Source organism: Salinimicrobium gaetbulicola (assembly GCF_042676025.1).
Lineage (GTDB): Bacteria > Bacteroidota > Bacteroidia > Flavobacteriales > Flavobacteriaceae > Salinimicrobium > Salinimicrobium gaetbulicola.
In genome coordinates, this window is record NZ_JBHTJP010000032.1 from 687902 (window position 1) to 803244 (window position 115343).

Genomic DNA, 115343 nt, shown 5'->3' on the forward strand with positions numbered 1-115343 from the left:
CTTTTACAAAACGTGATATTTTCTGTGGAATATCCTTCCGGTCAGCCCAGCCATATTGGTTGAATTGCCGCACATTGTAGGTCAAAACCTTAATTGGATCTGCTTCGGGAGTCACCTCTTCTTCCGAAGAGATCTCATAGATTGATGTAAGATGGTTGAAACCCAGTAAAAGTACGATCAGAGAAAGCAACAACTGTCTTCTTAGCCTAAAAAGCCAAAAGAGAAAAAAGATAAAATTAACCAGCATCAAAAACGGCACTCCAAGGCTAAATACTGATAATAAGGCAAAAGTGCTTGGTGGAATATAAGGAAGTAAATATGAGAATAGCAATGCCACCGCGAAAAGCGAATTCAAAAAGAACAAAAACTTATCGAACCAGTTGAGGCCTCTCATCAATTATCTTTTCCGGCATTAAACAAATAGTCTTTTTCCTGTTTGGTAAGACTATCATAACCGCTTTTACTTATCTTATCAAGGATAGCATCTATCTTCTCCTGCTCTTCCTTCTTATTGCGCTGACTGGTGGTAGTAAATGTCGAGGCAGTTCCTGTCGTATTTTTTCTTCTATGAACGGTCTTGAGATTGCTTTTCCTGGCGGGTTTACTTCCGGAAAAGAGCGATCCAAACCAATCCATCATCCGCTCAAATCCGCTTGCTATATTATTTCCTTTCCCAAGTTGTTTTGCGTAGATATATCCGAAGGCAGCGCCCCCAAGGTGTGCTAAATGACCACCCGGATTACTGATGGGGATCTGAACCACATCAAGTACCACAAAAAAGGCCGCGATCCACCAAAATTTGATACTTCCAATAATGATCAACCTTATTCGCATATGTGGAATATGGGTAGCGATCCCTACCAACACCGCCATTACCGCAGCCGAAGCACCCAGTAAATAAGAACGACCCAGGCCTTGAAAAGCAGGAAAGAGATTATAACTGGCCATATAGACCAACGCCCCAAATATGGCTCCCAAAAAATAGAAATTAAGCAGCTTTTTTGGTGAAAAATAATTCAGAAAATAAATGCCAGCGTAATACAGAATAAGCATATTGGAAAGTATATGCCAAATACCACTATGCAAGAAAGCGTAGGTGATTATCGACCAGGGCTTGAAAAGGAATTCTCCAGGTTCCTTCGGAAAAACGAACCATTCCAAAAGAAAGTCAGATGGTAATTGGAAGAGATAAGCTATGGTCTTAAAAAGGAAAAAAAGTACAAACACAGCAACATTGACCACGATCAACTTCTCTGTGACCGTCGCCGTTTTGAGTTTATACCTAAAGTTTCCGGACCTTCTCATCAATCCCATCTGTTTTGATTAAACTGGTTTTTCTTCCAGTACCACATCATTATAAAACCAAATAGAGCACCTCCCACGTGAGCAAAATGTGCGATACCTCCCCCAAATATAGAATATCCTGTGACACCAGAAAAGAGGTCAAGCGCGATCAAAGCAGGAATAAAAAACTTAGCTTTAATAGGCACGGGAACGAATATCAAAAACAATTCTACATTAGGAAACAACATTCCAAACGCCACTAAAATACCATATATTGCTCCCGAGGCTCCTACCGCAGGAGTATTGTAAGACATATAAAATTCCTGCAGCATGTCTTGTGATACCGAATTCAATATTCCGGTTGAATACTGTCCTGTTTCCAGTAAAGTCTGTATCGCCTGGGTCTCCATCCCCGCATCCAGTAAAGCGTTATAACCTGCCTGATAATGATAAAAATTTACCAGCGTGTGGATGATAGCAGCACCGAATCCTGCGGAAAAATAGAAAAAAATGAACTTGTTCTTGCCCAGCATTTGCTCTATAGGACTACCAAAAGCCCACAAAGCGTACATATTGAAAAGAATATGCATAAAACCGCCATGCATGAACATATGCGTTAGAACCTGCCAAACGCCAAAATTGTCATTCTTAAAGAACCAAAGGGAAAAATACTGATAAGCCTGTTCTCCAATCGCTAGCGTACCTACAAAAAATATGATATTAATGATCAATAAAACCTTTACGGTTTCTGTAATTCTTCCCATTTACATGAATTTTTTATCCAATTCGTCTACAGTTAGCGTAATAAAGATAGGTTTATTATACGGAGATAACGAAGATTCTTTACAGGCAAACAGACTATTAACAATATTTTGTTGTTCTGCGGAATTCAGTACCGTACCTGACTTTACTGCCATTCCTTTAGCCAGGGATTTTGAAAGTACATCTATCTGAGAAAAACTGGCGCCGGGAACCTCATTTTCAAGGTCTGACAATAGTTGTTCCAGCAGAATGTTAACTTCACTCTCAGAAATTTGTGTAGGAATCCCGGTGATCTCCACGGAATCTTTACTGAATTCAGAAAAGATGAACCCGGTTTGCTCCAGGGAGTCTTTTATCTCTTTCAACAGCTCCATTTCATTCGTGGAAAACTGAAGCATAAGTGGAAACAACAACTGCTGACTTACTGCCGAAGTTACCGTTATATTCTTTAGAAGCTCCTCGTAAAGTATTCGGCTGTGAGCACGATGCTGATCAATGACCAGGATCCCGCTTTTTAGCGTGGAAACGATATATTTTTTATTCAGCTGAAAAGTAGTACTTCCTGTATTCTGTTCAGTACTGCTCCCAAAAAGGTTTCCGGTAACCTCATCACTCTCAAATTCAACCTGGCTCATGGCCGAAGCCGCTGTGAAGTCACTTTGCTCCACGTTGGTATACAAAGATTCCCAGCTTCCCGCAGATTTTTCCCTTCTGAAAGAAGGCGCAGAATAGCCTCCAGAACTTTCATTTTTGAAAGGGTTAAAATTAGGGTCCACCTCCACTTTTGGCGGGGTCACTCCCTTTTGGGAAAATTCATAAGGCGTATCTAAGGTTGAATCCCTGTCAAAATCTAAAACAGGAGTTACATTAAATTGCCCCAGGCTGTGTTTGATCGCGCTTCGCAAAATAGTATACAGCGAATGCTCGTCATCAAACTTGATCTCAGTCTTGGTAGGATGTATGTTTATATCAATACTCTTGGGGTCTACCTCCAGGTACAAAAAGTAGCTTGGATAAGCCTTATCCTTCAGTAAACCTTCAAAAGCTGCCACCACGGCATGATTTAAATATGGACTTTTAATGAACCTGTCATTCACAAAAAAGAACTGCTCTCCCCTGCTCTTTTTGGCAAACTCAGGTTTTCCAACAAATCCGTGCACCTTTACGATATCGGTATCTTCCTCAACAGGAACCAGCTTTTCGTTGGTTTTCCCTCCGAAGATATTTACGATTCGCTGACGAAAATTGGTTTCCGGCAGTTGAAATAACTCGCTTCCATTATGAAACAATGAAAACTGAATTGAGGGATGCGCTAACGACACCCTTTGGAATTCGTCAATAATGTGGCGTAACTCAACTGAGTCACTTTTGAGGAAATTTCTTCGGGCAGGGATATTGTAAAAAAGGTTCTTAACACAGAAGGTGGTTCCTTCAGGTGTCACACAGGCTTCCTGGGAAACGACCTCACTGCCCTCAATTTTAATACAGGTACCTATTTCGTCTTCATCACGGCGGGTCTTCAGCTCAACATGGGCGATAGCCGCAATAGAAGCCAGGGCTTCTCCTCGAAATCCTTTTGTCTTTAAACTAAAAAGATCATCGGCGGAATTGATCTTGGAGGTCGCATGTCTTTCAAAACTAAGACGCGCATCGGTAAGGCTCATTCCTTTACCGTTATCGGTAACCTGAATAAGGGTTTTTCCTGCCTCTTTAACAAGTACTTTTATATTGGTCGCGCCGGCATCAATAGAATTCTCAAGCAATTCCTTGATTACAGAAGCCGGTCGCTGTACCACCTCACCTGCTGCAATTTGATTCGCGACATGGTCTGGTAAGAGATGAATAACATCAGTCATTTACTGGGGATTGGTAAAAATAGATAAATCAAAGTCTATGATCCAGAGAAATATAAGAACCAGAATAGCGATAATGATAAGCACCCGCATGTTGATCTCACGGTTGCCGCGGTTCCTGCTGGATTTCCGGGCTTCGGCCCATTGAGATCCAAAATCTATAGCATTGGTAGCTTCCCTGTATTTATGGAATTTGGAATCGAAACTATATATATTACCGGTATCCTTGCCATTATAATAACGAGGAGTGTAATTATAACGCTGATTTTTTCGCTGCTTGTAGAAATTGATCTTCACGCTGGTCTGTCTTTAATTTCCGGAAACTCAAATTTACTTAAAAAGCCTAAGAATTCCGAAGGTTCCTTACGCAAAGTGTTAACCTCAAAAACAGTGCCGTGAGAAAAAGAAGGTTAGATCCTGGCGTCCTTGCGAAGTTGCGCCATTTTAATGGCAGCCACTGCAGCTTCGGCTCCTTTATTACCGTGCTTCCCGCCAGATCTATCAATCGCCTGCTGCATGTTCTGGTCTGTAAGCACACAAAAGATCACAGGAATGTCACTTTGTACGTTCAGATCTTTGATACCCTGGGAAACAGCCTGGCATACAAAATCGAAGTGTTTGGTCTCCCCTTCTATCACGCTGCCAATGGCAATAATTGCGTCGAGCATATCATAGCTCTCCTGCATTTTTTTACACCCGTAGATCAATTCAAAACTACCCGGTACATTCCAACGTTCGATCTTGCGCTCTAAAACGTCATTTTCAAGAAGTACCTTCTTGGCCCCTTCATAAAGACCTTCGGTAATCGTATCGTTCCATTCAGAAACGACGATCCCAAACCTGAATTCCTTCGCGTTTGGGATCGTGTCTTTATCGTATTCTGAAAGATTTTTTCCTTCGGTTGCCATAGTTTCTTATTGCATTGCCTGAGCCTGCCCTAAGTAAACTGCTACCTGATTTGCCTCAGGAGCATCTGGGTACTCATTTTTAATTCTGGTAAGATATTCTTCAGCAGTACTACCTTCTCCTAATTTGATCGCAACCACAGCCGCTTTCATAAGGAATTTTGGAGTTGTGAAGCTGTTATCTCTCATTTTAGCCGCCTCTTCATAGAAATCAAGCGCGTTCTCAGGCTGATCGATCTGCATGAATGCATCCCCGATCGCACCTTTTGCAAGAGGAGCTAATATTTCGTCATCGCTTTTGAAGTCTTCAAGTCTGTCGATAGCTTTATCGTACTGGTTCGTGTTAAGGTAAGCCATCCCCGCATAGTAGTTTGCAAGGTTTCCGGCTTTTGTTCCACCATAGTTCTCAATGATATCTTCAAATCCGAATTTCCCCTGTCCCCCGGTCAATGCCAGATTGTAAAGAGAATCGCTTTGAGCTGAAGATCCAGCTAGTGCAGAATCAAAATACTGCTGTGCCTGGAACATTTCGTTCGCAGCTTCAGCCTCTTTTGGCTCCTGGATGAATTCCTCGTATCCTAGGTATCCAAGGATCACCAATGCCGCAGCACCAATAATAATGAAGATATACTTTTGATTTTTCGCAACCCACTCTTCGGTTTTACTCGCTCCCTCATCAAGGGTGTTAAATACTTCAGCTGTAGTTGATTGATCTTCTACCGAATTTTGCTGTTCTTCTTTGGTATTCGGCTTATATCCTCTTTTCTTGTAAGTTGCCATAAATAAACGTTAATTGAAGGGCAAAAATAGAATATTTCTTTAAAATTAAAAGGGAAATAATTTGTTTATTTATCATAATTTGCACTGCCTAAGGAATGGGAGTTTCCTTAATTTTCTTTTAAAACCATCTTGCTGAACAACAGCTGTTTATGTTTCTAAAATCCTTATCTCTATTAAATTACAAGAATTTTGAATCGGCTACTTTTGAGTTTGACCGAAAAATAAATTGCCTTGTAGGCAATAATGGGATCGGTAAAACGAATATTTTGGATAGTATTTACCATCTATCCTTCGGAAAAAGCTACTTCAACCCTATTACCAGTCAAAACATTCGTCATGACGCCGACTTTTTTGTGATAGAAGGAGAGTTTGAAAAGAACGGACGTGAAGAACAGATTATCGTAAGCGCCAAAAGAGGCCAGAAGAAGATGATCAAACGGAACAATAAACCTTACGAGAAATTCAGCGAACACATTGGGTTTATTCCTACCGTGATCATTTCCCCTGCAGACCGTGACCTTATTATAGAAGGCAGCGAAACCCGCAGAAAGTTCATTGACGGGGTGATCTCGCAGAGTGACAATCAATATCTCATTAGCCTTATCAACTACGGAAAGATCCTGGCCCAGAGAAATTCCCTTTTAAAATACTTTGCCGCAAATCACACTTTTGACCGGGACACACTTTCGGTGTATGACCATCAATTGGAAGAACTGGGTAATACTTTATATAAAAAGAGAAAAGCGTTTTTAGAAGAGTTTATTCCTATTTTTCAGAAGAGATACGCCACTATCAGCAATGAGAAGGAAGAAGTTTCGGTGGTTTATAAAAGTCAGCTGGAGGATGAGCCCTTTAAAAAGCTATTGGAAGATAACCTTCAAAAAGACATGGCGCTGCAGTATACCAGCGTAGGAACCCATAAAGACGACCTGAGCTTTGAGATCGCGGGACATCCTATAAAGAAATTTGGATCACAGGGTCAGCAGAAATCATTTTTGATCGCCCTGAAACTGGCGCAATTCGATTTCATCAAAAACCTAAGTAAGGTCTCCCCTATTCTTTTAATGGATGACATCTTTGACAAGCTGGATGAAAACCGCGTAGCCCACATTGTAGATCTTGTAGCTACAGATGAACTGGGACAGCTTTTTATCAGTGACACCCATGGAGACAGAACTGAGAAAGTGGTAAAACAAACAGGTCAAACCTATAAAATGTTCAGGCTATGAAAAGGTCTTTTTTGATCCTATTTTTAACATGTATTCTACTGGGATGTGATACCCGTTCTCCTGAAGAAAAAATTGAGAACCTCAACGGCTATTGGGAGATCAAACTCGCTGAACTTCCTGAAGGTATCAAAAAGGAATTCCGGTTTAGCGAAATGGTAGATTACATACAGGTGGAAGAAAATGAAGGCTTCCGGAAAAAAGTGAGGCCACAACTGGGCGGAACGTTCATTACTTCTGAAGACCGCGAGAATTTCACCGTGAAGGTTGAAAATGACAGTATTAATTTGTACTATACCACTCCTTTCAATTCATGGAAAGAGACCCTGCTCTCTTCCGAAGAAAACGAAATAAAAATTTTAAACCAGCTGGGGATCATCTACACCTACAAACGATTCACCCCTTATTCAACAGATTATGGCCAAGAGGATTAACGACCACCTGAGTATTAGTGATGCCCTGAAGGAATTTGTGGCAGACAACAAGCTGCAAAAAGGTCTCGACAAGGTAAATGTACGGGATGTTTGGAACAGCCAGATGGGTCCTGCCATTGAAAAATACACTACGGCCATTAAGCTGGAACGGGATACGTTGTATGTGCAATTGAGTTCTTCTGTACTAAGGGAAGAATTGAGCTACGGTAAGGATAAGATCGTAAAAATGCTGAACGAAGAACTGGGAAAAGAGCTGGTGAAAAAGCTCATTTTGAGATAGTATTATTTCAGAGTATTTATAAACGAAAAAACCACCCAAAAAGGTGGTTTTTTTATATCAATTAAGGTCAAACCTTAGAACATTTCTCTTCCTGCAAAGTGGAATTCTCCTTCGATCTTAGCGTTCTCATCGCTGTCACTTCCGTGAACTGCGTTCTCACCAACTGAAGAAGCGTATTTTTTTCTGATAGTACCTTCCGCAGCATCTTCCGGGTTAGTAGCACCAATAAGAGTTCTGAAATCTTCAACTGCATTTTCTTTTTCAAGGATTGCAGCTACTATCGGTCCGCGGGTCATGAATTCAACCAATTCTCCAAAGAAAGGACGCTCACTGTGTACCTCATAGAATTTCTCGGCATCACGACGAGTCATTTGAGTAAGCTTCAATGCTACGATTCTAAATCCTGAAGCAGTGATCTGCTCTAAAATAGCTCCAATGTGTCCTTTTTCAACTGCATCGGGCTTTAACATGGTGAAAGTTCTATTTCCTGCCATTACATCAATTTTAAATTTGGCTGCAAAAATAGTCATTTCAATTCCAATTCCAACAACCTATTGATTATTATATGCTTTTCAGCAGGGTTTTAAAGAAATTCGTTTCCGTTTTCGTTCTTCGGAAATCAATTTCTTCGTTTTTAAATGTTCAAATTATCGGTATCTTCGCCTTCTATGACAAATGAAGATATATCTAAGGTAAAGGAGTTACTGGACTCTCCGAAAAAAGTAGTGATCGTGCCTCACAAGGGCCCAGACGGAGATGCTATGGGATCTACCCTGGCCTTGAAGTTACTGCTGGAAGGCCAGCATCATGAGGTACAATTGATCTCGCCAAATGATTACCCCGATTTCCTTAAATGGATGCCCTACCAGGAAGAGGTAATCATATATGAGAAGGAAAAGGAAAAAAGCGACCAGTATATCAAAGCAGCCGATGTCATCTTCACCCTGGACTTCAATCACCTCTCAAGGGCCGGTGACATGAAGCCTGTTCTGGAAGAAGCCGAAGCAGATTTTATCATGATCGACCACCACCAGCAACCGGACGATTACGCAGTTGTCACTTACAGCGATGTCAGTATGTGCTCTACCGCCCAAATGGTGTATCACTTCATTGAAAATATAGGCTTAAAGGACAGTCTAAATGCCCAGATCGCCACTTGTTTATACACCGGAATCATGACCGACACCGGTTCTTTCAGGTATCGTTCTACTACCAGTCTCACCCATCGTGTGATCGCCGAGTTAATTGAACTGGGCGCAGACAACACCAACATTCATGAGAATGTCTACGATACTAATTCCTACGGAAGGCTGCAGTTGCTGGGACTAGCCCTGCAAAATCTGAAAGTAGTACCAGAACTGAGAACAGCCTACATAGTGCTTACTCAGGAAGAACTGGATAAAAACAACTTTAAAAAAGGAGATACCGAAGGGTTCGTGAACTACGGCCTTTCTTTGGAAGGTACCGTATTCGCTGCTATCTTTATTGAGAACAAAGCTGAAAAGATCGTCAAGATCTCCTTCCGCTCAAAAGGTACATTTTCCGTTAATGATTTCGCCAGGTTACATTTCCAGGGAGGCGGCCATATCAACGCTGCCGGCGGAAAAAGCGACCTGTCACTCGAAGAAACCATTGAGAAATTTATTAGTATCTTACCCGATTACAAAACTAGCTTAGCAAAATGAGGAATTTGATATTCATGTTGTTGGGAATACTGCTGGTAGTTTCCTGTAAATCTCCGGAAGCCAGAAAACCGGTGACCCAAAAATCGGGATCCTATATAAATGAATCTATAGAACGCAATAAAAAGATCGTTGCCGCCGAAGAAAAGCAGATAAAACAGATCATAGAAGAAGATTCTACCCATCAATACATCTCTTCTCCCAACGGTTTCTGGTATTACTACCACACTAAAGACACGACCGGAGCGGCCACTCCTGAATTTGGCGATATTGTGGAGTTCGATTACAATCTTCGCACCCTTGAGGGGCAAAACATCTATTCAAAAGAAGAGCTTCCAACCCGCACTTATGCCATGGATAAAGAAAAATTGTTCAGTGGCTTACGGGAAGGCCTTAAGATCATGAAAGAAGGAGAAACCGTGACTTTCCTTTTCCCTTCTCATAAAGCTTTTGGATATTACGGCGATAAAAAGAAAATTGGGACAAATGTACCGGTGATCTCCACCGTTACTTTAAACAAGATCTCCCAGGAAAATAACAACCCAAACAATTAGAAAAAGAATGAAAAAAATCAGTTTTTTACTTTTATGCAGTGTACTTATGTCTTTCACTGCCTGTAATGAGGAATACCCTGAGCTTGAAGACGGAATGTATGCCGAATTCAAGACCAATAAAGGCAGTTTTATAGCCGAATTATACTACCAGGAAACTCCTATGACCGTAGCCAGTTTTGTTTCCCTTGCCGAAGGTGAGAGCACTATGGTGGATGATGATTACAAGGAGAAGAAGTTCTATAACGGCCTTACTTTTCACAGGATCATTGAAGACTTCATGATCCAGGGAGGCGATCCTACAGGAACCGGCCAGGGAAGCCCGGGATACAAATTCCCTAACGAGATCGTGGATACTTTGACACATTCCTCTAAAGGAATTCTTTCCATGGCAAATTCAGGACCTGACACCAACGGAAGTCAGTTCTTCATCACTCTTAAAGAAACTCCATGGTTAGACGGAATGCACACCGTTTTTGGAAAGGTGGTTAAAGGTCAGGAAGTAGTTGACCAGATTGGGTCAGTGGAAACCGGCCCAGGAGATAAGCCGCTTGAACCGGTAGTAATGGAAGAAGTGAACATTATTAGAAAAGGCGGAGACGCTAAGAAGTTCAAGGCCGCAAATGTTTTAAGCGAGAAACTTCAAAGTTTCAAGGCTGAAGCCGAAGCTAAGGAAAAAGCATTGGGTGAACTAAGACAAGCTACTCAGGCTCGAATGGATTCATTAAAAGCCGAGGCTAAGGAGTTAGAAAGTGGACTTAAGATTACCTTTTTGAAAGAAGGAGACGGACCTGATCCTAAAACAGGTGATACCGTATTGGTGAATTATGAAGGATACCTTAACGACGGGCATCTTTTCGACACCAATCTGGAACCAGTGGCCGAAAAATACGACAACATCAATAAAAAGAGACAGCAAATGGGCGGTTATGCTCCAATGCCGGTTCTTTACAGCCCTGATGCACCTATGATCCCTGGATTCAAAGAAGGGGTGCAGCAAATGAAAGTAGGTGATAAAGCAGTTCTCTTCATTCCTGCTCATCTTGGTTATGGTGAAAGAGGAGCACCACCGGTAATTCCGGCTGGAGCAGATCTAATTTTCGAAATAGAATTGGTGAGCATCAAGTAAGCTCAATTTATCTAAAACTAAAACAGGCTGCCAAAAAAGCATTTTTGGCAGCCTGTTTTTTTTTATCCTGTAATCAGTCTTTCTAATTCTTCTTCGGAATGTTCTTTAGAACTTCCTTCACAAAGACCCAGTACTTCTTAGCCGAAGAAATGCTCGCTCTTTCATCCGGTGAATGCGCTCCTCGAATGGTCGGCCCAAATGAGATCATATCCATTTCAGGATAGTGGTTTCCTAAAATACCGCATTCGAGTCCAGCATGACAAGCAGCGATATCAGCTTTCTCATTGTTCATTTCCTGGTACAATTCATCCAGTACCTTTAGGATGGCAGAATCCATGTTCGGAGCCCATCCCGGGTACGAACCTGATAGCTCAACATCAAAACCTGCCAGCTCAAATCCTGAACGCAAGCTGTTCGCTAAGTCATTCTTTCCAGATTCTACAGAAGATCTTGTAAGGCAAAGGATCTCGATCTTCCCTTCTTTTACAACCACCTTCGCGATGTTGTTAGAAGTCTCCACCAGTCCTTCAATTTCAGGACTCATTCTGTACACCCCGTTGTGAGCCGAATAAATAGCTTTCACTAATAACTCCTGAGCTCCTACTTCCATCACTTTCTTTGGAAGTTCTGTTTCGGTAAGCTCGATCTTCATGTTTGGCTCCAGAGATTTGTATTCCTGTTTGATCTCGTTGATCAGCTTTTCAGAAGTTTCCAGGAAATCCTTTTTTTGAATATCTTCCACAGCAACCACAGCTTCACTTTCACGAGGGATCGCGTTGCGAAGTCCTCCCCCATTGATCTCAGCGATCCTTAATCCGAAGTTTTCAAATCCGTCAAAAAGGATACGGTTCATCAATTTATTGGCATTTCCAAGACCTTTGATAATATCCATTCCGGAGTGTCCACCCTGCAATCCTTTTACAACGATCTTATAGGCTGTTGAATTTTCAGGGGTTTCTTCTTCCTTATAAGTTCTGGCAGCGGTGACATCAACACCTCCTGCACACCCAATTCCAATCTCATCATCTTCTTCGGTATCCAGGTTCAAAAGGATCTCTCCTTTTAGAAGTCCGGGTTTTAGTCCCATTGCCCCGGTCATTCCGGTCTCTTCATCAATGGTGAATAAAGCTTCCAGCTCAGGATGCGCGATCTCATCGCTTTCCAAAATAGCCATCATGGTCGCCACGCCAAGTCCGTTATCGGCACCCAGTGTAGTTCCTTTCGCCTTCACCCAATCTCCTTCCACATACATTTCAATTCCTTGGTTGTCAAAATCGAAATTAGAATCGCTGTTCTTTTGGTGAACCATGTCAAGGTGGGACTGAAGAACCACCGGTTTTCTGTCTTCCATTCCTTTAGTGGCCGGCTTTCTTATGATCACATTGCCCACTTCATCCACAAGTGTTTCAAGACCTAATTTGTTCCCGAAATTTTTCATGAACTCAATTACCCTTTCCTCCTTTTTGGAAGGACGAGGCACAGCATTAAGGTCAGCGAATTTATTCCATAGCGGCTTTGGCTCCAAAGCTCTTATTTCTTCATTCATTTCTAGAGATTTTAGTGTTTCCCACAAAGATAGAAGTTAAAAGGGAAACTACTAAGTGTTTTTCCCTTTCAGAAGGCATTAGGATGGGCAGTCAATTTTCGTATTTTTGAAAGGTGAAGAAAAAATCGGCCCTCATTCTAGCCATGTTACTCCCCGTCCAGATCTTGCTGATTAGGATCCTGGCCATGTACCCTAATTTTGTTGAGAACTGGTACAGTATGGGCATTTATCCTTTTACCTCCTCGCTAATGCGAATGGGACTGGGATTTCTTCCTTTTTCCCTCGGAGACATCCTTTACGGAGTACTTATCATTATGTTGATAAGATGGCTCGTTTTAAGGATTAAGCAAAGATTCAGAAATCCGAAAAGATGGGGACTCGAAGCCCTGGCTACACTCTCCATAATCTATGCTTGTTTCAATATTTTCTGGGGTTTCAATTACTATCGACAGCCGCTGCATCAAACTTTGCAAATAGAGAACGATTATTCCACTGAAGATCTTCATAAACTTACTCTTCACCTGATCGATAGATCCAACAAATTGCATACTTCGATCACAAAAGATGATTCTGTCAAAGTAGATCTTCCGTATTCAAAAGGGGAAATCCTGAACATGACCCGTGACGGGTACCAGAATCTGGAGGAAACTTTTCCTGAACTGGAATATGATCACGAAAGCCTGAAAAGATCAATTTACAGCCTGCCACTCACTTACATGGGTTTCAACGGATATTTGAATCCGCTTACCAACGAAGGACAGGTGAATACCGTTATCGTTCCTTATAAACTTCCAACCACAGCCAGCCATGAAATTGGCCACCAGTTAGGGTTCGCCAAGGAAAATGAAGCTAATTTTTTGGCTTGCCTGGCGACCATGAACCACCCTGACGAGTATTTCAGGTATTCAGGATACACTTTTGCACTCAGTTATTGTCTTAGCGAACTCTATTACCGCGAGCCCGAGCTCACCAATGAACTTATGGAATGCCTTAATTACGGGATCCGACTCAATTACATTGAGGTACGAGAGTTTTGGGAAAAGCACCAAAACCCGATGGAACCTTTATTCATGTACACCTATAACAGCTTTTTAAAGGCCAACAATCAACCTGAAGGCATGAAGAGCTACAGTTATGTAGTGGCACTTTTGGTGAATTATTTCAAGGATCGACAAAATTTGTAATAAGGAATCCGGTTCTTTATTTTTTGTTAACTTTCTCGCTTAATTTTTCAGACCTCCTAACTTAAATCATTGTATGAAAATCAAATTTTTGACCTGCCTCCTGTTCTGTGCCTCCCTTGGCCTGCAGGCACAGGAGTACTTTCCTAAAAACGACGCTGTAAAGGCTGAAGTGAACACGAACTACACAGTTTTAAAGAACGCGAAGATCCATGTGGATCCTGCTACAACCATTGAAAACGGCATGCTTGCCATTAAGGACGGTAAGATCACCGCGGTTGGAAAAAACATTAAAGTCCCGGCAAATGCTGTAGTCTTTGATCTAAAAGGCAAGGAAATATACCCTTCTTTCATTGATCTTTACAGCAACTTCGGAATTGAAAAACCAAAAAATTCTCCGGGAAATCCCTTTGGCGGAAATCCTCAATACGATGCTGCAAGGGAAGGCTATTACTGGAATGATCATATTCGTCCGGAAACTTCAGCATTAGAAACCTTTAAATATGACGCCAAGGAAGCTGAAAATCTTCGGAAGTTAGGCTTTGGGGCAGTCAATACTCATATGCCCGACGGAATTGTTCGTGGTACCGGGATGTTGGTCGCGCTAAATTCCGAAGGAACCGAAGGCGACAGGATCATTGATCAAAGATCTGGTCAATACCTTTCCTTTGAAAAAAGCGCGCAATCAAAGCAGCTTTACCCAACTTCTATCATGGGAGCAATGGCATTGCTAAGGCAAACTTACCTGGATGCAGATTGGTATTCAAAAGGTCACGCCAACAATAAAGACCTTGCTCTGGAAGCTTTCAACGAAAATAAAAACCTGGTTCAGATCTTTAAAACCGATGGTTTACTAGATGAATTGAGAGCTGACAAAGTTGGTGATGAATTTGGTGTACAGTATGTGATCGTGGGAAGCGGAAAGGAATTTGAAAGATTGGATGCCATTAAGGCAACCAACGCAATCATTATTGTTCCTCTAAACTTTCCGAAGCCATTTGACGTGGAAGATCCATATATGGCGAATTACGCCAGCCTTGGAGACATGAAGGAATGGAACCAGGCACCGGCCAACTTAAAAATGATGGCCGAAAAAGGAATTCCGTTTGCACTTACCTCCAATGATACCAAAGAATTTAAGGCAAATCTCCTGAAAGCGGTAGAATACGGCCTGGATAAAAAGACGGCTCTGGCTGCTCTTACAACGGTACCGGCTAAAATTCTGGGCAAGGAAAATAAATTGGGAACCTTAAAAGAAGGCGCTTTCGCCAACTTCATTATTACATCAGGTGATTATTTTGACAAGGAAACCACTTTATACGAGAACTGGGTTCAGGGGAAGCGAGCGGTCATCGAAGATATGAATATCGTAAAACTCAATGGTACTTATGAGCTTACCGCGGGAGGAAACAATTACAGCATGAAGATCACCGGTGAGCCTGCAAAACCAAAGGCTGAAGTGACACTGGACGACAAGAAAATAGGTTCAAAACTCACTTATGAGAACAACTGGCTGAACATCATCTTATCTTCGCCTGATACCACAAAAACGGAATATACCAGGCTCGTTGCCAAGATCCCTTCGGAAGTAAAAAGCTTCTCCGGAAAAGCCATCTTAGGAGAAGGTTCTGAAACCACATTTGCGGCAACCCGTACCGCTGATGCTTCCAAAGAAGACAAAAAAGACGACAAGAAAGAGCATCCTGAATTGATGCCTGTTTCCTTTCCAAATATGGCCTACGGATTTGAAAACCTTCCGAAGCAACAGGATTTCTTGTTTAAAAATGCAACCGTATGGACCAATGAAGAGACGGGGATCCTGAAGAATACCGATGTGTTGGTGAAAGACGGAAAGATCGCTGCAGTGGGAAAAAACCTGAAAGCAGGTCGTGCCACGGTGATCGATGCTTCCGGAAAACATCTTACAACAGGGATCATTGATGAACACTCACACCTGGCAGCTTCCGCGGTAAATGAAGCCGGCCACAACTCTACCGCCGAAGTGAGAATGGAAGACGTGATCGATCCTGATGATATCGGAGTATACCGCAATCTTGCCGGTGGGGTTACCACCATGCAATTGCTTCATGGATCGGCTAACCCTATTGGGGGCCAATCAGCGATCTTAAAAATGAAATGGGGCCATAGTCCCCAGGAAATGCTGCTTAACAACTCACCTAAGTTCATCAAGTTCGCACTTGGGGAAAATGTTAAACAGTCAAATTGGAGCAGCAACTCAAGGTTTCCCCAGACCAGGATGGGTGTGGAACAGGTTTACGTTGACTACTTCACCCGGGCTAAGGAATACGAAAAATTAAAGAAGAGCGGAAAACCTTACCGTAAGGATATTGAAATGGAAACCCTTTTGGAGATCCTAAACGGGGAACGACATATTACAGCTCACTCCTATGTGCAAAGTGAGATCAACATGTTGATGAAAGTAGCCGAAGAATTCGGATTCAACATTAACACGTTCACCCACATTCTGGAAGGTTATAAGGTAGCCGATAAAATGGCCGCACATGGTGCCGGGGGTTCTACTTTCTCTGACTGGTGGGCGTACAAATATGAAGTGAAGGATGCGATTCCGCAGAACGCAGCCATCATGCACAATGCGGGAGTAACTGTAGCCATCAACAGTGATGACGCCGAAATGGGCCGTCGCCTTAACCAGGAAGCCGCGAAAAGTGTGAAATACGGGAATATTTCCGAAGAAGAAGCCTGGAAATTTGTCACTTTGAACCCCGCTAAATTGTTACATATTGATGACCGGGTGGGTAGTATCAAAGAAGGAAAGGACGCAGATCTTGTGCTTTGGTCAGACCATCCAATGTCTGTTTACGCTAAACCTGAGAAAACCATGATCGAGGGAACCGTTTATTTTGATCTTGAAAGAGACCAGGAACTGCGCAAGGAGATCGAGCGTCAAAAGAATATTCTCACTACGCAAATGCTTAAAGCCAAAAACAACGGTCTTAAAACACAGCCGGTGAAAGATTCCAAAAAAGATGAAATGCATTGTGACACCCTTCTTTTAAACTAAAATTGAAATGAAAAATATCAAGATACTTTTATTGCCGGTGCTATTATTTGCGGGAACATTGTTTGCCCAGCAAACCCCGGCAGCCAAGCAAACAACTCCGGTCACCATTGTTGGTGCTACCGCCCATATTGGTAATGGGGAAATGATCAAGAACAGCCTGATCATCCTGGAAGATGGAAAGATCAGGACCATAACAGATGCTTCTTCTACAAAAATGCCTTACCGGGGAACTGTTATTGAAGCCAAAGGAAAGCATGTTTACCCGGGCTTTATCGCTCCTAACAGCACACTGGGTCTGGTTGAGATCGATGCGGTACGCCAGAGTGATGACGAGGATGAATTGGGTGAAATGCTTCCGCATGTTCGAAGTGTTGTGGCTTACAATGCAGAGAGTCATGTTGTGGAAAGTATGCGTCCCAACGGGGTGTTGATTGGTCAGATCACTCCTCGTGGCGGAAGGATCTCAGGTACTTCCTCGATCGTTCAATTCGACGCATGGAACTGGGAAGATGCTGTTTTAAAAGAAAATGACGGCTTGCACATCAACTGGCCAAACACAGTTCGCCGTGGCCGCTGGTGGGAAGGTGAAGAGCGTGGAATCAAACCAAATGATAAATATGAAGGGCATGTAAGAGATCTTTCAGACTTCTTTAAAAATGCCAAGGCCTATCTAGCAGGACCAAGAGAAAAGACCAACCTTCCTTTCGAAGCCATGAAAGAGGTATTTGAAGGAAACAAAAGGCTTTATTTTCATGCTGATGCTGAAAAAGAGATCATAGATCTTTTAGCTTTTATAAAAGAACACAGTCTTAAAAATGTTGTTTTAGTGGGAGGTTATGACGCCTATAAGATCGCTGATCAACTGAAGGCCAACAATATTGCCGTTTTAGTAGGTCGTGTTCACGACACGCCAAACCTTGAAGACCAGGATTACGACCTGCCTTATAAAATGGCGCATCTGCTAAATGAAAAAGGTGTCCTGGTAGGTCTTGAAACCAGCGGGGACATGGAACGCATGAATTCAAGAAACCTGCCTTTTTACGCCGGTACCGTTATCGCTTTTGGCGCTGACAAAGAAGAAGCGCTAAAAATGATCACTTCCAATACCGCAAAAATTCTTGGAGTTGATGACCAGATGGGAACTTTAGAAGTTGGTAAAGACGCGACCCTGTTCATCAGCGAAGGAGACGCTTTAGACATGCGAACCAACAAAGTGACCAAAGCCTTCATTCAGGGAAGAGATATCAGCCTGGAAAGTCACCAGACCAACCTGGCAAAAAGATATTCTGAGAAATATGATACTCAGACAGAGTAATAAAGAAATGATTTCATTTCAAAAGGCTGTCCTCAGACAGCCTTTTTTTATACTTTAAATTTTCCCGAATCCATGACGACCTGTGTGGAAGGCAGCACGACCTCATCCCCATCCTCTGCCGTAATGAATACCTTGATAGGTTCATAAGGAGTAACTGTTTCCAGTTCGGCTTTATTTTTTCGGTTCACCCTAAGGTTTCCTATGTTTATAGTTCCGTGCTTTTTGGTAACCATCCAGACGACATAATTCTTCCGCGAAGGCTTTAGTCGGTCAGGGGTGGCAAGATTTTCTACTGAAAGTTTTATCTCATAGTTCTCGCTTTTATTTTGATCTATCTTTAGAACTGCCGTCGCCGCAGGCACAACTTCAGAAGTAGGGAATACAATATCTTTTGAACAGGCACTTATGAGAATGGCCATAAAAATAAAAGCCAGCGGCTTAAAGGCATTTTTCACAGGTAATATCTTCTTCATGATTTCGAATTTAAGTTTTTCACAATCAGTAAATTATAACATTTTTACGGCTTCAAAAAATAACGCAGGACTTTAGATCATTTTTGACCCGGATTTTAATCGAACTTTAACTTTAGAAGCGGTCTCCAGATCATTGAAAATCTACGCCGCCACTTTACTATCTTTGCTGCATGCACAAACAAATTAGTAGTCTTCAGAATCCAACGATAAAAAAGCTGCTTCAGCTTCAGGAAAAATCCAGAACCCGAAAGAAGGAAGGTCTTTTCCTTATTGAGGGCCAGCGAGAGATCAGTCTGGCTGCAAAAGGCGGATACAAGTTTAGGGAGATCTATTTTTGTCCCGATCTTTTTTCTTCGGAAGCATTGGAAAATTTAATGAAAGGCTTTTCTTCGGAAGTTATCATTACTGAAATCTCTGAGGATATCTACTCAAAGATCGCCTATCGCGGCGGTACCGAAGGGGTGATCGCGGTAGCTGAAGCCCGTGATCTTGGCCTTTGCAATATAGAACTAGACAAAAAAGATCCGCTAATTCTGGTTGCCGAAGCTCCCGAAAAACCCGGAAATATCGGGGCTATTTTAAGAACCGCAGATGCCGCAGGAGTAGATGCCGTGCTTATAGCCAACCCCAAAACCGATCTTTTCAATCCTAATATTGTACGCTCCAGTGTAGGATGTGTTTTCACAAATACTATCGCTACCGGCACCACTTCAGAGATCATTGCATTCTTAAAGGAGCGAAAAATCAACATTTACGGAGCCGCTTTACAGGCCTCAGTTCCGTATGACATGATAGATTACAAGCCCGGAAGTGCCATTGTGGTGGGAACCGAAGCTACAGGGCTGAGCGATGAATGGCTGGAAAATACTACCCAGAACATTATTATTCCCATGCAGGGTGAGATCGACTCCATGAACGTTTCGGTCGCGGCAGGCATTCTTATCTTTGAAGCCAGAAGACAACGAGGCTTCAACTAAAACCAAAGTATTTCGACTATTTTATTTAATTATATTAGCCGGCATTGACCTTTTGATAAATAATTATATCTGTGAATCCACAAACGCTTTTTTACATCATCCTGGGAATCATTCTGCTTGATTTTATAATAGACAAGATCCTGGATGCCCTTAACGCGAAACATTTTAATGATCCCATCCCGGCTTCCTTGCAGGATGTGTTCAATGAAGAGGAATATCAAAAATCTCAACGCTATAAAAAGACCCGATACCAATTCGGGATCCTCTCCTCCACTTTTTCCATGATCGTGCTACTGACCTTTTTATTCCTGGATGGATTTGAGTTTGTAGATAATATTGCAAGGTCAGTATCAGATAATGCCATTATTGTAGGTCTTATCTTCTTCGGAATCATCATGCTGGGAAGTGACATTTTATCGCTGCCTTTTTCCTACTACAGCACTTTTGTGATCGAAGAAGAATTCGGATTCAATAAGACCACGAAAAAGACCTTCTTCCTGGATAAGATAAAAAGCTGGGGAATGATGATCCTTTTAGGCGGTGGAATCCTGGCGCTCATTATCTGGTTCTATCAGTTCGCAGGTGATGATTTTTGGTGGTATGCCTGGATCCTGGTTGCTGTTTTCAGTATTTTTCTGAATATGTTCTACGCAAAGCTTATTGTGCCGCTTTTTAATAAACAGACTCCCCTTCCGGAAGGCACTTTGAGGCAAAAGATAGAAGCCTACGCACAAAAAGAAGGGTTTACTCTGGAAAAGATCTTTGTAATTGACGGTTCTAAAAGAAGTACCAAGGCAAACGCGTATTTTTCAGGTTTCGGAAGAGAGAAAAGAGTAACGCTTTATGACACGCTAATCAACGACCTGGATGAGGAAGAGATCGTAGCCGTTTTGGCTCACGAGGTAGGTCACTACAAAAAGAACCATATTATTATCAATCTTATCATTGGAATTTTGACCACCGGATTCACGCTCTGGCTACTTTCACTTTTTGTAGGAAATCCTTTACTTTCCGAAGCGCTCGGTTTAGAGACTCCCGGCTTTCATATTGGTCTTGTCGCTTTCGGACTATTGTACAGTCCGATTTCTGAAATCACGGGGATCATCATGAATTACCTGTCTCGTAAGTTTGAATACCAGGCAGACAATTTTGCCAAAAATACTTACAAAGGCGAACCGCTGGTAACGGGCCTAAAGAAGCTTTCAAAGAATAACCTGAGTAATCTCACTCCGCATCCGGCTTATGTTTTCGTGCATTATTCGCATCCGCCGCTGTATAAACGATTTAAAAACCTACGATCATAATTTTATTGTTTGTTTTCAATCTAAATTGTATTTTTAAATCATGATGACGGACGCCGCTATTGAAAAAGAAAATAAGGAAATTGCCCACCAGTATAAAGAACTTCTGCGCATAAGTTATCAAACGCTCAGCGATGAGGACAAGAAATTGATCCGGCACGCATTTGATGTCGCTGTTGATGCTCATAAAGACCAAAGAAGAAAATCTGGCGAGGCATACATTTTCCATCCCATTGCCGTCGCAAAGATCGTTGCCTCGGAAATAGGACTGGACGCAACCTCTATTGCCGCTGCCTTACTGCATGACGTGGTTGAAGACACCCCTTATTCCATTGAGGAAATCGAGCGTATGTTCGGGAAAACCGTAGCCAGGATCGTGGACGGCCTTACCAAAATTTCCCATTTACAACACGATAAAGATGTTTCGTTGCAGGCAGAGAACTTTCGGAAAATGTTGCTCACGCTGAATGATGACGTACGGGTGATCATTATCAAGATCGCAGACCGGCTTCACAATATGCAGACGATGGATTCCATGCGCACAGATAAGCAGGAAAAGATCGCTTCAGAAACACTTTATATTTATGCTCCCCTTGCCCATCGAATCGGGCTATATAATATTAAGACCGAACTTGAGGACCTGGGATTGAAATACACCGAGCCTGAGGTTTACAACGAGATCCTTCAGAAGATCAAGGAGAGTAAGGAAGATCAAGACGCCTACATCGCTGAATTCACCGATGTGATCAAAAATTCACTCGATAAGGAAGAAATCGAATATACTATTAAAGGTCGCCCAAAATCCATTTTTTCGATCCGTCGTAAAATGAAGAATCAGAACGTGAGCTTTGACGAGGTGTATGACAAGTTCGCAGTGAGGATTATCTATAGGACGAATCCGGCGAACGAGAAATTCCTGGCGTGGAAGATCTATTCCATCGTGACTGATCACTTCAGGCCAAACCCTACCCGACTAAGAGACTGGATCTCATCTCCAAAATCTACGGGATATGAGGCTCTGCACATTACCGTGATGGGGCCAAAAGGGCGTTGGGTTGAAGTTCAAATAAGGAGTGAGCGAATGAACGAGATAGCCGAAAAGGGTTATGCGGCTCACTACAAATACAAGCAAGGTAACCAGGAAGACGGACTGGAAGAATGGGTGAACAAACTTCAGGAAGCTCTCGAAAGTTCAGAAGTGAACGCAGTTGATTTCGTTGAACAGTTCAAGTTAAACCTGTACTCCAAGGAGATCTTTGTTTTCACACCACAGGGTGATCTAAAATCCCTTCCGAAGGGCGCCACCCCAATGGATTTCGCCTTCAGCATTCACACAGAAGTTGGCCTGCGCACCCGTGGAGCCCGAGTCAACGGAAAACTGGTGCCTTTAAGTACAGAGCTGAACAGCGGAGACCAGGTGGAGATCATCACTTCAGAAAAAGCAAAACCCAACTCGAACTGGCTGGATTATGCCACCACAGCAAGAGCAAGGGCAAAGATAAAATCTTCTTTAAAAGAGGAAAAAAAAGGCATTGCAGAAGAAGGAAAAGCCATACTGGCCCGAAAATTACGGGCTCAGAAAATTCCTTTCAACGAGAAGACCATCAATGAACTGGTAGTTTATTTCAAATTAAAGACCAGCCTGGACCTGTTTTACAGGGTGGGCGTCGGCACCATAGACAACCAAAAATTAAAGGATTACGCAGCTTCCCGAAGCAACGCATTGGTAAGCTTCTTCAAAAGCAAGATCAGAAAAACCCAGACGTCACAGGATCTTGATAAAGATGAGATCACGGCAAAATATGACCAGTTGGTCTTTGGCCGGGATGAAGAGGTGCTGGATTACAAACTGGCAAATTGTTGTAACCCAATTCCGGGGGACAGCGTCTTCGGATTCGTAACCGTTAGTGAAGGTATCAAGGTTCATAAAAAGGACTGCCCAAATGCCATTCAGCTGCAGAGTAATTTTGCTTACCGGATCATTCAGGCGAAATGGAAGGATTCCACCCAGGAGGAGTTTAAGGCAGTCATCAAACTTACCGGTATTGACAACCTTGGTTTAGTAAATGATGTAACAAAAGAGATCTCCAGCAACATGAACGTGAACATGCGCAATATTTACTTTGACAGTTCAGATGGCGTATTCTCTGGGAAGATCACTGTCATCGTTAAGAACAATAATATCCTTAAGAAATTAATGGATAACCTCAAAAAAATAAACGGTATTGATAAGGTCTCACGTGAATAATCTTATACCTTTGCACCCAGCATCATGAGCAAAAAAGTAGTCAATAAAAATGATCAGGGAGTGGTAAAGAATGTCTTTACTAAGTACCTGGAAGAGAAAGGACACCGCAAAACACCAGAGCGGTTTGCGATCCTGCAGGAGATCTATAATAGTGAGGAACATTTTGATATTGAATCCTTATATATTAAAATGAAAAATAAAAAGTACCGCGTAAGCCGTGCTACTCTATATAACACTATTGAACTTCTATTGGAATGCGGATTGGTTAGAAAACATCAGTTTGGTAATAATCAGGCCCAGTATGAAAAATCTTATTTTGACCGCAACCATGATCATATTATCCTTACCGATTCTGGAGAGGTGATCGAGTTCTGTGATCCTCGTATTCAATCTATAAAGCAGACTATCGAGGAGGTATTTGATATTGAGATCACTAAACATTCCTTATATTTTTACGGAAACAAAAAAACAACAACCGACTAATTCTGAATTTTTATGGCAGTAGACTTACTTCTTGGATTACAATGGGGAGATGAAGGAAAAGGTAAAATTGTAGATGTATTCACCAAAAAATACGATATCATCGCCCGATTCCAGGGAGGCCCAAACGCCGGGCACACACTAGAATTCGATGGCATCAAGCACGTTTTACACACTATCCCATCAGGTATTTTCCATGACAATGCCATCAATATTGTTGGGAACGGAGTGGTTATAGATCCCGTGATCTTTCAGCGGGAGCTTGATAACCTGAAAAAATTTGACGGAGATTTCAAAAAGAAATTATTGATCTCCAGAAAAGCACACCTAATTCTTCCTACTCACCGTTTATTGGATGCGGCCAGTGAAGCCTCAAAAGGTAAAGCCAAGATCGGATCTACTTTAAAAGGGATCGGACCAACTTATATGGATAAGACAGGTCGTAACGGAATTCGCGTTGGTGACCTTGAATTAAGTGACTGGAAAGAAAAATATCGCAACCTGGCCAATAAGCATGAAGCGATGATCCGTTTTTACGATGTTGACGTTCAGTACGATCTGGCTGAATTAGAAAAAGAATTTTTCAGTGCTATTGAGGAATTGAAGACGTTGAAATTCATTGACAGCGAAGAATATATTCACCAGGCACAAAATGATAACAAGAGTATATTAGCCGAAGGCGCACAGGGATCATTATTAGATATTGACTTTGGAACCTACCCTTTTGTAACCTCCTCAAATACCACTGCTGCAGGTGCCTGTACAGGTCTTGGAGTTGCACCTAATCAGATCAAGGAAGTATTCGGGATCTTTAAAGCTTATACTACCCGTGTAGGTAGCGGCCCCTTCCCTACTGAATTGTTTGATGAGGATGGTGAAAAAATGGGAACTGTTGGCCGTGAGTTCGGAGCTACCACTGGAAGACCGAGACGTTGCGGATGGCTTGACCTGGTTGCTTTAAAATATGCAGTTCAGGTAAACGGCGTAACTCAGTTGATCATGATGAAAGCTGATGTTTTAAGCGGATTTAAAACACTTAAAGTGTGTACCGCATATAACTATCGGGGTGAAGAGATCACTCACCTACCTTATAATATCGAGGCCGAGAATGTAACTCCTATTTATAAGCACTTCAATGGATGGAAGGAAGATATCACCAAGATCTCGAGTCCTTCAGAATTTCCAAAGGAATTGAACGAGTACATTGATTTCATTGAAAAAGAAATAGGAGTACCTGTTAAGATCGTTTCTGTGGGACCGGACAGGTTACAGACAATCGAAAGATAACTTTCAAATTATAGATTTTAAAAAAAGCGCTGAAGAAATTCAGCGCTTTTCTGTTTTCAACCTGAAATCTTTTTTGAACATTTTCCTGTTGAGTTATTTTAAGTCAAATGGTGTTTTGAAAATTCTTTACTATTTCTTTCCAAATCCTGTAACGTTTTTCGAATATTTGCACTTATCCTTTTAAACCCTTCAAAGGAAGTTTAGAATTTAATATTGCCCCATGGATTACTTTTACTGTAGCGTGGTTACCATCGCCGCATATTTCACTTTACAAGCAGTTGAGAATAAAAAACTTAAAAAGATCTTTATAGGAATTTATGTTGTTATCGGTCTAATAAGTGCTGCTTATTTCTTTGGAGAGCAATTTGGAAAAGCCTTTTACTTTTTGAAGCATTAAAATTTCTTCGGAAGGATTCCAGAGTGCGACTTTGCTATATTTTATTCAAAATAATATTCCTTTGCACCCGAAGATTCTAACACACAGGAATTATCCTTGGTATTATCTTACCTTTGCGACACTTTTCAATTTCATATTCGATCTGCTTCATGAACCTAACTGATACCTTAAAGAATATTGTTCCTTTTCCGCCGGAAGAATTACACGATATTGCTTCCCATTTTAAAAAGGAAACGTTCGGGAAAAATCAAAATTTGGTTACGGAAGGTCAGATATGTACTAAACTGTACTTTATCGAACAAGGTGCCGGCAGGAGTTTTTACCTCAAGGAAGATGGCAAGGAGATTACCCAGTGGTTCTTCACTGAAGGTAAATTCATGTCGAGCATTGAAAGTTTCTTTCAGCAAATTCCAAGTATATATTACCTTGAAATGCTTGAAGATTCTGTGGCCTATAGTATCACCCGAGAGAATTTAGACAGGCTGTTCGAGAAATACCCAAATATGGAAAGATTCGGAAGATTACTCTCTACCGAAATGCTCACCCGGGTGGTAAATAAATTGAATGCCTTACAATTTCAGACCGCTAAAGAGCGCTATGAATACATGCTTACAGAGTTTCCAGATATTTCAACGCGCGTCCCCTTAGGCTATATCGCCTCATACCTTGGCATGACGCAAGAAACCCTTAGCCGCATACGCCGCAATGACTCCAAAAAAACCTGATTTTTACTTTTTGACATAGGTCAAAGGATACGCTCTACTTAGTGAGGAAATTTGCACTGCTTAAAAAAAAACAGTTGCAATGAAAATAAATCACTTTTGGATTGGTGTTATAGTCCTTTTGACCCTTAGCCTATTTCCCGGTTCTGCGTGGGCACAACAGCTCGATCCTTCTTTACAGGATCTTATACAGAAAGGCCTTGACAAAAGTCACACCGTGAATGTATATGATCTGGATGTCGAAAAAGCTCAGGTAGATCAAAAGTTGGCTAAATCTGTATTTCTTCCTAAGGTTACCCTTAACGGAAGTTACACCCGCCTTAATGACGATATCACCTTTGACGATGACACCAAAAATTTACTAATGGCCACTCAAAAGTTGCTTATTAAGGAGGCAGCAGGCATACCTTTCAATGCCCCATTCCCTGAAAATATTCCGCTTCAGCAACCTAACAACCTACAGGACAAGAATATTTTAAAATCCTCGGTAGATTTAGATTGGGTGTTATTTAGTGGACTGGAAGCTACCAATGCGCTAAGAGCAGCCAAACACAAAGAAGCCTCGATGAACTTCGCCGGCCTTGCTGAAAAAGACAGGACCGTAATAAAGATTATTGAGACCTATGATAAGCTCGCATTGATCAATGCTTCAGAAAAAGTCCTATCTGCTTCTGAAGAATATCTAACAGAACAGGAATTTTTCGTGAAAAAGGCTATTGAAAATGGCCTGGCTACCCCCATAAGTCGAAAAAAGATCGAATTAGCAAAACAACAGCTGTCAGCAAAACAATTAGAATTCAGCCACAACAAAACATTATTGATTGAAGTATTGCACCAATTAACTGGTGAGGAAAAGGAGAATTTAAAACTTCTTCAACCGGAATTGTCTTCAATTTTGGTTAATACCCCTGAAAATTCCGAAAAGAGAAATGAGATCAAGGCCTTAGAGGAAGCTGAAAAAGCCACCGACTTTAAAGCAAAAATGGAACGAAGTAAATTCATTCCGAAGGTAGCCTTAAAAGGGCATTATGAATTCCTTGAAGAAGATCTTTCCCTTTTTGACCCTCAGTGGTATGTTGGTGTTGGAATACGTTGGAATATTTTTGACGGTGACCAGTCGCGATTGAAAAGCCTCCAGTCAAAGCTGGAAAGCAAAAAGTACCGCGAACAAATTGAAGAGGCCGAAGAAATGATAGCCCTTAGCCAGATCAAAGCTCAACTTAATTACGAAGCAGCACTTCAACATACAGAGATTGCTAAAAAGGAGATCGAGCTTGCTGAGGCAACTTATGAAATGGTCGATAAGCAATACAGGAATGACCTGACCTCAATAAACGAGGTGCTTGACAGCTTAAAAGATCTTGAAAAAGCAAAATTCCAACTGCAGCAGTCATTCTTCGATCAAAGAAGAGCCACCACCGCTCTGCTTCACGCAAAAGGATTACTCAATTACTAAAACATCATTTTTAAATATATGACAACATTAAGAAATTTAGGACTTGGATTTTTATCACTATTAGCGTTAACATCCTGCAACAATGAAGAGGAAATAACTTCTTTTAGAGGAAAAGTAAAATTTGAAACCATCTCTGTAAGTAGTAAGCTTGCGGGGCGCGTATCCAAACTTTATGTAGAGGAAGGCCAGCAGGTAAAAGAGGGGGACACCCTTGCCTTTTTGGATATTCCTGAGATCAATGCGAAAATGATCCAGGCCGAAGGCGCTGTAAAGGCTGCAACGGGTCAATTGAATATGGCCTATAATGGTGCCACTACCGAACAATTGATTCAGCTCGACGGAAAACTGGAAGCGGCTAAAGCACAACTGGATTTCGCTAAGGAATCATATAATAGACTGGACAACATGTACCAGGATTCTTTGGTTAGCCGCCAGCAGCTGGATGAAGTGAAAATGAAATTGAATATGGCCAGGGCTCAGGTTTCGGCACTGGAAGCAAAGAGACATGAAGCTAAAAATGGAGCCAGAACAGAACAAATTGACCAGGCAAAAGGACATTTAGACCGTGCCAGAGGGGCCAAAGAAGAAGTATTGACCGCTTCAAATGAGATCTATTTACTGGCGCCGGCAGATATGTCAATAGAAACAATCAGCCTTGAAGAAGGTGAATTACTCACTCCCGGGTATACCCTTTTTAACGGCTACAAGAAAACCAGCGTTTACTTTAGATTTACCGTGAACGAATCTAATATTTATGATTTTAAAGAAGGGAACGAACTGCTGTTGGTTAATCCTTATACCCAAGAAGAGATCCCCGGAAAGATACAGGCGATAAAACAACTCGCTCATTATGCAGATATCACCAGTACAGCGCCATTGTACGACCTTTCTGAATCTGTGTACGAACTAAAAGTAGTCCCGACTTCAGACATTTCCGGTCATACTTTTTATACGAATGCAACCATACTTCTCAAAAAGTAACAGAATGAAAGAATTTTTGAAATTACTCAAAATAGAATTCAGACGTATATTTTCCAATAATGTGCTCTGTGCTATCTTTTTTGGAGCTCCTATTTTATACGGTATTCTATTTGGGTATGTGTACCAGCAAGCTAAAGTTATAGATCTGCCTGTCGTGATAGTCGATCAGGATTTGAGTCCCTTGACAGATAAGATTGTAGATGCTTTTGATGACAATGAAGCTCTTCTTCTGAAGGATCTTCGATATACTCCAGGCACCATTGCAGAAGAAATGGCCACGGAACAATATGCGGCTGTGATCACTCTCCCTTCAGGATTTGAAGCAGATATACTTCAAAAAAGACATCCGGAAGTAAGAGTCGACCTCAACATGGCGAACATCCTGAATGCAAATATCGCAAGTAAGAATATTCAGCAGGTGTTGATGACGATGAATGCTGGAATCGAAATTGAAGGCTTGAAGAAACAGGGAATGCATCCTTCTCAGGCCATGGAATCCTATGAAAGCTTTAAGATCAATTTTAATAAACTCTACAATTCTACCGGAAACTATCTAAGTTTCATGCTACCCGGACTTTTAGGAGCGATCATGCAACAGGTGATCTTTCTTGCGATGGCACTTGTCTTTGCTCGAGATTTTGAGGATGGTTATTTCAAGGAACTTATTAAGGTAAAAAAATGGTCTGTATACCACATAGGCCTGAAAGCCACCCCATTTTTGATCTTATTACCATTGATGTGGTTCATAGTAAGCCAGTTCTTTATTTTCTTTAATATTGAAGCAGATATATTCAATATCCCCATGCTGCTTTTAACAACGTTTTTGACCTTCGCCTCTATGGGGATCGGGATGTTATTTTCTATTATGATCCCAAATCAGTTAAAGGCCACGGAACTCTTAATGGTGATCTCTACTCCCGCTTTCGTTTTGAGCGGATTTACATGGCCCACTCTGGCAATTCCAGAAGGTATCAATGCACTCGCACAATCTATACCGGTAACCCATTATTTGAGTGGTTTTAGAAAAGTAGCTTATTACAGCGGAAATATTTCTGATATCCTTCCGGAATTAAAAATGTTAGTCCTAATAACCGCGGTAACGTTCACAACTATGATTGTGGTATTACAGTTGAAAATCAACCTTGCTAAGAAACAATCCAAAGAATAACGGAATAAAAATGAACGTTCATTCTTTTTTTGTATATTTGCATCAGAATAAAACGGCATGAAGGCGATTTCAAAAAGTCAGATAAAGAGAGATGCTTTAGTTAAAGCAACTATAAGCCTGGTAAACAATAATGGTTTCCATGCAACTCCTATGTCTAAAATCGCCAAAATGGCTAATGTCTCACCTGCCACTATTTACCTGTATTTTGAAAACAAGCAGGATTTGGTGAATCAGGTTTATATTGAGGTGAAAGCTGAATTTAGCACGTACGCATTTAAAGACTATGATTCAGAGGTGGATGTGGAGACAGGCTTTGAAAAGATCTGGAAAAACATCGCAAATTATAAGCTTAAACAAGTAGACCAGTCGCTTTTTCTTTCGCAGTGTGATAACACGCCTATGATTGACGAAGAAAGCAGGCAGGAAGGCCTAAAACATCTACAGCCTTTACTGGAACTTTGGGAAAGGGGAAAAAATGAAGGGGTTATAAAACCACTCTCGCCTTATCTCCTCTATGCTTTCACCATCTACCCTATTTCCTTCCTGGTGAATATGGAAAATCGGAATCTCTGTTCTATTGGAAAAGGAGAATTGGAAAAAGCATATTCCACAGCCTGGAACAGCATTAAAATTTAGTACACAACAAAATGAGCCCGGAAAAGTTCCGGACTTCAAAAAAGAATGAACATTCATTAATTTAAAATAGTATGGAATTATTAGATAAACTCAACTGGCGTTACGCTGCCAAAGCGATGAACGGTGAAAAAATACCTCAGGAAAAGATTGATACGATCATTGAAGCAGCATCCCTTGCTCCTACTTCAAGCGGTTTACAACCTTTTGAAATCCTGGTGATCACTAATCCAGAAATTAAGAAACAAATAAGATCTATCGCATGGGATCAATCTGTAGTTACAGATTGCTCTCACCTACTGGTATTTGCCGCCTGGGATAATTACACCGAGGAGCGTATCAATAAAATGTTTGACCATACCAATACGGTACGAGGATTTAAAAATGAAGGTTGGGAAAATTACCGTCAGAAACTGCTTGGTTTTTATCCGCATCGCGACCCTGAAGAAAATTTCAACCACGCGGCAAAGCAGGCTTACATTGCCTTTTCTCATGCCATAACTGCCGCAGCTTTTGAGGAAGTTGACAGTACTCCTATGGAAGGATTCGAGCCTCAAGCTTTAGATGAGATTCTAAACCTGAAGGAAAAAAACCTGAGAAGCTGTTTGATGCTTCCATTAGGTTATCGGGATACTGAAAACGACTGGTTAGCAGGGTTGGTCAAAGTGCGTAAAAGCAAAGAAGACCTGGTAACTGTAATTGAATAATAAATCAGAAAAAAGATCGATGAAGAATTTTGAATTTAAGAATCCTACCAAAATTATTTTTGGAAAGGGACAAATAGAAAAACTAAACGACGAAATTCCTGAAAACGCTAAAATACTCATGCTTTACGGCGGAGGTAGTATAAAAAGGAACGGTATTTATGAGCAGGTCACAAAAGCACTTGAAAAATTTGAAGTTATAGAGTTTGGAGGTATTCCGGCTAACCCCGAATATTCGGTGTTGATGGAAGCTCTGGAAGTGATCAAAAATGAAAAGATAGACTTCCTTCTGGCAGTAGGTGGTGGTTCTGTAATTGACGGCACCAAATTTTTATCTTCCGCAGCACTTTATGAAGGCGAAACTCCGTGGGATATCTTGACTCAAAGGATCCCTACTCAAACAGGAATGCCTTTTGGTACAGTATTGACTCTACCTGCAACAGGTTCAGAAATGAACTCTGGAGCCGTGATTACCCGAGAAGAAACTAAAGAAAAACTAGGCATGGGTGGTCCGGGGTTATTCCCAGTGTTTTCCATTTTGGATCCTGAAGTAATTCATTCAATTCCTTCTCGCCAATTGGTAAACGGAATCACAGATGCTTTTACTCATGTGCTGGAACAATATATGACCTACCCAAGCGGAGCGTTTTTACAAGATAGATTTGCAGAAAGCATCCTCCAAACCCTTATCGAGGTTGGACCAAAAGTCCTGAATGATCCTACAGACTATACCGCAGCATCCAATTTTATGTGGAGTTGTACAATGGCCTTAAACGGACTTATTCAAAAAGGGGTGCCTACAGACTGGGCCGTGCATGCCATGGGCCATGAGCTAACAGCGCTATACGGGATCGACCATGCCAGAACCCTTGCCGTGATCGCCCCTAGCCATTATAAGTTCAACTTTGAAAGCAAGAAAGAGAAACTGGCACAATATGCTGAAAGAGTATGGAATATTAAAGAAGGTTCTCTCGATCATAAAGCCTCAGCTGCTATTGAAAGGACAGAAACATTTTTCCAGGAATTAGGCATAGAAACCAGGCTATCGGCTTATACCGAGGATTATCACGGTACTGCTGAAGAAATCTCTAAAAGATTTACCGAGCGAGGTTGGCTAGGCCTGGGAGAACATCAGAACCTCAAGCCGGAAGATGTAGAGAAAATTGTAAAAATGACTTATTAAAATAGAATATTATGAAGAAGATAAAATTGCTAGTACTGGCACTTAGCTTTGGCATGACAGCCACCGCACAAACGCCACAGGCACAAATTAAAAACAGTAACGACCAAAAAGTCAACAAGGAAATGAAGGTACTCTTCGTATTGACATCCCATGATCAATTAGGTGATACAGGGAAAAAAACAGGCTTTTGGGTAGAAGAATTCGCAACCCCGTATTATTTATTATTAGATAAAGGTGTTGAAATTACCGTAGCAACTCCAAAGGGAGGTAAGGCGCCAATCGATCCTAGTAGTACCAGCCCTTCAGCCCAGACTGAATCAACAGAGCGATTCAATAATGACAAGGCTGCCCAAAAAGTGATCAATAATACTGTAAAGTTATCTATGGTCAATGCCCAGGATTTTGACGCGGTATTCTATCCTGGTGGCCACGGCCCCCTTTGGGATCTGGCAAATGATGAAGAATCGATCCAATTAATCCGCGCTTTTGACGAACAAAAGAAACCCATAGGATTTGTTTGTCATGCCCCCGCTGCTCTTAAAAATGTAAAGAACGCTACAGGAGAACCACTGGTTAAAGGCAAAAAAGTTACAGGATTTACAAATTCAGAAGAAGCGGCTGTTCAATTGACGGAAGTTGTTCCCTTTCTGGTAGAAGATATGCTAAAGGAAAATGGGGGTATCTACTCCAAAAAAGGTGATTGGCAGGAATATGCCTTAAAGGATGGTAACCTCGTTACCGGACAAAATCCGGCATCTTCTGAATTGGTTGCAGAAAAATTGTTTGAAATGATTAAATAACAGTGCAAACATTTTGACTAAAAAGCCCGGAATGAACTTCCGGGCTTTTTGTTTGTTTAAATGATTTTTCTTAAAACTTTATTAAAATAATTTCTTTATTTGTAAAACTTTCATCCATTAACACCAATCTTTCAACGAGACATGAAAACAATTCAGGTTTTATTCATCTTCTTCAGCTTTAGCGTATATGGTCAGCAAAGCACAATTCTGCCAGGCAAATGGAGTTTTGAAAAAGTATATGAGCAGGAAAAACTGGATTCCACCAGCGTAAAAATGTTGGATATGCTCTTCGGAAATATGACCCTGGCCTTTAATTCGGAAGGAAGCTATCGAGCCACCATAATGGGAGAAGTTGATAATGGCACCTGGAGCTACAGGGAATCAGCCAAAGCCCTTATTTTAAAATCAAATTCCGGTGACATTCATAATTTTGAAGTGATCGATCTTAGTGAGAACCAAATGACGCTGAAGCTCAGCAAAGGAGCTATGGTCTTTAAAAAGTCCGGAGAAGCTCCAGACCTTAAAGAGACATCAGAACTTTCAAAAAAGGAAAAAGTAAAGGTCACCTCAGGAGATATCTCCAAAAAATGGTATTTAAAGCGTAAAGAAAGCCCCGGAAAATCCCAGGAACAGATCGATTTGCTCAGCAGCATGATCGCAGGCGCCTATTTTGATTTCCGTAAAGACAGTACTTTTGAAGTACACATCATGAATATGACCGAAACCGGGGATTGGAAACTAAGTGACGATGAAAGCAGTGTGATAACCATGAAGGACGGCTCCAGTAAAGAGTGGAACATTCATTCAATTTCAGAAAATGAACTGGTTTTGTTTCCAGGAAATTCAGAAGAGAAATGGATCTTTTCCAATGTCAAATAAATTTAAAACCGAACTAACCAAAACATTTCAAATGAGAAAAGTATTACTAATCCTCTGCTTCCTTTCAGGACTTAATTCCTTCGCACAAGATGACCTGTTACTTCACATAGACGGGAAGACCATAGAAATTTCATCTGACCAGGAGTACGACCTCCCCATAAATGGAAAAATGGTCAAAGTAAAAGTGTCAACAAAGGACACCCTTCTTTTTGACACCGATTTATTCAGCTTTCTATATTCAAAAGACTACAAGGTCTCTTCCATGAAGTTAGCCGAAGGGATTGAACAGGTTACTATTATGACGGCGGAAGGTTCCGGTTTATTGATCCAGAAATACTCTGCCATGAACCCTAGCATGCTCAATGAATTAATGCTGAATGAGGTTACTAAGGAGAGTATTAATTATGGTTTTGAGATGAAGCGGGAAAATTATTCCAGAAAACTGATTTCTGGACAGCAAATTGAAATTTCAAAAGCGATCCTAACCTATAAGGATGAGACCAATATTTATGAAGTTGCCAGCCTGGGCCGTAAAGATGAAGGCATTCTCATAATGACCATGATCATGGATGAGAATTACAGTGAACAGGGAAGGAAACTTATTGATCTAATGTGGGACTCGCTCACTTATAAATAGAGTTTCCATGAAATATACCGTGAGGCAGGCCAAACCTGAAGAGTTCAGGGATATTGGACGGTTAATGGTAACCGTGTATGCAGCTTTGGAAGGTTTTCCCTCCCAAAAAGAGCAGCCTGAGTACTATCAACTGCTGGAGAACATTGGAGAGATCACCAACAAACCACACACCCAACTTTTGGTCGCTGTTTCTTCAGAAGGGAAAGTTGAGGGGGCTGTGGTCTATTTCAGTGATATGAGTTCTTACGGTTCGGGCGGGACGGCCACTTCCCAAAAGAATGCTTCCGGTTTCAGGCTGCTTGCAGTTAACCCTGAAGTCAGAGGCATGGGAATCGGGAAATTACTGACCCAGGCCTGTATTGAAAAAGCCAGGGAAGACGGCAATCAACAGCTCATCATTCATTCCACTGAATTCATGAAGGTCGCCTGGAAAATGTACGAGAAAATGGGGTTTAAAAGATCAGAGGACCTTGATTTCATGCAGGGAAAATTACCCGTGTTCGGTTTTCGATTAAACCTCCCACCAAAAAAACTTCCGGAGAAAAAAGGCTGAAAATGTTGGGATACCCCTTCTCTATCCCATCTCTATATTGACCTTTACGGGATTACGTAACATGTCAAGTACCGGAGATGTTTTTTGCACGTACTCGCACAGTTCTTTTATTTGCTCATCAGAAGCGTCGGCATCCACGTGATATTTCACTTCAATGCTCTCATAACCTGGCCGCTTGTTATCTGAAATTCCCAGGAAATTATGCAGGTCCATTTTTCCTTTTATATCAAATGATAAGGAATTGACCTTTATGTCTCTGGCCGCCGCATTATAAATAAAGCCCGTTGTAAGACAGGAGCCAAGAGAATGGAGCAAAGCTTCCACCGCATTGGCACCTTGATTTTCCCCTAACAGAACGGGCGGTTCATCTCCCTCAATGATCAAAGGAGTGGCTCTGGAGGTATCCTCCTGTTTGGCCCCATAGAAATTTTGAAAAGTCGTTCTACAATGACCGCCATCAAGCCATTCTGTTTTACTTCTGAATTCGAAGTTAGCCACCTCAGGATCCTTTTTCACGGCATCAATGGTACCCATTAATTTTTCAACATCGACACCATTCTTTTTATTCATCACATTTTCCATAATCTTTCTTTTTAGAAGCACTGAATTTTCGACGTATCCCAACACATTCATCATTTATTAAAATTACAAACTATCTTACTGATTTTCAATTCAATAGACCTTTTTTTAGAAAATTTTTAAAACGGTAGTTCTAGGTATACAATTCAATATTTATATTTACGTGGTATCCCTTGAGCAATCTTCTATGGACGGAAATAATAAACTCGAAAAATTCAGGTCTTTTGAAACTGAAAGACTTTTAATTAGACCAACCCAGCCTGAAGATGGTGAATTCATATATCAATTATTGAATACCCCTAAGTGGCTTAAAAATATTGGTAATCGTAAAGTTTACTCTGAAGAGGACGGAAGAAAATATGTTCTGAACAAGATGACCCCTCAACTGGAAAGGCTGGGCTTTTCCAATTACACCGTAATAAGAAAAAAAGACGGCGTGAAAATAGGAACCTGCGGACTTTATGACAGAGAAGGTCTCGAAGGAGTGGATATAGGATTTGCGTTCCTTCCGGAATTCGAGAAAAAAGGATACGCTTTTGAAGCGTCTTCCTGTATTAAAAATGCTGCCTTCGAAGAGTTTGACCTCTCCAAAATAAACGCCATTACCCTCAAGGAAAACCTGGACTCTCAGAAATTACTGGAAAGATTGGGTCTTAGCTTTCAAGAAGTGATCACTTTGCCCGGCGAATCAGAAGAATTAATGTTATATTCAGTAAGTCGCGAAAACTAATCTAAAAAATTCAAGTTATGAGGATCTTAATTATTGGTGGAGAAGGAACAATTGGAAAAGTAGTCAGCGATCATTTTTCCGAAGAACATGAAGTGATCACGGCGGGAAGAAAACATGGGGATGTAACCGTTGATATAGCCGATAGCGCTTCTATAGACACAATGCTTGAAAAAGTTGGAAGGGTGGACGCCATTATCTGTATTGCAGGAGAAGCGAAATGGGCTCCCTTCAACGCACTTTCTGAAGAGGATTTCTATATAGGCCTTAGAAGTAAATTGATGGGACAGGTAAACCTGGTTCGCAAGGGACGCAATTACCTGAACCCTAATGGTTCTATCACTCTTTCCACCGGAATTCTTGCAGATGACCCTGTAGTAAAAACTTCCAGCGCGGCCATGGTTAACGGGGCGCTTCATAGCTTTGTAAAAGCGGTTGCCCTTGAAATTGAATCAGGCATTAGGTTGAATGTCGTGTCCCTTGGAATGGTTGAAGACGCTTATGAAAAATACAAGGACTATTTCCCCGGCCACAACCCCGTTCCTATGGAAAAAGTTGTCAATGCCTACGTGCGAAGTGTCAAAGGCAGGGATCATGGCAGGATAATTAAATATTACGAATAGGAATAATCCTGTTTGTTCTTTTGAAAATCAAAAATTCCTTCACTTTTAAAAGATATCCGGCTTTCTCAAAAATCCTTGGGAATTCACTATTTTTGAGGCAAAATTTCTAATTTGAAAAAGCTTCGGTTACTTATTTTTTTAATGCTCCTCTTGAACTGGGGCAACTCTTCATATGCCCAGGTCACCAAGAAGATCGAATATGAAAGTGACAGGACCATCAAAAACGAGGAAAAATACCCCGGTGCTTTCATCCTCAGCAAAGTAGATAACCAGGTTCACTTTACCCATGCGGGTATTGAAGTATGGTGTGACCAGGCCATTCATTATGCTACGGAAAACTTTTTCAAAGCCTACGGAAATGTACGCATGGAACAGGGTGATACGATCACCATGACCAGCAAATATGCAGAATACAATGGGACCACCCAATTCGCTTTTGCCAGCGGAAATGTGAATATGCGCAACCCGCAAACCAGTCTGCAAACCGACACCTTATTCTTTGACCGGGTCAAACAGCAAGCTTATTATATCAGCGGTGGCACCATAAGAGATTCGGCCAGTGTGCTTAAAAGCCGCATTGGAAGATATTACCTGGATAATGAAAAATATTCCTTCACTTCCGAAGTGGTGATCACCAATCCTGAATATGTTCTTACCTCCTCTCAGCTCGATTTTTATTCAGAAACCGGTCATGCGTACATGTACGGACCTTCTACCATAACCAGTGAAGAATCGGTTATTTACGCAGAAAGGGGATTTTATGACACTCGCGGAAACACGGGTTATTTTGTAAAGAACTCACGCATTGATTACGAGAACAGGATCCTGGAAGGTGATTCCCTTTACTTCAACCGGAATACCAACTTTGCTTCTGCTACCAATAATATCAAGGTGACCGACACCATCAATAAGAGTGTTATAAAAGGGCATTATGCAGAAGTATTCCGTGAGAAAGATTCGGTATTCATAACCAAGAAGGCCGTTGCCATTGCGCTTCAGGAGAAAGATTCCATTTACATTCACAGTGACACCTTGATGGTAACGGGAAAAGCAGATGACCGCGTGATAAGAGGGTTTTATGATGTGCGGCTTTTCAAGAGCAATATGAGTGGGAAAAGCGATTCAATTCATGTACAGGAAAGAACCGGATTAACACAAATGCTGGGTAATCCCGTGATCTGGTCCGGCAACAATCAGCTGACAGGAGATACCATTCACCTGATCAATAATACCAAGACAGAACAACTGGATTCCTTAAAGGTATATTACAACGCTTTTATGATCCAAAAAGATAGTTTGGGCGGTTATAATCAAATAAAGGGTAAGGAGATGTACGGTACTTTTACCGATAATGACCTCACTCAGGTAGATCTCATCAAGAATACGGAGACCATTTATTACATGCGAAATGATCCCGGAGAACTAATTGGGATCAACAAGACCCTATCCAGCTCCATCCAGGTCATGCTGGAAGACCAGAAAGTTCAGGATGTCTATTACCTGAAACAGGTGGACGGCACTTTGTATCCCGAAGAAGACCTCCCTCCAAATGCTAGAGAACTTAAAGGTTTCAACTGGAGAGGGGACGAAAAATTGAATTCTGTGGAAGACCTTTTCGCAGGGGAACCTCCTTATGAACTGGTCAAGATAAAAGGTATCCCCTTACCGGAAGAGGAAAGCGGATTTTTTGAAGAACGGGAAGAAAATTCTGATCCTCTCCTGAATGACAAATCGAGATTAAAACCTGAGGATCTTAGAAATGAAGAAAAAGATTCTATCCCGGGACGCAAGGATTTGAAGTTAAACAAACCGGCAGGTTTAAAGCCGGGAAAGGACACTTTAAAGCCGACTCAAAAATTACTACCCATCCCGCCTAAAGAAACTAAACGCGAAAAGTAGATTGAAAAAAGATTTTTTCAAATATCAGGCGCAAACTTCGCCACATCCTTTGGCTTTGGAAGTTTCTCATGCAAAAGGAAGTTATATTTATTCCAAAGAAGACAAGGCATATCTTGATTTTGTTGCAGGTGTTTCGGCTTGCAGCCTGGGACATTGCCATCCCAAAGTGGTCGAGGCTGTAAAAGAACAACTGGACAAGTATTTACATGTCATGGTTTATGGGGAATACGCCCAGGGGCCGGCTATTGAACTATGCAAATTACTGGCAGACAACCTCCCTGCCCCATTGGAAAAAACATACCTCACCAATTCAGGGACAGAGGCTATAGAGGGTTCCCTAAAACTGGCTAGAAGATACACCGGTAGAACTCAAATTCTTGCTGCCAGAAATGCGTATCACGGCAACACTATGGGATCTTTGAGTTTAATGACCTATGAGGAAAGACAAAAACCCTTCCGTCCGCTGATTGGAGATGTAGATTTTATTGATTTCAATAAGGAAGAAGACCTTGAAAAGATCACTTCGGAAACCGCGGCAGTTATCCTCGAAACCATTCAAGGAGGCGCAGGTTTTATTTTACCTGCAAACAATTATCTCAAAAAAGTAAAATCCCGCTGTGAGGAAGTTGGCGCTTTATTGATCCTTGATGAGATCCAACCTGGCTTTGGAAGGACAGGTAAACTCTTCGGATTCGAGAATTTCGACATGGTTCCTGATATCGTGGTAATGGGAAAAGGCATGGGTGGCGGACTGCCAATTGGAGCTTTCACAGCTTCCGCAGAAATGATGGACACCTTGAGCGACAATCCGAAAATGGGACATATCACCACCTTCGGAGGAAATCCTGTCATAGCGGCAGCAGCCCTTGCTACCTTGAAAGAACTGACAGAAACAGATCTTATAAAAGAAACACTTGAAAAAGAAAAACTTATCAGAGAGCTATTAGTTCATCCTTTGATCACTGAGATCAGGGGAAAAGGACTCATGCTGGCTCCAATTTTAACTTCCACGGAAATCGCCAATGAACTGGTGCTTCGTGCGCAGGATAAAGGCCTCATCTTATTCTGGCTTTTATTCGAAACCCGCGCCGTTCGAATCACACCTCCTTTAACAATTTCTAAAGAAGAGATAAAAGAAGGTTGTGGCATTATCCTTGCAATACTCGATGAATTAAAGTGAGTTAAGGATCCTGTTAATTAAATTGTTAACAACAAATTTAGATTTCAGTGTCGTCGCTTTATAACATTTTTAACTTTAATACTGTACAAATCAGTAACAAAAACTGCTTATGCAATTAAGTCATAACGAAGAAAATAGTTTCTCCCTTACTCGTTTTGAATCGATGCTAAAGACTAATGATGTGCTGTTCTTCGACTCAAATGAGTTTGAGAACATTGTTCATTATTACCTGGAGAATGGGAAAATTGCACTGGCCAAAAAAGCTGTCAGATTGGGACTTTCCCAGCATCCCAGCTCTGTTAATTTACGATTACTTAAGGTTGAGATCCTTGTTTTTGAAGATAAACTAGACCTGGCAGAAAGTCTGTTGGATGAGATCTTTGACCTGGAAACCTCTAACGAGGAGGTCTATATTCAAAAAGCCAATATTCTTTCTAAAAAAGATAAACACAAAGAGGCAATCCGCATGTTAGAACTGGCTCTTGCCCTGACAGCAGATGAAGCAGATGTTTATTCCCTTTTAGGAATGGAATATCTTTTCGTGGAAGATTTTGAAAATGCCAAACAAAACTTCATGAAATGCCTGGAGGCCGATGAAGAAGATTATTCGGCACTTTACAATATCATGTATTGTTTCGATTTCCTGGAACAAACCCATGGCGCGATCGATTATCTGAATTCGTTCCTAGACCGCAATCCATACTCTGAAGTGGCATGGCACCAGTTAGGGAAGCAATATTTTGATCTTAAGAATTACAAAAAGGCGCTAACCGCATTTGATTTTGCGATCATCAGTGATGACTATTTCATTGGAGCTTATCTTGAAAAGGGAAAAGTTCTCGAAAAACTAGGTCATTATAATGAAGCAATAGAAAATTATAAGATCACTTTAGATCTGGATGATCCTACTTCATTCGCTTACCTAAGAATTGGTAAGTGCTACGAGAAACTGGGGTCTGAAGAACTAGCGCTTAAAAGTTATCGCCAAACAGTACATGAAGATCCTTTACTGGATAAAGGATGGATCGCGATCACCGATTTCTTTTATAAAAAAGGAAATTACCGAAAGGCGCTTTATTATATCAATAAGGCTATCAATATTGACAGCGAGAATGTATTGTACTGGAAGCGATATGCGCGTATCAATAACAAACTACAGCTTTTAGAAGAAGCCGAAAGAGGTTACAGAAGAAGCCTTGAGCTGGGAAACTACGAACTGGAGACCTGGATCAAAAGATGTGATATTCTGATTGATCTTGGAGAACATGAAGCCGCCATTCAAAACCTGCTTCAGGCTACCGAATTCTATCCAGATACTGCTGAGATCGAATACAGGCTGGCCGGTTTATATTTTATGCTTCATGAAGTGGAAAAGGGATACACCCACCTTAACCATGGGTTAAAACTTGATTATGACTACTATATCATCATCGAGGAGTTATTCCCTTCTATTTTCGCAAGAAAATCTGTTAAAGATAAAATCAGGACACACCAGAATTCATGCAGTTAATTCTTTAACTTTGGGCATTTCTAAACCTAGATAATGCGACGAAGTTTCCTTGATTACCTCATAATTACCTTAAAAGGAATGGCGATGGGAGCCGCAGATGTGGTTCCCGGAGTCTCCGGTGGTACCATAGCTTTCATTTCCGGAATCTACGAAGAGTTAATAGGCACCATTAGTGGTGTTAACCTTGACCTGCTCACCACCTGGCGGGAAGAAGGTTTCAAAGCCATGTGGAAGCAATTGAACGGCAACTTTATCGTAGCCCTGCTTGCGGGTATCCTCATAAGCTTCTTCACCGTAATGAGGCTTGCCAATTACCTGTTGGAAAATCACCCTATTCTTATTTGGTCGTTTTTCTTCGGATTGGTTTTAGCCAGTATCTATTATGTAGGTAAACAAATTCCAAAATGGTCCTTTAACGTATTTCTGTTCCTTGTCATTGGAGCGGCCATCGCTTTTTATTTAACCTCGCTTCCTCCCCTGGCAGCAGCAGCACCCGGTGAGATATATTTGTTCTTTGCGGGAGCCATCGCCATCTGCGCCATGATCCTGCCGGGAATTTCAGGTTCATTTATCCTTGTACTGTTAGGGGCTTATAAAACGGTAAGTGAAGCCACTCATAATTTTGACTTCAAGACCCTCGGGATTTTAGCCTTAGGAGCAATATTTGGGATCCTGTCATTCTCCCGACTATTAAAATGGCTTTTTAAAAACTACAGCACCCTCACGCTGGCTACGCTAACCGGGTTCATTGCAGGCTCCCTCAATAAGATCTGGCCCTGGAAACGCATTTTAGAGACTGAAACTTTTGGAGATAAAACCCTTGTTCTCCGTGACGAGTCGGTTTTGCCGTGGAATTTTGATTCAGACCCTCATATGATGCAGGCTTTTTTCCTGATGCTTGCAGGATTCCTTGTTATTCTTATCTTAGAGGGCCTTGCAGTAAAAAAACCTGTGCGCGACAATGCAGAAAACCAGGACGTTTAGCGATAAAATTTTCTTAGTCCTCAAAGGGCTCGCTATGGGGGCCGCCAACAAGGTACCGGGAGTATCTGGCGGGATCATTGCCTTTGTCGCAGGTTTTTATGAAGAATTCATCTTCTCCCTGAAAAGGATCAACCTAAATTCCTTAAAATTACTGGTGAACGGAAGATTCCGAAGCCTTTATTATTACACCAATTCCAAGTTCCTGTTGTTGCTGATCCTTGGAATGGTGATCAGTTACTTCAGTGTCTCCCAACTACTGGATTTTCTGCTGGAGAATTTCGAGCTTTATGTCTGGTCATCTTTCTTCGGAATGATCCTGGGTTCGATCTATTATATCAGTAAGGATTTTCAGGATTGGAACCGAAGTAATGTTCTTTTTGCCATTTTTGGAATTCTTGCCGGATTAAGTATTAGTTTGCTTGAACCAGCCGCCGAAAATGACAATTTATGGTTTGTTTTTTTCTGCGGAATAATAGGGGTTTCAGGTATGACCTTACCGGGTTTATCAGGATCATTTATACTCATCTTACTGGGGAATTATGTTCTCCTACTGGTAGATTCTGTAAATGCTTTATATGACGCCCTCGCGATGATCGCGGTTTGGGATTTTTCTTTTTTGAATGATGAAGAACACATGAGGCTTTTACAAGTCCTGCTGGTTTTCACTGCAGGCTCAGTAGCCGGATTGGTTTCTTTATCCCATGTTTTAGGATACCTTCTTAAACATTATAAAAACCGAACTTTCGCCACCATTATTGGTTTTATTACAGGATCCCTGGGAGTAGTATGGCCATGGAAAGAAGCTATTTTCAGAAGATCTGCAGAGGGAACTATTTTGAGAGATAAGAACGGGAACCAGATCATTGATAATTATGACCGTTTTATTCCCGAGATCAATGACCCGCAAACCTGGGTTGCCATCTTTTTTATAATATTTGGCGCGGCCATCGTACTCTGGCTGGCCTGGTATGAAAACAGAAACAAAGAGGATTATGCGTAAATTCGGGCTGATAGGACAAAATATTTCATATTCCTTTTCCAGGAATTATTTTTCGGAAAAATTCCTTCGGGAAGGCATTTCAGGCAGTTATGAAAATTTTGACCTCGAGAATATCTCTGAATTCCCTGCTGTTCTCAAAGAGAATCCCGAGCTGAAGGGTCTCAATGTTACGATCCCATATAAAGAGGAAATAATCCCTTTTCTGGATTCCCTGAATCCTGTTGCTTCTGAAATTGGCGCCGTGAACACCATTAAGCTTGAGACCTCAGGCAGATTGATCGGCTATAACACTGATTATTTCGGCTTTGCTGAAGCATTGAAACCTTACTTGAAAGAACATCATAAAAAAGCGCTTATTCTTGGAACCGGAGGTGCTTCAAAAGCCATTGCATACGCCCTTAAAACATTGGATATCGAGTATAAATTCGTATCCAGAAAAGCTTCCGAAGAAAAGCTCAGTTATGAGGAATTGAATGAACAGATGCTAAAAGAATACACCTTACTGGTAAACTGTTCCCCTTTAGGGACCTTTCCGAAGATAGAAGAGCATCCAAAAATCCCATTTCAACATCTCACGCGAAATCACCTCATTTTCGACCTTATTTACAATCCGCCACAAACCAGATTAATGGAGCTGGCAAAAGTCCAGGGGGCTACAGTGGTGAACGGTCAAAAAATGCTGGAGTTGCAGGCCGAAAAAGCCTGGGACATCTGGAATAAGTAATTGGGTATCCTCTTATTTTTTCGCATTACAAATAGCCTCAAAACCTTGTTAGGTTGGGCGGGAGTTACTATCTTTCAGACTTATTACACATTGACGAACCCTAACATTGAAAGATATGTCTGAGAAAGAGAACTTGCCAGAAAAAGCCCTTCCGCAAAATGAGGAAAAAAACCTTGACAAAAAGGTTGAAAACGAGAAAACGGAAGAAGTGCAACCGGCAGAGCATATAGTGGAAGAAACTTCCGAAGATACTTCTGAAAAAGTTTCAGAAAAAATGACTGAAGAGAAGTCTGAAGAAAAACAGACAGATGATACTGCTGCTGCACTGGTTGATAAGGCAAAGGCTACCGGGGACAGGAAGGAAACTACAGATTCCCCTTCGCCCGAAGCCGCCGTGGAGAGTGTTGATGAAGAGGAAGATAACAAGCCTTCTCAGGAACCAAAAACACCAAAAGACGCTCAGAGTGAAGTAGATGACGCTGTCGCAGAGGACAGTGAGGACGAAAGCGCGGGGGAACGTCATGGGATCGAGAAGAAAGATTATCACGCCATGAGCAAAGAAGCCCTGGTTGATGAACTTGAAAAACTTCTGAAAAAGGAAAAAGTACAGGCTATAAAAGAGCATGTAGAGGAAATTAGAGCCGAGTTCAACGCGAAGTTTGACGAGGAACTGGAAGAGAAGAAAGAAGAGTTTTTACACGATGGCGGAAACATCATAGACTTCCACTACTCTACTCCCTTAAAAAAGCATTTTAATTCGCTTTATTTTGATTACAAAGAAAAGCGTAATAAATATTACCAGCAGCTTAAACAGGATCTTACCCAGAACCTTGAAAAGCGCCAGGAGATCATCGAAGAATTGAAAGGCCTAATAGATGTTGAGGAGAACATAAATACTACCTACAAACATTTCAAGGAACTTCAGGAAAGATGGAAAACCGCAGGAGCTATCCCGCGTGACAAGTACAACAACGTTTGGAATACGTACCACCACCATGTGGAGAACTTCTATGATTTCTTGCACCTTAACAGGGAGTTCAGAGATCTTGACTTCAAACACAATCTGGAGCAAAAACTAAAGATCATCTCCAGAGCAGAGGAGCTAACACAGGAAACCGATATTAACCGGGCCTTCAGAGAACTTCAAATGCTTCACAAGATGTGGAAAGAGGATCTTGGTCCTGTAGAAAAGGAATTCCGTGAAGATATCTGGCAGAAATTCAGTGACGCCACGAAAAAGATCCACGACAAAAGACAGGAGTATTTCGAGCAACTGGAGAAACAGTACGAAAAGAACCTTGAGAAGAAGGAAGAGATCATTGGAAAGATCAGGGAGATAGCCGAGACAAACTATACTTCTCATAAAACCTGGCAACAGAATATCAAGGAAGTTGAAGCTTTGAGAGAGCAGTTCTTCCATGCGGGTAAAGTTCCTCGCAATGTGAACGATCAAACCTGGAAGAAGTTCAAGGAAACAGTTCGCACCTTCAACCGAAATAAGAACGCATTCTATAAAAACCAGAAAAAAGAACAATACCATAATCTGGAGAAAAAACTTGAATTGGTTCAAATCGCTGAAGACAACAAGGACAGTGAAGACTTTAAGGCTACCACGCCATTAATGAAGAAGATCCAGACAGACTGGAAGAAAATAGGACATGTTCCAAGAAAAGACAGCGATAAGATCTGGAAACGTTTTAAAGCTGCCTGTAATCATTATTTCGACAGACTTCACGCCAACCGTAGTGAGGAAAACAAGGAAGAAACAGAGGCCTTTGAACATAAAAAGGAACTCCTTGACAAGTTAAAAAGCATAGAACTTACCGGGGACAGAAAAGAGGATCTGCCTACTATCAAGAAATTCATAGAAGAATGGAAAAACCTTGGTCGGGTTCCTCACAATAAAAGATATATTGAAGGGAAATTCAATAAAGCTCTTGATCATGCTTTTGATAAGTTAGATATGGACAAGAAGCAAACCGAAATGCTCAAATATGAGAACAAGGTTCAGGCTTTAGAAGATTCAGATGATACAAGAAGAATTAACAATGAACATTATTTCCTTACCAAGAAGATCGAAGAAACCAAGGCTGAGATCATTCAGCTAGAAAATAACCTTCAGTTCTTCGCCCATGTGGACGATAACCATCCAATGGTGCAGGAAGTACACAAAAATATAGACGATCATAAAGAACAACTTAAGATCTGGAAAGAGAAACTGGAAAAGGTCAAAGGCCTTTACTAGTCGGTTAATTTCAAACGAGAAAACCCCTGTGAAATTCACAGGGGTTTTTTATTTCGGGCTAGCAATGAGTTTTTAAAGAAGTTTTGCTTCTTCCCAGTAAACATCCATTTCACCCAAGGTCATATCCTTTAGACTCTTGTTCTGCTCTTTGGCCTTCGCTTCCAGGTATTGAAAACGCTTGATGAACTTTTTGTTGGTTCGCTCCAAAGCATCTTCCGGATTCACTTTTAAGAACCGTGCGTAATTGATCATACTGAATAATACATCCCCAAATTCTGCTTCGATCTTGTCACGATCATCAGAATCTATCTCGTGTTGCAGTTCCTCCAGTTCTTCTTTCAGTTTTTCAAAAACCTGCTGCGGCTCTTCCCAATCAAACCCCACTCCGGCAACTTTATCCTGTATCCTGCTGGCCTTTACCAATGCAGGCAGGGATTTAGGCACTCCTTCCAAGACACTTTTTTTACCTTCCTTTAGTTTTAATTGCTCCCAGTTCCGCTTAACATCTTCCTCGTTTTCCACTTTCGTGTCGCTGTAAATGTGCGGATGCCTGCTGATCAATTTATCACAGATCTCATTAGCAACATCGGCGATATCAAAATCATTGGTTTCGCTTCCTATCTTAGAATAAAACACAATATGAAGCAACACATCACCCAGCTCCTTTTTCACCTCTTCCAGATCATTATCGAGGATCGCGTCTCCCAGTTCATAGGTTTCTTCAATAGTAAGATGCCTCAAGGACTGCATGGTCTGTTTCCGGTCCCAAGGGCATTGCTCCCGAAGTTCATCCATGATGGTAAGCAATCTGTCAATGGCTTTGAGCTGATCTTCTCTAGAATTCATATTGTATTATTTAAAAAGGCAAGTTAAGAAGCTTTTTCGGAAACTTCAGGAAATAAAAAACCGGCTGAAAGGTTTCTGAATTTCGCTTTTCGAATGTCAGACTTTTCAACCGGTTAGATTATGATTAAAGAATATTCTATTCTTCCTCGTCAGATTTGTTTTCTTCAGGTTTACTGAAATCTGTAAATCCTTTACTCACTAAAAGGTTATACCATTGAACGATCTTTTTGATATCACTGGCATACACTCTGTCCTCATCATATTCTGGCAGCACTTCGCTGAAGTATTCTTCCAGCTTGTTTTTTGATTCTTTATGACTAATGGCCTCACCACCGTCCTCTTTTTCTTTTATCTTTTGAAAAACCTCTCTTAAAGGCACTTCTTCAGTATAGGTATATATGGCGATCTCACTAAGTAAACTCACGTTATGACGAAGGTTTACGGTGATCTTTTTTCCGTCTAACATTGATTCTGCCACAAATCCTCCACGAGTTTGAGCTTTTAATTCATATAATCCCGGCTTCCCGGAGATCGACATTACTTTATCTAATTCCATAGTACTTTTTATTTTTTAAGGATAGCAAATATCACACGTAAGGGCTAAAAAACAAAACTAATTAGCGCGCTTTTTTAGCTTCGGGGAAACGCATTCTGTAATCAACGTTGATCTTCCCTTTTGAGATATTGGCCAGTTTACTCTTTATTAATCTCTTTTTGAGGCTACTAAGCTTATCAGTAAACAGGATTCCTTCAATATGATCATATTCATGCTGAATCACACGAGCGGCAAGCCCAGTATATTCCTCTGTATGCTTATTGAAATCCTCATCGTAATATTCAATGGTGATATCAGGTTTGCGGAAAACATCCTCACGAACATCGGGAATGCTCAAACAACCTTCATTAAAGGCCCACTCATCGCCTTCTTCCTCAAGAATTGTAGGATTAATAAATACTTTTTTAAGGCCTTCAAGTTGTTTTTTCTCTTCAGGACTCAAGTCTTCATCTTCCGCGAAAGGCGAAGTATCGATCATAAAAAGCCTGATTGGCAAACCTACCTGCGGGGCTGCAAGACCAACACCGTAGGCACCATACATGGTTTCCCACATATTATCTATCAATTCCTTCAACTTTGGGTAATCCTTAGAGATCTCCTTCCCTTTTTTCCTTAGAACAGGATCTCCGTATGCTATTATTGGTAAAACCATGAGGGTATTATATTTTAAAATCTAATTCTATAATTATTTAATCTTTAAACTACTTATAAAGATAACTTTGCAATATTATTGTAGCACTAATTTCATCAACCAGCGCTTTATTTTTTCGCTGTTTCTTTTTCAGGCCGCTATCGATCATGCTCTGAAAGGCCATTTTCGAGGTGAACCTTTCATCAACTCTTTCCACTTTTTTCTCCGGAAATTTTTCAGAAAACTTCTTCAGGAACTCTGCGATGTTCACTTCACTTTCCGAAGCGGTATTGTCCATTTGCTTAGGTTCACCCAGCAAAATCAGTTCCACATTTTCTTCGGAAAAATAGCGCTCCAAAAATGACATTAATTCGGCAGTAGGAACCGTGGTCAACCCAGATGCGATGATCTGAAGTTCATCGGTAACAGCGATACCGGTTCGCTTTGTCCCAAAATCAAGTGCCAGGATCCTTGCCATAATTTTTCGGCAAAGATAAGGTTTAAATCTTGATGAGTCCAATAATTGGTCTGAAGCTGTTATCTTTGCCAAAAAAGACGAAATGACAGCATTAGAAGCAACCATAAATAAAGCCTGGGACAACCGGGATCTACTTAAAGACTCTGAAACCACCAAAGCGATCCGTGAAGTGATCGACTTGCTGGATTCGGGAAAACTTCGGGTAGCCGAGCCAACAGCAAATGGATGGCAGGTGAACGAATGGGTGAAAAAGGCAGTTGTGCTTTATTTCCCTATTCAGAAAATGGAAACTTTAGAAGCCGGTATTTTTGAATACCATGACAAGATTCCGTTGAAAAGAGGCTATAAGGAAAAAGGGATCAGAGTGGTACCAAATGCGGTAGCAAGACATGGAGCCTACATTTCTTCAGGCGTGATCATGATGCCGAGCTACGTAAACATTGGCGCTTACGTAGACGAAGGGACTATGGTAGATACCTGGGCAACCGTAGGAAGCTGCGCTCAGATCGGTAAAAATGTTCACCTGAGCGGGGGTGTTGGAATTGGTGGCGTACTTGAGCCCTTACAGGCTGCCCCTGTGATCATAGAGGATAATGCCTTTTTAGGCTCTCGAAGCATCGTGGTTGAAGGAGTGAAAGTTGAAAAAGAAGCGGTACTTGGCGCTAACGTAGTGCTTACAGCATCTACAAAGATCATTGATGTTACAGGTGACGAACCGGTGGAAATGAAAGGAATAGTGCCTTCAAGATCGGTAGTTATTCCGGGAAGCTATACCAAGAAATTCCCTGCGGGAGAATACCAGGTGCCTTGTGCTTTGATCATTGGTAAGCGTAAAGAAAGCACCAATAAGAAAACATCTCTTAACGACGCATTGAGAGAATATAACGTTGCTGTTTAACAGAGTAATCCTACCTAACAGTAAACATATGAAGATCTTGGTAATTCAGCAGAAAATGATCGGGGATGTACTCACGTCCTCGATTCTTTTTGAGGCGCTTCGAAAGAAATATCCTCAAGCTGAATTACATTATCTAATCTACAAGCACACCCTTCCGGTAGTAGAGAACAATCCCTATGTGGATAAATTCCTGTTGTTCGATCCTGAAAAAGATAACAGAGTAAAAGGTTTTGTAGGCTTTCTTAAGAAAATACGTTACAATGAATACGACGTGGTGATCGATGTTTACTCCAAGATCAATACTGCTTTGTTCAATATTTTTTCCGGAGCCCAAACCAAGATCTCCTATCATAAATGGTATACAAAAAAGGCCTACACCCAAACTTTCAAACCTAAGCAGGATTTGGAAACCAATGCGGGATATGCCATAGAAAACAGGATGTATCTTCTAAATGGTCTTTCAAAAGGCTTTCCCCCTGAGATAAAGCCTAAGATCTATCTTACCAAAGAGGAAAAGAACACAGCCCGAAAAAGATTAGAAAACGAAGGAATTTCCTTTGAAAAACCTTTGATCATGTGCGGTATATTGGGTAGTTCGGATTCGAAAACCTACCCCCTTCCCTATATGGCTCAGGTACTCGACTTCATTGTTGAAAAGACAGATGCGCAGTTATTGTTCAATTACATTCCGAAGCAGGAAAAAGAAGCAAGAAAACTCCTGGACCTTTGCAATCCGAAAACTAGAGAACATGTCTATTTTGACATTTTCGGAAAGAGTTTAAGAGAATTCATGGCCATTACTCACTTCTGTGATGCACTGATAGGAAATGAAGGCGGGGCGGTGAACATGGCGAAAGCCCTTGACATTCCAACATTTTCTATCTTTTCACCCCAGATCAAGAAAGAGAACTGGAGTATTTATGAAGACGGGAAAAAGAATGTTTCGGTACACCTTAGGGATTTCCATCCGGCCGAATTCGAGGACCTTGAGAAAAAGGAAATCGCAAAAAAGGCAGCCACATTTTATGAACTGCTCAAGCCAAACCTTATCTTCGCCAAACTGGAAACATTTTTAAAAGAAATAACCTCAGCGAGTTCTGTTGAGATAAAGCAATAAAATGAAGATCGTAATTTTAGCTGCGGGCATTGGTTCGCGTTTAGGAAATCCATTCCCAAAACCATTGACCCCTTTAAAAGGAGGAAAAAGTATCATGGAAAGACAGGTAGAAAACCTTTCCCATAACTTCAATGAACATGATATTTCTGTGGTCGTAGGTTTTAAAAAAGACCTGATTATGGAGCGTTTTCCAGATCTTACTTATATCTACAACCAATTCTTTGACGCTACCAACACCTCAAAAAGTCTTTTAAAGGCACTTTTGAAATATAGAAATGAAGATGTTCTTTGGATCAACGGAGATGTTATATTTGACGTGGAACTTTTCAGTGTTCTGAATAAAGAGATCGAAAAAAAGAATTCTTTTGTGTCGGTGAACACTTCCAGGGTGGCTGAAGAGGAAGTAAAATACACTTTGAAAAATGGATTTGTCCATGAACTTTCAAAACAGGTAAGGAACGGACTAGGAGAAGCTGTTGGGATCAATTTCATTTCAAAAGATGACATGCCACTATTTATTGAGCACCTGGAGAAGTGTGGCGAAAATGACTATTTTGAAAAAGGTCTTGAAACAGCTATTCAGGAAGCAGGTTTGAAAGTAAAAGCAGTAGATATTTCTGATTTCAGGTGTATGGAAGTCGATTTCGAAGAAGACCTTGAAGCCGCAAATAAACTTTTCTAATATGAAATTCACCCTATTCTGTCAAAATCCGTATGCCTTCGGAATTATGGAACCTATCATGCAGGTTTTAAAAGACAAAGGTTATGATTACCTCTGGTTCCTAACGCCAAATCTTTCCGGAAAATTCCCTTTCCCTGAAGAGCCGCATACTTTTGACCTGGAAGAGCTCACAAGTTATAAAAGTGACGCGATCCTTTGTCCCGGAAATGAAGTACCGCATTATCTGAGAGGCGTCAAGGTGCAGATCTTTCACGGACTTGCAGGAGAGAAAAAAGGACATTTCAGAATAAGGCATTACTTCGACCTTTATTTGACCCAGGGACCATATTTCACTCGAAGGTTCAACAGGTTGAAGAGAAAGCACAAGAATTTTGAGGTAATTGAGACCGGATGGCCAAAGCTGGATATCTACGGTAAAGAATCTGAAAAATATCAGCAGGAAAAAGAAGCGTTATTGGAAAAACATCAGGCTTCAAAAATGGTATTATACGCACCCACTTTTTCCCCTTCCCTAACCTCGGCTCCTCACCTCCTGACAGAAGTAGAACGTCTTGCTGAAAATAAGGACTACCTCATTCTTATCAAATTCCATGATTTGATGGCACCTGAAGTTATCGCTCTATACAAGGCTCTCGCTTCAAAAACTGATAATATTGTCGTAGAAGAGGAACCTAATATTGTCAAGTTCCTTTTAATGGCAGATATTATGATTAGTGATACGTCTTCAGTAGTCTATGAATTCCTGCTGCTGAATAAGCCTGTGATCACTTACAAAAATAATTCGGAGACCATCCTGTGGGACAATGCCACTGAATATTCAGGACTAGTTGAAAAAGCTGCAGCCAACCTGGAAAGAGACGAATACAAAGACCAACGCCTTAAAGTGATAGAAAATTATCACCCTTATAATGACGGGAATTCTTCATTAAGAATGGTGGAAGCCATCGAAGACTATATTGAAGAAAACGGTGTACCGGAAAGGCGAAAACTTCCTTTTTTAAGAAGAAGAAAAATGAACCGAATGTTCAAACGCAAAAAGAAACGATTCAGAAACAACGGATAATTACTTTTTCCAGAATTTCAATTTCTTTTTGAGCTCCTTTTTCTTTTTGAATTTTCGTTGAAAATCTTCGGTATAAAACCACATTTTTTCAAATACCTCCTGTTCAGGCTTATTAAAGAGTCTGGCATATTCAGAAGCCATGATGGCAACCATTTCTTTATGTGGCGTAAGCCTTGCGAAATTCCTCATGCGTTCGTCAAAACTCAGTTCTTTGAAATTCATGCGGTTGAGATCAACCAAAAAGAATTGGTATTCTCCTTCTTCCAATCGAATTAGCGTATTGCCCGGGGAATGATCGAGAAATTGAACCTGATTTTCGTGTAATTTAAAAGTGAAGCGGGTAAAAGCCCTTAAAATTTCTTCTCTTTTAGGATATTCAGGATCCAGAACCAGGTCCCTATATGTGAGGTCGCAAGTTAGGTGGTCACTAATGTAAAAGCTTTTTTGAAAGGTAACTCCAGATTTCTCTTCAGCGTATGCTATGGGATACGGTGTCCCAATCCCGCGGTTCAATAACTGGTGGGCATACTCAAAAGAGCGCTGGGCTTTAGATTTACGGAAAAAGCGATAAGCGATCTTGTTCACCAAATTGGGAACCTTGAAGGATTTCACATTAACTTCTTTTTCCTGCAGAATGAAGATCTTAATCCTGTTGCGCTTTCCACTACCAAAGAGACTTCCTTTTGTATCGAAATTTTCAATGATGTTTAGAATCTTTTTTTCAGAGCTGGGAAATTTCTTAGAAACTACTACTTTCATTGGGCAAATCTACAACAATGAAGTATTTTCATATTCCTTCTAAAGAAATTAATGTCAAAAAAATTACCTTTATCCGCCCGTACCTTTACTATAAATGGGAATTATTTGCCATTAACTAAATAAGAAGTTTAAAAATGAATTGGAAGGTAATCTCTGATAATATAAAACAGGAGAAAAGAATCGCCTTTCTCTTTATTGATGAAATCCACCACCTTTATCACTTTGTTACAGTTGCGAAAGAACTGGCAAAAACCAACAAAGTGCATATACTTACATATAATTCGCCAAATCCTCTTCTCTACAAATTACTTAAGGACATCAAAGCGGAAAATGTAATTGTTGAAGAATTGCCTACCTACACTTTCAGAGCACTGACTGATAAACTCAAGAAAAAGAAAATACCCCGCAAAGGATTCTGGATAAAGAAAAACACAAGATACATCCTCAATAATTTCGATGCGGTTGTCTTTACGGATTTCTTTCATAAATATCTTCTTAAAGATAGAAAACAAAATTCCCCGAAATTATTGAAGTTTCCGCACGGAACCGCAGGAAGGGCCTATGCATTTAAAAATAACGAACTGGATTTTGATTTTCAATTACTCGTAGGTAAATTTCAATATGATCAATTTAAAAACATGGGCCTTTTAGGGGATTTTCCTGTTATTGCAGGTTACCCTAAAATTGACGCGGTGCAGCAAATACCTCAACAGGAATTCTTCACCAATAATAAACCTACGGTTCTCTATAATCCTCATTTCGACCCGGAATTTTCTTCCTGGAAAAAAGACGGACTTAAGGTATTAGAATATTTCTATGCTCAAACAGAGTACAACCTTATCTTTGCTCCACATATAAATCTCTTCAAGGGCAATCAAAACAAAAATACAATTACCACGATTCCCGAACATTTATTTGCCGCAGATAATATCCATATTGACCTTGGTAGCGAAGCCAGTGCCAACATGACCTACACAAGGGCTGCTGATATTTACTTAGGAGATGTTTCAAGCCAGGTTTACGAATTTATTATTGAACCTAGACCCTGCATTTTCATAAACTCCTATGATTTTGAATATAAGAATGATTTCAGTTTTAGATTTTGGAAGTGTGGTCCGGTTATAAATAAAATTGAAGATCTTATGAATAGTCTTGAAGAAGTCCAAAAAGATTTCAAGAACTATAAAAAAGTGCAGGAAAGAATTTCTGCTGAAAACTTTTATAATGAAGAAGGCTCTTCACCGTCAGAACGTTCTGCCAAAGCCATAAGTGCCTTTTTGAATGGGAGTCTTGAAATGCTGGAGCTGTAACTATTCAAGGTATTTATCTATACCATCCTCACACCAAACCTTTTTATTTTCTATGGTGCGTCTTTGGATTTCCGAATTTCTTAAAAGAAAATCTCGAGATTTTTCAGGGTGATAAATATGATAGACGATGCCCCCATATCGAAGTCGTTTTCCTTCCACTCCATTATTTAGTAACCTCAAAACAAACTCAGAATCTTCTCTTCCCCAACCTTCCATGGCCTCATCATAGCCATTTACAGCAATAAAATCATTTCGCCAATAGGAAAGGTTACAGCCTCTGGTTTTTTTAGAGAATGTGGACTTTGGGGTATATAAATTTTGAAGTTGAGGAATTCTAAGGTTTCTTGATTTATTCTTGATCTCTTTTGAAAATAAAGAAAAATTAGGGGTTTCCATTTTAAGAACCTTCTCTACGAAAGAAGGCTTAATATTAACTCTAGACCCATACAAAAAGGTGTTTCCCAGCTTTTGTTCAAGATGATCCTTAATGAAATCTGGGTGCATGATACAATCTCCGTCAATTTGAATTATATAATCTGCTCTAGCGGCAGCAACAGCTTTATTTAGAATTGCAGACTTCCTGAAACCACTGTCTTCCTGCCAAACATGAGTTATCCGGAAACTACTTTTTTCAGTAAATTCCCTAATTAATTCTTTCGTAACCTCACCAGACCCATCATCCGCAATAAAAACCTGATCTGGCAAAACAGATTGCGCTCCAATACTTTCTAAAACGACCTTTAAAGCATCAGGCCAGTTATAGGTAGAAATAATTAAAGCAGTTCTCATATATTCAAAAAATATAATAAAATTGAATCCCAGTTCTGATTCCAAAAATCAACTCTGAGAAGTATGCGTCGCAAAGGTAAATTTTCTCTCGTAACAGGAGACCGGGTTCATTTTAAATTTTTGGATTAGAATTCAGGATTAATTCAGAACCTTAATTCTGTCTTAAAATTATAACGTATTTTTGAACCCAAATTAATTTTCATGAATATCTGTATTGTGGCCCGCGGCTTAAAAATACCCGTTACCAATTATGGAGGAACAGAAAGGGTGATTTGGGGTCTTGGCAAAGAATTGCACGCAATGGGACACTCTATTACATTTCTTGTCCCACCGGGCTCTCACTGCGATTTCGCCAGAATCCTTACATTAGATGAAAATGAAGATCTAAACGATCAAATCCCAGAAGATATTGATCTAGTTCATTTAAATTACACTCCGAAAAATTCTTTACGAAAACCTTCTCTGATCACAATGCATGGAAATCCGGGACCTACTGAAGAATTAGACATCAATACGGTATTCATCTCAAAAAACCATGCTGCTCGATATAATGCAGATGTTTTCGTCTACAACGGATTACTTTGGGAAGATTACCCTGCTCCTATCCTGGATAAGAGCAGAAATGGGTATCACTTTTTAGGTAAAGCTAAATGGAGCGTTAAAAATGCAGTGGGAGCTATGGAAATAGCCCGGTTATTAAAGGAAGAACTTTCAGTTATCGGCGGTAAAAAATGGACTTCTCGAAATTTCAAAAACGGATTCTTTCATCTATTCAATAACAATATTAAATTTTATGGTTACTTGGGTAATGAGAAAAAACAAACGGTTATGGAAAGATCTAAGGGGCTAATTTTCCCTGTTCTGTGGCATGAACCTTTCGGGCTGGCTATCATTGAAAGTCTTTATGCGGGATGCCCGGTTTTTGGAACTGAATTCGGATCTTTAAAAGAATTGATCACTCCTGAAATTGGTTTTACAAGCAACTCAATAAAAGAATTGGCCTCTGCTATAGAATCCTTCAAGGCAGACCCACAAACTTGTCATAATTATGCCCGTGATCATTTTAATTCGAAAAAAATGACGCTGGCTTATTTAGACCTTTACAAACGAGTATTAAATGGTGAACAACTGAACAGGAAAAGACCTACCTATAACCCTGTATTAAATCAGGCATCCAAAAAAACATAAATGCCTCATGAATATTTTACACGTTTCGGCAGTAAAAAACTGGGGTGGTGGTGAAAACCACATCGAAGCCTTATGCCTGGAAAGCCAGCTTGCTTTTCCCGAAGTCAATCACCAGATCCTTTGCGTTAGAAACGGAAAATTCCATCAAAAGATCAGGGAAAAGAACATTAAATTTTTCACCGCTCCCCTGGCCCTAAAATTTGACCTGCGCTTTTCCCGAAAGATCATCAGCCTTTGTAGGAGCGAAAAAATCGATCTTTTACACCTCCACGATCCTACGGCGCTTACATTAACGATCCTGGCCGATAAAATGGGAAAACTGCCTCCAATGGTATTCAGTAAAAAAACCTCTTTCCCAATAAAGGACCGGAAACAGACCCTTTACAAATACAATTATCCCAAGATCAGGAAAATATTTTGCGTTTCAGAAGAAACTAAAAAGATCGCCGCCCTAAAGATCAGGGATAAGGAAAAACTTGTAACGATCTATCACGGTGTGAATCTTCAAAGTCAAAATTGTTCCACTGCTTTCGACTTGCGGGAAAAACTAAAAATTGGACCAGAAAAGATCCTGATTGGCAATATCGGGAATCACATCAGGGCGAAAAACCTGGAAACCTTTATCGAGACCGTACATGAACTGGTAAATATTCAGAAGTATAAGAATTTTCATTTCGTGCAACTAGGGGTATTTACAGATCGCACCGAAGCTCTCAAAAACAAGATAGCATCATATAAATTAGAGGATCATATCAGCTTACTTGGATTTGTTCCGGGCGCCTCCAATCTTATACCTCAATTTGACATTATGCTCCTGACTTCTCAAAGTGAAGGCCTTCCCGGAGTTATTTATGAATCCTTCTTTCACAAAACACCGGTAGTAAGTACCAAAGTAGGAGGCATTCCTGAAATTATCGAAAATGGCGTGAATGGCTTATTGGCGGAAAAGGAAGATTTTAAAACTTTAGGTCAGCATATATTACATTTGTCAGAAAGTCCGGAATTGATGAAAAAATTTACCGACCTTTCACATGAAAAATTATTTAAACAGTACACATCCAAATTAATGGCCGAGAAAACATTGGCTGAATATAAAAAGATCATCCATGACTGATTATACAGAAGAGATCAACAATGCATTAACCGTCCTTAAAAGAGGCGGAATCATCCTTTACCCTACAGATACCGTTTGGGGAATTGGTTGCGATGCTACCAATGCAGACGCCATTGACAAGATCTATAAATTAAAACAACGAAGTGAGGAAAAAGCCCTGATCTGCCTGGTTTCAGATTTTAAAATGCTGAACCAATATGTGGAAGACGTGCCTGAGGTGGCTTATGACATTCTGAAATATGCGGCCCAACCTACAACTATCATCTACGACAAACCAATTCGGGTAGCCGAAAATTTGGTGGGTGAAGATGACACATTAGGAATAAGGGTAACAAAGGATAAATTCTGCCAAATGCTTATTCGTAAAATGAAGAAACCTCTGGTTTCGACATCTGCAAATATTAGCGGACAGCCTACCCCAGAATCCTTTCATCAAATCGCTCCCGAAATTTTAAAAGGTGTGGACTATGTAGTAAATTTGCAGCAGTCAAAAAAGACCTCTAAACCTTCTGCCATCATTAAATTGAGTAATGACGGAAAAGTCCAGGTGATCAGGAAATAAATCAATCCGGAAACAAAGGACATCATATTTAACCTACTAGCACAGTTTGCAGGGTTACATAAAATGGTATGAAGGCAGAGAAAATCAGATAATGTGAGCAATTACAAACAGGCCCTTACCAATAATATTTTCAAAGTTATTTCTCTTGCTGCAAAAGACCTTCAGGTTGACGCTTATGTCATTGGAGGTTTTGTAAGGGATTATATACTACAAAGAGGAGATCATAAAGATATCGATGTGGTCGCCGTGGGAAACGGAATTGAACTGGCGAAAAAGGTATCGGAACTACTTCCCCATAAACCCAAAGTCCAGATCTTTAAGAATTACGGCACAGCCATGTTGCGGGCCTATGACATGGAGGTTGAATTTGTGGGCGCCAGAAAGGAAAGTTATTCCGAAGAAAGCCGGAATCCTGAAGTGGAAAGTGGGACTCTTGAAGATGACCAGAACCGTCGGGATTTTACTATCAATGCACTCGCATTAAGCCTGAATGAAGACACTTACGGAGAACTTCTGGATCCTTTTAACGGACTCCAGGATCTGAGTGCCGGTGTCATTCGAACGCCGTTAGACCCGGATATCACCTATTCTGATGACCCATTACGCATGCTTCGAGCGATACGGTTTGCTTCACAGCTTAATTTCAGGATCGAAAAAGGTTCTTTGCAGGCTATTTCCAGAAACAGGAACAGGATCAAGATAATTTCCAGAGAGCGAATTGTTGATGAACTTAACAAGATCCTACTTTCTGAAAAACCTTCAGTTGGATTCAGCCTGTTGCATAAAACCGGGCTTTTGAAATTCATCCTTCCTGAACTTACTGCCCTTGAGGGAATTGATGAAATCGAAGGTCAACGTCATAAAGATAATTTTTGGCACACCCTTGAGGTGGTAGATAATATTTCAGAAAACACAGGCGATCTTTGGTTGCGATGGGCAGCTCTGCTCCATGATATTGGAAAGGCTCCTACCAAAAAGTTTGACGAAAAGCTGGGTTGGACTTTCCACGGACACGAATTTGTAGGCTCAAAGATGGTCTACAAACTATTCAAACGCCTGCGAATGCCCCTGAACGAAAAAATGAAATTCGTTCAGAAAATGGTATTAATGAGTTCCCGGCCAATTGTACTTGCATCAGAAGTAACCGATTCTGCCGTGCGAAGACTGATCTTTGATGCCGGCGAGAATATTGAGGATCTAATGACCTTATGTGAGGCAGACATCACGACTAAGAATCCGAGGAGGTATAGAAAATATCATAACAACTTCAAGGTCGTACGTCAGAAGATCAAAGAGGTTGAGGAGCGGGATCATGTGCGTAATTTCCAGCCACCGGTGTCGGGCGAAGAAATAATGAAAACCTTCAATATCAAACCATCCCGAGAGATCGGAATGATAAAAGACGCCATTAAAGAAGCAATTCTGGAAGGGGAAATCCCGAATGAATATGAAGCTGCGAAAGAATATATGCTTAAAAAAGGAAAAGAAATTGGTTTAACACCCCAATAAATTGGGTTTAACGCCCTCCCCTATGAAAATTCTTATTTTTTAAAGCAATGAAAGACAATAAAAAAGTAGTGTACTGGCTGTTCACCGGCTGTTTCCTCATCTTCATCATGGTGATTGTTGGCGGCATCACCCGACTTACCAACTCAGGTTTATCCATTTCAGATTATCGGCTCATTACCGGAACTATACCGCCGCTGAACCAGCAGGAGTGGGAAGAAGCCTTTGAGCTTTACAAACAATATCCCGAGTACCAGAAATTACATTATCACTTTACCCTGGAAGATTTCAAAGGAATCTATTTTTGGGAATGGATACACCGCGTGATTGGAAGATTTATCGGATTGGTTTTCATCATTCCTTTTCTTTACTTCCTGTTCACCAAACAGCTGTCAAGGTCTACTCTAAAGAAATGTATAGTTCTTTTGGCCATGGGAGCTTTTCAGGGTTTTATGGGCTGGTATATGGTTAAAAGTGGACTGGTAGACATGCCTTCTGTGAGCCATTACAGGCTGGCAGCACACCTTATGACCGCTTTCATCACTTTTGCCTATGCCTTCTGGGTGGCTATGGATCTATTATATCCAAAGAAAAAAGCTATCCATAAAGGTTTCCGAAATTTAGTTGGCTGGGGCATGGTGCTTTTACTCATTCAAATTGTATGGGGAGCATTTGTTGCCGGACTTGACGCAGGATGGATCCATAATTTCTGGCCGGCCATGGCAGGAGGTGAATGGATACATGAAACGGTATTTATAGAAAAGGATCCTGTGTGGAGGAATTTTATTGAAGGAAAAAGCGGCGTTCAATTCGTTCACAGATACCTTGCATATGCCGTGGTGGCCATAATCCTGTACATCTGGTACAGATCCCGAAAAATGGCATTGACATCTCCGCAGAAAAGCGGGATCAACTGGTTAGTGGGACTGGTTTTCGTACAATTCATTTTAGGAGTTCTAACCCTGATTTACGCTGTTCCATTGTGGCTGGGTGTGGCACACCAGGTAGGAGCCTTTTTCCTGCTTACGGCAATGACATTTACCCTGCACAGATTTAGCAGATAATGTTCATTTCTCATCTAAAAACGTATCTTTGCAAACCAATTTTTTGATTTATGCTATACAGATTTAGAGTTATACTCGATGCGGAAGATGATGTGTTTCGCGACATTGAAATAATGGCCGACAACACCTTAGAGGATTTGCATAACACTATTTTACAGTCATTTGGATTCGATGGATCCGAAATGGCTTCTTTTTACATCAGTGATGATGACTGGAATCAGGGTGAGGAGATCTCCCAGTTTGACATGGCAGAAGGCGGAAGTTCTATTCGCCTGATGAATGAAACTACCCTTGATGATGTGGTTTCAGAATCTCAAACCAAACTGATCTATGTTTACGACTTTTTGAGCATGTGGACATTCCTGGTAGAACTGGCTGAAATTGCTGAGCCTGATCCTCAAATGGATTACCCTAATTTAATGTTTGTTCACGGTCAGTTGCCAATGGCAGCTCCTGATAAAGAATTTAAGGCCGAAGATGATGAATTCGGACCCGAATTCGAAGATGACCTTGACATAGATGATTACGACGATCTTTCTTTTGACGAGAACTGGAATTAATCTTCTATCCTATTCCTTTTAGACAAAAATTATTTTTTTCTTTTTAATATATTGCCATCCGGCCGGAAGTTCTTTCCGGCCGTTCTTTGGTAAATAAAATACATTTCTATGATCAACTTATATAACGCACACATTGAATCCCTTTCTATTCATCGCGTGGGCAACAAGAGCCGAAATGAGAACATCTTTCTTTCCGCACAACCCTTTCAGTTGAATGACGAGATCACCCCTCTCATTAAGGAATATTTTCTGAAGCCTTTCAGGGAAAAAGAGGAAAATTACTTCCAGTTTGCCAATGAAGTTGATCTGGATTACAATCCGCTTTACGAGATTTCCTGCAAGATCTTTGACAACCCACAGGAAGTACATGCCTTGTCAAAAAAGATCACGACCTTGTTATTCGAACAATCTGCCCACCCGCACATAAAAAGCGGGGAAGTATACGTGGTGTATTTTGACAATGTGATGCTGGATAATGAGAAAACTTCGGCCATCGGGATCTTTAAATCTGAGTTGAAGCACGATTTCCTTCAGTTTCAGGAAAAAGAAACCGTACTAGAAATGATCATTCAGCAGGGGATCAACCTAAACAAGCTTGACAAAGGAGCATTGATCTTCAATAAGAACAGGTCTGAAGGCTTCAAGATACTTTCCGTAGATTCAAATAAATACGACACTAAATACTGGCTTGAGAATTTCCTGGGAGTGGATGTGCTTGCAGACGAGAATTTCCACACCAAGAAATACCTGAAATTTTGCCAGAATTTCGCCAAAGACGTGGTCCTTCCTGCGGAAGATAAAAAGGAAGAAGTGATGTTCATGAACCGAAGTGTGGATTACTTCGCTAAAAATGACAATTTCGAGGAAACTGCATTTTTGAATTCGGTCATTGACAATCCTGCGCTTATTCCGGAATTCAAAAACTATAAAACCGATAAGGCTCCAAAATATAAAATCGAGGACCTTACCAGCTTCCCCATTTCAAACACCGCGGTTTCAGCGGCGAGAAAATCCATAAAAAACACCATCAACCTGGATACCAATATCCAGATCAAAATGGACTTCATAAATCCTGAATCTGCAGAAAAATTCGTTGAAAAAGGATGGGATGAGGAACGCCAGATGTATTATTACCTGGTTTATTTCAACAAGGAGCAGAAAAGCTAGTTTGATCGAAAATTTTAATCCTAAAACAAGAAGCCTCAAAAATGACATTTTTGAGGCTTCTTGTTTTAAATACTAATGATGAATTCTTAATTAAATTAGTCTTTTCATATTTACATCCTCGTAATTGCGCTTTACGAATTCCAAAGCAGTTCGCAAGATCTGCCCCATGCTTCTGGCTCTTTTGAACTTCATGTCATTAGAAAATTCATACAGCTCTTTACGGAGCTGTCTTACATTAGGCTCGTTCGAGATCTGGTCATTCAGAATGCACCGCATCAATTCCTTATAACGGCTTTGCGCGTTAATAATCCTTTTAGCAAGGAGAGACCGCTCCTCTCTTCGGTACTGCTCAATCGACGATTCCTGAAGTTTACTTGCTACCAGCTGGACCATTTTAAAGTTCTCCTTAAAGAACTGCGGGCGATAGACCTTCAAACTGCCTTCAAAACTTTGCTGATCAAAATCGATCGCACGTATTTGATACTCTACATGGTCAAAATCATGGGTGGGAATGATCACGTAATTATAAGATCTCATATCTCCAAGTAAGCGAATGGTACAGCGTTCATTGAATTTCACGAACTGTTTAGCGATCTGGGTCTTTGCCCGTTCATCACAGACCGGTAGTTCATCTTCAATGAAAACATCTCCGGGAATTCCGGCGATATGCTCTTCGATCAATGTATCTCTGTAAACCAGAAAATTGATTCGGTGAGGTGATAGTATGTGTTCGAATTCTAATCCGTAGATCCTGGAGGCATCCGCTTTTTTAACATAGAAATACGTAAAACTATCATTTAGCACATTCCTGATCTTTATTCTGAAAGGTTTCGAATTTCCGAAGGTGCAGTAATCTATAGCATCCACATTCAGGAATTCAAGAGAATCATCGCTCCCGTCTGAATGCAGGATGGTATATACCTTTTTGAGACTATTGTCTATGTCATTACGCTCATGATCTGCATAATAACAACGTACCCAAAAGGTATCTTCCTCATGCTGGTCATAAACCACGATGGAACCTGAGAACCGCAATAGATCATCATAAAATACGGGAATCTTAATATTGCGATTGTATTTTGCCAAATATTTATGAAACCTATCATTTACGGGAAAAGACGGTTTCTTTTTTGACATCAGTTTTTCTTCCATACCTTGGTTTTCCTCAAAAATAAGACTTCTTTTTGTTTTGCCATGTAACAATCTATTAACTTAGGCGTCGAATGTTAAAAGCCTTCAGCATTTTGGAAAAAATACTTCAGATTAACAATCTAACAAAGAAATTCGGGCCGGTTACTGCCGTAAAAGATCTTTCCTTCACTATTGAAAAAGGGAATGTTTACGGTATTTTAGGACCTAACGGAAGTGGAAAATCTACAACCCTTGGAATCGTTTTGAACGTGGTCAATAAGACCAGTGGTGATTTCCAGTGGTTTGATGGACAACAAAGCACCCATGAAGCCTTAAAGAAAGTGGGAGCCATTATTGAGCGACCAAACTTTTATCCGTATATGACAGCTGCTCAAAATCTGAATTTGGTCTGTAAGATCAAAGACGTTTCTCCCGAGAAGATCGAAGAGAAACTGGAGCTGGTAGGCTTATTGGAAAGAAAGGACAGTAAATTCCGCACTTTTTCTTTGGGAATGAAGCAACGCCTTGCTATTGCCTCTGCCCTATTGAATGATCCTGAAATTTTAATTCTGGATGAACCTACTAACGGACTTGATCCGCAGGGAATTCACCAGATAAGGAGTATCATAACCAAGATCGCGAGTGACGGAACCACGATTTTACTGGCTTCTCATCTTTTAGATGAAGTTGAAAAAGTCTGCTCGCATGTTGTGATCATTAGAAAAGGTGAAAAACTGTACAGTGGTCCGGTAGATCAATTGAATGCCAGCCATGGATTCTTTGAACTCAAGGCCAATGATCAGGAAAAACTAAAAGCTTTACTGGAATCTCATCCTTCATTTGGGAAATTGGTTGAAAAAGGAGATTGCTTAACAGCATTTTTGACAGAACCAATGGACGCAGAAACTCTCAACACTTATCTGTTTGATAACGGATTGGTGCTTTCACAATTGATTAAACGCAAAGAGAGCCTTGAGGAGCAATTTTTACAGTTAACCAACCAAATTTCCGCCTAATGCTACGATTACTCACTATAGAATTTCACAAGCTTCGTTACAGCAAATCAGCTAAAGTTTTGGTCACCACTTATTTCGTGTTGATCACCTTTATCGCGCTGATCGCATCCATCGAATTTAAGTTTGGTGGCGTGGAAATAAGAGTTGCCGACCAGGGAATTTTCAATTTCCCTTACATCTGGCATTTCAACAGTTATATTGCCGCCATGCTCAAACTATTCCTGGCTATAGTCATTGTATCCATGATGTCAAATGAATACACTAACAGGACCTTAAAACAGAACCTTATTGACGGACTCAGTAAAAAGGAGTTTGTGCTATCAAAATTCCTAACGGTGGTATCTTTCGCATTTCTGTCAACCCTGTTCCTGTTCATTGTCTCAATGATCCTCGGACTTTCATTCTCTGATTACACCGAGCTTTCGATCATATTTTCAGACCTGGAATATTTACTCGCCTATTTCGTAAAACTAACCGGATTTTTTACTTTTTGTATGTTCCTGGGAGTCCTGGTAAAACGATCTGCCTTTGCGCTTGGATTCCTTTTCATCTGGTGGATCCTGGAAAGTATCGCTCGTGGTGTTATGGAATACAGGCTTTTCCGCGGAAGCGATATGGCAGAGAACATTGCGCAGTTTTTCCCGCTGGAAGCTATGAGCATATTGGTGAAAGAACCTTTTACGAGGCTCAACGCGGTACAGTCTGCCGCCACCCAGCTTGGCTCAGAGATCACCAAAGACTACGGAATTCACTGGTACCAGCTTCTCATCGTGCTGGCCTGGACATTCCTGTTTGTTTATATGTCATACGCCCTTCTGAAAAGGAGAGATCTTTAGCACTTTTTTGTCAGCTGAAGCTTTAAAAATAGCCTGATCCTGAAAAGTTTAGGATTGGCCTCTTTTTTGATTAGGTAGGTAAAAAGGCTATTTTTGCAGGCCACAATTCAGCTAAATGAAATTTAAAGTACAATCGGAATTCAAACCCACCGGAGACCAGCCAAATGCTATAAAGCAGCTCGTCAGCGGAATAGAGGGCAAAGAGAAATATCAGACCTTATTAGGGGTTACGGGATCGGGTAAGACCTTTACCGTTGCCAAAGTGATCGAAGAAGTTCAGAAACCTACTTTGGTCCTTGCTCACAACAAAACCCTTGCAGCCCAGCTCTATTCGGAGTTCAAACAGTTCTTCCCGGATAATGCAGTGGAATATTTCGTGAGTTACTATGATTATTACCAGCCTGAGGCTTTTATTCCTACTTCGGGAACTTATATTGAAAAGGATCTTTCCATAAATGAAGAGATCGAAAAACTACGTTTAAGCACCACTTCTTCCCTGCTTTCGGGACGAAGAGATGTGATCGTGGTCGCATCCGTATCCTGTCTTTATGGTATCGGAAACCCGGTGGAATTCAAGAAGAACGTGATTTCCATCGAACGGGATATGGTGATTTCCCGCACCCAGTTATTACACAAATTGGTGCAGAGCCTATATTCCCGAACCGAAGCTGAATTTACACACGGGAACTTCAGAATAAAAGGAGACACGGTAGATGTATTCCCAAGTTACGCGGATAATGCCTTTCGAATTCACTTTTTCGGAGATGAGATCGAAGAAATTGAAGCATTTGACCCGGCTACAAATAATGTTTTGGAAAAATATGACAGGCTGAACATTTATCCGGCCAACATGTTCGTGACCTCTCCTGATGTTTTGCAGGGAGCGATCCATCAGATCCAGGATGACCTTACCAAGCAGGTTTCCTATTTTCAGGATATCGGTAAACACCTGGAAGCAAAACGTCTTGATGAACGCACCAATTTTGACCTGGAAATGATCAGGGAGTTAGGGTATTGTTCGGGAATTGAGAACTATTCCAGATATCTTGACGGAAGAGCCCCCGGAACCAGACCTTTCTGTTTGCTGGATTATTTTCCTGATGATTACCTAATGGTAGTCGACGAAAGTCACGTGACCATTCCGCAGGTGCACGCCATGTACGGCGGCGACCGCTCCAGAAAGGAAACGCTGGTGGATTACGGTTTCAGGCTTCCCGCTGCTATGGATAACAGACCATTAAAATTTGAAGAGTTTGAGGCCTTGCAAAATCAGGTGATCTATGTGAGTGCCACTCCTGCCGATTACGAACTTCAGAAAACAGAAGGCTTATACATTGAACAGGTGATTCGCCCTACCGGACTTCTGGATCCGGTGATAGAGGTAAAACCAAGCCTCAACCAGATCGATGATCTTATCGAGGAAATGCAGCTGAGAATTGATAAAGATCAGCGAATTTTGGTGACCACCCTTACCAAGAGAATGGCTGAGGAATTGACCAAATATCTGACCCGAATCAACATCAGGTGTCGCTATATCCATAGTGATGTTGACACTCTGGAACGAGTGGAGATCATGCAGGACCTCCGAAAAGGCCTTTTTGACGTCCTGGTGGGAGTAAACCTTTTGAGAGAGGGTCTTGACCTTCCGGAAGTTTCACTGGTAGCCATCCTGGATGCCGATAAAGAAGGTTTTTTAAGAAGTAACCGATCCCTGACCCAGACCATTGGTAGGGCAGCCCGTCACCTTGAAGGAAAAGCCATTATGTATGCCGACAAGATCACGGACAGCATGCAGAAGACAATTGATCAAACTGAATACAGAAGGGCTAAGCAGCTGAAATATAATGAAGATAACAACATTACTCCTACAGCACTGAAGAAGTCTTTCGAGAATATGCTGGTTAAAAAGAAACCCGCACCATATGAATATGAAGTTGCTCCAGACCTGAAAGCAGCTGAAGCAGAAACGGAATATTTCAGTAAAAACCAGCTGGAAAAACGAATTCGTGAAAAGCGAAAAGCCATGGAATCTGCAGCTAAGGAGTTGGATTTTATGACAGCTGCGAAATTAAGAGATGAAATTAAAATGCTTCAGGAAAAAGTTCAGGAGGCATCATAAAAATTTTATACCTTACTGAAAATCAATGAAATAAATCACTATATTTATTTCGTCCAATAACAGCCACCCCGATTAAATTTTAGATTTTGAGAAAAAACTACATTTTAGGGGTGGTTTTCTTTTGTCTTTTTCTAAAGGCGACCGCACAGGTAGGAATTAATACTACCGACCCCAAAGCACAGCTAGACATTGTCATAGCTAACCCGGCCGCACCTAATGCCAGCGACGGAATTTTGATTCCGCGAATTTCCAATTTCCCGGCCTCTTCTCCTACCGTCGATCAGCACGGAATGCTGGTTTTCCTGTCTGCCTCTAAAACAGGGTTTCCGGAAGGATTCTATTTTTGGAATTCAGCTAAGACATCCTGGGAATCATTAGCCGGAAAAGCCTTTACAGATTTTTACAAAGTCGGTACTACCAATCCTGCAACCGATCAGCAGGAGACTATCTTCCGAAGAGGAAATGTCAACATTGGCGGGGAAGCGGAAAATGTGAAATTAAAGGTAATGATCAGTCCTACGGAAGCTTTCAATACCAAAACCGGATTGGAAGTGGAAAATGCGAGTGCCACACCTACAAATGTTACGTACGGAATATTAAACACTAATAAGACCGCGACTGCTGACAGGAAATACGGTATCAAAAACACCGTGAGTGGCGACGGAATAGGGATTCATTATGGGATCCACAATGAGACCAACCAAAATACCAATGAAGAGATCTACGGAATATATAATGACGTTGGAAAAACTTTCGGCGCTACGAAGAACCATTACGGGATCTATAATAAGATAGGAACCGTACAGGGAACGGGTTTTGTTTATGGCATTTATAGCGCGGCATTCGGAAACGATCCCAAGAAATTGTTTGCCGGCTATTTTGCGGGGAGATTGGGAATTGGAGCCACTCCCGCAGAAGAATATATTTTGCCGGATGTAAGAGGTACGCTGGACCAGATCCTGGTTACTGATGCCAGCGGAAATGTTTCCTGGAAACACAATAACATCAGGAATTATACATCCACCACCTCAGCGACCGGCACATATGTAATTCCGGATGACACCTATACCCTTCGTATCAACAACCAGGTTAGCAGCATCACACTGCCCGACGCCGCTACTAATAAAGGTAGGATCCTGTATCTGATCAACTGGCCCGGAAATTCCTTCAAGAGCTTTACCTTTTTAAACGGAAATGATCTTTTTGACGTGACAACCAATACCACAGTAAGCGGAATCAACGGGTCTCAAAAAATGATGATTCAAAGCGCGGGCAACAGGTGGATACTTTTAGATAAATAAAAAAACGCTCCCAAGAAAGGAGCGTTTTTTATCATTTCTGAAAACCTCAGCTTAAGCGATCTCATTGAATTCATTAGGCTGTAGCTTTTCATCTGTTCTTTCTAAACGAATCCTTACATCCACAGCGGTCAGGTCCTTTGCAGTAGCCATAAGAGGATTGAGGTCTATTTCTGCAATTTCAGGAACCATGAGCAACAAGTTTGAAATGTTCACTATAGTTTCAGCAAATAATTTGATGTTTATCCCACTTTGACCTCTCACACCTTTTAAAATTGGATATGCTTTTAGATCAGTAATCATTTTTAAAGCAACGTTTTCTGAAACAGGGATCATCGACGCACTTATATCTTTTAATACTTCCACAAAAATGCCTCCCATTCCGCATAAGATGACATGAGGATAATTGGTTTCCTTTTTTGCTCCGATAAATAGTTCCATTCCTTTTATCATTGGCTGAATTATAACCGAAGTAGCGCCCTCAATTCGCATCAACTTATAGAAGCTGTCGTGCAGTTCGGCTTCAGTGGAAATATTTAAAATGACCCCGCCTACATCAGATTTGTGCAAGGGTCCTTCAACCTTAAGAACCACAGGATAGGGTATAGACTTCGAAACCTGGTCTAGCTCTACTTCATTCTTAACATTATAGGGAGTTGCAAATTTTACTCCTGCATATTCCAGCAAGGTAACAGCTGATTCTGTCGACATGTATCCATCAGGAAGCGCATCTACCAGTTTTCTTGCTTCTTGGAAATTTTTAAAGTCAGGATCTTTAGTTTCATCCCTGATCGAAGAATGATTATATACCTTAGTCAAAGCATTTCCGAATAACACTTCATCGTGAAACGCAATATTCCCTTTCTTTATAAACTCCTGAATTTCATTCTTGACATTTACCACTGACGGTAAGATGGCATAGATGGGTTTTTTAGACGTCCTGATCTTTTCATCCAGCACTGCATATACATCATCCACTGTTGTTAAGCCCGGACTCCCGAAAATAACAGCCATCGCATCAATTTCGGAAGCGGTTTCACAATAGTCAATTATGGATCCCAGTTGCTCAGCGTTGCCTGTCGCTAAAAAATCAATAGGATTGGATACGGAAGAGCCGTCAAACAACTGGTTTAATAAGGCTTCGCTTTCCTTTCCTTCTAAATGAGGAATTATGAGTCCGTTCTTTGACAAGACATCTGTCAGCATTACTGCGGGTCCTCCGGCATGGGTGATGATGGCAATGTTCTTTCCTTCGGATTCTTTTTGCTGAAGTATGCCCGCAACTGTAATAAGTTCATTTCGGCCATAACAGCGAATAATTCCCGCTTTCTTAAACAAGGTATCTATAAAAACATCTGAATTAGCTATAGCTCCCGTATGTGAGGAAGCCGCCCTATTCCCTGCCTCAGAACTACCAGCCTTTATAGCAGCTATTTTGCAACCTTTGCGTATCAAGGAAGCTGTATGTTTTAAGAACTTAAGCGGGTTTTTAATGCTTTCAATATAAAGCAGCTTTACTTTTGAACTAGTTTCCTTTTTAAAAGAGTCATCCAAATATTCCAGGATCTCCTCCACTCCTACTTGAGCGCTGTTTCCAACGGTATAAATGCTCGAAAACGTGAGGCCCATACTTTTAGCCGCTTCAATGATAAAAACCGCTGTTGCACCAGAACCTGATATAAAATCAACTCCTTTTTCATCAAGTTTAGGAATTGGTGTTGTAAAAACTCCTGTATAATAATTATTAATTAATCCGATGTTATTAGGACCTAATAAACTTCCGCCTGCTTTATTGATCAATTCAACAATTTCCTTTTCCAGCTTTTCACCGTTTTCATCTTTTTCACTAAACCCGGCAGAAAAAATTATAAAGCCTTTAGTATTCTTTTGTTGGGTAAGAACCTTGACGGTTTCAAAGACATATTTTGCCGAGATCGCGATTATAGCCAGGTCTACTTCGGGAATATCATTGATATGGTTGTAAGCTTTAACTCCCTGAACACAATCCTGTTTGGGATTGACCACAAATAATTGTCCTTTATACTGGTGATCGATCAGGTTCTTTAAAACTCTGCCCCCGGGACTATGAATATTATCAGACCCTCCAACAACAACAATACTTTTGGGATGTATTAATTTTGAATGAAGCATATATTACAAAGAATTTAATAATTGTAAAGGAAGAAATTTTAAATAGGACATTAACTGACCTTCATCACAATCCAATTGATTACATCTTTGTTATTTTGATAGAACAACTAATCTTTTTAGGGTATGTATGCATTTTCGAACGCGGTTAACTCCATGCATTCAGAAGACGTCAAACGCTTGATGAAACAGGCATCCGGAAAAAGCCTGATCTCATTTGCCGGGGGAATGCCAAACAATGATTTGTTTCCTGTTAAACAAATTGATGAGATTTATAATTCTCTCCCTGAAGACACGAAAAAATTAGGTTTTCAATACGGCCCCACATCGGGTTATCCCCCTCTGATAAAATCATTGGAAAGCTATTTGAAAAATAAGGGATTGGCGATTGAGGATAATAAGATTTTGATCACTACAGGTTCGCTGCAAGCTATCTCTATTATTACCCAAGAGTTTGTGAACGAAGGGGATATCATATTAACCGAAAATCCGTGTTTTGTAGGAGCCCTGTCGGTTTTTGAAACTGTTGGAGCTGAGATCCATAGTATACCCATTGATAAAAATGGTATTGATATTAATGCCTTAAAAAGTAAAATTGAATCTTTAAACAGAAAGCCTAAATTTTTATATGTCACGCCCAACTATCATAATCCCGCCGGCATCATTTACACACCTGAAAGAAAAAAACAACTTTTGGAAGTTTTATCCGGTACAGGAATAATATTACTTGAAGATGATGCTTACAGCGATCTCTATTTCAATGAAGACGAAAAACACCTGATCAAACCCATGAAATCATTTGGTGTCAAGGATGTGGAAATTATTTATACGGGATCATTTTCAAAAATACTTGGCCCGGGTTTCAGATTAGGTTTTATGTTGTCTTCTGAAGAGATTTTCGAAAAAGCTGAAACGGTTAAACAAGCCTTGGATGCCTGTACTTCTAATTTCATGCAAATATTAGCCAATGAATTCTTAGCGCAACAAAAACTGGAGCCTTATTTGACATTTTTGAGAAGTGAATACCTGGAACGTAAGAACTTACTTCAAAAACATCTGGAAACCTATATGCCAAAAGAGATCACCTGGAATGAACCGAAAGGAGGTTTTTATATCTGGCTTAAATTACCACCACATATAAAGTCTACAGACATTTTCAAGGAAACTGTTACTAAAGGGGTTGTATTTGTAACGGGCAGGACCTTTGACCCAGCCAGTAGAAAGGACGACAGGTTAAGACTTGCTTTTTCAAACATGCCAAAGGATGACATTGAAAAAGGAGTTGTGATCTTATCTGAAACGATAAAAAAGGCACTCAAAACTTCCGAAGCGACCATTCAATAACCAACTAAGGTTTGCGCAAATCGCTTTAGGCATAAAATTGTATCGAGAATAAATCTTTTAAATTTATCCTCGATACTTATTTTTATTTACTGGTGGGCAGATCTGTGATCCCTTCGGCTACTTTTTTACCTTTATTAAAAGCTTCCAGATTTAATTTGATAATTCTCTCACTTTTATGCTGAAACAACTTCTTGATAGCGTCGATCATACTGTCTTCTGATAAAGGAATTATGGCAGATGCTGCTCCCAGTAAAACCATATTAGCGACTTTTGAATTCCCTATATCTTTAGCGATTTGAGTTGCATCTACAATTACATTATTCGGATGCTTTTTAATCTGATCAAACAGATCATTTTTTTCAGGATAATTGGTAGTATTGACAAAAGTTTCTGAATCTGTAACCAACCAGCCGTCTTTCTTTAAAAAAGGCATATATCTTAATAATTCCATGGGTTCAACCGATAAAATAAGGTCAGCTTTTCCCTCCGGAATGAGATCAGAAAATATTTCCTTATCAGATATTCTTACATGTGATTGAACGGCACCGCCGCGTTGGCTCATCCCGTGAACTTCTGATTGTTTAATGAACAAATTTTCGCTTAAAGCAGCCGTATCCATAACCGCGGCAATAGTGAGAATACCTTGACCACCAACTCCTGATAATATTATATTTGTTTTCATTTGTTTAATTTTTAAGTCAAATACTCTAGTTCAATGACGCAATTCTGGCTTTAATTTGTTCCTTCTGATCTCTGGATAATCTAACACAGGGTCTTTCAGAAATAATGACCGAAACACCTTTATATTTCAATTCATTCCGCAGAACTTCTACATTTTCTTCGTGGTTCTTCTTAAGAGGCACTATGGTTTTCAGGTGATCAGGATGAACTCCTATACCCAAACAGATCTTGTGTAATCTTCCAACTGCTGTTGATTCCTGAGCTCCTGTCATAGCAACAGCAGAGTTGTCTGAAATAATAACCGTAATTGGTGTATTTTCATATACGGCATCTAAAAGCCCTGTCATACCGGAATGTGTAAAAGTTGAATCACCAATAACCGCGATAACATTCTCCAATCCCGCATCTGCAGCTCCTTTTGCCATAGTTATGGAAGCTCCCATATCGATCAGGGTATTAATGGTATTCAAAGGTGGTAAAGCACCCAACGCGTAACAACCAATATCCCCAAACACGTTTTTGTTCCCGATCTCAGGTATCAAATCATTTATAGTATTAAAAAGGTCTGTATGACCGCAACCCTCACACAGTTGAGGAGGTCTTGGAGTAACTATAGAAGGGATAGATTTTAAACTATTCTGAAAAAGACCTAAAGCCTTGCCAACTATGTTAGGATTCAATTCTCCGGTTCGAGGGAGGTCACCAGACAATCTTCCTTTTATTTTATCATTTTCATCAAAATAATTTTGAAGCAGCTCTTCTACTATAGGATAGCCTTCTTCTATAACCAGGATTTCATCACAGTGCTGGTATAAAGCTTTAATTTTTTGTTTGGGTAAAGGATATTGAGAGATCTTCAAAACGGAATATTTAGATTCCTCTTCTCCTATATTTTCCATCACATAATTATAGGCCAGCCCACAAGCTATGATCCCTATGCCCTTGTCCTTACTTAATTTTAACTTATTTAAATATGAATTTTCAGAATGTTCAATTAAAGTATCCTGTTTATTGACCAAAAGATCATACTGCTTTTTCGCGTTCATAGGAAGTAAAGCAAATCGGGAAGTATCAGCCGGTAAATTTACTTTGTTTGGTTCACGTCTGTCCTTTACTTCTATACCTGCCCGGGAATGTGATAAACGGGTAACCATTCTTAATAATACAGGTAATTTTAGTTCTTCCGATAGTTCAAAGCTATACAACATAACGTCATAGGCTTCTTGCTGATTTGATGGTTCCAAAATTGGGATCATAGCGAATTTCCCATAAAAACGTGAATCCTGTTCATTCTGCGATGAGTGCATTGAAGGATCATCGGCTACTACAACTACGAGTCCGCCATTTACTCCGGAAACCGACATATTCATAAAGACATCAGAAGCCACATTCAGGCCCACATGTTTCATGACCACCATAGACCTCTTTCCAACATAAGACATACCTAAAGCGGCTTCCATGGCCGTTTTTTCATTGACAGACCAGGTCGTGTGTATCTTTAATTCCTTTGCAAGCTTTGACCTTTGAATATATTCAGTGATTTCCGTTGAAGGAGTGCCGGGATAAGCGTAAACACCCGACAAACCAGCATCAATACTACCTTGCGCAAGTGCTTCATTACCTAATAGTAAACTTTTCATCTGTTGATATTTTGTTCTTATAATGTGGAAATGACCTTCTCTTAATAGACATTTCCTACAACGTTTTAGTTGCGCAACTAATTTAGAAGTATCACGGTTAACAGATTATGACGTAAGTCATACGTTGAGCATGTCAAACAGGTAAGTTTTTATAATCAAGAAGAGGTTTCAAAAATGACATATTTGACAGGTACTGGTGAATTACCTCCGCCTGTAGGTGGAGATGCATAAAAAAAACGCTCCCGAAAAAAGAGCGTTTTTTTTGTCATTTCTGAGACCTTATATTACGAGATCTCGATCATTCGTTTTGGCTGTACTTTGGCTTCTTCTTTCTTTGGAAGCATGATCTCCAATACTCCGCTGTTATAGGCAGCAGAGATCTTTTCACTGTCAATAGTTTCAGGCAGACTGAAAGCTCTTTTGAAATTGGTATAGTTAAACTCTTTACGGGTAAACCTTCCATTCTTCTCTGTAATTTCATTTTCCTTTTTCTCTTCAGAAGAAATGGTCAGAATATCATTATCCAATTCAATAGTAAAATCTTCCCTGGTTTTTCCTGGTGCAGCAACAGAAACCATGAAATTATCATCGCTTTCCATAATGTTCACTGCAGGAATACTGGTTCCAATACTGTTAACATTAGTGGTTCCCCCTAACCAATCTGTTTTAAACATATCGTCAAAAACTGATGGCAGCCAATTGGCCTCGTTTCTTTTAATTAAGCTCATATCTCTATATATTTTAGGTTTAACATTAAGTTTCACATCAAACGATTAGCAAAACAAATACCAGTTGAAAATAAGCGTCATTATGTCGCAATCACCCTCAAACAAACTGACTTTTTGACATTTAAGACTTGGAAATCTTAAAATTTCCTATCTTTTAACCCTTGGAAGTTTCTATGAATGATGAAACTTCCTTATTTTTGCCCGTCTACATTAAATCAAAAGAATGGCCCTATCAAATAATGACGTTTTTAAAAAATTACGAGTTGCATTGAAATTACGTGACGACGATATTGTCCACATCTGCTCGCTCGTAGATTTTAAGGTCACCAAAAGTGAGATCGGGGCTATATTTAGAAGTGAAGACCACCCTAAGTATATGGAATGCGGAGATCAATTTCTTCGGAATTTCCTGAACGGGCTGGTCATCTACAAGCGTGGACCGATGCCCAAAAAGAACGAGCCCAAGAAAAAACCATAACCCCCTGAATGGAAATCTTAACCGAAAAAAGAGAAGTTTCTACTGAAGAAATAGCATACCTAAATAGCAAATATAAATCTCTATCCATTGAAGAAAGGATCAGGGAATTATATAATGACTTCAGTGAACCCGAGGTTATGCTTACCAGTTCTTTTGCCGCGACTTCAGCCTTTTTATTGAAACTGTTTTCTCAGGCAAATACAGATCAACTGGTATATTTTATTGACACCGGATATCACTTTGCAGAGACCATCGAATACAAAAAGCGACTTACAGATCTTTACGGGCTGAAGGTTAAATCTATTAGCGCCCTCAAAGAAGAGCATGATTTCACCCGGCAGGACGAAACCTGGAACAAGAATCCTGATTTTTGCTGCTATTTGAATAAGGTGAAACCTCTTGACCTTATCAAATCTAAATACACGGTTTGGGTAAGCGGACTTATGGAATGGCAAAGCGATCACAGGGCTTCACTTGATATTTTTGAATACCGTGGGGAGATTTTAAAGTTCTACCCTTTATTAGATGTAACAAGGAAAGAAAGGGACGCCTTTATTGAAGAGCACCAGCTTCCCTTCCACCCTTTAGTCGCTAAAGGTTTTAACTCCATTGGCTGTTCTCATTGCACCCAGCCGGGGGAAGACCGTAACGGAAGATGGAATAACAACCCGAAAACCGAATGCGGGCTGCATCTATAAAAAAAGAATCCCGGCAAGAACCGGGAAACTAAACTCAACAATAATAGTTTTTTCTTTTTTTTAGCTCAGGACTACCGAGATCTCATAAATTTTACCGGTTCTCCAAAACTCTCCGGGAAGCTCCTTATTTTCAAGCTTCTTCTGAAGGAATTGATTAATTTCCTCATTAGAACTTGCAACTGATAGACTTTGGATCTTTTGATCATCTGAAACCGAAAAGAATACGGTTACTGTGTAATGAGCGTCTACCTGAAGACAGGACTCCTGGATCAAATTCTCAATTTCCGAAGTAATGGAATTGGTATTGGTCAATTTATGAGCCGTATTTGCAAATACCGCTGAACTCATAATGAAAGAAACTCCGACTAACAATAATTTTAAATGTCTCATGATAATTCGTTTTTAGATTGATTGACTCTTTGATGATTGATGATTTACTTAAAAGACTATTCAAAAAGCTGAATGTTACATCTCCTTCATTTTTTAACTGATTTTTAAGAAGTTATACTAATTAATAGATCAATTAAGCAAAAAAAAATCCGACATCAAGTCGGATTTAATTCTCAATAGGAGAAGATCATTTCTTTGCCTTCACCTGTATTGGTAATTCATACAATTTTTCAGCTAACCATCCTTTTCCTTTTAATTTATGATCCTGTAATCTCATCTCCAGGAATTTGTTCACTTCCTCATTTGGGGAAGAAATACTTCTAACATCTATCTTTTTATCCTGGGTTACCATAAAGATCACGGTCACAGTAAAGTCTTCTTCTATAACAAGACTTGAGTTTCGTAACAACTTTTCTATTTCATAAGAAACAGAAGTCCTTTTTAAATTTTCAGGATGATTGGTTGAACGATCTGCATTCGCATACATTGAAGTACTCATTGCCAAGACTAAGGCGACAAACATGAATTTTAAATTTCTCATAAGGCTTCGTTTTAATGATTAAATATGATTGATGTATTTATCCAAAAGACCGTATGGGAAATATTTTTGTTACACCTCTAAGAAAAAAATTAGAAAAAATGGTAATTACGAATACATTAAAAAAAAAGAAAGCCTCAATAAATTGAGGCTTTCCGGAGTATTTAAATATGTCATCTGGTTATGCCAGAACTTCGTGTACTTTATCTGCAGCTTCCTGGAATTCCACAGCACTGTGAACATCCAATCCGCTGTTATCAATTAATTCTTTCGCGATATCAGCATTAGTTCCCTGAAGACGAACAATGATAGGCACAGTGATCGCGTCACCCATATTTTTATAGGCATCAACAATTCCTTGAGCTACACGGTCACAACGAACGATCCCACCAAAAATATTAATAAGGATAGCTTTTACATTCTCGTCTTTCAAGATCAAACGGAAAGCTTCTTCTACTCTTTTTGCATCTGCAGTTCCTCCAACATCAAGAAAGTTAGCTGGTTCTCCACCGGCTTGTTTGATCAAGTCCATGGTAGCCATTGCAAGACCTGCACCATTTACCATACAACCTACGTTACCGTCAAGATCCACATAGTTCAAACCAACAGCCTTAGCTTCTACTTCAACCGGGTTTTCCTCACGAATATCTCGCATTTCCATATAGTCTTTATGACGGAAAAGTGCGTTTTCATCAATAGTCACCTTCGCATCAACTGCAAGGATCTTATCATCACTCGTTTTTAACACCGGGTTGATCTCAAATAATGAAGAATCAGATTTTGTATAAGCTTCGTAAAGAGCCATTACGAATTTGGTCATTTCTTTAAATGCCGCTCCGCTTAATCCAAGGTTGAAAGCAATTCTTCTGGCCTGGAAAGGCATTAAGCCTACTGCAGGATCAACTTCCTCGTTGAAGATAAGATGCGGTGTTTGCTCAGCAACAGTTTCGATATCCATCCCACCTTCGGTAGAATACATGATCATATTTCTCCCTGTAGAACGGTTAAGAAGTACAGACATGTAATACTCATCTGGCTCATTTTCTCCAGGATAATATACATCCTCAGCCACCAATACCTGGTGAACTTTCTTTCCTTCCGCAGAAGTTTGCGGAGTAACCAGATTCATTCCTATGATCTGTCCTGCGATCTCTTCTACCTCCTGAAGATTTTTAGCAAGCTTCACTCCACCACCTTTTCCACGTCCACCGGCATGCACCTGTGCTTTGATTACGTGCCATCCGGTTCCGGTTTGCTCAGTAAGTTTTTTTGCAGCATCTACTGCCTCTTTAGCATCTTGTGCAACGATACCTCTTTGTACGCGTACGCCAAAGCTGCTCAATATCTCTTTTCCTTGATATTCGTGTATGTTCATAATGAGGTGTTTCTTCTGTGTTTATTAGGTTCACAAAAGTAACAAACATTATAGGATTCTGCCAATCTTTTTTAACTTCGGAAACAGTCGGTAAGCCAGAGGTGTTTTTATTTTTTTCGAAGACGGAATTCCCTGAAATCCAACGGGTCAAAATTCCTGAAGTGACCATTGAGTTCAATGACATATTTGGCCCGGTTCATTTCCTGAACGATAGGAATTGTGATCAATAAATGATTTATGAGGTAGGCCAGTCTTTCTTTTTCTGAATTCATTGTCAGCAGTGTGTATTCCTGCTGAAGTGAAAGCCCAATTTTATGAGCTAAAGTGTAACTGCGGAAGGTTTTCATGTCTAATTTGGGACCAGGCACTTCCAGATGAATGTACAACTCTGTGATAAGGCCTATCAACTGTTCTATTTGTTCCGGTTCATGCTCATCTTTATTTTCTATGAATTCAACATCACCGCCGGCATATATTTTCCCTTCTTCTTTATAATCAAATTCGGTAACCCTGAATACCTTAAGGCCTTTACAAATAACATCCTTAGCTCCTGAAGGGTAGCTTTGAACGACTTTGACCAGCTCAACTTCTGTCCCGTATTCTATCCTGTCATTGAGATATACCGGAATACCGAATGTTATCCCTGTAGTCTCACAATCCTCGATCAATTGTTTGTACCGTTCTTCAAATATATGCAATGGAAGATCTTCACCGGGAAAGACCACATTTTGTAAGGGAAACAAAGCCAATCGAGAAGTCATAATTACTTGATTTACAGTTTTTAAATTACAAAATTCTTAGGTTTATTTAGTGAGTCGAAAGAAATTTTATAACCTGACCGACAAAAATAACTTCTGAAAAGAAAATTTTAAGGCTGCTAACTGTTCTAAAAATAACAATTTGTTAGAATTGGTTAATTTCACCACTTTAGTGTGGTGCTCATCAAAATACGGTATATTTTTGCAAACTAATTTTTTCCACCTATGAATAATCAGGATTTATTAAAGATCGCAGAAGAATTCGGCAGCCCGGTTTATGTTTATGATTCAGAAAAGATCATTTCTCAATATAACAGGTTAAAGAATGCTTTCAACCAGGTAAAGCATCTTAAGATCAATTATGCTGTAAAGGCCTTATCGAACATCAGCATCCTTCGACTTTTCAAGCAGCTCGATGCCGGTCTTGATACCGTTTCAATCCAGGAGGTAAAATTAGGTTTGGAGGCCGGTGTAGATCCCTCAAAAATAATCTACACTCCAAACGGTGTTTCTCTGGAGGAAATTGAAGCCGTGGCGAAATTGGGTGTACAGATCAACATTGACAATCTCTCAATTCTGGAGCAATTTGGCTCGAAACATCCTGAAATTCCCGTATGCATCAGGATCAATCCGCATGTGATGGCCGGCGGTAACACCAATATTTCAGTAGGCCACATAGATTCCAAGTTCGGTATTTCAATTCACCAGATCCCGCATCTGCTTAGGATCGTGGAAAACACCGGAATGAACATTAACGGTATTCACATGCACACGGGAAGTGATATTCTGGATATCGAGGTTTTCCTGTATGCTTCGGAAATTCTTTTTGAAACCGCTAAAAACTTTAAGGAACTTGAATTTATTGATTTTGGAAGCGGATTTAAAGTCCCGTATAAAGAAGGGGATATTGAAACGAATATTGAAGAGTTAGGAGAGAAACTTTCCGCAAGGTTCAAGGAGTTTTGTAAGGAATATGGAAAAGAACTTACCCTGGCTTTTGAACCGGGAAAATTCCTGGTAAGTGAAGCCGGAAAATTCCTGGTCAGGGTAAATGTGATCAAACAAACCACTTCTACTGTTTTTGCCCAGGTAGACAGCGGATTCAACCACCTGATAAGACCTATGCTTTACGGTTCCAGGCATGAGATCCACAACATCTCACACCCTGAAGGCAAAGAAAGATTCTACTCGGTGGTTGGATATATTTGCGAAACTGACACTTTCGCGACCAATCGCAGGATTTCAGAAATTAAAGAAGGAGATATTCTCGCTTTTGACAATGCAGGTGCCTACTGCTTTTCAATGGCCAGTAATTATAACTCCAGATTTAGGCCGCCGGAAGTTTTATGGCACAATAACAAAGCCCATCTTATAAGAGAACGTGAAACATTTCAGGATCTTCTAAAAGGGCAAATCCCGGCTGACCTTTCAGACATTGAAAATAAAGTTGACGAATAAAAATTGGCTCCTGATAAGGAGCCTTTTTAATATCCTCTTAATAACGTTAAACTTTGTAAAACTTATCTCAATTTGAACCCAAATATTTGAATTTTACCTGTTTATCACTCTAGGTTTGCACGAACCATTTAAAACCTCCCAATGTGCATTAGAAAAATAGCAGGCTCTCTATTGATTTTCATTTTATTCAGTACACCATTACTTGCCCAAAATGACCTGCCGGAAATATCAGATTCAGAACTGGAAAAATTCAGTAAGGTATTTAGGGATTTACGGGCCTTAGATAAGGAGATCCAGAAAAACATGATCGATATTGTTTCAGAGGAAAAAATGGAGATTCAGCGTTTCAACGAACTCTATAAACAAGACCTGGATCCTAAACAGAAACTCAATCTTTCCGAAGAAGAAGAAATAAAATACACTCGTATTGTTGAAGAGATCGAAAATATGCAGATCGACTTTCAAAAAGATATAGAAGAGACCCTAAGAAATGTTGGTTTATCGGTCGAAAAGTATCAGCAGATCGCAACCAGGGTACAGATAGATGCCCATCTTCAAAAACGACTACGAAAATCCATCAACGATTAAAGATCATTGCTGCTCTTTTAACCTATATACTTCTTTCCAGTTCCATCCCGCATACCTCAAACTGGCTGTAAGACGGCGGTCCATATCTGAATACCGCTTATATACATAACCATATTTCCTCCAGAAACTTCTCAGGGTAGTCAGCGAATCCAGCTTGTCTGGCGCATCTTCGGGAGATTCCAGACCCAGTTTTAAATATTGTTCTATAGCATTGATCACCACGTTGATCTTAGTATGCTCGATTGTATTAGGAGCCCAATCCATTTTCAACACTTCCAGAACTTCATGAAGGGCGGCCAGTTGCACTATCAAAGCCGAATCCCGCTCTTTAGAAAGAAAGTAATTCACCATAGGAAAAGCCAGGTAAGAACTCGCGTTTTTCAATATTAATTGACGCAGGTTTTCGGCATCGGAAACAAAGCCTGAAAGATCATCTTCCTGTTTATAGAACTTATAGATTTGTTCCACATCACATCCCATTGTAGAAAGTAAAAATGAGAGTTCTTTTTTCCCAAGCACCGCCTGAACCACACTTAATAGGTATGTCAAGCCGGTCGTGATGAGAACGAAGCCCGTAAATGACAGAATGCCCGCAAGTACCTGACTAGTTTGATTTCCCGGAATAAAATCTCCTATTCCCAGAGTTGAAAGTAAATAACAGGTAAAATAAAACCGCTGTACGGTGGTCGCCGGTAAATGCGTGGTACTGTTTATCACCATTTCATCTCCGGCAGTAAAGATTATAAAGGTTCCCCAGTATAAAAGGGCCATCCACACAAAACTGGTAATCAAAAGATGTGTAAGCCCTGAAAAATTAAAGATAGATCGGCTCCGGTTTTGAAGAATCATATTATTGAGTAACCTGTTCAATGCACCTGATAGGAAACCAAAACCCCTACCGGAGAAAGTGGTATGGAAAAAATCGAGAAAAGTAATAAGGATGATCAGGATCCCTATAATAATTTGAAATACCTCCATATCTCTAATTTAACCAAATCCTCCTTAAAATTTTCCTACAGCCATTTAAAATTTTCTAAAGCCCGCCCTTAAATGGAAGCTTCCCAGAAAGATATTTCGTAATTTATACACTCATTTTCAATACAGTACAATCAAAAATAAATTTGCATGGCTAACTGGATTTCAAATTTTACGTCACAAGAAGACCTTTCAGCAAAGCATATCAGGCCGCTGGAAAATGCAGAAGACCTGGATCCACTTTTGGAAAGAATTGGTGACTCCAGATATGTGCTTTTGGGAGAAGCCACCCACGGAACTCACGAATATTACACCTGGCGCGCCGAGATCTCCAAGCGACTCATTGAAGAAAAGGGCTTTTCTTTTATTGCTGTAGAAGGCGATTGGCCAGACTGCTATAAAATAAACCGATGGATCAAAGACCTGCCTGATTCCGGTTCAAGCATTACTGAAGTGCTTCAATCCTTCAAACGCTGGCCTACCTGGATGTGGGCAAACTGGGAGGTGGCCGCCTTCGCCCGGTGGCTCAAAAATTATAATTCCGGATTGGCTTCTGAAGAAAAAATTGGTTTTTACGGATTGGATGTTTACAGTCTATGGGAGTCCATGGAAGTAATTGTAAACTACCTCGAAAAAGAAGATCCTGATATTGCAGGCCTCGCGAGAAGAGTGGCCGACTGTTTTGAACCCTACCGGAAAAATGATTCTTATGCAACCGCGTACCGGGGATTAAACCAGCGTTGCAGGAATGAGGTGGTTCAATTGCTGACGGAAGTAAGACAGAATATAGAAAAATATAAGGATGAGCGGGAAGCCGGGTTAAATACAGAATTGAATGCCCTGGTGATGAAGAACGCCGAAAAATACTACGAGGCCATGGCCTCTTTTGACAGTTCATCCTGGAACGTACGGGATTCTCATATGGTAGAAACCCTCAATGTTCTTATGGATTATCATGACCACCATTCAAAAGTGATCATTTGGGAACACAACACACACATTGGCGATGCTCGCGCTACCGATATGGCAGCGCACGGAATGCATAATGTTGGGCAACTGGTGCGGCAGCAACATCAGGATGAAGGAGTGGTACTAGTAGGTTTTGGTTCTTATGAAGGCTCTGTCACTGCCGGTGAATTCTGGGGTGGTGAAATGCAGGAAATGCGACTACCTAAAGCCATTGATGGCAGTCTGGAAAAGATCCTTCACCAGTTTGAAGGCACCAACAAATTACTGATCTTTAATGATAACTCCCCGCTAAAAGAGATCTTTAGTGAAAAGCTGGGACACCGTGCGGTGGGTGTGGTCTATAATCCACATAGTGAGAGGGGAAATTATGTACCTTCAATCATTTCAGACCGCTATGATGCCTTTTTGTTCATTGACAAAACCAAGGCTCTCCATCCTTTGCATATCAAACCGGACGGTCACCTGGTTCCTGAAACTTACCCCTTCGGAATTTAATCTTAAAGTATGAAGGTTAAGATCCTTGGCACCCGCGGAAAGATAAAACCCTCAGCGCCGAAACACCGCAATTACAGCGGAATTTTGATCGATGACAAAATACTTGTGGATATAGGAGAAGAGACCTATTTAAAATACTCTCCTGAAGCTGTTGTTTTCACCCATTTTCATCCCGATCACGCGTTTTTTGTTTTCGATGATCAAATATTCACTCCCGAAATACCTCTTTTCGGTCCCGAATCAAATGAACTTATTCCGAACCTTAATGTAATTTCCGGCCCCTTCCATATTGATGACTACCGGTTCACCCCCATTCCTGTAATTCATGCCTTGCATTTAAGATCGTATGCGTATATCATTGAAAAGGGAAATAAAAGGATCATGATCACAGGAGACATGGCCTGGATCGAAAAGGCGGAGTTGCGGGATCTGCCGAATATGAATTTGATAATAACCGAAGGCTCATTTATAAGAAAGGGAGGTATGATCAGGCGAAAAGAAGATAAGATCTTCGGGCACACAGGCATCCCCGATCTTATTCGTATTCTTGGGCCGCTTACCAACAGGATAGCGTTTAATCATTATGGGAATTGGTATTTTGATGATATACAGAAAGCCAATAAGACCTTAAAAGCCTTTGCTACCCCCAAACTAGAAATCATCCCGGGATATGACGGTCTGGAGATCACTATTTGAAGTTAATTTTCGAAAAGACTTCTTAATTCCCTTGCATTTTCAGGGGCATTTGCGTGCATGTCATTATTGAAATAAATAAAGATCTCCTCCAGGTCGGTTTTCATGATCTGGTCATACCATTCTTTAAGTTCATCTTCGGAATACAGGTAATCATACCATTTCTTCCCTTTACCGTGGAAACGCAGGTAACCCGTTTTTCCCGTGGTGACCATTTCTTCCGGGAACTTCGGACTTGAAATAGCACAAAAGATCACATTATGATCTGCAAGTAAATTATATACTTCTTGATCATACCAGGATTCATGCCTGAACTCGATCACATTTTTGATATCAGGGTCCAGGAGCGAGCAAAAGTCTTTTAGGCGATCACCATCCCTATGCAAACTGGGAGGCAACTGCCACAAAACACTTCCGAGTTTATCTTTTAAAATCTTTGCAACCTCACTGAACTGTGCAACACTTTCTTCCACCTCATTCAGCTTTTTCATATGCGTCACATATCTGCTTCCTTTTAGAGTGAATAAGAAGTCAGACGGCACAGTTTCACGCCACTTTTCCACATATTCATCTTTCGGAAACCTGTAGAAAGTACTATTTACCTCTACGGAATTAAATTGCCCCGAATAATATTCTAACCAATTTTTAGCCGCGAGTTTTTCAGGGTAGAACTTTCCGCGCCAGTCTTTATAATTCCACCCCGAACAACCTATATGCACTTTCATTCATTTTCTTTTTGACATTCAGGGCAGAAGTATGTGCTCCTGCCGGAAACCTTGATCATTTCTATCTTGCCAGAACACTTCGGGCACTTCTCCCCTTCTTTGCGATGAGAGATCAGATAATCTGAAGGAAATTCCGAGCGCTCGCCTTCCTTATCTATGGCCATTTCCAACACTTTCTTCATCTCTTTAAACAGCCGCTTTTCATCGGAATCTGAAAGCTTTCCCGTCCTGGTCTTCGGGTGGATCTTACATTGATAGAGCATTTCGTCAGAATATACATTTCCTATCCCTGCGACCATATGCTGATCAGTAAGCGCTCCCTTGATACTTCCGGACTTTTGGCCTAACAGTTCCAAAAATTCCTTTTCTTCCAGATCAAGAGCATCTTTTCCCAAAAAATGATCTTTCTTGAATTCTTCAATACTTTCGGCTAAATAGATCTTCCCCAGTTTCCGTCTGCAAGCATAAGCCAGTTGATAACCGTTTTCAAAATGAAAAATGAGTTTTGCATATTTAGGTGGATCCTGATTCTTATAGTATTCCAGTTCCCCGGTCATCCCAAAATGAAGTACTAAAACAGGTTTTGCGGTAGTTTTCAGAAACAAATATTTTCCGATCCTGGACGTCTCATCAAACTCTTCTCCCTTAAGTGCCTTTTCAAAATCAGATTTTGGAGATTGAAGCAGACTGGTATCAGGAAAGGACAAGCTGGTAATTTTTTTATGAAGGGAAGTCGCATCCACGTATTTCTTGAACAAGGCTATTTCTGGTAATTCCGGCATAATAATTGGTTTTTTGTCAGCTCATTTAATTTACTCAAAAACAAGGGTATACCCCAAAAGTTTTTTACGAAGTTTTCTTTCGGTTTCCCTTGAGAATTCTTACATTAAAGGAACAGACTACAAAACAATTCATACCAAAAGATTTGGTTAGAAAATTCACCATACTATTATCAACCCTTGCACTTCTGTTGAGCATAACAGGATGTGGAGTAAACCGAACTATGAGTAAAAAAGTCGTTTTTGAGGACAACAAAACAATTCCCGCAGATATTTTAGAAGAGGCAAAAATTGCCCTGTCCTATTACCCCCAATTGAAGGATGTGGAGATTGAATTCCGATATAAAGATGATATCAAAAAATCCTTTATGCAGGCCCAACCTAAATTCAGCAACCTCTTCAAAGGAAAAAAAGACCGCAGTTATTACATTTTCATAAGCAGCAGATTCGTTATCGAAGAAGAAGAATTCTCAATGGCCGATATTCCTTCCGAAGTTTTGATCGGCTGGCTGGGTCATGAGCTGGGACATATCATGGATTACCGGGACAAAACCGCCATGGGTCTTGTCATCTTTGGAATGCGGTATATTACCTCCTCAAAATATATAAAAGAGGCAGAAAGGGCCGCAGATACCTTTGCTGTCAACCACGGGATGGGAGATTACATTCTGGCAACCAAGGATTTTATACTGAATCATTCACATCTTTCCGACACGTATAAAGAAAGGATCGCGAGATTATACCTTTCCCCTGAAGAGATCATTGTACTCGTAAACAAGTTCGAAGAAGATCTTGAAACAGCCGAAAAAGAAGGAGGTTAATGGCCGGGATTTTGCTCTTCCACAAATTTCTCCCACTTGGCGAATTTTTCCTCATTCATCACTTTTTCCATTTTTACCTGGCCGCCTTTTTTCTTATTGGCCCCGCTCCATTCAACAAAAATCTTAGGATCTACGGTCACCACTTCCACTCCCTTTAAGGCTTTACTCCTCGCCACGGCATAGTTCTTATTGGCTTCCTGGAGACTTTCATCCAGGGCTTCTGCCAGTTCCTTTTCATCAGCCTTACCTTCTACACCCAGGTACCACTTATGAATGAATTCCCCGTCCTTTTTTACCGCAGCGACGGTGAATTCAGGAATTGTAAGATTAAATTTCTTTTCCAGTTCTTTCACGGCATCATTCATTTTATTCACAGAAAGCTGGGATCCAACCACGTTGAGGAAGAATTTAGTCCTTCCGGTGATCTTGATCTCGTGACGTGCTACATCTGTAAACTTTATGGTGTCACCAATGAGATATCTCCAGGCTCCTGAAACCGTACTTATTATTAGAACATATTCCTCTTCTTCCTTGACATCCTTTAGCTGCACTACCGGAGTATTTTCCTTTATTGAGCCGTCTTCACTGATGTATTCGGGTTTAAAGGGCACAAACTCAAAATAGATCCCGTTATCAAGAACCAACTTCATGGCAAGTGTCTCTGGTCTGGATTGAAAAGCCAGGAAACCTTCCGAAGCTAAATAAGTATCGATAACAGTAACAGGCCTCGCAAGCAATTTTTCGAAAGTCTTCTCGTAAGGTTCAAAAGCCACCCCTCCGGTTGAGTAAACATGCAGGTTTGGCCAGATCTCGTGAATGTTTTTTAGATCGTGATATTCCAGGATCTTTTTGATCATCAACTCGGTCCAGGAAGGAATCCCGGTGATCGCGCCAATATCCCAGTTTGGGGCTTCTTTGGCTATTTCAAGCACCCGCTCATCCCAGTCATCGATCTCTGCGATCTCCACCCCCGGTTTATAAAAATTCCGGAACCAAACGGGAATATTACTCGCACTGATCCCGCTGATCTCGCCCTCTGCATGATCCTCTTTTTCATCAAGGTTCGTAGAGCTCCCCAACATCATTATCTCCTTTTCAAAAAAATCGGAAGGCAAGTCATAGTTGGAGAGAGTTCCCACCTGCTTAATACCTGTCTGCCTTATAGCTTCCACCATATCATCGGAAACGGGTATGCGTTTACTGGACTTCCCGGTAGTACCAGAACTTCTGGCGAAGTAAGGTGGTTTCCCCGGCCAGGTAACATTCTCTTGCCCGTCATGCATCTTACTCCACCACTCTTCATTGATCTTATTGTAATCGAAAAAAGGGACCTTTTCTGCAAATGTGGTCTGCACATCATCACTTTGGAGAATCTTCTCAAATTCATAATGCTTCCCGAAAGCGGTGTTTTTGGCTTTTTCCAACAGGCCCTTAAGCACTTTCTCCTGCGCCTCATATGGATCGGGGTCAGATACTACCGCATCCCGGGCGTGGATAAGTCCTTTAATAATAGATCCGATTACTGCCATAAATTTGATTTTTAGGGAAGATACTTAAAACCCGAAAAAACATTCAAACGGGCTATTTACATTTATAATGAATTTAACCTTTACCTGCTGCTGCCTTTAAAAAAGTGTATTGAAAATGATATTTCAGAAAAGTTTTTCCTGAACTTTGCGGCATGTATCCTCAACCAGACTATAAGGCCCTCATCGACCTGGCCCACGCTAAAATGTTCTTCGGAAAGTATAAAGGAAGATACCTTTCTGAACTTCCTGAATTCTATCTGGTCTGGTTCAGGCAGCAGGGATTTCCGAAGGGAAAATTAGGCGACCAGCTTCAGCAGGTGCTTGAAATGAAAGTAAATGGTATGGAGCAGATTTTGAGAACCATACGGCAGAAGTATCCGCGCTAGGTACTTCATCGCCTTGAGCCTTTAAAAGCCTTAAAGTTTTCATAACATATTCCCGCTTAGATGGTTTCTTTTTCTATTCTTCTTTGTATTTTAGCGCCCTGAATAAACAACGCAGCAAACACACTTTCATAATGGCCCAAACCAAGTATATTTTTGTCACCGGCGGCGTTTCCTCTTCCCTGGGAAAAGGAATTATAGCTGCATCTTTGGCGAAATTATTACAAGCGCGTGGTTATAAAACCACTATTCAGAAACTTGACCCCTACATTAATGTCGACCCCGGAACTTTGAATCCCTACGAACATGGGGAATGCTATGTTACCGAAGATGGAGCCGAGACAGATCTGGACCTGGGGCATTACGAACGTTTTCTGAACGTAAATACCTCACAGGCAAATAATGTCACCACCGGTAGAATTTACCAGAGCGTGATCGAAAAAGAACGCCGCGGGGAATTTCTTGGAAAAACGGTGCAGGTCGTTCCACACATTACTAATGAGATCAAGGAACGCATTCAGCAACTTGGCAAAAATCATGAGTATGACATTGTGATCACCGAAATAGGTGGTACTGTAGGTGACATTGAGTCACTTCCATATATTGAAGCAGTTCGTCAATTGAAATGGGAATTGGGTGATGATAACGCCCTTGTCATTCATTTGACCCTGGTTCCTTTCCTTTCTGCCGCAGGTGAATTAAAGACAAAACCTACTCAACACAGCGTTAAAACGTTGATGGAAAGCGGGATCAAAGCAGATATCCTTGTTTGCCGTACAGAACATGAACTGTCTGACGATATTAGAAGAAAACTGGCACTTTTCTGCAACGTAAAGCAGGAGGCAGTGATACAGTCTATAGATGCTTCTACTATATATGATGTTCCAAATATGATGCTGGAGGAAGGTCTTGACAAAGTGACTTTAAAGAAACTGGCACTTTCAGATGAAACCTCTCCAAACCTAACCCATTGGAATGAATTTTTGAAGAGACATAAAAACCCGAAGTACGAAGTAACCATCGGGCTTATTGGAAAATATGTTGAACTGCAGGATTCTTATAAATCAATTCTGGAAGCTTTCATACATGCCGGAGCCGCAAACGAGGTTAAGGTCAATATTGAAAGCATTCATTCAGAATTCATAAATGACACCACCATACAGAACAAGATCTCCCATTTGGACGGGATCCTTGTCGCTCCCGGTTTTGGAGAACGAGGTGTGGAAGGTAAGATCGATGCCGTACGTTTTGCCAGAGAAAACAACTTACCGTTTTTGGGAATCTGCCTGGGAATGCAAATGGCTGTGATCGAATTTGCCAGAAACGTGCTCAAATTGAAAAATGCTAATTCCACCGAAATGGATCCAAATACTCCCCATCCTGTCATTGATTTGATGGAAGAACAAAAGGAGATCACCCATATGGGAGGAACCATGCGTTTAGGATCGTGGAAATGCTCTTTAAAGGAAGGCTCCATTGCTGAAAGTGTTTATGGAACCCGAGAAATCGCTGAAAGACACAGACATCGCTACGAATACAATAATAAATATGCTGATAAATTGGAAACTCAAGGAATGGTAAGCACCGGGATCAACCCTGACACAAAGTTGGTTGAGATCGTTGAAATTCCCGAGCATCCATGGTTTATTGGAGTACAGTATCACCCCGAATACAAGAGTACGGTAGCAAATCCGCACCCGTTATTTGTAGCTTTTGTAAAAGCAGCCAAAGAGTATTCAAAAAAGAAAAATGGTGCCAGCTTGGCACAATAACCGCAATTGGTCAGGAATTTGACTAAAGCACTGAAAGCGGAAAACACCGCATTATTTATTTATACCTTAAAATGGAAGAAAAAAAGTTAGACATCAATTCCCTCATCGGATTCGTTTTAATTGGAGGAATCCTGATCTGGATGTTGTACATGAATCAATCTGCTCCGGAAGAGATCACACCTGAAGGACAAACAGAACAGGTAGTAGACTCCCCGGAACCAACAATAGAACAACCTGAAACCAACCTGGCTGTGACAGATTCAGCTGCGGTGGCAGCTGCGCAAAGCAAGCTGGGAGCTTTCGGATATTCAGCTACTTTACCTTCAGCTTCAGAAAATACCACAACCGTTGAAAATGACCTTTTAGAACTAAAGATCGACAACAAGGGTGGTTATATTTCCGAAGCAAGACTGAAGAATTACAAGACTTACGACTCTATTCCGGTTTATCTCATAAAGGATGGAAACTCGGCTTTCAATATTAATTTCACTACAACTGACGGGCGAGTTCTGGATACTCAAAACATGTATTTTGAGCCTACGGTGACCAAAAATGGTGAAAACACAGTGGTCTCCATGAAATTGAAGGTTTCGCCAAACGAATATCTTGAATACCGATATGTACTGAAACCGGGCGACTATATGATGGACTTCAGTATTCGTTCTCAGGGATTAAATGATGTCTTCAATTCTACCAATCCTCTTACACTAGACTGGAAACTTAAGGGTTACAGACACGCCAAGAGTATTTCTTACGAAAACCGTTACACTGAAATTATTTACGAATATGGCGGAGGTGACGATGATTATGTAACCGATGGAGATGATGAAGAGGAAGATGTTACATATGTTGCCTACAAGCAGCACTTCTTTACCTCCATTCTTCTTACCGACACTCCTTTTGAAACCGGTAAATTCGTTTCCAAGAATTTGGTAGATGATGAAGAAGTAGATACTGTTTACACTAAATCATTTGCCTCTACGCTTCCACTTCAGCTTAAAGGTGGAGAGTTAAATTACAACATGAACTGGTATTATGGTCCAAGTGATTACCAGATCCTTAATAATTACGACCGTAACCTTGACGAAGTGATGCCACTTGGATGGGGAATTTTCGGATGGATAAATAAGCATATTTTCATTCCGTTCTTCGGGTTTTTAAGTTCATTCCTGCCAAGCTATGGTATTGCCATTATAGTAATGACCATTGTGGTACGTATCGTTCTTTCACCGGTAACTTATAAATCTTACTTAAGTCAGGCTAAGATGAAGGTTTTAAGACCTGAGATCACTGAACTTAATGAGAAGTTTAAGGATAACCCTATGAAGAAGCAGCAGGAAACAATGAAGCTGTACAGTAAAGCGGGAGCCAGCCCAATGAGTGGTTGTTTACCGGCCTTGATGCAGATCCCGGTTTTCTACGCCTTATTCCAGTTTTTCCCAAGCGCATTCCAGTTAAGGCAAAAAGGATTTCTGTGGGCTGATGACCTTTCCAGTTATGATACAATTGCAGAACTTCCGTTCACAATTCCATTTTATGGAGATCACGTAAGTCTCTTCCCGATTCTTGCTTCTATCGCTATTTTCATTTATATGATGATGACCACGGGGCAGAATATGCAGAGTCAGCAACCGGGAATGCCTAACATGAAATTCATCATGTACCTATCTCCGCTAATGATGTTATTCTTCTTTAATAACTACGCGAGTGGACTGTCTCTTTATTATTTCACTTCTAACATGATTACGATAGGTATCATGTTAGTGATCAAAAACTTCATCATTGATGAAGATAAGATCCACGCCAAGATTCAGGAGAATAAAAAGAAACCAAAGAAACAAGGAAAATTTGCCAGGAAGATGCAGGAGATGATGGAACAGGCAGAGCAACAGAAGAAAGGAAAGAAATAAGAATTTCTTAAATATATTAAATCGAAAAGCCCGGCAAAACCGGGCTTTTCTCCTTCAACAACTTACTCAAACCTAGCAAATCAGAGTTCGGGTAATAACACAGTGTCCAGTACATGTATCACTCCATTATTGGCCTGCACATCTGCAGCAATAACGGTTGATGTTCTGCCGTTGGCATCTGTGATGGTAACATCATCTCCCAGGTTTACAGTGAAAGATTGATTTGCTAAAGTTGGAACTTCCATGCCATCTGTAAGATCTGTTGATCTAACATTAGCATTCGCTACGACATGGTAGCTTAAAGTTGCCGCAAGGACTTCTGTTGAAATATCATCTAAGCTGGAAACTTCCAGTTCTTCCAATAAAGCTATAAAAGCATCATTGGTGGGGGCAAAAACTGTAAAGGGGGCTGGATCTGAAGTTGCCATTAAGGTTTCAACAAATGTAAAGTCTTCTTCTCGTGTAAGAGCAGCGACCAGAATTTCAAACGACGGATCAGCCAGTGCGAAGGTTGTAATATCAGGAAGACCTATCACCGCATCCACGGCGTGAATTACTCCATTATCTACTTCTACATTTGGAGTTACAACATTCGACACACCGTTTATGGTTACTCCGTCTACAGTACTTATGTACATGCTCAAATTTTCACCGGAAGCGCTTCCCACGGCCTGACTTTCAATATATCCTGTGGTAAGGTCAGAAGACATAATCACCCCGGGTTGAACATGGTTTAATAATACCTGTCTTAAAGCCGGAACAGGGACTTCGTCCAGAGAAGCAAAACCATTGGCCTCCAAAAATGCTGCAAAAGCATCATTATCCGGAGCAAATACAGTGTAATTCGCTGTGCCGTCCAGAGTAGCTGTTAGGTCTGCGACTTCAAGAGCAGCCAGTAAAGATGTGTAGTTCTCATTGCCGGCCACAAAGTCGGCAATAGTTACGGTAACTTCCGGTTCAGGAGTCACCATTGCATCATCGTCATCACTACATGCTGTGAAGGATAGGAATAGAATTCCCATTGCAGTGATCTTTGCTAAGTTTAATAAAGTTTTCATAAGAATAGATTTAAATTATGATTCAAATATAAACCATAAACCAACTACATGATGTTTAAATTTAGTTAAATTTAATTAAACAATAAATTATTTAGGCAATTAGATAGGATTCATATGTTTAAACTTGAAAAAATATTTTAAAACATTTTGATATTTCACAGCTTAGAATTAGAAGAAATGAACAATTAGGACATTTTCATCCAAATTGCAAAAAATGCGCTCTAAAATTGAATTTTATACAAATCCATTTAAAAATTAACAGATAAAAACTTATTTTTATGATAATCAGAGAATTACAACTGATCAAAATGTTTAACTTTAATTGGACCAAAAAAAAGTAATTATGAAAAAGTATGTTGTATTCCTGTTATTGATCGGAGTATTTAGTTTTTCCGGATGTAATAATGATGATGACGGAGGACGCGAAGATCCTATTATAGGTGATTGGATTTTAACAGATGTAACCCCGGCTGTGATTGATATTAATTGCCCAAATGACACTACTATAAGTATAAATGGAGATAGTACGGTGCAATCTTCCTTCTATCTACAAGAAAATAATTGTAACCTGCAGCAAGAAACCGGTTCCTGGACATATAATGGAGGTTCTTCCTATACCATTGAGTTCCCCGAGTTAGGAGACGTACAGGGAACCACAAGTTTCACGGAGACAGACACCTTCACCTTCACTACAGAAGGTGCGGTTCTTACTTTCGAGCGCTTGCTTTAGACTCAAAAAATCTTCTGTATAGAGATAGCAGCCTCCTGCTATCTCTTATTTTTTTGGGATACATTTAAGAATTGATATTTGGCGCAGTCAAACTTAATTATGAATTTTCCTTACTTAATCTACTAACCATAATCTACCTATTATGAAACTACTTAAAAAACACCTTATTCTCCTTTTGGTAACCGGATTGTTCTCGCTTAGCTCCTGTAGCAGTGATGATGGCGACACCGAATCTAATACGGTCATTGGGACATGGACACTCGTTGAAATAAATCCCACTGCCTGGGATCTAGAAGAGTGCCCAGATAAACCATTAATCACTTTTAATGATGATGATACTGCAGATTGGGTTCTTTATTCCCAGAACAACAATTGCGAAGGACAAACAGATGAAGCAACCTGGAAAAAAATATCAGCAACAGAGTACTCTATAACCATACCTGAGCAAGGCACTTTTGAGGGCACAGTTACTTTTGAAAGTTCTCAGAAATTCACATTCGATACATTTTATAAACTCGATGCCTCTACTAGTATTCCTGTTCGGTTAACTTTTCAAATGTAAATTTTAAAAGTATTTAAAATCAAAAAAGCGGCCCGAATGGCCGCTTTTTTGATTTTTGACCGAGTGTTTACCGATCCGGAAGACTTCTTGAAACTGGCATATTTTATGTATTTTTGCCATCAAATAATTAGTACGTCAAAAGGCGTTTTTTGAAGGTTTATGAAACGAGTAGTTGTAGGTTTATCGGGTGGAGTAGATTCAAGTGTCGCGGCATATTTGCTGAAAGAACAGGGTTATGAAGTAATAGGCCTGTTCATGAAGAACTGGCATGATGACTCTGTGACCATCTCCAAGGAATGCCCCTGGCTGGATGATTCAAATGACGCTATGCTGGTTGCCGAAAAACTGGGCATCCCTTTCCAGACCGTAGATCTTAGTGAGGAATACAAGGAGCGTATTGTGGACTACATGTTCAACGAATATGAAAAAGGTCGAACTCCAAATCCGGACGTGCTCTGCAACCGAGAGATCAAATTTGACGTCTTCATGAAGATCGCGCTTTCCTTAGGTGCAGATTATGTTGCTACAGGGCATTATTGCCGCAAAAGCGAAACCAAAGTGAATGGGGAACCTGTTTACCAGCTTCTCTCCGGAAAAGATCAAAATAAGGACCAGTCCTATTTTCTGTGTCAATTATCCCAGGAGCAACTTTCCAAAACTTTGTTCCCAATTGGAGAACTTCAGAAAAGTGAGGTCAGGAAAATTGCCGCGGAACAAGATCTTGTTACTGCCGAAAAAAAGGATTCCCAGGGACTTTGCTTTATCGGAAAAGTTCGTCTTCCGGAATTTCTTCAGCAGAAACTTCAGCCAAAAGAAGGTGCTATTGTGGAGATCGATGCTTCCGAAGAAATATACCAGAACGAAACTCCATCTTTCAGCAATAAGATTGAAGAGCTAGAATTTTTATCAAGCAAATATCAGTACGACCCAAAAGACGGAAAGATCGTGGGCAAACATCAGGGAGCGCATTACTTTACAAAAGGACAGCGAAAAGGACTGGCAGTGGGAGGAACACCAGAGCCACTTTTCGTGATTGAGACCAGTGTGGAAGACAATGTCATATATACCGGACAGGGAAAAGACCACCCCGGAATTTATCGCCGCGCTCTTTTAATTTCTCCGGAAGAAACCCATTGGGTAAGACCCGATCTAAAAATTGAGAACGGGGAAGAAATGAAAGTCCAGGCAAGGATCAGATACCGTCAACCTTTACAGGAGGCTACCCTTCACCAGACTGAAAAAGGTCTATATGTTGTTTTTGAAAAACCTCAAGCTTCGATAACCGAAGGACAATTCGTCGCCTGGCACCTTGATGATGAACTCATTGGTTCTGGCGTGATATCTTAAAAAAACTATTTGAATGGCAAACAGAATTACCCAACTCTTCGACATAAAATACCCTATTATCCAGGCAGGAATGATCTGGGCGAGCGGATGGAAACTCGCAAGTGCAGTAAGTAATGAAGGAGGTCTGGGAATTATTGGTGCCGGATCCATGTACCCCGATGTACTAAGGGAGCATATTCAAAAATGTAAAAAAGCGACCGATAAACCTTTCGCAGTTAATGTTCCAATGCTCTACCCTAACCTGGAAGAGATCATGGAGATCATTATTGACGAAGACGTAAAGATCGTATTTACCTCAGCCGGTAATCCCAAAACATGGACCTCTCACCTTCAGGAAAGAGGGATCAAAGTAGTCCACGTGGTAAGTAGTGTGAAGTTTGCTCTTAAAGCCGAACAGGCCGGTGTAGACGCTGTGGTGGCCGAAGGTTTTGAAGCGGGAGGACATAACGGCAGGGATGAAACGACCACTTTCACCCTGATCCCCATGGTTAAGGAAAAGATACAGATCCCATTGATAGCCGCAGGAGGCATCGCCACAGGTCGAGGAATGTTAGCGGCGATGGTACTGGGAGCAGATGCCGTACAGGTAGGTAGTAGGTTCGTTGCAAGCCACGAAGCTTCTTCTCACCAGGCTTTCAAAGATATGGTCGTAAAGGCACAGGAAGGAGATACGATTCTCACCTTAAAAGAGCTCGCCCCGGTAAGGCTTCTCAAAAATCGCTTTTTTGAACAGATCACAGAGCTTTATTCAAAAAACCCTTCTAAAGAAGAACTTATAGAACTTCTAGGGAGAGCGAGGGCCAAAAAGGGCATGTTTGAGGGAGATCTTGAGGAAGGGGAATTGGAGATCGGGCAGATAGCCGGACTCATCCATGATATTAAACCGGCAGCTGAGATCTTACAGGAGATGATGAGGGAATTTCACGAAGCCAAAGCCGAGGTTGCCTCCCTTTAATCGGAAAAAGCATCTAATTTTTTAAGTTCAGAATTTATAAAGGCTTTCCATTTTTTCTGAGCCTGGTAATTCTGACTATGATCTGTTTCCCGGTCATACCGCTCCTGCATTTGCTTTCGGGAGAATTCGACATCCCGGTAGATCTTTTCAAGCTCCCTTTTGATCTTGTGCTGCTCAGGAAGCTTATAATCCTCCATGGCTTTTTTAAGTTTTCGGGCATGTAGTTCGGTAATATCAAAGTGCAATTGCTCGTGAGACAATAGTTCCCTTGATATTTTATCGGGTTTCACCCAGGAAAGGTCGGGATAAAAATAGGTTTTTACATTAAACAGGAAATCGGTCTGCATTTCAGAAGACCTTAAAGACCAGGAATAAGATATTCCGGAATTGGTATTCGCATCAAAAAGATTTTCAGGCTCCGGAGCACCTTTAAAATCATCCCAGGTCAAAGATTCTTCCTGCCAGATCATTTTATTTTCCGGTAACTGCGAAAAACCTTTAGCAACCGCTAACATCAAAAAACAAAAACTAAAAATCCAGCTTTTCATCTGTAAATCACACCAAAAAATGGACCGTGCTAGTTAGTTGGGTAAATAAAATTAATATTCAGTTCAATTTCCGGATGCAGACTGTATAACACAGGGCAGGTTTTCGCTGCACGCTCTAAAATGGTCTGTTGCTTTTCAGTATATACTTCAGGAAAATTTACCACCACTTTGATTTTCGAAATTCGTCGGGGATCAGAAGCCATAGTTTTAGTTACTTCCGCAAAAGCACCTTCAACATTTAATTTATGATCCCTGGCCTTGATCCCGATTATGGTAAACATACAACCGGCAAGTGCAGTAGCCACCGTATCTGTAGGAGAAAAAGCCTCTCCTTTTCCTTCATTATCAACAGGTGCATCTGTTATAAAATTGGCAGAACTTTGCAGATGTTCACATTCCGTTCTTAAGTTCCCGAGATAAGTTACTTTGGAAGTCATGATCTATCTAACAACTTTTAGGTTAAGATCCCTGTCATATGCCATTATATAGATAGCCTTATTTTGGTAACCTCCGGAAAGTTTTGTCTCATAATTGAATTTATTCTCAACGTACTGAGTTGTCCCTTCTTCATTAAGTGAACTATACAGATCTTCTGAAGATGCTAGTCTTAATAATAAGTCATAGGTCACATCAAACCCTCGAACAGCGTACGTATTTGGAACCACTCCGTATTTCTTTACGTATTTATTAATGAAGGCGCTATTTTCAGCAGTATACACACGGTCTACTGAGGGATAATGAAATGAAAGTTTACCTAAGTGATTATTTGATATATTATCACTGTCAAAAGAGTTGTTTTTATCTGTGGTCATTAAAGTGACCTTATACTTATCTACCAGGGAATTCAAATAAGAAGTTGTATTGCTTAACACCCCGATCTTGGTCGCTTCCAGGATGACCCAGTTAGGCTTGCCTTCTACCAATGCAGCCATAAGCTCTTCCTGATCAATAAAACTTCCTTCTTTAGGATCCACGATCTTAGCCGAAGGGAAAAAGCTCATCAATTCTCTCTTTTTGTCTGCAGATGCGGCATCAGCAATGATGACCAAATTCTTTCCTTCCGCATTCTCTGATATAAACGAGATCATTGCCTGGGTCAACATTTCATCGGTAGGCCTTGCCTGCAAGAAATTACCCAGTGAGTTTACCTGCTTATTTGTAAGCGGGGAAATTACAGGAACATTTTTGAACTGTAATGCAGAAGCAGCAGCCTCAGCTGTGGATTGAAGGATAGGACCTATCACTACATCTGTATTGCTGAAATCATTTGAATTGATGATCGCGTGAACTTTTCCTGCGCTCTGTTGCGTGTCATAAGTATTTACACGTGTTGAGATCCCTATATTCTTCGCTGAATCGACAGCCATCAAAACTCCACTGTAGAAATCCAAAGAGATTTGAAGCACCCTGTCTTTTTTGATCCTTTCGGTTGAATTATTGGAAGTATCGGTCTTTACAACCTTATCCAGATTAAAAGGCAGCATGACAGCCACATTCTTGGTATCAAAGTTCGAGAGGCGTCTTTCAAGATTTACGATCTCCTCAGCTTCAAATTCCAAAGTTTCCGGTACCTCCTTGTTCGGGATCTTTAAGACCATCCCCGACTTTAGCCCATCGGCCAGAGCAGGGTTCAACGTTACCAGCGAATCTCTGCTAATTCCGAAACGACGGGTAAGGCTGAACAAGGTCTCCTGCGGTTTTACCATATAGTATTTGAAAAGGTCACCCTCAACATCCACTACTTTTTCCACATTTCCATTTCTCACCTTCAGCACCATTCCCGGTTGCAGGCTCTCCAAATTCGGATTAAGACGTTGCAGATCGGCAATAGTAATGTTGTATTTCCTGGAAATCCCGTATAAAGTTTCCTTCGGAAGCACCACGTGCTCCTTCAATGTAAGATCTAAAGGATTCGACAAAGACGGATTTTCAGCAATTTGCTCCTCCCTGGTCTTCGGTAAATTGATTGGTATTTGAATGCGCTCTCCTTTGCGAAGCTCTTCAGAATAGAGGTGCTTATTATATCGCTTGATATCGTCAATACTAACATTATATTGTTGCGAAAGGCTAAAAAGCGTCTCCTTTCTTTTCACCCTGTGGGTTTCAAATTTTATATTTTCTGAAACACGTTCTCCAGAAACGGGAACTACCAATTTTGTGTTGGGAGAAATCCCCTTTCGGGCATCAGGATTATATTTAAAAATTGTCTCTTCGGTTGTGTTGTATTTCCTGGCAATTTCTGCAGTAGTCTCACCTCGCTTTACAATGTGATACTTGAATTGCTGCGCCATCACAGGAACAGTCAACATTTGAAAAAACAGAAAAAGAACAATTATTTGCTTCATAAATAAGTTTTTTATTCCCACTCAATGGTAGCCGGGGGTTTAGAGCTTATATCATACACTACCCTGTTAACGCCTTTTACACGGTTTATTATTGTATTGGACGTCTTTTGTAAAAATTCATACGGAAGGTTTACCCAGTCGGCAGTCATTCCGTCGGTTGATTCAACCGCTCGTAAAGCGACCACTTTTTCATAAGTTCTTTCGTCTCCCATCACTCCCACTGAATTCACCGGTAGCAGAATCGCTCCTGCCTGCCAAACTTTATCATATAGCATCCATTCCTTCAATCCTTCAATAAAAATGGCATCTACCTCCTGAAGCACACGGACTTTTTCCGCGGTAATATCTCCAAGTATTCTGATTGCCAATCCAGGTCCCGGAAATGGATGTCTTCCCAATAATTCCTTGTCAATCCCCATTTCAGCACCTACGCGACGAACCTCATCTTTAAACAACATTCTTAAAGGCTCCACCACTTTTAGCTTCATAAAATCAGGTAACCCACCTACATTGTGATGGGACTTAATAGTAGCCGACGGACCATTTACAGAGATAGATTCGATCACATCTGGATAAATCGTTCCCTGGGCCAAATATTTTACTTCCTGGATCAAGTGAGCCTCATCATCAAAAACCTCGATAAAGGTCTTACCAATGGCCTTTCTCTTCCCTTCAGGGTCTGAGATACCAGCGAGGGCATCCAAAAAACGTGCCGAAGCATCGACTCCCTTTACGTTCAAGCCCATGTGCTTGTATTGATCCAGCACACTTTCAAACTCTCCTTTTCTCAGTAATCCGTTGTTAACGAAGATACAGTACAGGTTCTTCCCAATGGCTTTATGCAGCAACACGGCTGCAACGGTAGAATCCACACCGCCACTTAAACCTAGTACTACTTTATCATCCCCGATCTTCTCCTTAAGATCTGCTACGGTCATATCCACAAATGCTTCAGGCGTCCACTCCTGCTCAACTTTTGCGATCTTCACAAGGAAATTCTCAAGCAGTTGCTTTCCGTCGGTAGAATGATATACTTCAGGATGGAATTGGATGGCATAGGTATCTTCTCCATCTATTCTGTAAGCTGCGTTCAATACATCAGGTGTACTGGCGAGTCTCACCCCATTTTCAGGCAATTCCTTGATGGTATCACTATGGCTCATCCAAACCTGTGAATTCTCATTAATGTCCTCGAACAGCAATTCTTCAGCTTTGATCACCGAAAGATTAGCCCGGCCATATTCTCTTATTTCTGAAGCTTCCACTTTTCCGCCGTTGAAATGAGCCAGGTATTGAGCTCCATAGCAAACAGCCAATAAAGGCACCTCTTTCCGGATGCCGGATAGGTCAGGATGCGGTGCATTTTCTCCTCTCACCGAAAAAGGACTTCCGGAAAGTATTACCGCTTTAAAAGTTGAAATATCTTTTGGAGGATTGTTGAATGGATGAATTTCACAGTAAATATTGAGCTCTCTCACTCTACGCGCGATCAATTGCGTATACTGCGAACCAAAGTCTAGGATAAGTACGTTGTTTTGCATGTGCAAAAATAGGAATTTGAGGCAATTTTCCTTGTCACAGGAAAAGAAATTCCAAGTTAATTAAATCCTATTAAAGTCGGGTGAAGAATGAGACCTTAACGTTCCTCTTCACTTTTAGCCGAAACAGAGAGCTCACGAGCGATAATCTCCTTATTCTCCCGAATGCTTATTCTGGTCTTTACCAAAAGAAAAATTGATATCGAACAAAGAATGAATGCGACAATGAAGAAAAGTAATTCCAAGTAGGATCTTATGATTTAAGTTCCTCCAAATATCGGGATAAATAGACGAAGTGAGAAATTTAATCGACTAAATACACCTTTTTGGATGAAAACTTATCCACAATCAAAACCCTTTAAAAAAAATCAAGTGCCCACTGAAGAATTTCAGCCCAAAAAGTCAATTAAAATGCGCCTTCATTTTAATTCATTGTTGCCAGGATCACATCGATATCTTCTTCGGTGGTTTCAGGATTGATAAAGCAAAAACGGGAAATAGTTTCATAGCCCGATTCTCCTTTCCACTTGGTAGGAGTCACGAGGGCCAAACCGCTCTTGTGATTACGGTAAGTCCAGTCGCGATAATCTTCGGCCGTCCAGCCCTTTCTTCTGAAAAGCACGACTGAAAGACTCGCCGGCCTAACCAGTTCCAGGTTATCAGCTTCCTCGATCTTTTTTGCAGCGATCTGTGCCAGTTCGATCCCTCTTTCAATAGAATCCCTGTATTTATCTGTTCCGTGCATAGCGAGCGAAAACCAAAGAGGCATCCCTCGTAATCTTCGGGTAAGCTGAATTTGATAATCAGCCGGATTAAAGCCCTCTGCTCCTGGCTCCTTGAAAATTTCAAGATAGGAACCTTTCTGGGAGTGAGCTTCCGCAGCAAGGGCCATATTCTTATAGATCACCGCTCCGCAATCATAAGGTGAAAAAAGCCATTTATGCGGATCAATGGTAATACTGTCTGCCTGTTCGATACCGTTGAATAAATGCCTCACCGAAGGAGCCGCCAAAGCACCTCCTCCATAAGCTGCGTCAACATGGAACCAGATATCTTCCCTTTGGCATACCTTTGCTATCGAATCCAGTTCATCAATGATTCCGGCATTGGTCGTTCCGCCTGTAGCCACAACTGCAAACAATCGCTTTCTGTCTTTTTCTTCCAACTCCTCTATTGCCGACTCTAAGGCATGACCACGCAGGTTTTCATCCTGGCAGTCGATCATCACAACATCTGCATCCATTACTTTTGCCATTGCCTGAATCGAGGAATGTGCGCCATTAGAAGTGAGCAATAAAGCCCTAACCCCAATATTATCACTGCTCTTTTTTCTCCAGGCTTCCCTGGCCGCAACCATTGCAGAAAGGTTTGCCGCCGTTCCACCACTGGTAAATACTCCAAATGAATCTTTAGGAAGACCTGTAAGGGAGACCAGCCATTTCATGGCCTGATTTTCACAAAAGATCCCACCTGCCCCTTCCATCCAGTATGCGCCATGAATACTGGAAGCCGAGGTAACAAGGTCGAACATGATTGCCGCACGAGTGGGTGCTGCCGGTACGAAGGCCAAATGTCGCGGATGGTCAATAGGCACGGTCGCCTTCACCAAAACATCCCTGAACATATTGAATGCCACTTCACCCCCAATTCCCTTTGGCGTAATGGTTTCTCCAATTTCTTCAAAAAGATCCTCTTCTTTTCTTGGAACCCCCAGTTCGGGCGTAACATTAGAAATTCGGTCAATGGTATATTTCATTACATCCAGTGTCATCTCTACCAGATCAATGTCTATTTTGTGCATTTTATTCATAGGGAAAGGATATCAAATTTTAACTCTAGGGGTTTTAAATTCTGAATTAGAGTCGGTATTAGGTCATTGCCATATTCCAGGTAGAATTCTGAAAAATTACTTTGTCGCTCCTGTAAACTCTTATTAGGGAACAGTTCATTTTGGAGATCTGCGATCCTGGAAACCTCATCCTGAAGCTTTCTTTTCTGAGCCTTAAGAAGACGTTGTTCCAGGTTTTCCAAACCTTTTAATTGTTTTACTTCCTGTGCTTTTACGGCTCCTAAAAAGGATTTTTCTGTTTGATCTGCCAGATCATACAGTTCCTGAAATTGCTTTACCAAATGCTCTTTTTGAGGAGTAAAATCAATATTTATATTCGAGATCTGTCGCACCTTTCGGTTGATCAATTCATGGTTTTTCAGGAAAAGCTCCGGAAGGGAAATATTCAGTTTTTTTCTTTTCTCGTCCTGCTTTTCGGTTTGAAGCAATGCTGAATTCCGAAGTAATAAGACAGGGAAAGGAATTTCCACTTTTTGAAAATACTCTTTTAATTCGAACCAGTAAGCCAGTTCTCCCCCTCCACCAATGTAACAAAGGTTAGGTAGGATCACCTCCTGATAAAGCGGACGCATGATCACATTAGGACTGAACTTTTCAGGTTCATTTTCCAGCAGCTTCAAAAGTTCTTCTATAGTCCAGGAAATCTTCTTTTCGTGAACAAAATATTCCCCATCCTTTTCAATAATGCGTTCTCTCAAGCCCTTATCCAGGTAAAAAAGATTGATCTCTCTTGGATTCACCTGGACACTGAAACCTTCTTTTTCGAGAGCTTCCATTTTTGAACGGGTCGTGTTATAGGAAGTCTGTTCCAGAAGTTCCTGTTTCATAAAAGGAACAAAAAGCTGCTTTAGATCCCGATCATTGGCATCAATGATCACCAGGCCGTAATCCTTGAAAAGCTCGTTTGCAAGGTACCGAGTGGCATCGGCAAGATTATCGTTCTCCAGATATGCTTTTTTAAACCACTCTTTTAATTGATTCGCATTGGTGGAATTTCCAATTTCCGCGGAAAAAAGTTCGAAAACATTTTCCAGTCCGGCATTGGTCAATTCTCCCACTGCCCCGCCGGCTTCTTCGGAAGCAGGTGGATTCCACTGGAATTTCTTTCCGTGAAGATTAAAAAAACTAATCTCTTCGAAATCATGATCTTCTGAAGCCATCCAGTAGACCGGCACAAAATTATTCTCAGGATTTTTAGCTTTCAGTTCCTTTGCCAGGTTAATAACCGAAACGATCTTGTACAGAAAATAAAGCGGCCCTGTAAAAAGGTTTAACTGGTGTCCCGTAGTGACCGTAAAGGTGTTATCCTCCTTTAAAAGATTAATATTCTTGTGTGTTTCTTCTGAAACTTCCAGCTGAGAATATTGCTTTTCGAGACTTTGAACAAGGATCTCTCTATTTTTTCCGTCGGAGGTATTAAAAGATCTTCCCTTCTCATCTATCTGCTCTTTAAAATTATCAATGACAGGATAGCGATGGTAGAATTGCTTAACATTCTCTTTTTCCTCTATATAATCATTGATCAGGGATGAAAAATAGTTGGTTTCCCGGTAGGATAGAGAATGTTTCTGCATAGAAATAAATTTTAGCAAATATACAACTATGCCAGTTGGCAGTAAAATATGAAAAAAGGTTATTAGTCCTTTTTTAATTCTTGCCTAATAAAAAAAGCCCGGCAAGTTGCCGGGCTCCATTTTCATCTTATTCCAGGGTAAATAATTTCACCTCTTTAAAAGGGGAATATTCTACCTTTTCCATTCTATTTCTGTAATCCGGCCAATCTTCCTCAAAGAAAGTATTGGTCTCCTTAATGGCGTTTTGCAATTCTGTTTCGGCCTGGGAGATCAATTGTTTTTCGGTGCCGGTGATGCCCTGCGGCCTGGTTGATATATAATTACTTGCCAAAACCAATCTGTTTACCACATTCATTTCCCTGCTGCGCACAATTCCTTGGCGTTCATCTACCTTCCCGAGATAAAGTTCTAATGTCTGGTCAATCTTTTTGATCACCTGTTTAGAAGCTTCGATCGCATCTTTATATGTTTCCTTATCCGCTTTTTTCAAACGGGAACTAAGCTCCTCGGCTGTATTTTTACTTTGCACCAGTTGTTTTACAGCATCGGCTGCCAGCTGCATTTTATCCTCCAGTTCCTTTTCTGCAGCATAAGTTTCATTAATAGCCGCTTCGGAAACGGAAAGACGAGGATCATTTTCAACTTTGATCTCCCCTTTAGAAGTCAGATCTTTATAGGTCATCTCAATTTTATAGGTACCCGGCTTCACATTTACACCACCCGGCTCATTCTTCCGCTCCTTTATTTCACGGGAAGGGCTGTCAACTCCCTTTTCCCTGAGATACCAGCGAACAGTAAAAATTCCGGAAGAATCAGGTGCCTTGGTCTTTAAGGTTCTAATCTGGCGTTCGCCGTCAAAGATCTTTACGATCACCGAGTCAACTTTGTTTTCCGCTTCTTTCTTCTCTTCGGAAACAGTGTCTTTCTTAACCTCAACATCTTTTCCGGCTTTCATTTCCGGCTTAAAAAAGTATTTTATGTGAGCTCCTCTTGCCCGATTTTCTCCACTGTAGGTAGCATCTGCTCCAAACCTGGACCCGGATGGTTGTTGAAAAGAAGCTAAATAAGCCGTTTTTGAGGGGATCAACTGAAGCACTTTTTTTCCTTCAGTTGTCAGATCTTGCTGAATTTCCTGGTTTCCGGCCAGTTCTCGCAAGGGGTTGATATCATCAAGTATCCAGAAAGATCTTCCGAAGGTGCCAATGACAAGGTCATCTTCTCTCGGGTGGATCACAAGATCTTTTACAGGAACAGTAGGAAAACCGTTGGTGTATTTTTCCCAATTACTTCCATTGTCCAGGGAAATATACAGACCGTCATCTGTTCCCAGGAACAGCAAATTAGGGTTCCGGGTGTCCTGGACTATGGCAAGGGTATAGCTTAAAACGTCATTTTCGTCCACTATTCTTTCCCAGGACTTTCCGTAGTTTTTGGTTCTGTATACATACGGCGTGTAATCAAACCTCCTGTAATTATTTGCCACCAGTAAGGCTTCTCCTTGATTTTTTGAAGATGCCTTGATCTGAGCTATCCAGCTTCCTTCCGGAAGGCCTTTCAGGTTCTTTGAAACATCGGTCCAGTTTTCACCTCCGTTACGGGTATAGAATACCTTGCCATCATCAGATCCTGTCCACAGTATGCCTTTTTCCGCAGGGCTTGGCTCGATAACCAAAATGGTAGTGTGATTCTCTGCTCCCGTCGCGTCAATAGTAAGACCTCCACTATCCATTTGCTTCTGTTTGGCAGGATCATTAGTGGTAAGGTCAGGAGAAATGACTTCCCAGGTCAGGCCTTCGTCGGTCGATTTATGAACGTACTGACTTCCGAAGTAAATGGTGTTATTATCAAACGGATCGATATTAATTGCGGAGTTCCAGTTAAACCTCAACTGCACATCAGGATTTGGATGCGTGGGTCTAACCGAATAATTATTCCCGGTAACCCAGTCATACCTGCTAACATATCCCTGCTGACTCATGGTCCAGCCGGACTGATTATTATCCGGATCGGGCACAACATCAAATCCATCCCCGAAAGAGATCTCCTGCCAGTAAGAATTGCGGATTCCCTGTGCTTTGAGCACATAGGCGGGACCTCTCCAGCTTCCGTTATCCTGCATTCCTCCATACACATTATAAGGGTATTCATTATCCACCGCCACGTGGTAGAACTGGCCAACCGGAAGATTTTCCACGAAGCGCCATGTTTTCCCTCCATCGCGGGTGATATTCAAACCACCGTCATTCCCATCCATCATAAAATCAGGATTATTGGGATGAATGTACCAGGCATGATGATCTGGGTGCACTCCATTATCTACTCCATAAGCAGGCATTAGTTGTTGAAAGCTCTTACCCCCATCTTCAGAAACATTCACATAGGTAAACAGGCTATAGATCCTGTTCTCATTGTCGGGTGCCACATAGATCTCGGCATAATAGAAAGGTCTGCCACCAATCTCATTGGTATTGTCATTGATCATCACCCAGTTTTCACCGCCATCATCAGAACGATACAAAGCATTTTTATCAGACTCTACATAGGCATACACTCTATTAGGGTCACTCGGAGCTATTGCAAGTCCCATTCTTCCAAGATCTCCTTCCGGAAGTCCGTTTTTGGAAGTGATCTCTTTCCAGTTCTCGCCTCCGTCATACGTGATATACATTCCGGAACCCGGGCCTCCGGAATGAAAGAACCAGGGATCTCTTTTGTGCTCCCACATGGCCGCTATAAGTTTGTTCGGGTTGGTTGGATCCATAACCAATTCTGCTGCACCACTACGATCATTTGTAAAAAGAATCTTTTCCCAGCTTTTCCCGCCATCTGTGGTTTTATAAACTCCCCGTTCTGAATGTTCGCCCCATGGAGAACCGATCGCAGCGGCATAAACTGTGTTGGGATCTGTAGGATCAATGATCACCCGGTAAATATGACGCGTATTTTCAAGGCCCATACTCTTCCAGGTTCTTCCGCCATCAAGGGATTTATAGATCCCATATCCGCCGTTCAGACTATTACGGGGATTTCCTTCCCCTGTTCCAACCCATACTACGGAAGGATTGGATTGCTGAATAGCAACCGAACCGATCGAAGCTGTAGGCTGATCTTCAAAAATAGGTTCCCAGGTCACGCCTCCCGAAGTAGATTTCCACAACCCACCTGAAGCTGAACCTGCATAGATAATATCAGGGTTAGCGGTAACCGCATCTATTGCGGTGATCCGGCCACTCATTCCGGCAGGCCCGATATTTCGGGGTTCCATATTCTTCACAAGTGACAGATCCAGTTTTTGACCGGATACTAAAAATGGTATGGCAAAAAATACCATTAACAAGATACGTTTCATAGTTGGTGCTTAAGTTTTAAAAGGCGGAAGTTAAGAAATTTCACTGCTATCTCATCTACAGGAGGAACTGCACTACAATTCAAAAAACAATCAGAAACAAGTTTCACTAACCTGTATTTAGAAGGTTATGAAACCAACTTTGATATTAAAGATGGTGGATTTTTAATCAATGTAAAGATTCAATACTTCTCTATAAGTGGTTGGTTAAAAATCAGAAATTTAAAAAAGGCTGCCAAATGGCAGCCTTTTTTAATTCTATCACTGTTTTTCAAAGGTATTATCCTCTATTTACTTTCTTCTTTTTCTGGTGTTTCAAAACCTCTGCCTCTCTGAAGAAAATTATTTCTTCGGCGATATTAGTGATAAGATCCCCTATCCTTTCCAGTTTCTTGATCACAGAAAATAACAATAAGAATTGATCGATAAGCTTCGGATCTTTTTGAACTTCTTCAGAAATGATCGAGAAAGACTTCATATTAATCTCATTCAGGGTCTTGTCTTTTTTAAAGACCTTTCTGGCTATCTTGGTATCAACTTCAATATAGGCATCGGTAATATCTTCCAGCATGGAAAGCGTAGCCTCGAACATTTCCTTTACCCTCATTCTCTCAAGAAGACGTTCCTCGATTGGGGTGTTTACCTCTATAATATATTTGGAAATACCAAAAGCATGATCCCCTATTCTTTCAAGGTCAAAATTTATTTTCCGAAGAGCCAGCACAAAACGAAGGTCACTGGCTACCGGATTATGCAAAGCTATAAACCTCTCACAATCGCGATCGATCTTAAGATCCAGTGCGTTCACCCTGTTTTCTGTATGAAGCACTTCTTCGGCCAGGTCATTATCGTGGTTAAAGAAAGCCTCACGGGCATTTTCCAATTGTTTTTCACAAAGCCGAAGCATCTCCAGCCCTGTTTGATTTAATCCTTCTCTATGTTGGTCTAAACTTATCATAACTTACAATTTTATCCGAATCTTCCGGTGATGTAATTTTCTGTTTGTTGTTTCTCCGGATTGGTAAATAATTTTTTCGATTTGTCGTATTCGATCAATTCCCCCAGATAGAAAAATGCTGTGTAATCACTTACCCTACCTGCCTGTTGCATGTTATGCGTTACGATTACGATGGTATATTTCTCTTTCAGCTCATAAATAAGCTCCTCGATCTTGGCTGTGGAAAGCGGATCAAGAGCCGAGGTTGGCTCATCCATCAATAATATGGAAGGTTCAACCGCCAGGGCTCTCGCAATACATAGTCTCTGTTGCTGTCCACCGGAAAGTGCCAGGGCAGACTTATTCAGATCATCCTTGACCTCATCCCACAATGCCACATCTTTTAGAGACTCGACGACTTTCTTCTCCAAAAATTTCTTATCCTTAATACCTTGTATTTTCAGTCCGTAAGCTACATTCTCATAAATAGATTTAGGAAAAGGATTTGGTTTTTGAAAAACCATCCCCACCTGCTTTCGTAACTGCTCAACATTGACATTCTTTTTATAAATATCCTCTCCGTCAATCTTGATTTTTCCTTCCATCCGGAAACCGTCCACATAGTCGTTCATGCGATTAAATAACCTCAAAAAAGTGGATTTACCACAACCTGAAGGGCCAATGAAAGCAGTAACCTTATTTGCTCTGATCTTCATATCGATACCTTTGATCGCCTTGAAATCATCATAATACACATTGACTCCTTTAGCCTGAAGCTTATGTTTCTTTTTGATAGATTTATCTATCACCTCTTCTTTTTTATTCTGGCTCATGAAAGCTAATTTATTTAAATTTTTTCTGCCACTTGTTTCTAAAATAAACCGCGACCCCGTTCATCAAGAAAGTGATTAACAGCAATATAATAATACCAGCGGCGGCATTGACCTCAAATCCGTGTTGAGGGCGTGATATCCAGTTAAAGATCTGTATTGGTAAGACCGAAAACTCATCCATAGGTGAGGAAGGAGCAAACGGCACATATGCCAGGGCACCTATAACGATCAAAGGAGCGGTTTCTCCCACAGCTCTGGAAAGAGCCAGGATCACACCGGTAAGAATACCTCCAGATGAGGCGGGCAACAACTGCCGTGATACGGTTTGCCACTTAGAGGCTCCTAATGCATAAGAAGCATCGCGTATTGATTTAGGCACCGCTTTTAAAGCTTCCCGGGTGGAAACAATTACAATAGGCAGAATTAGTAAGGCCAAAGTAAAACTACCAGCCAGAACACTAGATCCCATCTGTATGATTCGAACAAAAATTTCCAGCCCCAGAAGTCCGTATATTATCGATGGAACCCCTGCAAGGTTAGATATATTAATCTCCAATAAGTTCGCCAGTTTACCTTTTTTCGCATATTCTTCCAAATAGATCGCGGCGGCTATTCCAACCGGCAGCGCAATGATCGTGGTAAGAACAAGGATCCACACACTTCCCATCAAAGCTGTCCAGATACCCGCTCTTTCAGCTTTCCGGGAGGGAAGATTGGTAATGAACTCCCAATCGATCCTTTGTATACCATCAATCAATATCGATCCGATAAAAATTGCTAAAAGAACAATTCCCAGGAGGGTACAGAAAATTCCCCAGATCTTAAAAGCCTTATCCTTATACCTGTTCTTTTTAATCCTATTCATACTTCTCCCTGAATTTTTTCCTTATTTGATAACTGATAGTATTTAAGAGGAACGTGAATATAAATAACGTGATCCCCGCAGCAAAAATGGTCCTGTATTCCAGGGAACCGTGCTGCACGTCACCAAGACTCACCTGCACAATATAGGCTGTGATGGTTTCTACCGGCACAGTAGGATCAAATGTTAGCCTGGGCTGTTGACCCGCCGCGATCGCAACGATCATGGTTTCCCCTATCGCCCTTGAAATAGCCAGGATCACAGAAACTATGATCCCCGATGATGCTGCAGGCACTAAGATCCTGAATGAATTCTGCAGCTTGGTAGATCCCATTCCATATCCTGCTTCTCTTAATGAATTTGGCACCGCATGCAGCGCATCCTCACTCAAAGAAGAGATGAACGGAATGATCATTATTCCCATAACGAGTCCGGCCGATAAGGAGTTGAATCCCGAAAGTCCCGGAATAAAGGATTGTAAAAACGGAGTAACTACAGTAAGGGCAAAGAAACCATAAACTACAGTTGGTACTGCTGCCAATAATTCTAATGCCGGTTTTATAGTTCTTCTGAAACTTTTGGGGGCATATTCACTAATGTAAATACTAATTGAAAGCCCCACAGGCACTGCAAAAGCGATCGCTATAAAGGAAGTCAATAGCGTACCTGACAATAAAGGCAATATCCCAAAGTGCTTATCGCTGAATAAAGGAGTCCATTCTGGATCTGTAAGAAAATCTATTATTGAAACCTCACTAAAAAAATTAAAGGCCTCTAATGACAAAACCAGAATAATTCCTACTGTAACAGCAATTGTGACCAGAGCACTGGACAACAAGGTCTTTTCAATTACCGTTTCTTTTAATTTTCGCATAGGTAAGAATCCATTATACAGGAAACCCGGGACCTTTACAGATACCGGTTTCCCATATGGTGTATATTACTATTGGTAATTATTTCTTAGGCTGATGTTTCTCTACAAAAGCAGCAAAATTTTCTTTCTGCTCCTTGTATTCAGCATCTGTCAACGGCACATAACCTACATCCTTTAATAACGATGGCGCCTCGTCAAGATAAAAATTAATGAAATCCACCACTTTTGGGTTATTCTTTACAGATGAACTGTTCACATAGACAAACAATGGTCTTGAAAGTGGAGCGTAGCTACCGTCACTCACCGTTTGGGTAGATGGCTCAACACATCCTTCTCCTCCATCTACTGCCACCATTCTTAGCTTATCACTGTTTTCTTCAAAATAAGCCAATCCGAAAAATCCAAGTCCGTATTTATCTCCTGAAACTCCCTGAACAAGTACGTTATCATCTTCACTTGCCGTGTAATCTCCTCTACTGCTACCGCTTTCTCCCACAACAGCTTCCGTGAAGTAATCAAATGTACCAGAGGCTACTCCAGGACCAAAAAGGTGAATTTCTTCATCAGGCCATTCCGGGTTGATCTGGTTCCATCTGGTGATATTTCCCTGGGCACCAGGCTCCCATAATTTCTTCAGTTGCTCAACGGTGATACAATCTACCCAGTCATTTTCAGGGTTAACTACTACTGCAAGCCCGTCATAAGCAACTTCAAGTTCTAAATAGTCAATATCGTTCTGCTCTGCAATTGCCTTTTCATTCTCTTTGATAGGTCTGGAAGCATTCGAAATATCAGTCTCTCCCCTTCCAAATTTCTTAAAACCACCACCGGTTCCTGAAACTCCTATCGTAACATCTACTTCGGGATCTACAGCTCTGAATTCTTCAGCAATAGCTTCAGTCACAGGATAAACTGTACTTGACCCGTCAATGTTTATTGAGGAAGTCCCTTTATCTTTTTTGTTATTTCCGCAGGAGGCCAAAGAAAGCGTTACGGCAGTAATTAGAATCAATTTTTTCATAGTTGGTTTATTTTAGAATTGTAGTTCGAATTGCAATCTGTAAAGTAGACCATCATTAAAATTACGATTTAAATCGGTATAACTTAAATCTGTCTGCACTTTAAGCTTATGCTTAACAATATATTTAGATAATGCCAGGGTGTATTGATTTTCAACCACATTTGAGATCTGATCATCGAGATCAATACTGGTATATCGACCTACGATTTGATAATTATTTGGGAATAAATACCCAGCCTGTAAGTTAAGTGCATCTCCAATATTCACTTCATCTCCTGTAAGACTTCCGTCTGAATTTCTTGCAAAAGCATTATCAGCAGAACGGTGAGCATATTCTCCCATCATAGATATACCTTTATATTTGAACATGGCATCCAGGAAGAAAGTAGAAACATCTGTTTTGAAGAAACCTTCGTCATTCTCCATATAAGAACCGGCTGTAGAACGTGTTTTCACAGCATCATTGTTGAAGGAGTAACTGGCTCCTACAGCTAATTTTGGAGTCTCTTCACGAGCGAAATCTGCTCCCGAGTAATCATCAAAATCTCCAAAAGGAAGCACTTCTAAACGACCTACATAATGGTGACCTCCCAGGTTCCCTGAAGTAATATTTCGGCCCTCTCCCTGACTGACTGAAACAGCTTCTCTAACAATAAAATCATTACCCAAGTCAAAGGAATGCCTTAGTTGCAACCCGGTTTCCCTGTCAATATTAAATCTACTGTTCAACAGAGATCTGTCCACGGTTTCAAGACTTCCTGATGATATCACCCGTTCCCTGTTCCCGGGTAGCTTCGTCTGACCAACCCAAAGTTCAAAGTTCTCATAGAAGTTCCACATTACTACCGCATCTAAAATATAGCGCGGAGCATCACTGGTAAATTCTGAACCACCAGATATATCGCGGTTAGAAAGTCCTAATTCGATCTTATATTTTAATTTAGGAGAATAAGCAAAACCTTTGAATTTTAGTCTTGCACGTCTAACCATCATGTTCGTTTCTGCATCGCTCCAATCTCCTGTTTCCGGAATATCCCAATCAGAAGTAAATAAAGACTGCATTCTCACGGTGAAGTTCGCACTATAAGAACTATCCTTCGCAACAGTATTAAAGAGTCCTTTTCCGAACTTGCTTTCTGTGACATCCTGAGCCTGAGCAGTAAACGAGGTCATCAAGATCAATATTACTATTAAGCTTTTTTGAAATTTCATAGTGTTCTTTGTTTTTGTCGATGCAAATAACCTATTCTAATGTTAACTGAATGTTACCAACAAGTTATTTGTAAGTAAAAAGGCCACCTGGCCGGGATAACCTCTTGTTCATACACCTAAATGACAACAAGTAAGAATATATGAAATCTTACTTAATGCACATTAAGCTCATCAAAACTATTGATTTACCCGGGCTTATATGTAAACAGAAAATTACCAAATGTTTAATTTCAAAACTTAAAGTCATTTCTTTAAAGGATTAAAAAATCATACCTTCAAAATATAATTTAATAGCGCTCTTAGCATGCATGAGATCTTTTTTCGAATTTTAATATTTCTTCGTAATGGGCTATTAGCACTGTTAACTATCACCATCCTCTACCTCGCCGTGGCTATTGCGTGCTCTGCCATTCCAGTTAATACTTCCCAACCCGAAGCTGGCGATATTACAATCTATCTACGCTCGAACGGAATGCATACTGATTTCATTTTCCCAATTGAGAATGAAGTATTTGACTGGAAAGACTATACAAGACCCGAACATACACTCTCAAAAAGGTCAGATTTTAAATATGTTTCCTTCGGATGGGGAGACCTGGAGTTTTACGAACACACTCCGGAATGGTCAGACGTACGATTCCCGGTAGCCTTTCAGGCTGTTTTTCTTCGGAAGCAATCTGCGCTTCACGTAGAATTCCTGCCCGCTTTAAACTTTGAACGCCCAATTATTCCAGTGGAGATCACAAAGGAACAGTACAGGGAACTTTCAGATTTCGTGAGGCAGAGCTTTCAAAAAGACCTTTCAGGAAATGTCACGCCGGTAAAAGAGCTGCACTACAATTTCAATGACGTCTTTTACCTCGCCA

The 115343-nt window shown here is 40.8% G+C and carries 111 protein-coding genes (2 of these 111 running past the window's edge); 67 read left to right on the forward strand and 44 right to left on the reverse strand.

Going from position 1 to position 115343, the window contains the following annotated elements:
* The 7 genes from ACFQ1G_RS04630 to ACFQ1G_RS04660 form a co-directional block, all read right to left on the reverse strand.
* Positions 1-394: the 5' end (the start) of an endonuclease/exonuclease/phosphatase family protein gene (locus ACFQ1G_RS04630; RefSeq protein WP_380737103.1), read on the reverse strand. Its footprint begins 638 nt before the window's first position; the window shows 394 of its 1032 coding nt (coding positions 1-394); its start codon is at positions 392-394; its stop codon lies beyond the left edge, outside the window.
* Positions 394-1305, reverse strand: a complete 912-nt coding sequence (locus tag ACFQ1G_RS04635; protein WP_380737104.1) for a rhomboid family intramembrane serine protease — start codon at positions 1303-1305, stop codon at positions 394-396. The genes ACFQ1G_RS04630 and ACFQ1G_RS04635 overlap by 1 nt, the downstream gene beginning before the upstream one ends.
* The gene (locus ACFQ1G_RS04640) at positions 1305-2048 is read right to left on the reverse strand and encodes a rhomboid family intramembrane serine protease (RefSeq protein WP_380737105.1); all 744 of its coding nucleotides are present in this window, start codon (positions 2046-2048) and stop codon (positions 1305-1307) included. Before ACFQ1G_RS04640 ends, ACFQ1G_RS04635 begins: the two co-directional genes overlap by 1 nt.
* Positions 2049-3902, reverse strand: coding sequence for a DNA mismatch repair endonuclease MutL (gene mutL, locus ACFQ1G_RS04645; protein ID WP_380737106.1), 1854 nt, complete (start codon positions 3900-3902; stop codon positions 2049-2051). It lies immediately after the preceding gene.
* Positions 3903-4196, reverse strand: coding sequence for a hypothetical protein (locus ACFQ1G_RS04650; RefSeq protein ID WP_380737107.1), 294 nt, complete (start codon positions 4194-4196; stop codon positions 3903-3905).
* 113 nt (positions 4197-4309) lie between these two features.
* Positions 4310-4807: a 6,7-dimethyl-8-ribityllumazine synthase gene (ribH, locus tag ACFQ1G_RS04655; protein ID WP_380737108.1), complete on the reverse strand. Its 498-nt coding sequence runs from the start codon at positions 4805-4807 to the stop codon at positions 4310-4312.
* A gap of 6 nt (positions 4808-4813) precedes the next feature.
* Positions 4814-5584 (reverse strand): tetratricopeptide repeat protein, encoded by a 771-nt coding sequence (locus ACFQ1G_RS04660; RefSeq protein ID WP_380737109.1) that lies wholly within the window; start codon positions 5582-5584, stop codon positions 4814-4816.
* Between the two features lie 149 nt (positions 5585-5733).
* On the opposite strand from ACFQ1G_RS04660, the gene recF reads away from it, so the two are divergent.
* Genes recF through ACFQ1G_RS04675 form a run of 3 tightly spaced genes read left to right on the forward strand, consistent with a single transcriptional unit; the run spans position 5734 to position 7524 of the window.
* Positions 5734-6813: a DNA replication/repair protein RecF gene (recF, locus tag ACFQ1G_RS04665; RefSeq protein ID WP_380737110.1), complete on the forward strand. Its 1080-nt coding sequence runs from the start codon at positions 5734-5736 to the stop codon at positions 6811-6813.
* A complete protein-coding gene (locus tag ACFQ1G_RS04670; protein ID WP_380737111.1) occupies positions 6810-7244 on the forward strand; it encodes a lipocalin family protein in 435 nt (144 codons plus the stop codon). The genes recF and ACFQ1G_RS04670 overlap by 4 nt, the downstream gene beginning before the upstream one ends.
* Positions 7228-7524: a DUF721 domain-containing protein gene (locus ACFQ1G_RS04675; protein WP_380737112.1), complete on the forward strand. Its 297-nt coding sequence runs from the start codon at positions 7228-7230 to the stop codon at positions 7522-7524. The genes ACFQ1G_RS04670 and ACFQ1G_RS04675 overlap by 17 nt, the downstream gene beginning before the upstream one ends.
* Before the next feature lie 74 nt (positions 7525-7598).
* Here ACFQ1G_RS04675 and ACFQ1G_RS04680 read toward each other — a convergent pair whose 3' ends face one another.
* Complete coding sequence (locus tag ACFQ1G_RS04680; RefSeq protein WP_380737113.1) at positions 7599-8018, reverse strand: nucleoside-diphosphate kinase; 420 nt, start codon at positions 8016-8018, stop codon at positions 7599-7601.
* 174 nt (positions 8019-8192) lie between these two features.
* On the opposite strand from ACFQ1G_RS04680, the gene ACFQ1G_RS04685 reads away from it, so the two are divergent.
* The 3 genes from ACFQ1G_RS04685 to ACFQ1G_RS04695 are packed head-to-tail and all read left to right on the forward strand — an operon-like array spanning position 8193 to position 10886.
* On the forward strand, positions 8193-9209 hold the full coding sequence (locus ACFQ1G_RS04685) for a DHH family phosphoesterase (RefSeq protein WP_380738454.1): 1017 nt from the start codon (positions 8193-8195) through the stop codon (positions 9207-9209).
* Complete coding sequence (gene gldI, locus ACFQ1G_RS04690) at positions 9206-9760, forward strand: gliding motility-associated peptidyl-prolyl isomerase GldI (RefSeq protein WP_380737114.1); 555 nt, start codon at positions 9206-9208, stop codon at positions 9758-9760. The genes ACFQ1G_RS04685 and gldI overlap by 4 nt, the downstream gene beginning before the upstream one ends.
* Positions 9761-9767: 7 nt before the next feature.
* Positions 9768-10886: a peptidylprolyl isomerase gene (locus ACFQ1G_RS04695; protein WP_380737115.1), complete on the forward strand. Its 1119-nt coding sequence runs from the start codon at positions 9768-9770 to the stop codon at positions 10884-10886.
* An 82-nt stretch (positions 10887-10968) separates the two neighbouring features.
* Here ACFQ1G_RS04695 and ACFQ1G_RS04700 read toward each other — a convergent pair whose 3' ends face one another.
* Positions 10969-12432: an aminoacyl-histidine dipeptidase gene (locus ACFQ1G_RS04700; protein WP_380737116.1), complete on the reverse strand. Its 1464-nt coding sequence runs from the start codon at positions 12430-12432 to the stop codon at positions 10969-10971.
* A gap of 113 nt (positions 12433-12545) precedes the next feature.
* Between ACFQ1G_RS04700 and ACFQ1G_RS04705 the strand changes: the two genes are divergently transcribed.
* From ACFQ1G_RS04705 to ACFQ1G_RS04715, 3 genes are all read left to right on the forward strand, one after another.
* Complete coding sequence (locus ACFQ1G_RS04705; protein ID WP_380737117.1) at positions 12546-13616, forward strand: DUF3810 domain-containing protein; 1071 nt, start codon at positions 12546-12548, stop codon at positions 13614-13616.
* A 73-nt stretch (positions 13617-13689) separates the two neighbouring features.
* Positions 13690-16656 carry an amidohydrolase family protein gene (locus ACFQ1G_RS04710; RefSeq protein ID WP_380737118.1) on the forward strand — a complete coding sequence of 989 codons (2967 nt, stop codon included), beginning with the start codon at positions 13690-13692 and terminating at the stop codon, positions 16654-16656.
* A gap of 7 nt (positions 16657-16663) precedes the next feature.
* A complete protein-coding gene (locus tag ACFQ1G_RS04715; RefSeq protein WP_380737119.1) occupies positions 16664-17971 on the forward strand; it encodes an amidohydrolase family protein in 1308 nt (435 codons plus the stop codon).
* A 47-nt stretch (positions 17972-18018) separates the two neighbouring features.
* On the opposite strand, the gene ACFQ1G_RS04720 is transcribed toward ACFQ1G_RS04715, so the two are convergent.
* Complete coding sequence (locus ACFQ1G_RS04720; RefSeq protein ID WP_380737120.1) at positions 18019-18444, reverse strand: hypothetical protein; 426 nt, start codon at positions 18442-18444, stop codon at positions 18019-18021.
* 170 nt (positions 18445-18614) lie between these two features.
* Here ACFQ1G_RS04720 and ACFQ1G_RS04725 point away from each other — a divergent pair, with 170 nt between their 5' ends.
* The 17 genes from ACFQ1G_RS04725 (at position 18615) to ACFQ1G_RS04805 (ending at position 34850) form a co-directional block, all read left to right on the forward strand.
* Positions 18615-19421, forward strand: a complete 807-nt coding sequence (locus ACFQ1G_RS04725) for a TrmH family RNA methyltransferase (protein WP_380737121.1) — start codon at positions 18615-18617, stop codon at positions 19419-19421.
* A 71-nt stretch (positions 19422-19492) separates the two neighbouring features.
* Positions 19493-20725: a M48 family metallopeptidase gene (locus tag ACFQ1G_RS04730; RefSeq protein ID WP_380737122.1), complete on the forward strand. Its 1233-nt coding sequence runs from the start codon at positions 19493-19495 to the stop codon at positions 20723-20725.
* 43 nt (positions 20726-20768) lie between these two features.
* Positions 20769-22970, forward strand: a complete 2202-nt coding sequence (locus tag ACFQ1G_RS04735) for a RelA/SpoT family protein (RefSeq protein ID WP_380738456.1) — start codon at positions 20769-20771, stop codon at positions 22968-22970.
* 24 nt (positions 22971-22994) lie between these two features.
* Complete coding sequence (locus tag ACFQ1G_RS04740; RefSeq protein ID WP_380737123.1) at positions 22995-23453, forward strand: Fur family transcriptional regulator; 459 nt, start codon at positions 22995-22997, stop codon at positions 23451-23453.
* A 12-nt stretch (positions 23454-23465) separates the two neighbouring features.
* Complete coding sequence (locus ACFQ1G_RS04745) at positions 23466-24737, forward strand: adenylosuccinate synthase (protein WP_380737124.1); 1272 nt, start codon at positions 23466-23468, stop codon at positions 24735-24737.
* A 220-nt stretch (positions 24738-24957) separates the two neighbouring features.
* Positions 24958-25134 (forward strand): hypothetical protein, encoded by a 177-nt coding sequence (locus ACFQ1G_RS04750; RefSeq protein WP_380737125.1) that lies wholly within the window; start codon positions 24958-24960, stop codon positions 25132-25134.
* A 149-nt stretch (positions 25135-25283) separates the two neighbouring features.
* On the forward strand, positions 25284-25859 hold the full coding sequence (locus ACFQ1G_RS04755) for a Crp/Fnr family transcriptional regulator (protein WP_380737126.1): 576 nt from the start codon (positions 25284-25286) through the stop codon (positions 25857-25859).
* A 79-nt stretch (positions 25860-25938) separates the two neighbouring features.
* Entirely contained in the window at positions 25939-27312 is a 1374-nt protein-coding gene (locus ACFQ1G_RS04760) for a TolC family protein (protein WP_380737127.1), read from the forward strand.
* Positions 27313-27330: 18 nt separating this feature from the next.
* Positions 27331-28293 carry an HlyD family secretion protein gene (locus ACFQ1G_RS04765; RefSeq protein ID WP_380737128.1) on the forward strand — a complete coding sequence of 321 codons (963 nt, stop codon included), beginning with the start codon at positions 27331-27333 and terminating at the stop codon, positions 28291-28293.
* Positions 28294-28297: 4 nt separating this feature from the next.
* Positions 28298-29461 (forward strand): ABC transporter permease, encoded by a 1164-nt coding sequence (locus ACFQ1G_RS04770; protein ID WP_380737129.1) that lies wholly within the window; start codon positions 28298-28300, stop codon positions 29459-29461.
* A gap of 57 nt (positions 29462-29518) precedes the next feature.
* On the forward strand, positions 29519-30097 hold the full coding sequence (locus tag ACFQ1G_RS04775; RefSeq protein WP_380737132.1) for a TetR/AcrR family transcriptional regulator: 579 nt from the start codon (positions 29519-29521) through the stop codon (positions 30095-30097).
* 71 nt (positions 30098-30168) lie between these two features.
* The gene (locus ACFQ1G_RS04780; RefSeq protein WP_380737134.1) at positions 30169-30801 is read left to right on the forward strand and encodes an NAD(P)H-dependent oxidoreductase; all 633 of its coding nucleotides are present in this window, start codon (positions 30169-30171) and stop codon (positions 30799-30801) included.
* 19 nt (positions 30802-30820) lie between these two features.
* Positions 30821-31981, forward strand: a complete 1161-nt coding sequence (locus ACFQ1G_RS04785) for an iron-containing alcohol dehydrogenase (RefSeq protein WP_380737136.1) — start codon at positions 30821-30823, stop codon at positions 31979-31981.
* Between the two features lie 122 nt (positions 31982-32103).
* The gene (locus ACFQ1G_RS04790) at positions 32104-32781 is read left to right on the forward strand and encodes a type 1 glutamine amidotransferase domain-containing protein (protein WP_380738458.1); all 678 of its coding nucleotides are present in this window, start codon (positions 32104-32106) and stop codon (positions 32779-32781) included.
* Between the two features lie 141 nt (positions 32782-32922).
* Positions 32923-33660, forward strand: a complete 738-nt coding sequence (locus ACFQ1G_RS04795) for a lipocalin family protein (protein ID WP_380737138.1) — start codon at positions 32923-32925, stop codon at positions 33658-33660.
* 31 nt (positions 33661-33691) lie between these two features.
* Positions 33692-34297: a hypothetical protein gene (locus ACFQ1G_RS04800; RefSeq protein ID WP_380737140.1), complete on the forward strand. Its 606-nt coding sequence runs from the start codon at positions 33692-33694 to the stop codon at positions 34295-34297.
* Between the two features lie 7 nt (positions 34298-34304).
* A complete protein-coding gene (locus ACFQ1G_RS04805) occupies positions 34305-34850 on the forward strand; it encodes a GNAT family N-acetyltransferase (protein ID WP_380737142.1) in 546 nt (181 codons plus the stop codon).
* Positions 34851-34871: 21 nt separating this feature from the next.
* Here ACFQ1G_RS04805 and ACFQ1G_RS04810 read toward each other — a convergent pair whose 3' ends face one another.
* Positions 34872-35432, reverse strand: a complete 561-nt coding sequence (locus ACFQ1G_RS04810) for an OsmC family protein (protein ID WP_380737144.1) — start codon at positions 35430-35432, stop codon at positions 34872-34874.
* A gap of 184 nt (positions 35433-35616) precedes the next feature.
* Here ACFQ1G_RS04810 and ACFQ1G_RS04815 point away from each other — a divergent pair, with 184 nt between their 5' ends.
* The 9 genes from ACFQ1G_RS04815 to ACFQ1G_RS04855 all read left to right on the forward strand — a co-directional run bounded on the left by ACFQ1G_RS04815 (position 35617) and on the right by ACFQ1G_RS04855 (position 46321).
* Positions 35617-36159, forward strand: coding sequence for a GNAT family N-acetyltransferase (locus ACFQ1G_RS04815; protein WP_380737146.1), 543 nt, complete (start codon positions 35617-35619; stop codon positions 36157-36159).
* Positions 36160-36176: 17 nt separating this feature from the next.
* Complete coding sequence (locus tag ACFQ1G_RS04820) at positions 36177-36779, forward strand: short chain dehydrogenase (protein WP_380737148.1); 603 nt, start codon at positions 36177-36179, stop codon at positions 36777-36779.
* A gap of 141 nt (positions 36780-36920) precedes the next feature.
* Positions 36921-38678, forward strand: a complete 1758-nt coding sequence (locus ACFQ1G_RS04825; protein ID WP_380738460.1) for an OstA-like protein — start codon at positions 36921-36923, stop codon at positions 38676-38678.
* A gap of 1 nt (position 38679) precedes the next feature.
* Positions 38680-39858 (forward strand): aspartate aminotransferase family protein, encoded by a 1179-nt coding sequence (locus ACFQ1G_RS04830; protein WP_380737150.1) that lies wholly within the window; start codon positions 38680-38682, stop codon positions 39856-39858.
* 109 nt (positions 39859-39967) lie between these two features.
* Positions 39968-41368 carry a tetratricopeptide repeat protein gene (locus ACFQ1G_RS04835; protein ID WP_380737152.1) on the forward strand — a complete coding sequence of 467 codons (1401 nt, stop codon included), beginning with the start codon at positions 39968-39970 and terminating at the stop codon, positions 41366-41368.
* A 33-nt stretch (positions 41369-41401) separates the two neighbouring features.
* Positions 41402-42352 carry a DUF368 domain-containing protein gene (locus ACFQ1G_RS04840; protein WP_380737154.1) on the forward strand — a complete coding sequence of 317 codons (951 nt, stop codon included), beginning with the start codon at positions 41402-41404 and terminating at the stop codon, positions 42350-42352.
* Positions 42330-43352, forward strand: coding sequence for a DUF368 domain-containing protein (locus ACFQ1G_RS04845; RefSeq protein ID WP_380737156.1), 1023 nt, complete (start codon positions 42330-42332; stop codon positions 43350-43352). Before ACFQ1G_RS04840 ends, ACFQ1G_RS04845 begins: the two co-directional genes overlap by 23 nt.
* Complete coding sequence (locus ACFQ1G_RS04850) at positions 43345-44076, forward strand: shikimate dehydrogenase family protein (RefSeq protein WP_380737158.1); 732 nt, start codon at positions 43345-43347, stop codon at positions 44074-44076. Before ACFQ1G_RS04845 ends, ACFQ1G_RS04850 begins: the two co-directional genes overlap by 8 nt.
* Before the next feature lie 115 nt (positions 44077-44191).
* Positions 44192-46321 carry a DUF349 domain-containing protein gene (locus ACFQ1G_RS04855; RefSeq protein WP_380737160.1) on the forward strand — a complete coding sequence of 710 codons (2130 nt, stop codon included), beginning with the start codon at positions 44192-44194 and terminating at the stop codon, positions 46319-46321.
* A gap of 72 nt (positions 46322-46393) precedes the next feature.
* On the opposite strand, the gene mazG is transcribed toward ACFQ1G_RS04855, so the two are convergent.
* From mazG to ruvX, 4 genes are all read right to left on the reverse strand, one after another.
* Positions 46394-47167, reverse strand: a complete 774-nt coding sequence (gene mazG / locus ACFQ1G_RS04860) for a nucleoside triphosphate pyrophosphohydrolase (protein ID WP_380737162.1) — start codon at positions 47165-47167, stop codon at positions 46394-46396.
* Between the two features lie 136 nt (positions 47168-47303).
* Entirely contained in the window at positions 47304-47723 is a 420-nt protein-coding gene (locus ACFQ1G_RS04865) for a DUF5606 family protein (RefSeq protein ID WP_380737164.1), read from the reverse strand.
* A 61-nt stretch (positions 47724-47784) separates the two neighbouring features.
* Positions 47785-48375: a peptide deformylase gene (gene def, locus ACFQ1G_RS04870; RefSeq protein ID WP_380737166.1), complete on the reverse strand. Its 591-nt coding sequence runs from the start codon at positions 48373-48375 to the stop codon at positions 47785-47787.
* A gap of 49 nt (positions 48376-48424) precedes the next feature.
* Positions 48425-48832 carry a Holliday junction resolvase RuvX gene (ruvX, locus tag ACFQ1G_RS04875; RefSeq protein ID WP_380737168.1) on the reverse strand — a complete coding sequence of 136 codons (408 nt, stop codon included), beginning with the start codon at positions 48830-48832 and terminating at the stop codon, positions 48425-48427.
* Positions 48833-48914: 82 nt separating this feature from the next.
* On the opposite strand from ruvX, the gene ACFQ1G_RS04880 reads away from it, so the two are divergent.
* From ACFQ1G_RS04880 to ACFQ1G_RS04895, 4 genes are read left to right on the forward strand one after another with little or no spacing between them, the layout of a single operon-like run.
* Complete coding sequence (locus tag ACFQ1G_RS04880; RefSeq protein ID WP_380737170.1) at positions 48915-49730, forward strand: 2,3,4,5-tetrahydropyridine-2,6-dicarboxylate N-succinyltransferase; 816 nt, start codon at positions 48915-48917, stop codon at positions 49728-49730.
* 28 nt (positions 49731-49758) lie between these two features.
* Entirely contained in the window at positions 49759-50847 is a 1089-nt protein-coding gene (locus ACFQ1G_RS04885; RefSeq protein ID WP_380737171.1) for a glycosyltransferase family 9 protein, read from the forward strand.
* A gap of 1 nt (position 50848) precedes the next feature.
* Positions 50849-51529 carry a phosphocholine cytidylyltransferase family protein gene (locus tag ACFQ1G_RS04890; protein WP_380737173.1) on the forward strand — a complete coding sequence of 227 codons (681 nt, stop codon included), beginning with the start codon at positions 50849-50851 and terminating at the stop codon, positions 51527-51529.
* Between the two features lies 1 nt (position 51530).
* Positions 51531-52592, forward strand: coding sequence for a CDP-glycerol glycerophosphotransferase family protein (locus tag ACFQ1G_RS04895; RefSeq protein ID WP_380737175.1), 1062 nt, complete (start codon positions 51531-51533; stop codon positions 52590-52592).
* On the opposite strand, the gene ACFQ1G_RS04900 is transcribed toward ACFQ1G_RS04895, so the two are convergent.
* On the reverse strand, positions 52593-53351 hold the full coding sequence (locus tag ACFQ1G_RS04900) for a lipopolysaccharide kinase InaA family protein (protein ID WP_380737177.1): 759 nt from the start codon (positions 53349-53351) through the stop codon (positions 52593-52595). It lies immediately after the preceding gene.
* 134 nt (positions 53352-53485) lie between these two features.
* On the opposite strand from ACFQ1G_RS04900, the gene ACFQ1G_RS04905 reads away from it, so the two are divergent.
* The gene (locus ACFQ1G_RS04905; RefSeq protein ID WP_380737179.1) at positions 53486-54661 is read left to right on the forward strand and encodes a CDP-glycerol glycerophosphotransferase family protein; all 1176 of its coding nucleotides are present in this window, start codon (positions 53486-53488) and stop codon (positions 54659-54661) included.
* Here ACFQ1G_RS04905 and ACFQ1G_RS04910 read toward each other — a convergent pair whose 3' ends face one another.
* Entirely contained in the window at positions 54662-55450 is a 789-nt protein-coding gene (locus ACFQ1G_RS04910; protein ID WP_380737181.1) for a glycosyltransferase family 2 protein, read from the reverse strand. It lies immediately after the preceding gene.
* A 201-nt stretch (positions 55451-55651) separates the two neighbouring features.
* Between ACFQ1G_RS04910 and ACFQ1G_RS04915 the strand changes: the two genes are divergently transcribed.
* The 7 genes from ACFQ1G_RS04915 to ACFQ1G_RS04945 all read left to right on the forward strand — a co-directional run bounded on the left by ACFQ1G_RS04915 (position 55652) and on the right by ACFQ1G_RS04945 (position 62611).
* Positions 55652-56638 carry a glycosyltransferase gene (locus ACFQ1G_RS04915; protein WP_380737183.1) on the forward strand — a complete coding sequence of 329 codons (987 nt, stop codon included), beginning with the start codon at positions 55652-55654 and terminating at the stop codon, positions 56636-56638.
* Between the two features lie 7 nt (positions 56639-56645).
* Positions 56646-57752, forward strand: coding sequence for a glycosyltransferase family 4 protein (locus tag ACFQ1G_RS04920; RefSeq protein ID WP_380737185.1), 1107 nt, complete (start codon positions 56646-56648; stop codon positions 57750-57752).
* Positions 57745-58314 carry an L-threonylcarbamoyladenylate synthase gene (locus tag ACFQ1G_RS04925; protein WP_380737187.1) on the forward strand — a complete coding sequence of 190 codons (570 nt, stop codon included), beginning with the start codon at positions 57745-57747 and terminating at the stop codon, positions 58312-58314. The genes ACFQ1G_RS04920 and ACFQ1G_RS04925 overlap by 8 nt, the downstream gene beginning before the upstream one ends.
* A gap of 93 nt (positions 58315-58407) precedes the next feature.
* Positions 58408-59823 carry a CCA tRNA nucleotidyltransferase gene (locus ACFQ1G_RS04930; protein ID WP_380737189.1) on the forward strand — a complete coding sequence of 472 codons (1416 nt, stop codon included), beginning with the start codon at positions 58408-58410 and terminating at the stop codon, positions 59821-59823.
* A 47-nt stretch (positions 59824-59870) separates the two neighbouring features.
* Positions 59871-60884, forward strand: a complete 1014-nt coding sequence (locus tag ACFQ1G_RS04935; protein WP_380737191.1) for a COX15/CtaA family protein — start codon at positions 59871-59873, stop codon at positions 60882-60884.
* A gap of 50 nt (positions 60885-60934) precedes the next feature.
* Complete coding sequence (locus tag ACFQ1G_RS04940) at positions 60935-61444, forward strand: IS1096 element passenger TnpR family protein (protein WP_380737192.1); 510 nt, start codon at positions 60935-60937, stop codon at positions 61442-61444.
* A 108-nt stretch (positions 61445-61552) separates the two neighbouring features.
* Positions 61553-62611 carry a nucleoid-associated protein gene (locus ACFQ1G_RS04945; RefSeq protein WP_380737194.1) on the forward strand — a complete coding sequence of 353 codons (1059 nt, stop codon included), beginning with the start codon at positions 61553-61555 and terminating at the stop codon, positions 62609-62611.
* 90 nt (positions 62612-62701) lie between these two features.
* Here the strand turns inward: ACFQ1G_RS04945 and ACFQ1G_RS04950 are convergent, their stop codons facing one another.
* Positions 62702-63763 (reverse strand): hypothetical protein, encoded by a 1062-nt coding sequence (locus ACFQ1G_RS04950; protein ID WP_380737196.1) that lies wholly within the window; start codon positions 63761-63763, stop codon positions 62702-62704.
* Positions 63764-63855: 92 nt separating this feature from the next.
* Here ACFQ1G_RS04950 and ACFQ1G_RS04955 point away from each other — a divergent pair, with 92 nt between their 5' ends.
* From ACFQ1G_RS04955 to ACFQ1G_RS04970, 4 genes are all read left to right on the forward strand, one after another.
* Entirely contained in the window at positions 63856-64758 is a 903-nt protein-coding gene (locus ACFQ1G_RS04955) for an ABC transporter ATP-binding protein (RefSeq protein WP_380737198.1), read from the forward strand.
* The gene (locus tag ACFQ1G_RS04960; protein ID WP_380737200.1) at positions 64758-65594 is read left to right on the forward strand and encodes an ABC transporter permease; all 837 of its coding nucleotides are present in this window, start codon (positions 64758-64760) and stop codon (positions 65592-65594) included. The genes ACFQ1G_RS04955 and ACFQ1G_RS04960 overlap by 1 nt, the downstream gene beginning before the upstream one ends.
* Positions 65595-65709: 115 nt before the next feature.
* Entirely contained in the window at positions 65710-67713 is a 2004-nt protein-coding gene (gene uvrB / locus ACFQ1G_RS04965) for an excinuclease ABC subunit UvrB (RefSeq protein ID WP_380737202.1), read from the forward strand.
* Positions 67714-67799: 86 nt separating this feature from the next.
* Positions 67800-69014 carry a hypothetical protein gene (locus tag ACFQ1G_RS04970; protein ID WP_380737204.1) on the forward strand — a complete coding sequence of 405 codons (1215 nt, stop codon included), beginning with the start codon at positions 67800-67802 and terminating at the stop codon, positions 69012-69014.
* Positions 69015-69065: 51 nt separating this feature from the next.
* Here ACFQ1G_RS04970 and ACFQ1G_RS04975 read toward each other — a convergent pair whose 3' ends face one another.
* Complete coding sequence (locus ACFQ1G_RS04975; RefSeq protein ID WP_380737206.1) at positions 69066-71162, reverse strand: acetate--CoA ligase family protein; 2097 nt, start codon at positions 71160-71162, stop codon at positions 69066-69068.
* A 123-nt stretch (positions 71163-71285) separates the two neighbouring features.
* Here ACFQ1G_RS04975 and ACFQ1G_RS04980 point away from each other — a divergent pair, with 123 nt between their 5' ends.
* On the forward strand, positions 71286-72503 hold the full coding sequence (locus ACFQ1G_RS04980; RefSeq protein ID WP_380737208.1) for an aminotransferase-like domain-containing protein: 1218 nt from the start codon (positions 71286-71288) through the stop codon (positions 72501-72503).
* A gap of 82 nt (positions 72504-72585) precedes the next feature.
* Here ACFQ1G_RS04980 and ACFQ1G_RS04985 read toward each other — a convergent pair whose 3' ends face one another.
* The 3 genes from ACFQ1G_RS04985 to ACFQ1G_RS04995 form a co-directional block, all read right to left on the reverse strand.
* Positions 72586-73185, reverse strand: coding sequence for an indolepyruvate oxidoreductase subunit beta (locus ACFQ1G_RS04985; RefSeq protein ID WP_380737210.1), 600 nt, complete (start codon positions 73183-73185; stop codon positions 72586-72588).
* A 25-nt stretch (positions 73186-73210) separates the two neighbouring features.
* Positions 73211-74824 (reverse strand): thiamine pyrophosphate-dependent enzyme, encoded by a 1614-nt coding sequence (locus ACFQ1G_RS04990; RefSeq protein WP_380737212.1) that lies wholly within the window; start codon positions 74822-74824, stop codon positions 73211-73213.
* Positions 74825-75108: 284 nt separating this feature from the next.
* Positions 75109-75552, reverse strand: a complete 444-nt coding sequence (locus ACFQ1G_RS04995) for an Hsp20/alpha crystallin family protein (RefSeq protein WP_380737214.1) — start codon at positions 75550-75552, stop codon at positions 75109-75111.
* 223 nt (positions 75553-75775) lie between these two features.
* On the opposite strand from ACFQ1G_RS04995, the gene ACFQ1G_RS05000 reads away from it, so the two are divergent.
* Together ACFQ1G_RS05000 and ACFQ1G_RS05005 are read left to right on the forward strand one after the other, a co-directional pair.
* Positions 75776-76030 (forward strand): DUF1456 family protein, encoded by a 255-nt coding sequence (locus tag ACFQ1G_RS05000; RefSeq protein WP_380737216.1) that lies wholly within the window; start codon positions 75776-75778, stop codon positions 76028-76030.
* A gap of 8 nt (positions 76031-76038) precedes the next feature.
* Positions 76039-76728, forward strand: coding sequence for a phosphoadenylyl-sulfate reductase (locus ACFQ1G_RS05005; RefSeq protein WP_380737218.1), 690 nt, complete (start codon positions 76039-76041; stop codon positions 76726-76728).
* A 60-nt stretch (positions 76729-76788) separates the two neighbouring features.
* Here the strand turns inward: ACFQ1G_RS05005 and ACFQ1G_RS05010 are convergent, their stop codons facing one another.
* The 4 genes from ACFQ1G_RS05010 to ACFQ1G_RS05025 form a co-directional block, all read right to left on the reverse strand.
* Positions 76789-77118 (reverse strand): hypothetical protein, encoded by a 330-nt coding sequence (locus ACFQ1G_RS05010; protein ID WP_380737220.1) that lies wholly within the window; start codon positions 77116-77118, stop codon positions 76789-76791.
* A 187-nt stretch (positions 77119-77305) separates the two neighbouring features.
* Positions 77306-77659, reverse strand: a complete 354-nt coding sequence (locus ACFQ1G_RS05015) for a hypothetical protein (protein ID WP_380737221.1) — start codon at positions 77657-77659, stop codon at positions 77306-77308.
* Between the two features lie 178 nt (positions 77660-77837).
* A complete protein-coding gene (gene sucC, locus ACFQ1G_RS05020) occupies positions 77838-79031 on the reverse strand; it encodes an ADP-forming succinate--CoA ligase subunit beta (RefSeq protein WP_380737222.1) in 1194 nt (397 codons plus the stop codon).
* A gap of 107 nt (positions 79032-79138) precedes the next feature.
* The gene (locus ACFQ1G_RS05025; protein ID WP_380737224.1) at positions 79139-79792 is read right to left on the reverse strand and encodes an LON peptidase substrate-binding domain-containing protein; all 654 of its coding nucleotides are present in this window, start codon (positions 79790-79792) and stop codon (positions 79139-79141) included.
* Between the two features lie 222 nt (positions 79793-80014).
* On the opposite strand from ACFQ1G_RS05025, the gene lysA reads away from it, so the two are divergent.
* On the forward strand, positions 80015-81247 hold the full coding sequence (gene lysA, locus ACFQ1G_RS05030; protein ID WP_380737226.1) for a diaminopimelate decarboxylase: 1233 nt from the start codon (positions 80015-80017) through the stop codon (positions 81245-81247).
* 141 nt (positions 81248-81388) lie between these two features.
* The gene (locus ACFQ1G_RS05035) at positions 81389-81835 is read left to right on the forward strand and encodes a DUF4168 domain-containing protein (protein WP_380737228.1); all 447 of its coding nucleotides are present in this window, start codon (positions 81389-81391) and stop codon (positions 81833-81835) included.
* Between the two features lie 3 nt (positions 81836-81838).
* On the opposite strand, the gene ACFQ1G_RS05040 is transcribed toward ACFQ1G_RS05035, so the two are convergent.
* On the reverse strand, positions 81839-82813 hold the full coding sequence (locus tag ACFQ1G_RS05040) for an ion channel (RefSeq protein WP_380737230.1): 975 nt from the start codon (positions 82811-82813) through the stop codon (positions 81839-81841).
* A gap of 147 nt (positions 82814-82960) precedes the next feature.
* On the opposite strand from ACFQ1G_RS05040, the gene ACFQ1G_RS05045 reads away from it, so the two are divergent.
* Both ACFQ1G_RS05045 and ACFQ1G_RS05050 read left to right on the forward strand, forming a co-directional pair.
* Positions 82961-84274, forward strand: coding sequence for an erythromycin esterase family protein (locus tag ACFQ1G_RS05045; RefSeq protein ID WP_380737232.1), 1314 nt, complete (start codon positions 82961-82963; stop codon positions 84272-84274).
* A gap of 9 nt (positions 84275-84283) precedes the next feature.
* Positions 84284-84970: an MBL fold metallo-hydrolase gene (locus tag ACFQ1G_RS05050; protein WP_380737234.1), complete on the forward strand. Its 687-nt coding sequence runs from the start codon at positions 84284-84286 to the stop codon at positions 84968-84970.
* 2 nt (positions 84971-84972) lie between these two features.
* Here the strand turns inward: ACFQ1G_RS05050 and ACFQ1G_RS05055 are convergent, their stop codons facing one another.
* The gene (locus tag ACFQ1G_RS05055) at positions 84973-85692 is read right to left on the reverse strand and encodes a DUF72 domain-containing protein (protein WP_380737236.1); all 720 of its coding nucleotides are present in this window, start codon (positions 85690-85692) and stop codon (positions 84973-84975) included.
* A complete protein-coding gene (locus ACFQ1G_RS05060; protein WP_380737238.1) occupies positions 85689-86474 on the reverse strand; it encodes an Fpg/Nei family DNA glycosylase in 786 nt (261 codons plus the stop codon). Before ACFQ1G_RS05060 ends, ACFQ1G_RS05055 begins: the two co-directional genes overlap by 4 nt.
* 221 nt (positions 86475-86695) lie before the next feature.
* Between ACFQ1G_RS05060 and ACFQ1G_RS05065 the strand changes: the two genes are divergently transcribed.
* Positions 86696-87292, forward strand: a complete 597-nt coding sequence (locus ACFQ1G_RS05065; protein ID WP_380737240.1) for a hypothetical protein — start codon at positions 86696-86698, stop codon at positions 87290-87292.
* On the opposite strand, the gene ACFQ1G_RS05070 is transcribed toward ACFQ1G_RS05065, so the two are convergent.
* The gene (locus ACFQ1G_RS05070) at positions 87289-88821 is read right to left on the reverse strand and encodes a GH3 family domain-containing protein (RefSeq protein ID WP_380737242.1); all 1533 of its coding nucleotides are present in this window, start codon (positions 88819-88821) and stop codon (positions 87289-87291) included. The two genes, ACFQ1G_RS05065 and ACFQ1G_RS05070, sit on opposite strands and share 4 nt — an antisense overlap.
* 152 nt (positions 88822-88973) lie before the next feature.
* Here ACFQ1G_RS05070 and ACFQ1G_RS05075 point away from each other — a divergent pair, with 152 nt between their 5' ends.
* From ACFQ1G_RS05075 to yidC, 3 genes are all read left to right on the forward strand, one after another.
* A complete protein-coding gene (locus ACFQ1G_RS05075; RefSeq protein ID WP_380737244.1) occupies positions 88974-89207 on the forward strand; it encodes a DUF3820 family protein in 234 nt (77 codons plus the stop codon).
* Between the two features lie 131 nt (positions 89208-89338).
* Complete coding sequence (locus ACFQ1G_RS05080) at positions 89339-90976, forward strand: CTP synthase (RefSeq protein WP_380737246.1); 1638 nt, start codon at positions 89339-89341, stop codon at positions 90974-90976.
* Between the two features lie 71 nt (positions 90977-91047).
* The gene (gene yidC / locus ACFQ1G_RS05085; RefSeq protein WP_380737248.1) at positions 91048-92886 is read left to right on the forward strand and encodes a membrane protein insertase YidC; all 1839 of its coding nucleotides are present in this window, start codon (positions 91048-91050) and stop codon (positions 92884-92886) included.
* An 80-nt stretch (positions 92887-92966) separates the two neighbouring features.
* Here the strand turns inward: yidC and ACFQ1G_RS05090 are convergent, their stop codons facing one another.
* Positions 92967-93944: a fasciclin domain-containing protein gene (locus ACFQ1G_RS05090; RefSeq protein WP_380737250.1), complete on the reverse strand. Its 978-nt coding sequence runs from the start codon at positions 93942-93944 to the stop codon at positions 92967-92969.
* Between the two features lie 343 nt (positions 93945-94287).
* Here ACFQ1G_RS05090 and ACFQ1G_RS05095 point away from each other — a divergent pair, with 343 nt between their 5' ends.
* The 4 genes from ACFQ1G_RS05095 (at position 94288) to ACFQ1G_RS05110 (ending at position 97538) form a co-directional block, all read left to right on the forward strand.
* Entirely contained in the window at positions 94288-94674 is a 387-nt protein-coding gene (locus ACFQ1G_RS05095) for a lipocalin family protein (RefSeq protein ID WP_380737252.1), read from the forward strand.
* Between the two features lie 142 nt (positions 94675-94816).
* On the forward strand, positions 94817-95236 hold the full coding sequence (locus ACFQ1G_RS05100; protein ID WP_380737254.1) for a lipocalin family protein: 420 nt from the start codon (positions 94817-94819) through the stop codon (positions 95234-95236).
* Positions 95237-95395: 159 nt separating this feature from the next.
* Positions 95396-96583, forward strand: coding sequence for a tRNA 2-thiouridine(34) synthase MnmA (gene mnmA, locus ACFQ1G_RS05105; protein WP_380737256.1), 1188 nt, complete (start codon positions 95396-95398; stop codon positions 96581-96583).
* Positions 96584-96596: 13 nt separating this feature from the next.
* Entirely contained in the window at positions 96597-97538 is a 942-nt protein-coding gene (locus ACFQ1G_RS05110) for an NAD(P)H-dependent flavin oxidoreductase (protein WP_380737258.1), read from the forward strand.
* Here the strand turns inward: ACFQ1G_RS05110 and ACFQ1G_RS05115 are convergent.
* The 13 genes from ACFQ1G_RS05115 to ACFQ1G_RS05175 form a co-directional block, all read right to left on the reverse strand.
* Positions 97535-98008, reverse strand: coding sequence for a DUF922 domain-containing protein (locus tag ACFQ1G_RS05115; protein WP_380737260.1), 474 nt, complete (start codon positions 98006-98008; stop codon positions 97535-97537). The genes ACFQ1G_RS05110 and ACFQ1G_RS05115 overlap by 4 nt on opposite strands.
* A gap of 107 nt (positions 98009-98115) precedes the next feature.
* Positions 98116-98523: an OsmC family protein gene (locus ACFQ1G_RS05120; RefSeq protein WP_380737262.1), complete on the reverse strand. Its 408-nt coding sequence runs from the start codon at positions 98521-98523 to the stop codon at positions 98116-98118.
* Positions 98524-98526: 3 nt separating this feature from the next.
* A complete protein-coding gene (locus ACFQ1G_RS05125; RefSeq protein WP_380737264.1) occupies positions 98527-100431 on the reverse strand; it encodes a LysM peptidoglycan-binding domain-containing protein in 1905 nt (634 codons plus the stop codon).
* A gap of 11 nt (positions 100432-100442) precedes the next feature.
* Positions 100443-101972: a glutamine-hydrolyzing GMP synthase gene (guaA, locus tag ACFQ1G_RS05130; RefSeq protein WP_380737266.1), complete on the reverse strand. Its 1530-nt coding sequence runs from the start codon at positions 101970-101972 to the stop codon at positions 100443-100445.
* A gap of 421 nt (positions 101973-102393) precedes the next feature.
* Positions 102394-103770 (reverse strand): pyridoxal phosphate-dependent decarboxylase family protein, encoded by a 1377-nt coding sequence (locus tag ACFQ1G_RS05135; protein WP_380737268.1) that lies wholly within the window; start codon positions 103768-103770, stop codon positions 102394-102396.
* A gap of 5 nt (positions 103771-103775) precedes the next feature.
* Complete coding sequence (gene bshC / locus ACFQ1G_RS05140) at positions 103776-105392, reverse strand: bacillithiol biosynthesis cysteine-adding enzyme BshC (RefSeq protein ID WP_380737270.1); 1617 nt, start codon at positions 105390-105392, stop codon at positions 103776-103778.
* A 127-nt stretch (positions 105393-105519) separates the two neighbouring features.
* Positions 105520-108741: a VPS10 domain-containing protein gene (locus ACFQ1G_RS05145; RefSeq protein WP_380737272.1), complete on the reverse strand. Its 3222-nt coding sequence runs from the start codon at positions 108739-108741 to the stop codon at positions 105520-105522.
* A gap of 277 nt (positions 108742-109018) precedes the next feature.
* Positions 109019-109696, reverse strand: a complete 678-nt coding sequence (gene phoU, locus ACFQ1G_RS05150) for a phosphate signaling complex protein PhoU (RefSeq protein WP_380737273.1) — start codon at positions 109694-109696, stop codon at positions 109019-109021.
* An 11-nt stretch (positions 109697-109707) separates the two neighbouring features.
* Positions 109708-110508, reverse strand: coding sequence for a phosphate ABC transporter ATP-binding protein PstB (gene pstB, locus ACFQ1G_RS05155; RefSeq protein ID WP_380737275.1), 801 nt, complete (start codon positions 110506-110508; stop codon positions 109708-109710).
* 10 nt (positions 110509-110518) lie between these two features.
* A complete protein-coding gene (gene pstA / locus ACFQ1G_RS05160; protein ID WP_380737276.1) occupies positions 110519-111373 on the reverse strand; it encodes a phosphate ABC transporter permease PstA in 855 nt (284 codons plus the stop codon).
* Positions 111366-112244, reverse strand: a complete 879-nt coding sequence (gene pstC / locus ACFQ1G_RS05165; RefSeq protein ID WP_380737278.1) for a phosphate ABC transporter permease subunit PstC — start codon at positions 112242-112244, stop codon at positions 111366-111368. The genes pstA and pstC overlap by 8 nt, the downstream gene beginning before the upstream one ends.
* Before the next feature lie 79 nt (positions 112245-112323).
* Positions 112324-113265 carry a PstS family phosphate ABC transporter substrate-binding protein gene (locus tag ACFQ1G_RS05170; protein WP_380737280.1) on the reverse strand — a complete coding sequence of 314 codons (942 nt, stop codon included), beginning with the start codon at positions 113263-113265 and terminating at the stop codon, positions 112324-112326.
* Between the two features lie 12 nt (positions 113266-113277).
* The gene (locus ACFQ1G_RS05175; protein ID WP_380737282.1) at positions 113278-114477 is read right to left on the reverse strand and encodes a porin; all 1200 of its coding nucleotides are present in this window, start codon (positions 114475-114477) and stop codon (positions 113278-113280) included.
* A gap of 304 nt (positions 114478-114781) precedes the next feature.
* Here ACFQ1G_RS05175 and ACFQ1G_RS05180 point away from each other — a divergent pair, with 304 nt between their 5' ends.
* A protein-coding gene (locus ACFQ1G_RS05180) for a TIGR02117 family protein (RefSeq protein WP_380737284.1) crosses the window boundary here: on the forward strand, positions 114782-115343 show its 5' portion. The gene runs 122 nt beyond the window's last position; the window shows 562 of its 684 coding nt (coding positions 1-562); the start codon lies at positions 114782-114784; the stop codon falls past the right edge of the window.

What these genes read in the sequence shown, in the direction of transcription:
- ACFQ1G_RS04635 (WP_380737104.1), bottom strand. Translation starts at nt 1,305, where the DNA reads ATGAGAAGGTCCGGAAACTTTAGGTATAAACTCAAAACGGCGACGGTC.
- ACFQ1G_RS04640 (WP_380737105.1), bottom strand. Translation starts at nt 2,048, where the DNA reads ATGGGAAGAATTACAGAAACCGTAAAGGTTTTATTGATCATTAATATC.
- mutL (WP_380737106.1), bottom strand. Translation starts at nt 3,902, where the DNA reads ATGACTGATGTTATTCATCTCTTACCAGACCATGTCGCGAATCAAATT.
- ribH (WP_380737108.1), bottom strand. Translation starts at nt 4,807, where the DNA reads ATGGCAACCGAAGGAAAAAATCTTTCAGAATACGATAAAGACACGATC.
- ACFQ1G_RS04660 (WP_380737109.1), bottom strand. Translation starts at nt 5,584, where the DNA reads ATGGCAACTTACAAGAAAAGAGGATATAAGCCGAATACCAAAGAAGAA.
- recF (WP_380737110.1), top strand. Translation starts at nt 5,734, where the DNA reads ATGTTTCTAAAATCCTTATCTCTATTAAATTACAAGAATTTTGAATCG.
- ACFQ1G_RS04670 (WP_380737111.1), top strand. Translation starts at nt 6,810, where the DNA reads ATGAAAAGGTCTTTTTTGATCCTATTTTTAACATGTATTCTACTGGGA.
- ACFQ1G_RS04675 (WP_380737112.1), top strand. Translation starts at nt 7,228, where the DNA reads ATGGCCAAGAGGATTAACGACCACCTGAGTATTAGTGATGCCCTGAAG.
- ACFQ1G_RS04680 (WP_380737113.1), bottom strand. Translation starts at nt 8,018, where the DNA reads ATGGCAGGAAATAGAACTTTCACCATGTTAAAGCCCGATGCAGTTGAA.
- ACFQ1G_RS04685 (WP_380738454.1), top strand. Translation starts at nt 8,193, where the DNA reads ATGACAAATGAAGATATATCTAAGGTAAAGGAGTTACTGGACTCTCCG.
- gldI (WP_380737114.1), top strand. Translation starts at nt 9,206, where the DNA reads ATGAGGAATTTGATATTCATGTTGTTGGGAATACTGCTGGTAGTTTCC.
- ACFQ1G_RS04695 (WP_380737115.1), top strand. Translation starts at nt 9,768, where the DNA reads ATGAAAAAAATCAGTTTTTTACTTTTATGCAGTGTACTTATGTCTTTC.
- ACFQ1G_RS04700 (WP_380737116.1), bottom strand. Translation starts at nt 12,432, where the DNA reads ATGAATGAAGAAATAAGAGCTTTGGAGCCAAAGCCGCTATGGAATAAA.
- ACFQ1G_RS04710 (WP_380737118.1), top strand. Translation starts at nt 13,690, where the DNA reads ATGAAAATCAAATTTTTGACCTGCCTCCTGTTCTGTGCCTCCCTTGGC.
- ACFQ1G_RS04715 (WP_380737119.1), top strand. Translation starts at nt 16,664, where the DNA reads ATGAAAAATATCAAGATACTTTTATTGCCGGTGCTATTATTTGCGGGA.
- ACFQ1G_RS04720 (WP_380737120.1), bottom strand. Translation starts at nt 18,444, where the DNA reads ATGAAGAAGATATTACCTGTGAAAAATGCCTTTAAGCCGCTGGCTTTT.
- ACFQ1G_RS04725 (WP_380737121.1), top strand. Translation starts at nt 18,615, where the DNA reads ATGCACAAACAAATTAGTAGTCTTCAGAATCCAACGATAAAAAAGCTG.
- ACFQ1G_RS04735 (WP_380738456.1), top strand. Translation starts at nt 20,769, where the DNA reads ATGACGGACGCCGCTATTGAAAAAGAAAATAAGGAAATTGCCCACCAG.
- ACFQ1G_RS04740 (WP_380737123.1), top strand. Translation starts at nt 22,995, where the DNA reads ATGAGCAAAAAAGTAGTCAATAAAAATGATCAGGGAGTGGTAAAGAAT.
- ACFQ1G_RS04745 (WP_380737124.1), top strand. Translation starts at nt 23,466, where the DNA reads ATGGCAGTAGACTTACTTCTTGGATTACAATGGGGAGATGAAGGAAAA.
- ACFQ1G_RS04750 (WP_380737125.1), top strand. Translation starts at nt 24,958, where the DNA reads ATGGATTACTTTTACTGTAGCGTGGTTACCATCGCCGCATATTTCACT.
- ACFQ1G_RS04755 (WP_380737126.1), top strand. Translation starts at nt 25,284, where the DNA reads ATGAACCTAACTGATACCTTAAAGAATATTGTTCCTTTTCCGCCGGAA.
- ACFQ1G_RS04760 (WP_380737127.1), top strand. Translation starts at nt 25,939, where the DNA reads ATGAAAATAAATCACTTTTGGATTGGTGTTATAGTCCTTTTGACCCTT.
- ACFQ1G_RS04765 (WP_380737128.1), top strand. Translation starts at nt 27,331, where the DNA reads ATGACAACATTAAGAAATTTAGGACTTGGATTTTTATCACTATTAGCG.
- ACFQ1G_RS04770 (WP_380737129.1), top strand. Translation starts at nt 28,298, where the DNA reads ATGAAAGAATTTTTGAAATTACTCAAAATAGAATTCAGACGTATATTT.
- ACFQ1G_RS04775 (WP_380737132.1), top strand. Translation starts at nt 29,519, where the DNA reads ATGAAGGCGATTTCAAAAAGTCAGATAAAGAGAGATGCTTTAGTTAAA.
- ACFQ1G_RS04780 (WP_380737134.1), top strand. Translation starts at nt 30,169, where the DNA reads ATGGAATTATTAGATAAACTCAACTGGCGTTACGCTGCCAAAGCGATG.
- ACFQ1G_RS04785 (WP_380737136.1), top strand. Translation starts at nt 30,821, where the DNA reads ATGAAGAATTTTGAATTTAAGAATCCTACCAAAATTATTTTTGGAAAG.
- ACFQ1G_RS04790 (WP_380738458.1), top strand. Translation starts at nt 32,104, where the DNA reads ATGAAGGTACTCTTCGTATTGACATCCCATGATCAATTAGGTGATACA.
- ACFQ1G_RS04795 (WP_380737138.1), top strand. Translation starts at nt 32,923, where the DNA reads ATGAAAACAATTCAGGTTTTATTCATCTTCTTCAGCTTTAGCGTATAT.
- ACFQ1G_RS04800 (WP_380737140.1), top strand. Translation starts at nt 33,692, where the DNA reads ATGAGAAAAGTATTACTAATCCTCTGCTTCCTTTCAGGACTTAATTCC.
- ACFQ1G_RS04805 (WP_380737142.1), top strand. Translation starts at nt 34,305, where the DNA reads ATGAAATATACCGTGAGGCAGGCCAAACCTGAAGAGTTCAGGGATATT.
- ACFQ1G_RS04810 (WP_380737144.1), bottom strand. Translation starts at nt 35,432, where the DNA reads ATGGAAAATGTGATGAATAAAAAGAATGGTGTCGATGTTGAAAAATTA.
- ACFQ1G_RS04815 (WP_380737146.1), top strand. Translation starts at nt 35,617, where the DNA reads ATGGACGGAAATAATAAACTCGAAAAATTCAGGTCTTTTGAAACTGAA.
- ACFQ1G_RS04820 (WP_380737148.1), top strand. Translation starts at nt 36,177, where the DNA reads ATGAGGATCTTAATTATTGGTGGAGAAGGAACAATTGGAAAAGTAGTC.
- ACFQ1G_RS04825 (WP_380738460.1), top strand. Translation starts at nt 36,921, where the DNA reads ATGCTCCTCTTGAACTGGGGCAACTCTTCATATGCCCAGGTCACCAAG.
- ACFQ1G_RS04835 (WP_380737152.1), top strand. Translation starts at nt 39,968, where the DNA reads ATGCAATTAAGTCATAACGAAGAAAATAGTTTCTCCCTTACTCGTTTT.
- ACFQ1G_RS04840 (WP_380737154.1), top strand. Translation starts at nt 41,402, where the DNA reads ATGCGACGAAGTTTCCTTGATTACCTCATAATTACCTTAAAAGGAATG.
- ACFQ1G_RS04845 (WP_380737156.1), top strand. Translation starts at nt 42,330, where the DNA reads ATGCAGAAAACCAGGACGTTTAGCGATAAAATTTTCTTAGTCCTCAAA.
- ACFQ1G_RS04850 (WP_380737158.1), top strand. Translation starts at nt 43,345, where the DNA reads ATGCGTAAATTCGGGCTGATAGGACAAAATATTTCATATTCCTTTTCC.
- ACFQ1G_RS04855 (WP_380737160.1), top strand. Translation starts at nt 44,192, where the DNA reads ATGTCTGAGAAAGAGAACTTGCCAGAAAAAGCCCTTCCGCAAAATGAG.
- mazG (WP_380737162.1), bottom strand. Translation starts at nt 47,167, where the DNA reads ATGAATTCTAGAGAAGATCAGCTCAAAGCCATTGACAGATTGCTTACC.
- ACFQ1G_RS04865 (WP_380737164.1), bottom strand. Translation starts at nt 47,723, where the DNA reads ATGGAATTAGATAAAGTAATGTCGATCTCCGGGAAGCCGGGATTATAT.
- def (WP_380737166.1), bottom strand. Translation starts at nt 48,375, where the DNA reads ATGGTTTTACCAATAATAGCATACGGAGATCCTGTTCTAAGGAAAAAA.
- ruvX (WP_380737168.1), bottom strand. Translation starts at nt 48,832, where the DNA reads ATGGCAAGGATCCTGGCACTTGATTTTGGGACAAAGCGAACCGGTATC.
- ACFQ1G_RS04880 (WP_380737170.1), top strand. Translation starts at nt 48,915, where the DNA reads ATGACAGCATTAGAAGCAACCATAAATAAAGCCTGGGACAACCGGGAT.
- ACFQ1G_RS04885 (WP_380737171.1), top strand. Translation starts at nt 49,759, where the DNA reads ATGAAGATCTTGGTAATTCAGCAGAAAATGATCGGGGATGTACTCACG.
- ACFQ1G_RS04890 (WP_380737173.1), top strand. Translation starts at nt 50,849, where the DNA reads ATGAAGATCGTAATTTTAGCTGCGGGCATTGGTTCGCGTTTAGGAAAT.
- ACFQ1G_RS04895 (WP_380737175.1), top strand. Translation starts at nt 51,531, where the DNA reads ATGAAATTCACCCTATTCTGTCAAAATCCGTATGCCTTCGGAATTATG.
- ACFQ1G_RS04900 (WP_380737177.1), bottom strand. Translation starts at nt 53,351, where the DNA reads ATGAAAGTAGTAGTTTCTAAGAAATTTCCCAGCTCTGAAAAAAAGATT.
- ACFQ1G_RS04905 (WP_380737179.1), top strand. Translation starts at nt 53,486, where the DNA reads ATGAATTGGAAGGTAATCTCTGATAATATAAAACAGGAGAAAAGAATC.
- ACFQ1G_RS04910 (WP_380737181.1), bottom strand. Translation starts at nt 55,450, where the DNA reads ATGAGAACTGCTTTAATTATTTCTACCTATAACTGGCCTGATGCTTTA.
- ACFQ1G_RS04915 (WP_380737183.1), top strand. Translation starts at nt 55,652, where the DNA reads ATGAATATCTGTATTGTGGCCCGCGGCTTAAAAATACCCGTTACCAAT.
- ACFQ1G_RS04920 (WP_380737185.1), top strand. Translation starts at nt 56,646, where the DNA reads ATGAATATTTTACACGTTTCGGCAGTAAAAAACTGGGGTGGTGGTGAA.
- ACFQ1G_RS04925 (WP_380737187.1), top strand. Translation starts at nt 57,745, where the DNA reads ATGACTGATTATACAGAAGAGATCAACAATGCATTAACCGTCCTTAAA.
- ACFQ1G_RS04935 (WP_380737191.1), top strand. Translation starts at nt 59,871, where the DNA reads ATGAAAGACAATAAAAAAGTAGTGTACTGGCTGTTCACCGGCTGTTTC.
- ACFQ1G_RS04940 (WP_380737192.1), top strand. Translation starts at nt 60,935, where the DNA reads ATGCTATACAGATTTAGAGTTATACTCGATGCGGAAGATGATGTGTTT.
- ACFQ1G_RS04945 (WP_380737194.1), top strand. Translation starts at nt 61,553, where the DNA reads ATGATCAACTTATATAACGCACACATTGAATCCCTTTCTATTCATCGC.
- ACFQ1G_RS04950 (WP_380737196.1), bottom strand. Translation starts at nt 63,763, where the DNA reads ATGGAAGAAAAACTGATGTCAAAAAAGAAACCGTCTTTTCCCGTAAAT.
- ACFQ1G_RS04960 (WP_380737200.1), top strand. Translation starts at nt 64,758, where the DNA reads ATGCTACGATTACTCACTATAGAATTTCACAAGCTTCGTTACAGCAAA.
- uvrB (WP_380737202.1), top strand. Translation starts at nt 65,710, where the DNA reads ATGAAATTTAAAGTACAATCGGAATTCAAACCCACCGGAGACCAGCCA.
- ACFQ1G_RS04975 (WP_380737206.1), bottom strand. Translation starts at nt 71,162, where the DNA reads ATGCTTCATTCAAAATTAATACATCCCAAAAGTATTGTTGTTGTTGGA.
- ACFQ1G_RS04980 (WP_380737208.1), top strand. Translation starts at nt 71,286, where the DNA reads ATGTATGCATTTTCGAACGCGGTTAACTCCATGCATTCAGAAGACGTC.
- ACFQ1G_RS04985 (WP_380737210.1), bottom strand. Translation starts at nt 73,185, where the DNA reads ATGAAAACAAATATAATATTATCAGGAGTTGGTGGTCAAGGTATTCTC.
- ACFQ1G_RS04990 (WP_380737212.1), bottom strand. Translation starts at nt 74,824, where the DNA reads ATGAAAAGTTTACTATTAGGTAATGAAGCACTTGCGCAAGGTAGTATT.
- ACFQ1G_RS04995 (WP_380737214.1), bottom strand. Translation starts at nt 75,552, where the DNA reads ATGAGCTTAATTAAAAGAAACGAGGCCAATTGGCTGCCATCAGTTTTT.
- ACFQ1G_RS05000 (WP_380737216.1), top strand. Translation starts at nt 75,776, where the DNA reads ATGGCCCTATCAAATAATGACGTTTTTAAAAAATTACGAGTTGCATTG.
- ACFQ1G_RS05005 (WP_380737218.1), top strand. Translation starts at nt 76,039, where the DNA reads ATGGAAATCTTAACCGAAAAAAGAGAAGTTTCTACTGAAGAAATAGCA.
- ACFQ1G_RS05010 (WP_380737220.1), bottom strand. Translation starts at nt 77,118, where the DNA reads ATGAGACATTTAAAATTATTGTTAGTCGGAGTTTCTTTCATTATGAGT.
- ACFQ1G_RS05015 (WP_380737221.1), bottom strand. Translation starts at nt 77,659, where the DNA reads ATGAGAAATTTAAAATTCATGTTTGTCGCCTTAGTCTTGGCAATGAGT.
- sucC (WP_380737222.1), bottom strand. Translation starts at nt 79,031, where the DNA reads ATGAACATACACGAATATCAAGGAAAAGAGATATTGAGCAGCTTTGGC.
- ACFQ1G_RS05025 (WP_380737224.1), bottom strand. Translation starts at nt 79,792, where the DNA reads ATGACTTCTCGATTGGCTTTGTTTCCCTTACAAAATGTGGTCTTTCCC.
- lysA (WP_380737226.1), top strand. Translation starts at nt 80,015, where the DNA reads ATGAATAATCAGGATTTATTAAAGATCGCAGAAGAATTCGGCAGCCCG.
- ACFQ1G_RS05035 (WP_380737228.1), top strand. Translation starts at nt 81,389, where the DNA reads ATGTGCATTAGAAAAATAGCAGGCTCTCTATTGATTTTCATTTTATTC.
- ACFQ1G_RS05040 (WP_380737230.1), bottom strand. Translation starts at nt 82,813, where the DNA reads ATGGAGGTATTTCAAATTATTATAGGGATCCTGATCATCCTTATTACT.
- ACFQ1G_RS05045 (WP_380737232.1), top strand. Translation starts at nt 82,961, where the DNA reads ATGGCTAACTGGATTTCAAATTTTACGTCACAAGAAGACCTTTCAGCA.
- ACFQ1G_RS05050 (WP_380737234.1), top strand. Translation starts at nt 84,284, where the DNA reads ATGAAGGTTAAGATCCTTGGCACCCGCGGAAAGATAAAACCCTCAGCG.
- ACFQ1G_RS05055 (WP_380737236.1), bottom strand. Translation starts at nt 85,692, where the DNA reads ATGAAAGTGCATATAGGTTGTTCGGGGTGGAATTATAAAGACTGGCGC.
- ACFQ1G_RS05060 (WP_380737238.1), bottom strand. Translation starts at nt 86,474, where the DNA reads ATGCCGGAATTACCAGAAATAGCCTTGTTCAAGAAATACGTGGATGCG.
- ACFQ1G_RS05065 (WP_380737240.1), top strand. Translation starts at nt 86,696, where the DNA reads ATGAGTAAAAAAGTCGTTTTTGAGGACAACAAAACAATTCCCGCAGAT.
- ACFQ1G_RS05070 (WP_380737242.1), bottom strand. Translation starts at nt 88,821, where the DNA reads ATGGCAGTAATCGGATCTATTATTAAAGGACTTATCCACGCCCGGGAT.
- ACFQ1G_RS05075 (WP_380737244.1), top strand. Translation starts at nt 88,974, where the DNA reads ATGTATCCTCAACCAGACTATAAGGCCCTCATCGACCTGGCCCACGCT.
- ACFQ1G_RS05080 (WP_380737246.1), top strand. Translation starts at nt 89,339, where the DNA reads ATGGCCCAAACCAAGTATATTTTTGTCACCGGCGGCGTTTCCTCTTCC.
- yidC (WP_380737248.1), top strand. Translation starts at nt 91,048, where the DNA reads ATGGAAGAAAAAAAGTTAGACATCAATTCCCTCATCGGATTCGTTTTA.
- ACFQ1G_RS05090 (WP_380737250.1), bottom strand. Translation starts at nt 93,944, where the DNA reads ATGAAAACTTTATTAAACTTAGCAAAGATCACTGCAATGGGAATTCTA.
- ACFQ1G_RS05095 (WP_380737252.1), top strand. Translation starts at nt 94,288, where the DNA reads ATGAAAAAGTATGTTGTATTCCTGTTATTGATCGGAGTATTTAGTTTT.
- ACFQ1G_RS05100 (WP_380737254.1), top strand. Translation starts at nt 94,817, where the DNA reads ATGAAACTACTTAAAAAACACCTTATTCTCCTTTTGGTAACCGGATTG.
- mnmA (WP_380737256.1), top strand. Translation starts at nt 95,396, where the DNA reads ATGAAACGAGTAGTTGTAGGTTTATCGGGTGGAGTAGATTCAAGTGTC.
- ACFQ1G_RS05110 (WP_380737258.1), top strand. Translation starts at nt 96,597, where the DNA reads ATGGCAAACAGAATTACCCAACTCTTCGACATAAAATACCCTATTATC.
- ACFQ1G_RS05115 (WP_380737260.1), bottom strand. Translation starts at nt 98,008, where the DNA reads ATGATCTGGCAGGAAGAATCTTTGACCTGGGATGATTTTAAAGGTGCT.
- ACFQ1G_RS05120 (WP_380737262.1), bottom strand. Translation starts at nt 98,523, where the DNA reads ATGACTTCCAAAGTAACTTATCTCGGGAACTTAAGAACGGAATGTGAA.
- ACFQ1G_RS05125 (WP_380737264.1), bottom strand. Translation starts at nt 100,431, where the DNA reads ATGAAGCAAATAATTGTTCTTTTTCTGTTTTTTCAAATGTTGACTGTT.
- guaA (WP_380737266.1), bottom strand. Translation starts at nt 101,972, where the DNA reads ATGCAAAACAACGTACTTATCCTAGACTTTGGTTCGCAGTATACGCAA.
- ACFQ1G_RS05135 (WP_380737268.1), bottom strand. Translation starts at nt 103,770, where the DNA reads ATGCACAAAATAGACATTGATCTGGTAGAGATGACACTGGATGTAATG.
- bshC (WP_380737270.1), bottom strand. Translation starts at nt 105,392, where the DNA reads ATGCAGAAACATTCTCTATCCTACCGGGAAACCAACTATTTTTCATCC.
- ACFQ1G_RS05145 (WP_380737272.1), bottom strand. Translation starts at nt 108,741, where the DNA reads ATGAAACGTATCTTGTTAATGGTATTTTTTGCCATACCATTTTTAGTA.
- phoU (WP_380737273.1), bottom strand. Translation starts at nt 109,696, where the DNA reads ATGATAAGTTTAGACCAACATAGAGAAGGATTAAATCAAACAGGGCTG.
- pstB (WP_380737275.1), bottom strand. Translation starts at nt 110,508, where the DNA reads ATGAGCCAGAATAAAAAAGAAGAGGTGATAGATAAATCTATCAAAAAG.
- pstA (WP_380737276.1), bottom strand. Translation starts at nt 111,373, where the DNA reads ATGAATAGGATTAAAAAGAACAGGTATAAGGATAAGGCTTTTAAGATC.
- pstC (WP_380737278.1), bottom strand. Translation starts at nt 112,244, where the DNA reads ATGCGAAAATTAAAAGAAACGGTAATTGAAAAGACCTTGTTGTCCAGT.
- ACFQ1G_RS05170 (WP_380737280.1), bottom strand. Translation starts at nt 113,265, where the DNA reads ATGAAAAAATTGATTCTAATTACTGCCGTAACGCTTTCTTTGGCCTCC.
- ACFQ1G_RS05175 (WP_380737282.1), bottom strand. Translation starts at nt 114,477, where the DNA reads ATGAAATTTCAAAAAAGCTTAATAGTAATATTGATCTTGATGACCTCG.